Origin of the sequence: Glycocaulis alkaliphilus (assembly GCF_004000605.1) — a bacterium.
GTDB classification, from domain to species: domain Bacteria; phylum Pseudomonadota; class Alphaproteobacteria; order Caulobacterales; family Maricaulaceae; genus Glycocaulis; species Glycocaulis alkaliphilus.
Window position 1 is genome coordinate 1,012,873 of record NZ_CP018911.1, and the last position, 115,043, is coordinate 1,127,915.

Here is a 115,043-nt window from a genome sequence, read left to right on the forward strand (position 1 = left end):
GTGCGGCAGGGACTCTCTGGCCGTTTCGCCCCGCCCCGGCCTGTCAGGCGTTCAGGCGTGGCCTGACGCGCCGGTCAGGTGCTCCGGATTGACGCCGATCTTGCGCAGCGCTGCGGCCCATTTGGCCTCGTGGCTTTCACCAAAAACAAGGTCTTCGTCGGCCTCTGCGATCAGCCAGGCATTGGCCGCAATCTCTTCTTCGAGCTGGCCGGCCTCCCAACCCGCATAGCCCAGCGCCATCGTCGAGCGGCGGGGCGGGGAGGGCGAAGCCATGGCCTCAAGCACATCATTGGTAGCCGTCAGGGCGAGGCCTGCGCTGATTTTCAGCGTGGCTGGCTGATGCTCGAAATCGTCTGAATGCAGGACGAATCCACGATCACGGTCCACCGGCCCGCCATCCAGCACAGCCCGGTCCGCCACCTCAATCTCGCTTTTCACGCCCAGCTGCTCAAACAGGGTCGGCAGGCGCAGGCGCATGGGCTTGTTGACGATAATGCCCATCGCGTGGTCATCGCCATGCGCGCACATGAACACAATCGAACGGTCAAAGCGCGGATCGCCGATCAGCGGGCTGGCGATCAGTATCTTGCCCTTCAGGTAGGGCCCATCAAACGTTTTACGGTCAAGGTCCATGCGTCCAGCATCGGGCCAAAATGGTGGGCTTGTCCAGATATTCCGGCGAGCGCCCCCGCACCCGGCCTTGCGGGCTGTGGCGCAGCGCACTAGCTAGCAGGCACGTTCCAACGTTCAAAAAAAGCCCTGAGGAGAGCCCTAATGACCATCAAGCCCGGCGACCGCCTTCCCGACGCAATTTTCATGACGATGGGCGCTGATGGCCCCATGCCGGTTACCACGCAGGATCTCTGCCAGGGCAAGACGGTGGCGCTGTTTGCCGTACCGGGCGCCTATACGCCGACCTGCTCGGCCAAACACCTGCCGGGCTTCGTCGAGAAGGCGAGCGAGCTGAAAGCCAAGGGCGTCGATACGATCGCCTGCACCTCGGTCAATGATGTGTTCGTGATGAATGCGTGGGGGCAGGACCAGAATGCAGGCGAGGGCGTGCTGATGCTGGCGGATGGCAATGGCGATTTTGCCAAGGCCGTCGGCCTCACCATGGATGGCTCCAAGTTCGGCATGGGCACGCGTTCGCAGCGCTACGCCATGATCATCAAGGACGGCGTGGTGTCAGGCCTGTTCGTGGAAGAGCCGGGCGACTTCAAGGTCTCCAGCGCAGACTACGTTCTCGAGCAGCTCTGATTATCCAACGGCCGTTGTGAGATGTGCGGTGTCTCCCCCCGTTTACGGGGGGAGTGCCCCTGAAAGGGGCGAGGGGGAATGTTCAAAAAAAAGCTCCCCCCTCCGGTCCTTCGGACCACCTCCCCCGTGAACGGGGGAGGACATCGGGCCGTCTCGAAGGACGAGGGCTTCCCCCTACATCAGGCCCAGCTGTTTGAAGCTGGCCACATGATCGCGTCCGACGACAAGGTGGTCATGCACCACAATGGAAAGCGGGCGCCCGATCTCGACGACCCGCCGGGTCATGTCGATGTCGGCCTGTGACGGCGTCGGATCCCCGCTGGGATGGTTGTGGACGAGAATGATCGCGCTGGCATCAAGGGCAATGGCCCTCTTGATGACTTCGCGCGGATAGACCGGCGCATGATCCACCGTGCCGCGGGCCCGAAACTCGTCAGCCAGCAGCCGGTTCTTCTTGTCGAGAAACAGCACCCGGAACTCTTCTGTCGAGGCGTTCTGCAAGGCGGTACGCACATAGTCCAGCAGCGCTGACCATGATGAGATAACCGCGCGTCCGCTTACCTGCTCGCGGGCAATGCGTGTCGCGACTTCCTGAAACAGGTTCAGTTCAAGCGCGACCTTTTCCGAAACACCCTTGATCTCCGTCAGTTGGTCAGGGCGCGCCGCACACACCCGCCCTATGTCGCCAAACCGGGTGAGCAGGTCTTTGGCCAGAGGTTTTACATCGCGTTGCGGAATGGCGCGGAACAGGATCAGTTCAAGGATTTCGTAGTCGGCCAGCCCCTTGCCGCCGGCCTCGGCAAAGCGCGTGCGCAGGCGGTCGCGATGACCATGATAATGGGGCTTGTCCGCCTCCATCCGGCGCTACTTCCAGGGCGGGCAGTGATAGCCACCGGGTGAGCTGGTGAAAATCTCGACGCCGGTTTCGGTTACGCCCACAGAATGCTCGAACTGGGCTGACAGGGACTTGTCGCGGGTCACCGCGGTCCAACCGTCCGCCAGCACTTTCACGTGTGGTTTGCCATCATTGAGCATTGGCTCGATGGTAAAGATCATGCCGGGTTTGAGCACCGCCCCAGTACCCCGGTCGCCGAAATGCAGCACGTTGGGTGCATCATGGAAAAGCTGGCCAATGCCGTGCCCGCAAAAATCGCGCACCACGCTGCAGCGCTGGTTCTCGGCATATTCCTGGATGGCCGCGCCTATATCACCAAACGTGTTGCCGGGCTTGACCTCGGCAATACCGCGCATGAGCGCTTCATACGTCACCTCGATCAGGCGCTCGGCCTTGCGGCGCACTTCGCCCACGGTGAACATGCGGCTGGTATCGCCGTGCCAGCCATCGACAATGCAGGTCACGTCGATATTGAGAATATCGCCCTCTTTAAGAGGCTTGTCATTGGGAATGCCGTGACAGACCACATGATTGATCGAGGTACACGAGGACTTTGAGTAGCCTTTGTAGAACAGGGTCGCCGGCACCGCGCCGTGCTCGATGAAGTTGCGCCGCACGATGTCGTCGATGGCCTGCGTGGTGACGCCGGGCTTCACGACATCCACCAGAAGATCGAGCGTTGCCGCTGCCAGCTGCCCGGCCTTTCGCATGCCTGCGAACGCTTCGGGGCCGTGCTGGCGGATATGCCCGTCGCGGACCAGTTCCACATCGTCAATCATGTCGGTGTCGTTCACGAATACCTGCCTGCTAGCCTGTTCATGCCCTCATATAACGCCGCCCGGAGCGTTAGGAAACGCCCCGGGCGGTCAAAGGTCAGGCGAAGGGGCCCTTTAAGGCCTATTCGCTGCTTAGCTCGGAGACGAACAGTTCTGCCGGGCGCAGGGCGGTGCTGCCGTACGTACCTACCCAGATGTCGTACTGACCGGCGGCAGGGCTGTTCCAGCGGATTGACGGGTTGGTGCCACGACCGCTGTCATCATCGCAATACCAGCGTCCGTCAGGACCATTGATAACCAGCGTGGTATCCGTGCTGGATGCCACCGAGATGATCAGGGGCAGGCTGCCCGGCGTGAAATTCAGACGGACATCGGGTGCCTCAGCGATGTTTCCGCGGCAGCGGCTATCTCTCGACGCTGCGTTCGAACCATTGTCGCTGACGGCGTTGTTGGCGCGGATAGGTCCGCCGGATTCCAGCGGGACCCGGTAGGGGTCCGGTGTGAATCCGCCGCTCAGGCTGATCGTGCCATAGCTGGGAGTGAGGCCGACATTGGGTCCGTTCGCGCTGCCACCGCCAGTGCTGCCGCTGCTGGCATAGCCAACCGAGCTGGCGCTCATATTTGTGAATTCGGAGATGAACAGGCGGGCATCGGCCAGCGAGGAGCTGCCAAACGTACCAACCCAGATGTCATAGCGGCCCGAGGAGGGATTGTTGAACTCGATAAGCGGGTTCAGGCCTTCACCGCCATCATCGTCGCAATACCAGCTGCCATCGGGGCCGTTGATCACCAGCGTTGTGTCGGAGCTTGAAGATGCGCCGATACGCAAGGGGAGCGTGCCGCCTCCGGCCGTGAAATTCAAAGAGTAGTCGGGGGCATCAGCGATGCTACCGGCGCAACGCCCGTCGCGAACGGCGTTGCCGGATCCGCTATCGCGTAGCGAGTTGGCCCGGACGGAACCACCCGCCTGAAGGTCAACCACATGCGGATCGGGGCTGAATCCGGCCCTCAAGGACGTTTCCCCATATGTTGGCTGAAGTGTGAAGTCCTGCGCCAGGGCCGTGGCTCCGGGCAGTGCGATGGCGGCGGCGGCGATGATAATCCCCGTTCTCATGGTCGTCCCTCCTTTGGAAACATATCGGTGACGCCCCTCTGTGGGGCGCCTTCACTGATAACTGAATCAGCGAGGAGGCAGGTATACAACCTTAGCGGCGCGCGAAAAGCGTCCGGAGGAAAAAATTCGAAATTTAATGCCTTCCCGTGCGCGCGGAAATTGCCGGACATTGGTTGTCGTGATGACGAAAACCGCCCGGAGCGTCAGGAAACGCTCCGGGCGGTCAAAGGTCAGGCGAAGCGCCCTTGGAGCCTATTCGCTGTAGAGTTCGGAGATGACCAGCACCGCCTCGCGCAAGGACTGGCTGCCCCAGGTGCCGACCCAGATGTCATACTGGCCGGCCATCGGGCTGTCCCAGCGGATGGACGGGTTGGTGCCGACCCCGCCATCATCATTGCAGTACCAGCCGCCATCAGGGCCGTTGATGACGAGCGTCGTGTCCGCGCTTGATGCTACCGAAATAATGAGCGGCAGGCTGCCCGGCTGGAAGTTCAGGCGGACATCCGGCGCCTCGGCGATATAGCCGACGCAATTGCCGCCAATGCTGTCATTGGCGCGGATCGGCCCGCCCGATTGCAGGCGTATCCGGTACGGGTCCGGCGTAAAGCCACCGCGCAGCGAGATGGTTTCGTAGGTGGGACGCAATGACCAGTCCGGCCCGGACGGATTGCCGCCATAGCTGCCACCGCCACTGCTGACCGTGCTGGCCGTGACCGAGCTGAGCTCGGACAGGAAAAGCAGGGCCGGGTGGCTCGATGCGCTGCCATAGGTGCCTACCCAGATGTCATAGCGCCCGCTCATTGGCGAACCGAAATGCAAAAGCGGGTTCAGGCCCTCGCCGCCATCATCATCGCAGTACCAGTTGCCGTCCGGCCCGTTCACGACCAGCGTCGTGTCGCGGTCCGCGGACACACCGATGCGGAAGGGCAGGACTGAACCGGCCGAGTAGTTCACTGAAAAGTCGGGCGCATTGGACACATAGCCCCGGCAGCTGCCGCCCAGGGTCCGGCCTGCATCGATTGACCCGCCAGACTGGAGCGGAATGACATACGGGTCAGGGCTGAAGCCCGCCCGCAAGGATGTGTCGCCGTAATTGGGCTGCAGGGTGTAATCCTGCGCCAGGACAGCGGCGCCCGGCAGTGCCAGTGCCAGTGCTGAAAATAATGTTGCTGCTTTCATCATGGTGTCTCCCCACCTGGTCTGGTCAGAAGCGGCCTGTCCTCAGACTCCCTCTGACACCCGAATAACGCCATAAAATCAGACGCAATCTGGACCGGAGATGAACGGTTTCACAAGAAAAACTGCCCGGCTGACATGAATTGTCAGCCGGGCAATGTATTACAGATTGTTGAGGGATATTAGTGCGCGAAGAAGCTGTCGTCGTTCCAGCGCGGGGTTTCGCTGGCATTGGCGACGGCCCGGATGATTTCGTAATTGATCAGCGCGAATTTCGCGCCCTGATCAAAGCGCAAGGGCTGCGACAGGTCATCGCCCGGCGCGTGGTAATTGCCCCCCAGGAAGCGCAGGAAGGCCTGACCTTCATCGTCTTCAGGGTCGGGCGAGGAAAAGCCGGTCATCAGGAACACAGACGGCACGCCTTCACGTACGAAATTATAGTGGTCGGAACGCACGAACAGGGACTGGTCGGGAATCGGATCCGGCGACAGCGTCACCCCTGCGCGCGCCACCGCTTCGGACGCTACCGGCCCGAGCGAGGAGTGCTCGGCGCCAAACGCGATCACGTCGTTGAATTCATAGAGCATGACCGGCATGTCCAGATTGATATTGGCGACCATCCGGCCCATGGCCGGGGTCGGGTTGGCGGCCACATGGGCCGAGCCGAGCAATCCCTTTTCCTCGGCGGTCAGCGCGATGAACACCACGGTACGTGCCGGGCGCGGTCCCTGAACCAGCGCGCGCGCCGATTCCAGCATCGCGGCGGTGCCGGACGCATTATCCAGCGCGCCATTGCAGATGGAGTTGTCTGCCATGGGCTGGCAGATACCGATATGATCGAGGTGGGCCGTGACCACGACAGTCTCTGCCGACAGCGCCGGGTCGGAGCCGGGCAGCACGCCGATCACGTTGGCACTGGCAACCGGCTCGCGGGTGGTGGCCTGGGCCATACCGGCCGTGGCGTTGAGGGCGAAACTCTCCAGCGGCTCACCGGCCTGGGCAGCTTCCACAATCTGGCTGAAGTCGCGGCCTGATACGGCAAACAGGCGCTCGGCCCCTGCGGTGCCGACGACGGCGCTGACCTCAATCGAGGCCGGGGAGGCGGCTGCCGCGACGGTCATGGACGGGCGCGGATTGGCCGCCATGGCCGCAAGGCGCGAGAAGGGAAAACGCGTCAGTCCGTCGGCCATGATGACGATGACGCCGCTGGCGCCGCGCGCCGCGGCGAACTCCGCCTTGGTCCGGTTGTTGGAAAGATGCGCCGACACGTCGCTGGGCAGGCCGCCCGGCGCGCCGGCCAGCACGACAACGATCCGTCCCTCCACATCAATGCCGTCATAGCTGTCGAAGCCCAGCCCCGGCGCGACAATACCGTATCCGGCAAACACCGCCTCGGCGGTCACGGCGCTTTGATCGCGGGTAGCGTGGGCGCTGATGATGAAGTCCGTGCCGTGTTCCAGCGCCTCGCCATCAATGGTCAGGCGGGCGGCGCTGGCGTCCGCCACCATGTTCTGCAAGGGTACCGGCTCGTGATAGCTGCCGTCCGATGCGCCGGGCTCAAGGCCGAGAAGGCGGAAATGGCTTTCGACATAACGTGCGGCAATGTCATAGCCGCGTGTCCCCGTATCGCGCCCTTCAAGAAGGTCATCGGCCAGGAAGCGGATATGGGCCTCGATGGCTGCGGGTGTGATGATGTCCCCCGCCGCCGCTTCGCGCTGCGAGGCAGGGGCCGCGCCGGTTGTGGCACAGGCAGACAGGAGCAGTGCGGCGCTGGCGGCCGCGGCGAGATAGTGCCGGATCATGTTACAAAGTCCCCGATTATGGCGCCATGCGCCCTCTGGCCGAAGCCCTATCGTCTGGAACGGGCAGGCTCAATCACGCAGCCCAGAACATGGCCAAACTTTCATCTTTGGATGGATGGCCGCGTCATTCGTCCAACACCCATAGCGCGGACCGCAGATGCGCGGCGCGTACCGCATCGGACAATTCAGCGTCCGGAACATGGTAGTGGCGCGCGAAATCGCGTGTCATGCGCGCAGGCTTGCCGGTCGAGAGCTGGAAGGAGACCAGCCAGGTGCGCGCCCGGAATACGGTCTCGCCGGTATCGCGCTTGCGGAACTGGTACCAGCGCTCGGCGCGCAGCCGGCCATCGCTCAGCGCTATCCATACCGCGCAACTGAGCACATCGCCGGCCCGGCAATGCCCGGAATACTCCGCCAGCGTGCGGATAACGGCCATACCCCGGTCGGCATCGCGGCATCCCTGCCGGGTAAGCCCGTCCGCCTCCCAGTGCGCCCACGCCGTTTCGTCGGCCCAGCGCAGATAGGCGGCATTATTGGCGTGGCCGAAATCATCGATCTCGGTCTCGTCAACGCGCCGGTTGCGCAGGAAGGGCAGGGGCAGATCCCATCCTTTGTCTGTGGGCGCTATCGGCATGACGCTGTCCTCATCGCGTGTTGAAACCGGCTGTCCGCCGTTGCGCGGCGGGTTATGTCATGGACCATGATCACGTCAACGCACGGCACGGCCAAAAGGATGAACGCAAATGGATGAACGAGCCGTCAAGGCAGCCGTGCTGGTGATCGGTGACGAAGTGCTGTCCGGCCGGACGCAGGACGTGAATATCCGCCAGATCGCCGAATTCTTGAGCCCCCTTGGCATCACGCTGGGCGAGGCGCGCGTGGTCAGCGATGTGCAGGCCGACATCGTGGAGGCGCTGAACGCGCTGCGGGCCCGCTGGGACTATGTGTTCACAACGGGCGGTATCGGCCCCACCCATGACGACATCACCGCCGATGCGGTTGCTGCCGCTTTCGGGCGGCCTATTGATGTGCGTGAGGACGCTCTGGCCATCCTGCGCGAATGGTATGCGAAATCGGGCACTGAACTGACGCCTGCCCGCCTGCGCATGGCGCGCATCCCTGAGGGCGCCAGCCTGATCACCAACCCGGTCACCGGGGCGCCCGGCTTCCAGATCGGCAATGTCTTCGTGCTGGCAGGCGTGCCGAAAATCGCCCGCGGCATGCTGGAAGATATCGTCCACCGGCTCGAAGGCGGAGCGGTCACTTTCGCGATTGCGGTGCGTATCGAGGGTGCGCGCGAGGGCGATCTGGCCGAAGCGCTGGGCCAGATAGCGCAAGACTTTCCCGCCTGCTCCATCGGCTCCTATCCGTGGTTTGAGGAATTGCCGGACGGTGGTTTCAAGCGCGGGGTGGAACTGGTTGCCCGCGGCGCGGACGAAAGCTTGCTTGGCGCCGTAAAGGTGCGGCTTCAGTCTCTGGCTAGCTGATCAGGACTCTGATCTTTATTTCATAAATGTTATATCATTACGATAGTTTAATCTTCTGGGCTCAAATTCGGGTTGCACGCCCCCCCTGCTGCACACACTGTTCTTGAGCAATCTGCTCGGGCTGAAAAAGTGGAGGCTGAAAATGAAGCGTGTAATGATGTTGGTAGTAGGCGCCGTCATGGTGTCCGCAGCGAGTGCGTTTGCGGTTCCGTGTAGCCAGTGCAGTTACGCAAACTGCCAACCGGATTGCCAAGGCGCGAGTGTGGATGAGTGGTCCGGGTGCCTTCAGGATTGTATGGACGACTGCTTTTCGGGTTGCTCCATCGTGGATATAAAGGACTGATAATAGGCAAATAAGAGAAATATCCGGGGCTTTGGCTCCGGATATTTCTAAGGAGACTAACATGTTTTTTACTGTATTGTCGGGCCTGTTACTGCAGTGTCCGGCCTATGCGGAGCTCCCCCAGCCGCGCGAGGGACTGAGCGCTATCTATTCAAATGCCAGAAGTCCTGACACCGCTCTCGGGGTGGGCGAACGGATCGAGCGCGTCGGTCCGCGCGGCGTGGAGTCGGTTCAGTACATCATTCCGCCGGGTGAAGACCCGATACCGGGGCGCCGCATACTGTCGGCGGTAGGCGGGTTGCTGATTCTCGAAGACACACCGATCAATGGCGGCTCCACTTTGCGCCAGCAGGTCAATGCTCGTGACATCGAACGCGTTGCCAATCTGGAGCCAGGTGAAGAGGCTCGTTTCACTCAGAATCTCCGTGGTGGTGCCGGGGAGGTAACTATCCGGTTTGAAGGCTGCGAGCATTTTGCTGGTGAGGACGTCAGTGTCTATGCCGTCTCCACGCCGCGTGAGACGAGAACGGCCTATATTTCCCACGAAACCGGGTGGTGGGTGCGCTCGCGAGGGCAGAATTCGGAACTGGTGCGAACCTCGGAGAATTTCTGACGATGTGCTTTTCGTCTCGCTGCATACGCAGCGGGTCATTGTCGATGGCGGCTGCTATCGCCCTCACCCTGTCCGCGTGCGGGGAGGGTGAGTGGTTTGCGCCGGCGTCTGACGGCCCGCCAGCGCGGTTTGAGACGGCGGTGGTCGACCGGGGCATGATCCGTGACATCGTGCCGGCTATTGGCCGGGTACGTCCGGCGCGTGCGGTCGAGGTCGGTGCCGAGATCAATGGCCGGGTTGTCGAGGTGCTGGCCGATTTCGATGACCGGGTGGAAGAGGGCGAGGTGCTGGCCCGGATCGATCCCCAGCCCTTCGAGGCGGCTCTGGTGCGGGCGCAGGCCTCGCTGCAGACCGCACGGGCGAGCCTTCTTGAAGCGCGCTCACGCCATCGCGGCGCCCGGCGTGAGCTGGAGCGCACGCAGTCTCTGGCCGCTTCCGGCACGGCCCCGCAGGCACGCCTGGAGGATCTGGAGTTCGCGGCAGAACAGTTCGAGGCTGCCGTACTGCGCAATGAGGCCGGTGTGTCACTGGCCGAGGCCCAGCTGCGCGAGGCACAGATCAATCTGGAGCGCACGGTGATCGCTGCGCCGATATCCGGCTTCGTGCTGGAGCGGCGTGTCGAGGAGGGGCAGGCGGTCAACGCGTCGTTTTCCACCCCGGTTCTCTTCGTGATTGCGGCGAACCTCTCTGAAGTGGTCATTGAGGCGCGGGTGGCAGAGGCCGATATAGGGCGGATCAGCGCAGGCATGGAGGTGCGCTTCAACGTCGATTCCATTCCTCGCCACAGCTTCTCCGGAGAGGCCGGGCCGGTGCGCCGGGCCCCTCAGGTGGAGGGCCGCTTCGTCAGCTATCTGGTCGAAATCCGCGCCCGCGATGAGGAAGAACGTCTGCTGCCCGGCATGACAGCCTCGGTCGAGTTCGTCGCCGCAGAGACGTTCAATGTGTTGAGAATGCCGCGAGGAGCCCTCTACCCGATCCCGACGCAGGACTTCGTGGCCGCGCTCGACCCGGCCTTGCTGCCCCCCGATCTGGTGGAGCGCTATGGTGGCGATCTTGCAGGCAACTGGGGCAGAGTATGGGGTGCCATGGGAGGGCGTGCGCTTGGTCGGGGATTTGGTGAGGGCCGGCGTATCCGGACGATCCATCCCGTCATTGGTGATCGCTTCGGGTATGTTCTGGTGGAAGTGGGGGCTGAAGACGACCACTATCTTGAAATCGTTGAGGTGATCCACGGCGACCTTCAAGAGGGCGACCGCGTCTTCATCTTCGATCACGGACCGGCAGGTCCCCCGCAATGAGGGCGCACGCTGACGCCGGAGCGGCCATTCTGAACGGGCGCGGCCTGATGCGCCGCTATCGCGCCGCCGACGGGGATGTGCTGGCGCTGGATAGCGTCGATATCGCCCTGCGCGCGGGCGAGCTGCTGGCGCTGGTCGGCCATTCGGGCTCCGGCAAGACGACCTTGCTGTCGATCATGGGATTGCTCGACAGGCCCGATGGCGGGACGCTGGAGATGTTCGGCCGCGATGTCTCGCGCTGGGGCTGGGGGCGGCTGGCCAAGCTGCGCCGGGGCCGGATCGGTTTCCTGTTCCAGGATGCCGGCCTGATCGAACGCATGCCCGTCATCGAAAACGTCATGCTGCCCATGCGTTATGCCCGCGTGCCGGGTGCGCGGCGCAGCCAGAATGCCCGCAACGCGCTGGAGCGGGTCGGGCTGGGCGATAAGGTAAATCGCCTGGTCGGCACCCTCTCGGGCGGCGAACGCCAGCGCGTCGGGCTGGCACGTGCCCTTGCCATGCAGCCGCGCTTTCTGGTGTGTGATGAACCCAGCGCCTCGCTGGACAAGGTCACGACAGGGCTGGTTGCCGAGCTCCTGCGCGAGCAGGCACAGGCGGGCGCGGCGGTGGTGCTGGCCACACACGACCCCCTCCTTCTGCCCATTGCGGGCCGTGTGCTGCACATGGAGCGCGGCCGCTTCGTCGCCGGGGGGAGCTGAGCCATGGGACAGACCTTGTTCGCCCTGGCTCTGCTGGCCTTACGGGCGCGGCCGCTGCGCGCCTTTCTGATGGCCCTCACGCTGGGCGCCGGAACGGGGGCCGTATCGCTGGCCGCTGCAGTGCTGATAGGTTATTCGGAACAGATCGAGCGCGCGGCCTTCGGCGCCTATGCGCGCGCGCTGGTGGTGACGGAGAACTGGGCCTCCCCGCAACGCTCCGGCCCGCCCACGACCGGCGATATCGCGCGCCTGCGTGACACACTCGGCGAGCGGATCGAGGGGGTGGCGGCGTGGCGGATCTCGCGCGCGGACGTACGGTTCGGCGCGCAGGCACGCGAGATGTTCCTGTTCGGGGTGTCGGGCGATTACCGTTTCGAGCTCGATACGCCGCTGTCGGAAGGCCGTCTGTTCACTGCCGAGGAGCTGGAGGGCGCTGAGCGGGTCTGCCTGCTAGGGGCGGCCGCTGCGCGCGAGCTTTACCGGCTGGAGCGCCGGCGCGTCGGCCAGCAGGTGCGCGTCAATGGCATTGCCTGCGAGGTGATCGGCATATTCGGCGAGCCGCGTGCCCGCACTGCAGACCGCTATGACGAGGCGGTAATCGTGCCCTTCCGCGCCTCGATGCGCTACTACGAGTCAGGCTCGGCCCGGCTCGCACCCAATGAAGCCGATCAGGTGACATTGGTGCTGCGTGACCGGCGCATGGTGCGCCCGGCCATCAGCGACGCTGACCGCGCGCTGCGTCGCGCGCGCGGCGCCCCGCTGACCCAGCCGCCCCCTTTTCGCTTCGCCGACCCGTCTGCGCCTGCACAAGCCATCCAGCGCCAGCGCGACAGTGCGGGCGGCCTGCTCATCGTGGTGGCCGCGATCTCGCTGATTGCCGCCCTGGTCGGCTATGGATCCTCTACCCTGAGCGCGGTCGAAATGCGCCGGCGCGACATCGCGCTGCAGATGTCATCAGGCGCCGGCAGGCTCGATATCCTGTTCCAGATCATGCTGGAAAGCGCCCTTCTGGGACTGGCCGGGGCGCTCCTGGGGGCCGGGGTGTCGTGGGGGGCAGGGCAAGTGTTGCAGCACGGCTTTTCCATCCCCGCCGTCTATGATCTTCGCGTGGCCGTCCTGACCGGGGCCATCGGGGTGCTCGCCGGACTGGTCGCAGGCGCGTTTCCGGCATGGAAGGCGTCCCGGCTGCCGCCGGCGCTGGCTGTAAGACAGTAGGCGTGCGCGCTCACCGCTTGCGGGCGGTGGCGGGCATGCCTAACTTGACGCGCAACACAACGACGCATTTCCGCGAGACAGGATATTTTCCATGATGGCTGACGGCTTCCGCGCGCACCCGATCCGCAATGACGACGATGATGATGCTCCTGAGAAAGGCGCCGCGCCGGCGGGTGAGGACTTTGTCGGCAAGGCATTGTTTGAAAGCCGCACCATCCTCATTACCGGCGGTATCAACGACAAGGTGGCCCGCTCGGTCTGTGCGCAGCTTTTTGCGCTCGCGGCCAAGAGCGATGATCCCATCCTGATGGTAATCTCCTCGCCGGGCGGCCACGTCGAGTCCGGTGACATGATCCACGACACGATGAAGTTCATCAAACCGCGCGTGATCGCCCTTGGTTCGGGCTGGGTTGCGTCTGCCGGCGCGCTGATCTTTGTCGGTGCCGAGAAGCAGGATCGCTACTGCCTGCCCAATACGCGCTTCCTCATCCACCAACCGTCTGGCGGGGCGGGCGGCGCGGCCAGCGATATCGAGATCCAGGTGCGCGAGATGCGCATGATGCGTGACCGTCTGAACCGTATCTTCGCGGAAGCCACGGGCCAGTCGCTGGAGCGTATCGAGAAGGATACCGACCGGGATTTCTGGCTGACGGCGAAAGACGCCATCGAATATGGCCTGTGCCACAAGATCGTGACGCGTCAGGACGAGATCAAGCGCTAGGCGTGTCCGGCGCACATTAGCGGGCGTGGCGGAACTGGTAGACGCACCGGACTTAAAATCCGTTGGAGGGTAACCTCCGTGCCGGTTCGATTCCGGCCGCCCGCACCACTCTTGGTTTCCGCAGCCCATCCGGGCTGCGATGTTCCGCGAAAAGTCGCGGGCGCGCGGTTGCGCTCTTCGGACGGCCGAACGCCGTCCGCAAGCCCGAATGGGCGTCCGAGCTAATGCGAGTAGCATCACTAAAAATTCCGCGCGGGCCGCGCTCTTCAGGCCGCTCTAAACCGCCCAGGGACATCACATCACGCAGCGCAAAAGTTTACCTGAAAACCATGTATTCGCCCGGAAACCCTTGCGTTGGCCGTCCATGCGCATAACGCTATGCGTCATGACCGGGGATATGGGCGCAATCCGCATTGACAGGCTGGGCTGCAAACGCCGGGCCTTGCCTGTTTTTCAACGGGTTGTTCTGTCATGAGCGGCGATATTACGCGAGACATCTTCTTTCAGAATCACCCTGATCCCATGCTCATATACGAGCTGGCGACGCGCCGTATCCTGGTGGTCAATCAGACCTTCCAGGTCCGGTATGGCTACACGCCAGACGATCTGAAAACCTTGCGCCTCGACGATCTCCACCCGGAAGATGAACTCGACCGGCTGGAATCGAATATTGCAGCGGTCACCACTGGGCTGGACCGGGCGGGTATCTGGCAGCACCGGCTCAAGTCAGGCGAGTTCATCCATGTGGAGATCACCTCCCACACGATGGAATATGACGGCAAGGCGTGCGAGCTGGTCGTTGCCCGTGACATGACGGAGCTGGTGCGTTTCGAGAAGGAACGCGATCAGGCGCTCAAGCGTGAGGCAGCACTGCGCAGCCGTGCCGAAGCGGCCGCTTTCCATTTCCAGTCGCTGTTTGAGTCAGCGCCCGGAAAGCTGCTGGTTGTCGAGCCGGAAGACTACACCATCGTGGCGATCAGTGATGCGTATTTGGAGGCGGTGATGCGCCGCCGCTCCGACATCATGGGCAAGCCGCTTTTTGATGTCTTTCCCGATGATCCCGATGATCCCGATGCCAGTGGTATCGCGGCCGTTACCGCCGTAATGGAACGTGTCAAGGAAAGCGGTGTGTCTGAAGCCTTGCCGTTGACCCGCTTCCCGGTCGAGAGGCCCAAGGAGGAGGGCGGCGGCTTCGAGGAACGCTGGTGGTTATCAGTGTTCTCTGCCGTGAAGGGCCCCGATGGCAGGGCGCAGTACATAATCTGCCGTTCCGAAGACGTGACCGTCCTGATTGCCGGTCAGGCACGTGATGCGGCAGAACTGGCTGACGAGCTGACGGAGCGCCCTCTGGAACTGGACCTGATGGTGCATTCGCGCGAATTGCGCGAAGCGACGCTGCGGCTAAACGAGCGCGAGGCCAGCATCCGCACCGTGGAACGTCTTCTGGCGCTGGGCCAGTGGCGGTTCGACCTGCAGACTCAAAAGCTGGAATGGTCCGACAGCACGTTCCGCATTTACGGCCTTGATCCTGACCGGCATCAGCCTGATTACGAGCTTTACGTAAGCCTTGTTCATCCCGATGACCGGGCGCGTATGGAGAGCTGGTTTGCGGATTTTATGGGGTCCGGTGATCGCAGCAGCGAGTTCTGGCACCGTATCGTGCGCCCGGACGGGCGGGTAATAACTATCCGCGGTGTGGCCGAGCGTACGGTGACGCCAGAGGGCGAGGCCACCACCGGCTTTGTCCAGGACATTACCGGCCAGCTGGAAACTGATGCGCGGCTTACGGAAGCCGACCACTTGCTGCGGCTTGCGGGCAAGTCGGCGCGTTTCGGTGCCTGGCGGGCTGATCTGAAGCGTCAGGTAGTGGAGTGGTCAGAAGAGGTGGCGGCCATCCATGACATGCCCGGCACACGCGAGGTGCCGGTGCAGGAAGGCATCAATTTCTACGCGCCCGGCAGCCAGGAGCGCGTTGCGGAGATTTTCGCGCGCTGCATCGAAACGGGCGAGCCCTACGATGAAATGCTGGAGATCATAACAGCCACGGGGCGCCGCGTCTGGTGCCGGTCTATTGGCGAGGCCGAGCGCAATGCCGCTGGCGAGGTGATCGCTGTGCGCGGCGCGTTCCAGGACATGTCCGAGCTGGTGTCGGCCCGTCTTGAAAGCGCACAGCTGGCCGAACGCCTGCAGAGCACGCTCAACACGATGAGCGACGGCTTCTACCTGCTCGACGAAAACCTCTGCTTCTCATTCGTGAATGAAGAGGCGGAGCGGGCCTTGAGGACGCCGCGCCGTCATATGCTTGGCAAGTATGTATGGGATGTGTTCCCGGAAGACGTCCGCGACGTGTTGGAGCCGTTCTACCTGCAGGCGCGCGATACCGGCCAGACGGTCACAACCGGCTTTCACTACGCGCCCTTCAATGCCTGGTTTCAGGTCAGGATACATCCCGGTGCGGGCGGGCTGGCCATCTACTTCCAGGATGTCACAAGCGAGCGGCAGGCCCAGGAGCAGCTTCAGCTGCTGCAGGCCGCCGTACGCCACGCCAATGACGTGGTGATTATCGCCGAAGGCGAGATTGGCCCGGAAGGGCCACGCATCGTATATGTCAACAACGCGTTCGAGCAGGTTTTCGGCTATACCGCAGAGGAGGCGCTGGGAGGGTCCACGCGCATGCTGCATGGGCCCGGCACCGCCCCTGAAACGGTGCGCGAGGTTCTGGCGGCCATAAAGGCGGGGCAGCCGGTACGCACGGAAATCGTACACTACACGCGTTCCGGCGAGGGCCGCTGGATGGACGTGGACGTTGTGCCAATCGTGGATGCACAAGGCAGGCTCACTCACTGGCTGGCAGTCCAGCGTGATATTACCGAGCGCAAGCATAACGAGGACGAGCTTCTGGCGGCGCGCGACGAGGCAGAACGCGCCAATCGGCTGAAGTCGGAATTCCTGGCCAATATGAGTCATGAGATACGCACGCCGCTCAATGGCGTGCTGGGCATGTCCCAATTGCTGGCGCGCACCGGCCTTGATGCCCGCCAGACCCGAATGGTCGAGACGGTGCAGTCTTCCGGCAAGGCGCTGCTGGCCATCATCAATGACATTCTCGATCTTTCAAAGATCGAGGCCGGGCTGATGACGCTCGAACCTGAAACGGTTGAGGTCGATTCGCTGTGCAGCCAGGCCCTGTCTGCAGTCTGCGGCACCGCGCAGAACAAGGCGCTCGCGCTTGACCTTGCCATTGACGAGACCGTGCCGGGCCACATCGTCGCGGATCGCCGCCGCCTTGCGCAGGTACTGATAAACCTGCTGGGTAATGCGGTGAAGTTCACCGAAGCGGGCTCGGTCTGGCTGAACGTGGATTGCCCGGATGCGAAGACAATCCGTTTCGAGGTGGCTGATACGGGCCCGGGCATGAGCCCGGAGCAGGCCCGGCATATCTTTGACCGTTTCCGCCAGGTCGACGCATCTTACGCACGCCAGCACGAAGGTGCTGGGCTGGGGCTGGCGCTCTGCAAGGAATTTACGGGCCTGATGGGAGGGCACATCACCCTCCACTCGCGGCCGGGTGAAGGCTCACGCTTCGCCGTTTGCCTGCCGCTTGTTGTGGCTGGCTGCGAAGACTCCCAGACGCGTGACGAGGCAGGAACGGCAAGCCTGCCCCCCGGTATGGGACGCATTCTGATTGCCGAGGACAATGCGACCAATCGCCAGACGCTGGAAATGTTTCTCAGCGAGCTTGGTGTGGAGCCGCCGGTCTGCGTCACGAACGGGCGCGAGGCGGCTGACCGGGCACTGGCCGAGGATTTTGCGCTTGTTGTCATGGATGTCTCCATGCCCGTCATGTCGGGTCTGGACGCTATTCGCGAAATCCGCAGCAGCAATACGCCGCGCCGGGGCGTGCCCATTCTGGCGCTGACCGCCCATGCCGCCCCACAAGACCGCGAGCAATGCCTGCAAGCGGGTGCAAACGATTATCTCGCCAAACCAGTTGATCTTGAGGCGTTGGCAAGCGCATTGTCCAAGCTGATGCACAAAAAGGCTGAAGACGTTTGAGAGGGCAGTGAATGGGACAGGCATCAAATGGCGCGCTCAATGTCGCCATTATCGATGACGATCCGGTGGAGACCGAAATCCTGTCCATTCTGATGGACGAGGTCTTTGATGGCGTGGAGATCGCGAGCTTTGGCACGATCAGCGAGTTTGTTGATCGCAGCCGTCATGCCGATTTCGAGCTCGTCTTCCTCGACCGCCGCCTGCCGCCCTATTCAAGCTTTGACGAAACGCTGCCTCTTGTGGTGCCCGCCGCGCCCAAGGCATCCATCCTGCTTATCACCGCCCACACCTTCGAGCGGGTGGAGCTCTCGCGCTATCCCAATGTGGCCGGACCGTTTGCCAAGCTGGACCTGATGACGCCGGAGGATTTACGCGCTCTTATAGACAAGCATTTGCCGCATGAATGAACCCCATGCTGATCGCGCCTGAACATGCGGTAGCCTGCAAAGATGCCGCGTTCATCGATGCGACCTGGTTCATGCCCGCCAGCGGCAAGCCGGGGCGTGAAGCCTTCGGGAAGGCCCATATCGCCGGAGCGGTCTTCTTCGACATTGATGAGGTCGCCGACCTGACCAGCGCGCTGCCTCATATGGCGCCGGGCAGCGCCACACTCTCGCGCTGGTTCACCGCTCATGGCATTGCGCCGGGCCAGCCGCTCATCATCTACGATCAGAACTCGGGCTTCGCCGCGCCGCGCGTCTGGTGGACGCTGCGCCGGTTCGGCCTCATCCCGCTCATCCTTGACGGCGGTATGGCGGCTTGGGAGACGGCAGGCGGCGCGGTGGAGGCCGGTGCGCCGAAGCTCGGCTTGGCTGCCAACGGGCCGGATCTGCACCTTATCAATGACGATGCCATGCGCTGGAACGATGTGCTGCATCACATCGAGGCGGGTGATGCGCTGATCGTCGATGCCCGCCCGCCGGGCCGGTTTGCCGGCACGGATCCGGAGCCGCGTGCGGGGCTGCAGTCTGGTCACATGCCGGGGGCTGTGAACCTGCCCTCAGGCAGGCTGCTGGACGGGGAGGGACGCTTCCTGCAAGGCGAAGCGCTGGAGGCCGTCCTGCCGGCGCAGGACCGCCACCAGCGCATCATCTGCACCTGCGGATCGGGTGTGACAGCGGCCATACTGCATGCGGGCTTCACGGCAGCGGGTTTCAAGGATGTCTGGCTGTATGACGGTTCGTGGACCGAATGGGCCGGCCGGGACGGATTGCCGATTGTGAAAAGCTGAACGGTGTTCACTCCCCATCTCGACACTCGCCCAAACCGCGCTAGCTTGCGGTGCAACAAATCATCTTCAGGGAGGGATTCATGGCCGGTCTGGAAATTCTGAACGGGCGCCTGAGCGTTCCGGTCGTCGGCGCACCGCTTTTCATCATCTCGCACCCGGATCTGGTGATCGCGCAGTGCAAGGCAGGCGTTGTCGGCTCCTTTCCGGCGCTCAATGCCCGTCCGCAGAGCCAGCTTGATGAATGGCTGGACCAGATCACCTCAGAGCTGGACAGTTATAACCGCGCCAACCCCGATAAGCCTGCTGCGCCGTTTGCGGTAAACCAGATTGTCCACCGCTCCAATGAGCGCCTTGAAGCCGATCTGGAGACGTGCGCCAAATACAAGGTGCCGCTGGTCATCACCTCGCTGGGTGCGCGTGAAGACCTCAACAACGCCGTCCACTCCTGGGGCGGCAAGACTTTGCACGACATCATCAATGTGCGCTTTGCCCACAAGGCGCTGGAAAAGGGCGCAGACGGCCTCATCGCCGTGTGTTCGGGCGCGGGCGGCCATGCCGGCACGCTATCTCCCTTCGCGCTGATTGCCGAAATCCGCGAATTCTTCGACGGTCCGTTGCTGGTCTCGGGCGCCATCTCCACCGGCGCCGGCGTGCTGGCTGCGCAGGCCATGGGCGCGGACTATGCCTATATAGGCTCGGCCTTTATCGCGACGGCAGAGGCGCGCGCCACCGAGAGCTACAAGCAGGGTATTGTGGAGGGCAAGGCAGACGACATCGTCTACACCAACCTCTTCACCGGCGTACACGGCAATTACCTGAAGAAATCCATCACCGACGCGGGGCTGGACCCGGATAATCTGCCTGAAAGCGATCCGTCCAAGATGAATTTCGGCTCGGGCGGCAATTCAGACGCCAAGGCCTGGAAAGACATCTGGGGTTCAGGTCAGGGCATCGGCTCGGTCGATGCCGTGCGCCCGGTTGCCGATTATGTCGAGAAGCTGAAAGCCGAGTACGAGGCCGCGAAAAAGCGGGTGTGCTGAACCAGCCCACGCGCCAAAAGCTCCGCCGGTCTTAACCGCGAGAGTATGGAAGGGGTGCGGACGGCCCTTCGGGCCGGATGGGGTAGTCGGGCAGTTCATGCGTGGCCTTGACGGGCCGTCCGCACTGGCGAGGCGCTTGTCTTCCCGTATCCCCATTAAGCCCCATCAGGGGCAGTGAAAGGCGCGCCGTTTTCGAACACGGCCACCAGACACCCGGAGCGGGGGACGAGCGGTCCCCGCGCCGGTCTGTCATGTGAGCGTGCCGCGAACATGCCCTTCCACCAGACCGGCAACGCGCATCATACGGGCAGGCTAGGGGGAGGGGGATAAGTTGGGTTCTGACTTTCCCCTCGTCCTTCGAGACGCGCTTGAAGAAGCGCTCCTCAGGATGAGGGAAAAGTACAGCCTGTGCCCTCATCCTTGCGGACGCGGTGGCGCTCGAAGGACGAGGGCGTGTCCCTCTATATACTCGTCAGCCAGTCGGGCTTCACGTATTTGTGGCCAAGATCGCGGGCGACCGGCTCATAGGTGACATGGCCTTCGGCCACGTTCAGCCCGCGCGCCAGATGCGGATCGTCATTCATCGCCTTCTTCGCGCCCTTGTTGGCGATGGCCAGCGTGAAGGGCAGGGTGGCGTTGGTGAGCGCGATCGTTGAGGTGCGCGCTACCGCGCCCGGCATGTTCGCGACGCAGTAATGGACCACGCCATCGACGATGAAGGTCGGGCTCTGGTGGGTGGTGGGCTTGGAGGTCTCAAAGCAGCCGCCCTGATCAATCGCAATATCGACCAGCACCGCGCCATCCTTCATTTTCTTCAGCATTTCGCGGGTGACGAGCTTGGGCGCCGCCGCGCCGGGGATCAGCACCGCGCCGATCACCAGGTCTGCGCCGATAATGGCTTCCTCAACGGCAGCCGCCGTGGAGAAGGCCGTCTTTGCGCGGCCCTGGAACTGGGTGTCGAGCTCAGCCAGGCGTTTTATGGAGCGGTCGAAGATTGTCACGTCCGCACGCATGCCGACGGCCATTTCGGCTGCGTGGGTGCCCGATACGCCGCCGCCGAGAATGACGACTTTCGCAGGCTGCACGCCCGGCACACCGCCCAGCAGCATGCCGCGCCCGCCATGGGATTTTTCCAGCGCCGTTGCGCCGACCTGGATCGACATGCGCCCCGCCACTTCCGACATGGGTTTCAGCAGCGGCAGACGGCCTTCATTGTCGGTCACCGTCTCGTAGGCGATGGCGATGCAGCCGGAGTCCATCAGGCCCTTGGTCTGCTCAGGATCGGGCGCGAGGTGGAGATAGGTGAAGAGGGTGTGATCCGGCGTCAGGCGCGCATACTCGATGGGCTGCGGCTCTTTCACCTTCACGATCAGCTCAGCCGTTTTGAACACGGCGGCCGCGTCGGGCAGGATTTTCGCGCCCACCGCCTCATAGGCGCTGTCGGCAAAGCCAACACCGTCACCGGCTTTGGTCTCGACGAAGACTTCATGGCCCGCCTGCACAAGCTCGGCAGCGCCTGCAGGCGTCAGGCCGACGCGGTATTCGTGAACCTTGATCTCTCTGGGTACGCCAACGCGCATGGGGTCTCTCCCGGTGTTTTCTGGCTATCAGGGATGACCCTGAAATTGCGGAGAAACTACCGGAATCGGCAGGCACCTGCAATCAGGCCCGTAAATGCGCAAAAATCTTGCGTATATAAGCATGTTGCATGACTATTATTCCGTACGTGACCCGCTGCAGCCGCCGATTTCGTAAACTCTTCGAGAAACCACCATGACGCTGGATGAAACGGACCGCGCCTTGCTGACGCTTTTGCAGGTGGACGGACGTCTGACCAATGCAGAGCTGGCCGAGCGGGTGGGGTTGTCACCCTCGGCCTGCCACCGCCGCGTCCGGGCGCTGGAGGCACGCGGGATCGTGACCGGCTATGCCGCGCTGGTGGACGCAGACGCGGTAGGGCGTGGGCTTACCGTGCTCGTGCTGGTCACGCTGGAGAACCAGCGCCGCGAGACAATGCAGGCTTTCGAGACGGCGGTGGAGAAGGTGGAGGAGGTGATGGACTGCTACCTCACCACCGGCGCGGAGGATTATCTCTTGCGCCTGATGGTGCGCGATGCGCGCGACTATGAGCGCGTCCACCGCGAGCGCCTGTCCGGCCTGCCCGGCGTCGCGCGCCTTGTATCCAATATTGCGATGCGCAAGGTGTTTACCCGCACGGCCATGCCGCTATCTGCCGGTCAGGCGGGCTCGGCAACGCGGAAGGCTGGATCGGGGTCGTAGGCCTCGACCACCTCCTGCATCCATTCGTGAATGTCGCTTTCAGGTATGTCGGCATAGCGCAGCAGGGCCAGCGCGAAGTCGAGTCCTTCCGGCTGGCTGCGATTGATGATGGCATGCATCCCGAGCGCCTCATGGCGCCGGCGGTCAGGCTCGTCCTTGACGGCCACGAAGCGCTGCAGCTCGGGGAAATTCTCGCGGATATAGGGCGTTATCTCGGCTGAGATTTCATAGCGGGGCGCCGACAGGACCAGCGCCCGCGCCTCGGTTACATCAATCGCCCGCAAAAGCCGCGTATCGGACGGATCACCGAATGTCACCGCATACCCGTCGGCGATGGCGGACAGAAAGCGGTCCGGATCGCTTTCAATGGCGATCACCGGAATGTCGAAGCGGGTAAGCGCATTGTAGGCCATGCGCCCGGACGGGGTCATGGCGAAGATGAGGACAGGGCAGTTCAATTCCTCCGGCGCGCTGACGGGTTTGCGGCTGGCGGTGGCATCGGCGATGCGCCGGGCGATCTTGAGCCCCAGCGATGCCCAGGCGGGCGTCAGGGCGAGCGACAGGGCGCTGGCCGCCACCAGAATGCCCGTCAGCTCGGCGCCCAAAGCTGCGGCTATGCCGGGCAGGGCCAGTATTACCAGCCCGAACTCGGACCCTTGTGCCAGCGAAAAGCTGAGCTGCGCGCCGCCCGCCAGGCTCCATCTGTTGATGATGGCCGCAGCCCAGGTGAGGGCCGTCTTCAGAACGAACAGGACCGCCAGCGCCGCGACGATCCAGTGGGCCTGCGCCACCATCATCCGCCAGTCCAGCGCCATGCCGACCGTGATGAAGAAGAAGCCGAGAAGCAGCGCGCCAAACGGCCTGGCTTCGGTACGGATCACCGTCTTGAACGGTGTGTCCGCGATGATCATGCCTGCCAGGAACGCACCCAGCGTCAGCGACAGCTCCAGCGCGCCCGTGGCCGCCGCCGTGGCCAGCACGAGGAAGAGGGCCGCCGCCGTGAATATCTCGTCATTGCGGGTTTTCGACAGCAGGCGGAAGAGCGGCCCGATCACGAACCGGCCGGCCAGCAGCGCTACGCCAACCGCCAGCAACGCTTTCAGCGCGGACATGCCCAGAATGGTGCCCAGATCTCCGCCCGCGCCTTCGGACAGCGCAACGGCGATGACCAGAAGGAAGATGCCGGCAATGTCCTGAAACACCAGCACAGCCGTTGCAGAACGGCCCAGCGGGCAGGTGGCAATGCCACGCTCAGCCAGTGTCTGCGTCACGACCGCCGTCGCCGAAATGCCTGCCGCCGCACCGATCAGCAAAGCCAGCAGCCAGTCCATGCCGGCCAGCCAGCCGACAAGGCCGAAACCGGCCGTACATAATATCATCTGCAGGGGCGCAAGGCTGATCAGATCGCCCTTGCTTTCGCGCACCGTCTTCAGCGAGAAGCCAAGGCCTATATCAAACAGCAGGAAGACGACGCCGAGCTGCGCCAGCAGGCGCGTCGTGCCATTCTCCTCGATCAGGCCAAGACCGAACGGTCCGATCAGCAGGCCTGCCGCGATGAAGGTGACGATGGGCGATGTCTTCAGAAGCCGCGCCAGCATGATGGCGGCGATGCCGACGCCCAGCAGCCAGACCGCCGGCAGGATGGCTTCCGCTTCGCTCATTTTCTCGCCTTTGCACGTTCAGGGTGTATTGTCCGGTGCCGGGACAGGGGAGTTTGCCGAATGATCGACCGTACAGATAGTGCTTTTGCAGCCGCCGCGCTCAGCATTGGCGGTGGGCTGGTGTCAGGTGGCATCATTGGCTCCGTGACCTTCACAGATGGAACCCAGATTGTGAGTGTCATGCTGGGACTCAATGCAGTGTTTGGCCTCACCCTCTGCGCCGCCGGGGCGTTCCTGCACTACCGTTCGCTGGCGCACTAAAGATATGGTAGGATAGGGACATGGAACTTCTGTTGCTGGTCATAAATATCTTTGCCGGTGCGCTTCTTCTGGCGGCACTGGTGCGCATAGCGTGGCCGTATTTTTCTGGTGGCCGCAAGCAACGCCGCAGAGGCACTGGCGGCGGGGCGGACCGGGACACTCTGCACACGTCTGCCGAATAGGGTGAGCGTGCTCTCGCCAATGGCCTTCGCACACGCTACATCCCCGCCATGACCGAAGAACGCTATACCAGCCTTGAGCAGCTCGGCGCCCAGACCGGCGCGCCGGAGAGCCCCGAAGCGGCCCGCCTTGAACGCGTGTCCAACCCTGCGCCGGGCAATGACTATCTGATCCGTTTCACCTGCCCGGAGTTCACCTCCATCTGCCCGGTGACCGGCCAGCCGGATTTTGCCCATCTGGTGATCGACTATGTGCCCGGCGAATGGATCGTCGAATCAAAATCGCTCAAGCTTTTCCTGACCAGCTTCCGCAATCATGGTGCCTTCCACGAAGCCTGCACGATGATGATCGGGCAGAGGCTGGTGGACGAGATTGCGCCCAAATGGCTGCGCATTGGCGGCTACTGGTATCCGCGCGGCGGTATTCCGATTGATGTGTTCGGCCAGTGGGGCGAGTGCCCCAAGGGCGTCTGGGTCCCCGATCAGGGCGTCCAGCCCTATCGCGGACGGGGCTAGCTGTTCATCTCGATAAACCAGTCATTTATCTGGCGTTTATGACAATGAGCGGAGTTTGAACGCGCCCGTCTGACGCCGTTCAGCCTGGCTTCTCTAAACCTCTCATCACTGACGGCGCACTGAAGCGCCCAGCGACGAGATTTGGAGAAAGCAGATGAAACTTCGCAGCGCCCTCGCCCTTGGCCTCAGCATCGTTGTCCTCGCGGGAACCGCGAGCGCGGCAGAGGCTCAACAACGCAACCGGGTCAATATCAGCCAGAGCGGCTATGGCAACGAGCTGGCCGCGCAGCAGAACGGCAACCGCAATGCGCTCGCCATCGAGCAGCGCGGCGGCTACCACTATGTCCAGACCATCCAGGCCGGTTCACGCAACGGCGTGACGGTGGGCCAGGGCGGGTATGCCAATGGCGCCCTCGTCGACCAGCTTGGCCGCAACAACACCGCCGTTGTCGGTCAGGAAGGTGCTTATAATGGCGCGACGGCCATCCAGACCGGCCGCAACAACACCGTGGGTGTCGCCCAGATCGGGTCGGGCCATAGCGCCAACACCAACCAGTCCGGCTCCAACAATGCGCTCGGTGTGATCCAGGTCGGCAGTGGCCAGAGCGCCAATGTGCGCCAGTCGGGCAGCGGGAATGTCTCGCTGGTGATCCAGGGCAGCCATTAGTGCCGGTTCAGCGATCCTCGAACCAGGGTCCCCGTGCGGCGGGGCGCGAAAGCGCCCCGCCGCTTCGGCGTTGGGCACAAGCCCTGCCAACCCTCTGTTCATATTCAGTTTTGGCAGATGAGCAGAGCTTGAACGCGCCGCTCCGCAACCGTTCAGCCAGCTCCCCTTAGAACAGATGCCATGGCCAGTGCCTTCGGGGCCTCGCCAGCATCTGAAGACGCAAAATGGAGACCGCCATGACCCTTCGCAGCACACTCGCCCTTGGCCTTGGGGCCCTGGTTCTTGCCGGAACGGCGGGCGCCGCCGAGGCCCAGCAACGCAATCGCGTTGACATCCGCCAGGCCGGACAGTCCCACGAGCTTTCTGCTCGCCAGCAAGGCTATCAGAACCAGCTCTCGATCAATCAGCAGGGCCGTCATCAGTTCGTCCAGACTATCCAGGATGGCCTGCGCAACGGCGTCGAGGTTCGCCAGACCGGCACCGCCAATGGCGCTTTCGTGGATCAGCTCGGACGCCTCGGCGAGGTGGTCATCCGCCAGCAGGGCTACAACAACGCCGCCAGCGCGGTGCAGACAGGAACCGGCAATACGGTCGGCGTCTACCAGTTCGGCAACAACCATTCGGCCGTCACCACCCAGACAGGCAACCACAACACGCTGGGCGTCATCCAGTTTGGCAATGGAGCCCACACGGCCGTTCACCAGACGGGCGATAACCGCAACGCGCTCGTCATTCAGGGAAGCTGGGTCATCAAGTGACCCGATGGCTTAATTTGAAAGGAGCAGGCAAATGAAACGTTTGACCGGGTTGATTGGCCTCAAGGCCGTACTGGCAGCCAGCGCTTGCGCACAGCCGCCAGATGCCCAGTTCGGGTATGACCAGAGTGGGAACGGCGCGCAGCTTGCCTCATGCTGGGTTGAATTCAGCGAGGGCCCTTCCGGACAGACACGTCTGGAAGCCTATGCCGCGCCGGGACTGGCGGGCAGCTATGAGCTGGATATCCGCCAGGTATCAGCGAGCGGCGATGCCAGCATCAGCCAGTCTGGTGCGTTCAGCGCCGCCGGCGCCATGCCCGAGCTGATCCATCAGATCACGCTCGGCGGGCAGGCCGCGCGGCGTGGCGCCTCGCTCGGCGAGATGATGGCCTCCATGCGCAGCGCAGAGCCCGGCACGACCGTGATCTCTTCGGGCAATGGCGATGCAGGCGTGTACGACGTGCGCTTGCGGTTACTGGACCCAAGGGGCCGCCAGATCTGCGCCATTGAACGCAGCGGCCCGTGAGTGCGGCAGTCCTCTGGACCGGCGGGCACTTTACGCCTTGCCGGTCCAGTGCGTGACGTCCGGTGCCTTGCGGGTGCGTTCCACTGCGGGCACGGCCTGCGTGCCGACATAGATGAAGCCTGCCACGCGTTCATTTTCCGCAAGGCCGATGGCATGCCGCACGCGCGTGTCAAACGCATACCATTCGGTGAGCCATTGCGCGCCAAACCCCATGGCGTCAGCGGCCAGCAGCATGTTCTGGCACACCGCGCCGACCGACATGATCTGCTCCCATTCGGGAATCTTGTGCGGGATGGTCACGCGGGAGATGGCGCCGATCACGACCGGCGCGCGCTCGAAGCGCCGCCGCTCCAGCGCGTAGCGCTCCTCCCCCGCATCTGGCATGTCAGCACGCGCCAGCCCTTCCAGCATTTCCCCGAAATGTGACCGTGCCTCCCCCTCGAACACGATGAAGCGCCACGGGAACAGCTTGCCGTGGTCAGGCACGCGCGCGGCGATCTTCAACAGGGTGTCGAGCTGCTCTTTTGACGGTCCCGGCCGGCTCATGTCTATGGCACGGGTAGAGCGCCGCTTCGCCATCCGGTTCAGCATGTCTTGTGAGGCTTTGGGCACGTTCAGGACATCGTTGTCATCGGGGAAGGCGGGCGGCGAAAAATGGGTCATGGAGGGGAGCATCCGGTTGCTGGGAGTGCAGGCGGCTTTGACGGATAGGTAAAGCCGGACTTATATCATGTATGTAGTGTGACAGATTCAAGCACGCTTTGAGCTGTCCGATCACATGCAGGGAAGTGCGAATGGCTGTCGATGCTGAGCTGGACGATGATCTGAGCCCGGCCGAGCGCCGCAGGCGCAAGGTGCGCGACGCAATCGTCGAAGCGGCCGAGGCCATCTTCACCGAGGAGGGCGAGGCCGGCATTTCCATGCGCCGCATCGCCGAGCGGATCGATTATTCCCCGGCAGCCCTCTACAAGTATTTCGATTCCAAGGAAGCCCTTTTCGACGAGATACGCGAGCAGTTCTTCGAGCGGCTCTACCGGCGCATGCTGGCGGTGGAGCAAACGGTCGCCGAAGGCCCGCGGGTGAATGAAGAATGCCTGCGCGCCTATGTCGAGACCGGGCTGGAGCAACCGGCGCATTACCGGCTGGCCTTCTCCGGCTGGTTTGAATCGACGCTGGATGACCGGGAAGGCACTTATGGTTATGCGGCGTCAGAGCGTCTGGAGCTGATGATCCAGAAGGCGATTGCCGATGGCTGGTTCCGCTCCTGCGACACCTATCTGGCCGCCACATCGGTCTGGGCCGGCGCACACGGGCTGACCATGCTTGCGGTCACGATCCCCGACTTTCCGCGCGGCGGTAAGTCGAAGTGCTCGCATCTCTCGCTGGACGATGTGATTGCATTTCATGCCGAGATGACGGGAAGGGGCTTGGCAACGCCCAAGCTCAATGCCTGGCTGGACGCGCAAAAAGCAAGAAAGTGAACGCTGTTCACTTTTCAAACGCTGTTGATTGACGTATATGTGGTGCTGCCTCTAGCGCGAGGGATCGCACCATGCCCGGCTCTCAGATAATCCGGCGGCACGCCTTTGCCACCAGCGTAGCCACTCTCGCCATTGTTATTGCCGGTGTCGCCGTGCTGGTCAGCGCCCTGCGCGGCGGCCCTGCGCAAGCTGATCTGGCGTTTGCCGAGGCCGCGCCGGCCACCGTTGAAACGCTGGCTGTGACCTATTTGCCATCGGCCGAGATCGAGGCCCGTTTTCCGGGGCTGGTCGCTGCCCGGCGCGAGAGCGCGCTTGCCTTCAACACAGGCGGACGGCTGGAAGCCATCCATGTGAATGTCGGCGACCGGGTGCGCCGGGGCGATGTACTGGCGGAGCTCGATACACGCACACTGGAAGCCCAGCTGGCCGCCGCCCGCGCTGATGCCCGCGCCGCTGCCGCCCAGTCAGCGCTGGCGCGCACGACGCTGACACGCCAGGAGCGGCTGGTAGAGCAGGGCCATGTCTCCGCGCAGCGTCTGGATGAGGCGGGCGCCACGGCCCGCGCCGCAGAGGCGCAGGCCAGCGCCGCCAACGCCGCCGCCCGCGCGCTGGAAGTGCAGCTGGAGCTCGCCCGTCTGGAAGCCCCGTTCGACGGGGTGATTACCCGCCGTAACGCCGACGAGGGCGCGGTGATGGGCGCTGGCGCGCCGCTCTTCCATCTGGTCGAGGACGGGGTGCTGGAGTTCCGCCTGGGCGTGCCGGTTTCCGATGCGGCCCGGCTTGTCCCCGGCAATGACTATGAACTGGAAGCCGGCACCCGCCGCGTGACGGCCCGCCTGCGCGCGCTCACGGGCGTTGTTGATACCACAAGCCGATCGGTGGAGGCCGTGTTCGAGCTGGAAGGCGGGCAGGGCGTCGTGCCCGGCGAAGTGGCCCGGCTGGTCCTGCCCGGCAGCCTGCAGGAGCGCGGATTCTGGGCGCCGCTGACGGCGCTGGCCGAAGGCCGCAGGGGCCTGTGGACGGTCTACCAGCTTACCAATGGCGGCGAGGGCTATTCGCTTGAACCGCGCAGCGTGGAATTGCTGCATACCGAGGGCGGACAGGTCTATTTGCGCGGCGCGGTGGATGAGGGCGCCATGATCCTCTCTGCCGGCCTGCAGCGGGTGACGCCCGGCCAGCGCGTTGTGCCGGTGCGGCCCGGCCAGCCATGAGCACGCTCTTCTACCGTTTCCCGCGTCTGGCGGGGCTGGCCCTGTTCCTGATGGTGGTGGCCGGGATTGCGGCGCTGGCCACGATGGGGCGTCAGGAAGACCCCTATCTCACAGAACGCTTCGGGCGGGTCGTCACACTCTATCCCGGAGCCGATGCAGAGCGGGTCGAGGCGCTGGTGTCCGAGCGCTTGGAGCGCGTGCTGCTGGAACTGGCGGAAGTCGATCAGACCACGTCTGTCTCGCGCGCCAACATCTCGTCGGTCAGCTTTGGTATTCGCGAGGATCTGAACGCCACAGAGGTTGAGCAGGCCTGGACGAAAATCCGCGAGCAGGTGGCGTCCATCCAGGCATCCCTGCCGGGAGAAGCCGGTCTGCCGCGCGTGGTGCGCGAGTATATGGGCGCCTCCAGCATCATCGTGGCCCTGTCCTGGCCGGAAGGATCAGATGCCAGCATTGGCGCTCTGGGCCGGCTCTCGCGTGAGCTGGAAGACCGTCTGCGCGGGCTGGACGCCACCTACAGGACCGAGCTTTTCGGCGCGCCAGAGGAAGAAATCCGCGTCGTCCTTGACCCAGAAGCTGCAGCCGCGCTCGGCATCACGGCAAGCGACGTGGCAGCGCTGCTGGCGCGCTCGGACTCCCGCGCACCGGCGGGGCGCCTGGCTGGCGATGACTATGACTTCATCGTCGAGGTGGAGGGCGCTTTTGACACGCTTGAGCGCGTGCGTGCGGTAACGCTGAGCGGGCGCGAGGGGCGGGGCTTTGTGCGCCTTGGAGACATCGCCACTGTCGAGCGCGCGCGCCGCGAGCCGGACGCCACGCAAGCCTGGTTCAACGGTACGCGGTCGGTTCTGGTGGGCGCCTATGTCCAGCCGGACCGGCGGGTTGATAATTGGGGCCGTCAGGCCGAGCGCCTTGTGGAGCAATTCCGCCAGGCGACGCCCGGACTCGATGTCGATATTGTATTTTCCCAGAGCGACTATGTGGAAAAGCGCCTCTACGGCCTCGCCATCAATCTGGGCTATTCGGCACTGATCGTGTTTGGCGTGCTGTTTCTGATGATGGGCTGGCGCTCCGCACTCATTGTCGGCTCGGCCCTGCCGCTGACCGTTCTGCTGGTCCTGTTTCTGATCAATATGTACGGCCAGCCTTTGCACCAGATGTCGGTGACAGGCCTTGTCGTGGCGCTGGGCCTCCTGATCGACAACGCGATTGTGGTGGTGGATGACTACCGCCTGCTCCGGCGGCGCGGCCTTGAGCGGCTGGCTGCCGTCGACAAGGCGGTGCGCACGCTTTTCGCCCCGCTCCTTGCTTCCACCGCGACGACTGTCTTTGCCTTCGCGCCTATCGCCTTGATGCCCGGTTCTGCCGGGGAGTTCATCTCCATGATCGGCGTGTCGGTGATCTTCGCCGTGACCGCCTCCTTCCTGCTGGCCTTCACGATCATCCTGTCGCTGGCGGCATGGTTTGATGACAAAGCTGATACGGGCGATGGGCCGCGCCCGTTCTGGCGCGATGGCTTGCGGTCACGCCCTCTGGCCTGGGCCTATCGCAAGCTGCTTGATGCCGTGATCGCACAGCCAGCCATCGGCATGCTGCTGGCAGTCATCCTGCCGGTCACAGGTTTCCTTGCGGCCTCCACCCTGCCATCGCAATTCTTCCCGCCGACCGAGCGCGACATGTTCGAAATATCGGTGACGCTGCCGTCAGGCGTGTCCATGGAGGAAACGCGCCGCCGCACCGAGGCTGTGACGGCCATGCTGCGCGAATATGAGGGTGTGGAGGATGTCGGCTGGGTGCTCGGCGGATCGGCCCCGCGCGTCTACTACAATATGCGCCGGGGGCAGGCGGGCCGCCCGAATTACGCGGCTGGCTGGGTGCGCACAATCTCGCCCGCCGCCACCCGCCTCATCACGCAGGATTTTCAGGCCCGTGCGCGCGAAGCCTTCCCCGGCACGATGGTGCTCGCAACACCCTTCGAGCAGGGGCCGCCCACGCCTGCGCCGATCGAGCTGAAAATCGTCGGCCCTGAACTTGCCGTGCTGGATACGCTGGGACAGGACATACGCCGCGTGCTCGCTGCGACGCCGGGCGTCACCTACACGCAGGCCCAGCTGTTGCTCGGCGAACCAGTAGCGCGCCTGTCCGCCGATGAGGCATCAGCCGCGCTGGCCGGCCTGCGTCTGGCCGATGTGGCAGGCCGGGTACGCGCCGACATGGACGGCGTTCTGGGCGGCACGGTGGTGGAGGGCGTCGAGGTGCTGCCCGTGCGGGTGATCGGACCGGCAGACCGCCGCGAGGCCGCAGGCAATATCGCCGCCACCCCGCTGCCCGGACAGGGGCGGGGCGCGATGAGCACGGTGGGCGCGCTGGGCGCCATGACGCTGGTGCCGCAGACCGCCTCCATCATCCGGCTGGACGGGGAGCGCGCGAACCCGGTCTATGGCTATCTGTCGCCTTTCGTGCTGCCGGCACCGGCGCTGGAGAGCTTCTTTGCCCGGCTTGATGCATCGGGCATTGAAATGCCGCCCGGCTACCGCCTGGTGATAGGCGGCGAGGCGGAAAGTCAGGGCGAAGCCACAGCCGACCTCATGTCCACGGCCATTCCGCTTCTGATTCTGATGATCGGTTCGGTGGTGCTGGCCTTCAACTCCTTCCGCTATGCGGGCATCGTGTTCACGGTCGGCTTCCTCTCGGTGGGCCTTGCCCTTTTTGGCGTCTGGCTCTTCGGCACGCCTCTGGGCTTTAACGCCATTGTCGGGTCGATGGGGCTGGTCGGCCTGTCGATCAACGGCACGATCGTGGTGCTCTCGGCCTTGCGTAATTCGCCCGAAGCGCTGCTGGGCGATGCGCTGGCCATACGCGAGACGGTGATGGATGCCACCCGGCACATCATCGCCACGACGCTGACGACAATGGGCGGTTTTGCGCCCCTCCTGCTGGATGGCGACCCGTTCTGGCTGCCATTCGCGGCGGCGGTGGCTGGCGGCGTGGCAGGTTCGGCCATGCTGGCACTGATTTTCGCGCCCGCTGCCTTCGTCATGCTGGTACGTTTCAGGGGGGCAGGCGCACAGGCCTTGCCGGGCCCCGCACCCGCGTCGTAATCGATGTGAGACTTACCGCCCTCACGAAGGACAGTTCGCGATGACCTCACGCAAGCGCAGGCCCGGCATTGAACGCGGCCCGTGGACCGTTCACGGCGAGAAGCTGGTCTACCAGAACCCGTGGATGAAGGTACGTGAGTACGACGTCACACGGCCGGACGGCAAGCCGGGCCTTTACGGCGTCATGGAGCCGGAAAACCTCGCCATCGGCATTTTGCCGGTCTTCGCTGATGGCACGGTGATGCTGGTCGGCCAGTACCGCTTTGCGCTGGATTGCTGGAGCTGGGAACTGCCTGAAGGCGGCGGCCCGCTGAACGAGGCGCCGCTGGATAGCGCGAAACGTGAGCTCGCCGAGGAAACCGGGCTGACGGCTCGTGGCTGGCTGGAATTCATGCAGCTGGATATGTCCAACTCCATCACCAGTGAGCGCGCCGTCGCGTTTGTCGCCTGGGATCTGGAGGCAGGCGAGGCCGAACCGGAAGGCACCGAAGACATCGAAACGCGCCGCGTGCCGTTCGCGGTGGCCTTGCGCGAGGCGATGGACGGGCGCATTCGTGATGCCTTCACACTGGCAATGCTGCTGAAGGCTGATTACATGGCTCGTCATGGGGAGCTGCCCGATGCGGTTTCCAGAGCGATACTGAACCCGGCCGGAAAGGATGACCCCCATGGCCCACGCTGACGCTGTAACCCCGCTCCGGCAGGACACTGATATTCGCGCGCTGTGGAACCGGCTGCGTCTTGAGGCGGCCTCGGTGGCCGCCGAGGAGCCCATGCTGGCCGGTCTCGCCAATGCGGGCATTCTGCGCCATGCCAGCTTTGCCGAGGCACTGGCCCACCGCATTGCGCTGAAACTCGCTGACGGCCAGCTTGATGCCATGCTGATCCATGACGTGGTCAGCGAGGCCATGAGCGCTGACGAGACGATCGTCGGAAGCGCCGCCGCCGACATGCTGGCGGTCGATGAGCGCGACCCGGCCTGCAGGTCCCTCCTGCAGCCGTTTTTCTACTTCAAGGGCTATCAGGCGCTGCAGGCCTACCGCATTGCCCACTGGCTGTGGACGCAAGGCCGCGAAACCCTTGCCTTCCACCTGCAGGGGCGCGTCAGCGAGCTGTTCGGCGTGGACATCCATCCCGGCGCCCGGATCGGCAAGGGCATCATGATCGACCATGCCAGCTCTGTCGTGATTGGCGAGACGGCGGTGGTCGGCGATGATGTCTCCATCCTGCACGAGGTGACGCTGGGCGGCACCGGGGCAGAGGAAAGCGACCGCCATCCGAAAATCGGCCAGGGCGTGCTGATCGGCGCAGGCGCGAAGGTGCTCGGCAATATCAGTGTCGGCGATCACGCCCGCATCGCGGCCGGTTCGGTGGTCCTGAGCGATGTGCCCGCCCGCTGCACGGTGGCCGGTGTACCGGCCAAGCCTGTGGGCGGCTGCTGCGCAGAGCCTGCGCGCACCATGGATCACAGCCTTCCTGATTGATCGGCGCGCGGCGCGAGTTAGGGTGTCGGCCAACCGGCACTGAAGTGCGAATCCGTAAAAACCATTTTCAAGGAGGCTGGCGGCAGCAATGGCCCAGAGCGTTTTCAATCACACCGAAGCCAGCAAGGTTGAGGCTTTCCTGCGCCAGCGCCTCAATCCGGAGCTGAAAGTCCAGATGCGCCAGCGCCCCGACGAGTGCGCGGAAATCTATCTGGGAGCAGAATGCCTTGGCGTTGTCTCGAAGAATGTCGATGAGGGCGAGACCTCCTATTCCTTCGAGATCACCATTCTCGATATTGACCTCGACGATCTGTAAGGCACGCGCGGCTTGGTACTTGATGTCCAGGCGCTGACCAAGACTTTCCCCGGCGGTGCTGTGGCCGTTGATGCGGCCAGCTTCACGGTCGGGGAGGGGGCACTGCTGGCGCTGGTGGGCGAATCTGGTTGCGGCAAGACGACCACGCTGAAAATGATCAATCGCCTGCTGGAGCCAAGCTCCGGCACGGTCCGGTTCAAGGGCGAGGACATCGCCGCGCTGAACCCGGTGCAGTTGCGCCGCCGCATGGGCTGGGTCATGCAGGGCGACGGGCTGTTTCCTCACTTCACCGTAGCCGAGAACATCGCTGTCACCCCCCGCCTGGCCGGCTGGGATGCCGAGCGCACGCGGGCACGCATCGCTGTGCTGCTGGAACTGGTGCAGCTTGACCCGTCAGAGTTTGAGGACCGCTACCCGGCGGAGCTGTCCGGTGGCCAGCGCCAGCGCGTCGGCCTTGCCCGCGCGCTCGCCGCTGAGCCGCCGCTTCTGCTGATGGACGAACCCTTCGGCGCGCTGGACCCGATCACACGCGACAGCTTGCGCGAAGACGTTCAGGCCTTGCGTGCCCGGCTGGGCTTTGCCGCTGTCATGGTCACTCATGACATGGCCGAGGCACTGCTGCTGGCAGATGAGATTGCCGTCATGCGTGCCGGCCGCATCGTCCAGCTGGGGACACCGTCGGAGCTTCTCTCCAACCCGGCGGACCCGTATGTCGAGACGCTGCTGGCCACACCGCGCCGGGAGGCAGAGCGCGTGGCCGCCTTGTCGGCTCAAGGATGATGGAGGCGCTCGCCCAGCCTCTGGCCCTCCTGCCCGATTATCTCGGGGGCCATTTGCGCCTGTCTCTGGGCGCCATGGCGTGCGGCCTGCTGATTGCGCTGCCACTGGGCGTGGCGGCGGCCCGCAACCGGACGATTGCAGGGCCGGCTCTGGCCATTGCAGGCATATTCCAGACCATACCGGCTCTTGCCCTGCTGGCCCTGATGGTGCCTCTGCTCGGCGGACGCATCGGTTTCATGCCTGCCTTCGCAGCGCTGACGCTTTACGCGATCCTGCCGGTGCTCCGGAATACGATAGTGGGTCTCAGGGGCGTTGACCCTGTGGTGCGCGAGGCGGCACGCGGTGTCGGCATGACCCGAGCGCAGAGCCTATTCCGCGTAGAACTGCCGCTCGCCCTGCCTTCCATCATGGCCGGTATCCGCACCGCCTCGGTCTGGGTTATTGGCGCAGCCACGCTGGCGACCCCGGTCGGCGCAGCGTCTCTGGGCAACTACATCTTCTCCGGCCTGCAGACGCGCAACTGGACGCTGGTGATATTCGGCTGCGTGGCCGCGGCGCTGTCAGCGCTCATCATTGATGGCTTGCTCAAGCTGATGGAAAGCGCGGCTGCGCGCCGCCGGGCAGGGCGGGCGCTTGTGTCAGGGGCGGCGCTGGCGGTAATCGCCGCGATGGCTCTCATGCCTGCAGGCCTGTTTGCCAGCGGCGGTGATGCGCGCAGCGCGCGAAGTGCCCTTCACGCGCAGGCAGACGGATTTGGCGGGCAGCCCGTCACCATTGGCGCCAAGGCCTTCACCGAACAATACATACTGGCTGGCCTCATGGAGAGTGTGCTGCGCGATGCGGGCGCGGCTGTGCGCCGCCGGGACAATCTCGGCTCCACCGTCGCCTTTGACGCGCTCATTTCCGGCGAGGTGGATGTTTATGTCGACTATTCCGGCACGCTATGGGCGACGCTGATGCAGCGCGAGGACATGCCCGGCCGCCATGTCATGCTGGCAGAGATCACCAGCTGGATGTGGACGCAGCACGGTGTGCTGGTGCTCGGCGCGCTGGGTTTTGAGAACGCTTACGGTATCGCGGTCAGCCGTGAGCTGGCCGCACGCCGGGCACTCTCCTCGATTACAGACCTTTCTGCAATCGATGGGGTCTCCATCGGTGCAGATTCAGAATTTTTTGCACGCGCTGAATGGTCCGGGCTTCGTGACACCTACGGTCTGGCCCGCGCCCGCACACGCGCGATGGATTCCACCTTCATGTACACAGCCGTGCGTGACGGCGAGGTGGATGCCATTACCGCCTACACGACAGACGGGCGCATCACCGCATTTGATCTCGTTATTCTGGACGACCCGGCGGGGATATTGCCGCCCTATGACGCGCTGGTTCTGATCTCGCCCGCCGCCGCCAGGCGCCCGGCTATAGCACAGGCCCTTGCTCCCCTGCTCAACGCCATTGATGCCGAAGCGATGCGGGAGGCCAATGGCGTGGTTGATCTGGAGCGCCGCGCGGTGGGCGAGGCGGTGGAGCGCCTGCGCGCAAGGCTGGATCCTCGCTTCCCCTGACGCGCTGTTGCAATTTTGCGACACGCACAAAGCTGCACTCACATCTGCGTGCATCGCGCTTCCCACGCTTCGCGTTGGAAAGAACGGATTGGGCATCAGTCATGCCGCGTCAACGCGCGGCGCAAGCGACCAAAAAGGGCAAACTGATGCAAAAACTGGCTTTACTGGCGGCTGTGGCCGCACTCCCTCTCGCCGCCCCTTCCGCCTTCGCGCAGCCGGCTGGCGACTATAACTGGAACGGTTCCTATATCGGTGTGAATCTGGGCCAGGGCAATAATGCCGACTTTGACCTTGATGCCGAGCTGGATGTTGCGTCCGGCTCCACCTTCTTCCCGGGTGCCCTGGCTGGCGGCACCTTCCCCACCATGCGCAGATTTGATGGTGATGGCTGGGTCGGCGGTATCCAGGCCGGCACCAACTGGCACAGCGGCATGTTCGTTCTGGGCGGTGAAGTAGACGTTCAGCTGTCCGATATTAGCTCCAGCATCGCCATCCCGAACGCTCCGGGCGGGGCGGCGAACAATCCGGACGGGTTCACAGACCTGAATTTCGAGGTGGATTACTTCGCCACGGCCCGTCTGCGTGCTGGCGTCGCGCTTGACCGCATCCTGATCTACGCGACGGGTGGCGGTGCCTATGGCCGCGTCGATTTTGACCGCAACTACCGCGTGGGCACTGCCGAAATCACCGATAGCACCACATCAGACCAGTTCGGCTGGACCTATGGTGCCGGTGTCGAGTGGGGCATGACCGATTTCTGGACCCTGCGGGCTGAATACTCCCGTGTGGATCTGGGCAGTGACAGCTTCGACACCAGCTATTCTGACGGCACGATTGGCCGCGCCACCATCGACACCCAGTTCGATGTGATCCGCGCCGGTGCAAACTTCCGCTTCTAGCGCGCGGAACTACCGTCAGCAAAAAGGCCCCGGCTGTCCTCTGGCCGGGGCCTTTATGGTGTGTGCTGCGGCCCGGGCGGTTACAAAACGTCGAGCATCGAAGCCACCAGCGGGTGGCGCACAATGTCCTTGGCTTCCAGCCGGACCACCGCGATGTCGTCAACCGTCTCAAGGCGTTCACAAATATCCTTCAGGCCGGACATTTCCGGCAGAAGGTCTGTCTGCGCCGGATCGCCGGTAACGACCATGGTGGAGTTCCAGCCCAGACGCGTCAGCAGCATTTTGAGCTGGCCGTAGGTGCAGTTCTGGGCCTCGTCGACGACGATATAGGCGTTGTTGAGCGTGCGCCCGCGCATATAGGCAATCGGCGCAATCTCGATCAGGCCTTCGGCCATCAGCGCTTTCAGGCGCTTCGGGCTCAGCCGGTCTGCCAGCGCGTCGTAGAGCGGGCGCAAGTAAGGCGCGAGCTTCTCTTCCAGAGCGCCGGGCAGGAAGCCGATATGCTCGCCTGCCTCGACCGCCGGGCGTGACAGGACGATGCGTCCCACCTGACCGCTCTCCAGTGCCTCGACCGCCTTGGAAACGGCCAGATAGGTCTTGCCGGTACCGGCCGGCCCCATGGCCATGACAAGATTATGGCCGTCTATCGCATCCATGAGCCGCGCCTGCCCCTCAGAGCGCGGTTTGACGTTCTTGATATAGCGCTGGTCCCGCATGGGTTCATTGTCGTCAGGTGACCAGTTCGTGCCGGGGAAGAGGGCGCGGACCTTCTCCTCCTCATAATGCTCGGCATTGAATCCGCCCTGACGGCGTTTTGCGGTGCGCTTGCTCATGATGGCGTCCTCCGGACAAGAAAAAACCCCTCATGCGGGTGCACAAGGGGCGGGCAAAAGCGATTCAGGCTGGACAGGGCAGATGCGGAACGTGCGGCCGATCCGAACGGGTCTGGCGTTGGGGGTGCATACGGCATTGCGCCGCGGGCCTCCTTGCTAGAAGCGTCTATCCCTCACGATCGATGCGAAGAAGCCGCCTGGGCGGCTGTTCCCCTCTCGAATCGCATCTACAGTCTCATGCTAAGACAGTGAACGAAGTATGAGTCAGCCCGTCGCTGAAACTTCACATCCAGGCGATGCAGTTTCGCCACGCAATGCTGATGCAACGAGCAGGAAGGAACACATTATGGGCGTTTACGAGCTGGACGGGGTGCGTCCGAAGATTGGCGAGGGTGTGTGGATCGCGCCGGGCGCCACCGTGCTGGGCCGCGTCACGCTGGGGCGCAATGTGTCGGTCTGGTTTGGCGCGGTGCTGCGCGGCGATGTGGAAGACATCGTGATCGGCGATGACACCAACATCCAGGACGGCACGGTCATCCATGCCGATCCCGGCAAGCCGACAGTCCTTGGCAAGGGCATCACGGTGGGCCATCAGGCCATGCTGCATGGGTGCCAGATTGGCGATTACTCGCTGGTGGGTATCGGCGCGACCATCCTCAATGGCGCGAAAATCGGGAAGAACTGCCTCATCGGCGCGCATGCCCTCATCACCGAAGGCAAGGAAATTCCCGACAATTCCATGGTGCTGGGCTCACCGGGCAAGGTGGTGAAAACGCTCGAAGAGGGGATGGGCGACATCTTCAAGGCCAGCGCGGATCACTATGTCGCCAATGCGAAACGCTTTGCGGAGGGTCTCAGGGAGATTTGAGGGGGATTTCTCCCTCGTGCTTCGAGACGCGCTTGAAGAAGCGCTCCTCAGCATGAGGGTGAGCGATAGCGAGCGTCTCGAAGGACGAGGGGCGAGAGCCCGTTACTGCGGACGGCCCCAGAGCTCGCGGATGCGCTGGTCGGTTTCGCGGCCGAAATTGAACCAGGCGGTGCGGTCGCGCGAGGCATCCACCACGATCAGCTTGTCTTCGCGGGCCAGTAGATGGCTCAGCTCATTGCGCAGCGTGGCCGCTGTGGACGGTGCGCGCAGCAGCCATACGCCCGGCGCTATGCTTTCCGCATCGCCGAAATCTTTTAGCGCGGCTTCAAATCCGGCGCGGCTGTCATCGCCCAGATTGGCGACAACGACAAAGTTGGCGGTGCGCGCATCGGTCGGGGCGGGGCGTTTGGTGCCGGGGCTGCGGCGGGCTTCATCCAGCCACGCCTTGAACTGCGGCACGTCGGTGGCGTTTTCCCAGCCATCCTCGCGGCTTTGCGAAACCACTGAATGGCTGGCGATACGTCCCTCACTGACGAAGGCGCGCATCTGCGCCCCCGTATAGGGTCCGTACACACGGCCATCGACTTTCACAAACCAGGACATCGCAATTCCATCATCCCGCGGCATTGGGGTCACACTCCATCCAAGCCCAAAAAAGAGACTATGCAGGGCTTACGGCAAGATTCAGGCCGGTTGGCGCAAGTATGGGTCACAAACATGACTTTTTATGCCGCGTGCGCAGACAAAAGGCAGCCCCGCCGGAAATCTCACCTTATCCCCGGGGAGGATCGAACGACACCGCGAAGCCATTGTCCAGCCAGCGAGTCACCCGGCCTTTCAGGTCGCCCACACTGACCGCCTCGCCCACGCGGGGACGCTCCAGACAGGCAAAGGCGGCACCCGAAATCGACACGTCCACAAGGTCTGCCTGGATCAGCACGCCGTCTTTCAGGCGGATTTTCACCCGCCCCGTTCCGGGCTTTCTGGGGGCTGTGCGGTCTTCTTCGAGGCCCAGGCGCTCCATATTGAAACGCCAGGTGATCGCATCGCCCAGCCGGTCGCGCTTGCGCTGTGTCGTGTTGAACCGCACGGCAAAGCCGCGTGCGCCCGCGCGCACCACATCGCCCTCGACCCGGCCGAGCCCGTCAAACAGCATGACAATGCGCTCGCCCAGCGCGGGCGGGGCCTCGGCGGCGATTTTCGCGCCGCCCGGCGACACATCGACGAGGGTGCAGGCAAATTCCCCGCGTACGGGATCGAGATAGCGTCCGGGCAGGCGCAAGGGCACACGGCGGTGGCGGCGCTGCTCCTGCGCGCCGGCGGCCGCTATGCGTATCTTGCGCTTGTCCAGGCGCGTGCTCAGATCGGTGACAGATCCCATGCCAGCCTCATTGTCCGGGGCGGCAATCTAGGCTGATGCTGGTTAAAATTTGGAGAAACTAGCCGTCATTGGCCGCGCGGGCAGGCACACGCCCCTCGCGAAGCCCTTTGAACACCTGCACCGAGCTTTCCGGCTCGACCGCCGGGCGCAGCTCTTTCAGGATATGACGCACGGCCGGGCGGCCATCCAGGCTACGTCCCTGCAAGGGCTGGTAGAGGCCGAGACACCGGTCCACCCACCCTTCAGGCCCGCGAAGGGGAAGAAGCGCTATCTCCACCTCCACTGAACGGCCATCGAGCGAGGCCGCATCGGCCAGCGCACAGGCAGGGGCCGGCACGCTCATCGCGCCTTCCAGCAGGGCCGTCATGTGCTGGCGGTCATGGCCGCGCCACAGCCCCAGAAAGTTCTGGTCCTTGAACTCGCGTGCATGCATCTGGCACAGCGAGGTGCCCGCCAGGCGGAAAATGTGATGGTCACGGTCCATCCGGCGCAGGATGAACAGATGGCTGAGCAGCCCGGCCAGATCGCGCGGAGCGATATCGCCGCGTGTGGGGGCGGAGCGGCCAAGCCTTCTCGCATCCCAGTACGCAAACAGCGTCTTTGTGTTCTCGTGGCGCATAGGCAGCCCGTCCTCTTTAGTCCCTTTAAGGGGAGCGCGTTGCCAGTCCTGCTTTCGGACAGGCGCGCTCCGGTCGGGGCGGGGGACTGCAAGCGGCTTGCCAAGTGCTTTTTTTGCGCCTTCTCCTGAAACCGGCATCCTTCTTGCGGGGACGGGCGCAAACAGACGGGAGTGACCCAATGGGCGTTTCAACTCGATACGCAAAAGCGCTTGGCGTAGTGATCGCGGCGACCTTTGCCAGCGCCGCGGCCGCCGCTGCGGCACATTCCGGGCCGACGCCGGTATCACCGCCGCCGCCCAGCCATCATTGCTGCCAGCATGGAAGCGGGCCGCAAGTGCGCACGCCCTCGATCCGCGTTGGCGGGCCATCGGTTCATATTGGCGGGCCGCGCATCAATATTGGCGGCGTCTATCTGAACAATCAGATCAATGTGAACGTGAACGCCTCTGCCAGCGCCAGCGCGATGGCGGTAGCAGGCGCGCAGGCGGGCAGCAACACGATCGTCTACGCAGGCGGGGGCTATATCTCGCGCGGCACCGCCCCGGCGGCCACCGCCATTGCGGGCCTGGCGCTCGCAGACGAGTACGAGATGGAAGAGGAGCGCCATTCACGCTGGATAGAGGGCTGGCGCGTGGTGCGCGCGGTCTGCATCGATGACCGGGGCACGCCGCACCCGGCCTCGCGCCCCGAACGCGATGAACGCGTGCGCGAAGGCTTTGAGGGCGAGATTTTCCGCTGCATGGCCGGCACCACGCTGCAGGCAACGCTGGGCAATCGCCTGGAAAGCGGCGCGGACAGTTTTGAGGATGGTCAGGTCATCCAGTGCCAGCGCGGCGACGCACTGCGCTATGGGCGCGGCGGGGAAGTGTTCTGCGCACCCGCAGAGGCCATGCGCGACTGCAACGAACGCTCGCTGCTACGCCTTTACGGGCCGGGCGTGCGCCTCGTCTATGTGCGCTATGAGGAACACTACACCGCCATGCGCGAGCGCCGCAGCGCGCGCCGCACCGCCACCAGCCTCAACCTGATGCTTGATGGCGGCGTGGGCGGGTATCACTGATCTGAACTCCCGGCCTTTTTTGTGAAATCCCGGCCGACCGCAGGGAGAGCCGGGACCTGCCTCAGGATAATTCTGATAGAGGCCCCGGGTCTCGCGACGCGCTCGCCCGGGGTTTCAGGGAAGTATGAAGTACTGAACTCCCGAAGGCCCGTGAGGGCCATCCGGGACCGGTCGCCCGACCAGCCGTCCTTCCCCCTCATCCTGAGGGCGAGCGAAGCGAGCGTCTCGAAGGGCGAGGGGGAAGCCACGTCAAGAAACACCCCACCTGACCGGCCCCGGAAGTTTTCCGGGGCCGCTTTTTTGCGCAACGCGCTCCGCCTCGCCCGTGTAATCCCCGGCCACTAGCCGCAACACGCTTGACGTGCGCCCGAAACCGGGGCGCAGTCGGGTTATGGATGGGTGGGACGACAAAGCGAGGCAGGAGCCAGTTGGCTTCACACAGCGTGTGCGCAATGGCGCGAACGCAGCGTGGAATGCTGTTCGCGGCCTTTTCAAGCGCGCCGGGCGGTTCATCTACAACCACGCGATAACGGTCTTTCTGGTCCTGTGGATTGTGGCGTCGCTTGGGGCCGTCAAGCTGATCATGTATCTAGCCGACCCCTGCCGGGGGACCAATCTGGTCTGCCCCGGCGTGGAGTGGATCAGGCCCGGCTATCTGGCCGAGGATTTCCGCAATCTCCTTTGGGCCGCCAGCCTCGTGTTCGGCGGCGCGGGTGCCGGAGCGGCCCTGATCAATGCCTTACGCCGAACGCGGCTGATGCAGGCTGAGCATGCGCTCGCCCAACGCGGGCAGGACGCGGAAACCTTCTCCCGCGCCGTCAATCAGCTGGGCAGCGAGCAGACTGCTATCCGCCTTGGTGCCATCTATGCGCTGGAGGGTTTGATGCGCAGCGCATTCACGGCAGGCGGCGACAAAGCCTTTGGCCGCCAGATTGGTGAAACACTCGCCGCGTTTGTTCGCGAGCAGTCTGCGGAAGAAGCTAGGCGGGAGGCAGGGCAGGGTAAAAACGAAGGGCGAATTTCAACTAAAAGCGATGTTAAGAAAGAACCAAAAGTTATAGTATATCATGATGAAGTAATGCAGCCACGACTTTTCATAGACCGCGAGGCGGCTGTTCTTGCGTTGGCCCGATCTTGGGTTTTTGAATGCCGACCGCTTGACGGTATTGATCTTTCCGATACACGGTTGCGATTGCTTAGATTGCCCGACGGCGCAGATCTAAGACTGTTTAATTTTACTGGCGCTGATTTGGACAATGCACGGTTATTTGAAGCAAATCTCCAGAAATCTAAGCTAGTACGTGCAAATTTTGAAGGCGCACAACTCGACGGTGCCAATCTTTGCAGTGCGGACGCTAGCAAAGCCTTGTTCTCACAGGCGGTGCTCATTGGCGGAAATTTTGCCCATGCAAATCTACAACAGAGTGTACTAATTAGTGCAAACCTGCAATTTGCTTCCTTTAAGGGGCGGGCCTGCAATGGGCAATGCTTCCGTTCGCTAATTTGCGAGAAGTGGACTTTAGAAATGCTAATCTCAGCGGTGTGAATTTTGTCGGCGCCGACGTGTCCTCTGCGGAATTTGCATCCGAAGGTGGGTGCGATTCAGCCGAAGAACTCAACGTCGAACAGTATGAACCTGCACGCTGGTTGAGAGATCGCCCCCCAATACTTCCTAGTAGCATCGAGCTCCCCCACCGTGGCGACGGCAAGCCTATCGATGATCCGTCGCCTTTCGACGAGTCTTGGATGAAAGAGATGGGCCCGTACAGCGACTGAGCCAACCACACTTTTTCACACGGAACGGATGACTTGCCCCGTGCATTTCGCTAATGGACGTGAAATGCTTTCACTTATTCCATAGCGGAAATTTCCATGGACCGTATTGATGCCCTGCGCCTGTTTCAGGCCGTTGCCGAGCTGGAGAGCTTTACGCGCGCTGCCGAGCGCCACTCGCTGACCCCCGGTGCGGCGTCCAAACAGATATCCGCGCTGGAGGAGCGCATGCAGGCGCGCCTGCTGGAGCGCACCACGCGCTCTGTGAGGCTCACCGATGCGGGCCGGGCGCTGCTGGAGCGGGTGCGGCCCTGGCTGACTGAATATGAGGCGATCGAGCATGGCCTGGCGGCTGACAATGCGGCGGCGGCGGGTTTCCTGCGCGTGGCCGCGCCGGTGGATTTCGGTTCTGCGCGCCTGATCGAGCCGGTGACGGCCTTCATGGAGCAATGGCCCTCGGTGGAGGTGCGCCTCGACCTTTCAGACCGCATGGTCGATCTGGTGGATGAGGGGTATGACCTTGCCGTGCGGCTGGGGCATTTGCCGGATTCCAGCCTGATCGCCAAGCGGCTCGCCGATGCGCCGATGACCACGATTGCCAGCCCTGCCTGGCTGGAGGCGGAAGGCACTCCCGTCCACCCGTCAGACCTCGCCCGCCACTCATGCATAATTGATCGCAACCGGCCCGCGCCCAATCTGTGGCGGTTTGAAAAGGACGGGGTGAAGACCGATGTGAAGGTGGACGGGCGGCTATCGCTCAACGGAGCCAGTGCGGCGGTTGCCGCCGCCTGCGCCGGAGCGGGCGTGGGTTGCGTGCCCAGCTGGGCTGCGCGCGCGGCCATTGCCGACGGGCGGGTAGTGTCCCTGATGGATGACTGGACGCCCGAAGCGCGCGAATTGTGGGCCGTGTTCCCGTCCAACCGCTATCTGGCCCACCGGGTGCGCTTGTTTGTGGATTTCCTGGCGGGCTGGTTCAAAGGAACAGTTTAGAAATATGAGTTTACGCATAGCCTTCATGGGAACGCCGGAATTTGCCGCGCGCTCGCTGGCCACAATCGCCGGGGCGGGCCACGAGATCGTGCGCGTTTATACCCAGCCGCCACGGCCCGCCGGGCGCGGACAGGAAATGCGCAAAAGCCCGGTGCATGCGCTGGCCGAAGCCTTCGGCATCGAGGTGAAAACGCCTGAACGTTTCCGCGAGGCGGACGTTCTGGAAGACTTTGCCAGCCTCGATCTCGATGTCGCCTGCGTGGTCGCCTATGGCCAGATATTGCCGCTGGAAGCGCTGGAGGCACCGCGCCTTGGCTGTCTCAACCTGCATGCGTCCCTCTTGCCGCGCTGGCGCGGCGCGGCCCCCATCCAGCGTGCCATTCAGGCAGGCGATGAGGTGACGGGCGTGCAGATCATGCAGATGGAGGAGGGGCTCGATACCGGCCCTGTCCTGATGAGCGAGATCGTGCCCATAGCGCCCGATGACACCGCCGGCAGCCTGCACGACAAGCTGATGGAGACGGGTGCCGAGCTGTGGCCGCGTACCCTCGCGGCCCTCGAGCGTGGTTCGCTGCAGGCGGTGGCGCAGGTCGACGAAGGCGTTACCTACGCAAAGAAAATCTCATCGGCAGAGGCGCGCATCGACTGGTCCCGCCCGGCTGGCGAGGTGTGTGACCATATTCGCGGCCTGTCGCCCTTTCCCGGTGCCTGGTTCAGCCTGGACACACAGAAGGGCGCGGTGCGGGTGAAGGTGCATTTTGCCGAGCCTGAAAAGGGCGAGGGCGAGCCGGGCGAGGCGCTGGACGATAACCTGCTCATCGCCTGCGGGCGCGGCGCGGTGCGTCTGAAACGCCTGCAACGCGAAGGGAAGGGCGTGATGGGCGCAGACGAGTTCCTGCGCGGCACGGCCGTGCCTGCGGGGACGCGGCTCTAGCCATGCCCCGCTACCTCCTGACAATCGAATATGATGGCGGACCGTTTGTCGGCTGGCAGAAGCAGGATAACGGCCTGTCGGTGCAGACCGTGATGGAGCGCGCCGCCGATGCGCTGGAAGAGGGCCGCCACGAGGTCTACGGGGCAGGGCGCACGGATTCAGGCGTGCATGCCCTCGCCATGACCGCCCATGTCGATTTTGCCAAGAACTGGCCGGCGGATGTGGTGCGCGATGCGCTGAACCATCATTTGCGTCCCCACCCGGTCTCGGTCCTGTCGGCGCGGGCGGTGAAGGATGACACCCATGCGCGTTTTTCGGCCGTCAAGCGCGGCTATGTCTACCGCATTATCGACCGGCGCGCGCCGCTGGCGCTGGATGCTGGCAAGGCGTGGCAGGTGCGTGTCCGTCTTGATGCTGACGCCATGAACATTGCCGCGCAAAGCCTTGTCGGGACTCATGATTTCACCACCTTCCGCGATGCGCAGTGCCAGGCGGAAAGCCCGGTAAAGTCCATCGACGCAATTCAAGTGGAGCGGCGCGGCGAAGCGATCGAGCTGAAAGTGGAAGCGATCAGCTTCCTGCACCGGCAGATACGCTCCATCACCGGCTCTCTGGTGGAGGTGGGACGTGGCCGCTGGAGCGTGGAGGACTTCCGTGACGCGCTGGAAGCGGCAGACCGCACGCGCTGCGGGCCGGTCGCGCCGCCTGACGGGCTCTATCTGGCCTTTGTGGACTACCCGCCAGAGGCGCTGGCAAACCCGTAGACGATCAGCGCATCGATGACGAGCGGGATGCAGGCCGCGCCCGCCGCCAGCCCCCAGTGCAGGCCCAGAGTGCCCGCAGCGACCCGCCAGTGGACCATAAGGCGGAGGATCTGGTAGAGCGCCAGCATCAGGCCCAGCGCCTGGGCATTGGCGATGCCAGCTGCGGCCAGCAGCCAGAACAGGGCCTGTACGTGCAAGAGCACGAAGACCGCCCAGTTATGCACCACCACCCAGGCCGAAAATCCGCCCTTCAGGCCCAGCACATTGACCACCACAAAGGCGATGACGGGGAAGAGTAGCCAGATGCGCGCATATTGGCCGATCGCGCCGGTAAGGCTGACCTGAGCGCCGGGATTGCCGGAGAATTCCGGCAGGACGTGATTGGCCGATATTATCAGCAGGATAAAGGCGGGCAGGGCGTAGAGGACGGCCATGAAGGAGCGGACAAACCCGTCCATCGACACGTCGAAATGCTGACGCCAGCCTTCCTTGAAGGCCAGCATGGCCCAGATGCCGCGCGTGCCGGACTGGATGTCCGCAACCATACCACCCATCAGGCGAACACCTCGAAGTACCGCATCAGAATATCATGGTAAACTTCTGTTAACACTTTTATATCGGCAACTGGCGTCTGCTCGTCAATCTGGTGCATGCTGGCGCCGACCAGGCCGAACTCGGCCACGGGCGCGTAATCCTTGATGAAACGGGCGTCCGAGGTGCCGCCGCTGGTGCTCAGCTCAGGCGCGATGCCGGTGCGCGCATGGATCGCGTCTGCCAGCAGCGCGGTGAACGGGCCTTCCGCGGTCTGGAAGGCATCGCCGGTGACGGTGAGATCAGCTGAAATTGCGCCCGCAAAGCCTTGCTGCACCTTGGCAATTTCATCATTGATCCAGCTTTTGAGTGCCTCGCCATCCTGCTCGGTGTTAAAGCGGATGTTGAACTTGGCCCGCGCCTCGCCGGGAATGACATTGTGGGCGGGATTGCCCACATCCACGCTGGTAACCTCCAGATTGGAGGGCTGGAAATGCGCATTGCCCTCATCCAGCCTGCGGGCGGTCAAGGCCGCAAGCACGGCCATCAGGGCCGGGATGGGGTTGATGGCCCGGTCCGGGTAGGCGACATGGCCTTGGCGGCCCGTCACGGTGATAACGCCGTTGAGAGAACCGCGCCGGCCAATCTTCACCATATCACCCAGAACTGTCCGGTTGGTCGGCTCGCCGACAAGGCAGTGACTGAAGCGTTCGCCTTGCGCATCAAGCGCTTGCAGCATTTTCTTCGTGCCGTTTATCGCCGGGCCTTCCTCATCGCCCGTAATCAGGAAGGCGATAGAGCCTGCGGGCTTGCCCTGGACGTCCAGATAGCGCGCGGTGGCGGCCACGAAGGCGGCAATCGCACCCTTCATGTCCACCGCGCCGCGTCCGATCAGCGCCTCGCCATGCACTTCTCCGGCGAAGGGGCCAGCACTCCAGGCCGCTTCCTGTCCCGCCGGCACCACATCGGTATGGCCGGCAAAGCAGAAGACCGGCTCAGCCGTGCCAAGGCGGGCATAGAGATTGTCGACCTCGCCAAACGGCATGCGCTGGCAGGTAAAGCCCAGCCCGCTCAGAGCGGACTGCAGCGTGTCCAGCGCACCTTCATCGCGCGGCGTCACGGAAGGTGCGCGGATCAGCGCCTGTGCGAGCGGCAAGGGATCAGTGAGGTTGGTATCACGCTGGGTCATGGCGCTGACATAATGCCAATCGCTGAGCGGCGCCAGACGGGCCTCAGCTCTCCGGCACGCCTTCATCCTCCAGCAGGGGGAAGGTGATGGCGACGCTGTGCCCGCCGTCCGGCTGCACGCCGGTTTCAGATATTCCGCCGAGCTGGCGGGCGAAGGCTGAAAACAGCGCGCCGCCTACGCCTTTTCGGCCGGGTTCCGGCGCGCTCGCGGCGCCCACGCCGTTGTCGGCAATCCGGGCGGTCAGGCGGCGCATATCATCAATGCTGACTGACACGGTCAGCGTCCCGCTATCGCGCCCCTCAAAGGCGTGCTTGTAGGCGTTGGTCATGGCTTCGGTGACAAACAGCGCCAGAGGAATGCACCGCTCGGCGCCCAGATGCACCGGCTCGATCTGTGTCACCAGATCCAGCGTGCGCTCCTCGCCGCCGACAGCGGCATGGGTGAGGCTGCATAGCTCCTCAAAGAAGGGTTTGAGATTGATCTTCGCAAAATCACCGGCCTCGTAGAGGCTGCGATGGACGAGCGCCAGCGCGTTGATGCGCGATTGCGCATCGCCGAGCACTTTGGCCGCTCTTGGATCATCGACACTTCTCATCTGCAAATTGATAAGGCTGGTAATGATTTGCAGGTTGTTCTTTACCCGGTGGTGTACCTCTTTGAGCAGCATTTCCTGATAGGCAAGGCTGCGGGTGAGAGCTTCGTCGCGCTCGGCAACCGAGCGGGCCATGGTGTCAAATCCGGCCGCCAGTTCGCGCAGCTCGCCCGGCGCGCGCAGCGCCCGGTGTGGCCGCACAGAGTAGCGCCCCTTGCCGTAGGCCATCGCGACGCGCCGCAGATAACGCAGCCAGCGCAGTATCATCACATCGGTCGCGATCCAGATGACACTGCCCGCCAGCACCAGCATCAGAACGGGCAGCAATAGGGTGCCGGTGATGTCAACGAGGGTAAACTCGAGAAACTCCGGTGCGGTCTCTGCCAGCAGGGCGTAGAGCTCTGCCGATACCAGCGGCACCAGTACAAACTGGCGCGGCGCACCGTCCGGCCCGGTGCCGGCAAACCGGGCGCTGCCGGTGTCTGCGGCCTCGGCCATCAGTTCAGCGTCAATGCGCGCCAGCCCCATATCGCGGCTTTGCGTCAGTACCCGCCCTTCGCGGTCAACAAGGGCGGAGCGCGCTTCGCCGGCTCTCTCGCGGCCCAGATCCTCCAGAGCACTCAGGCGGATGCCGGTGGCCAGCGCACCGGTGAAGCTGCCGTCAGGTTCAAACACCGGGCTGACAGCGCGAATGACGGCCTGATTGGTAATGGGGTCGATTTCGAGGGCGCCCACGATAAAGCGGCCACTATCGCGCGCTTCGGCAAACCAGGCTGCTTCGTCAAAGCGGACGGTGTCGCTTAAAGGCTCTGCCGAACAGGCAACGACGCCGCGCGCATTGACCCGCACCAGCGTGGCGTAGGCTGGCTGATCAGCCAGCGCCTGCGCCAGCGACCGCGCGCACAGGGCACCGCCAAGCCGGACGGGCGCCTGCTGGGCGAGCGCGCTCATCATGCTGCCTGCCCCCATGATCAGCTGGCGCTGGCTCTGCGCGGTCAGCTGCGCGCGCGCAGCCAGCAATTCTCGCTGATTGTCCCGTGCCGTCTCGAAGCGAGACTGCGCGTACAGCCCGCTCAAGGTAAGAATGGGAATGAGGGCCAGAATGATGACGGCCAGCATCCGCACGCGCAGACCGGCGCGCCACCGTCCGCCGGATGCCGCGGGGGCCGTGTCTGTGTCAGCCGGTGAGGCGTTCGGCGCTCGCGTTGCGGATGTGGTCAACAATATCCTCCGCCGCCTTGGCTGCCCCGCCCGGAGACGCCTGCAGGCACACGCCCGTGCTCATACGTTTTTCCAGCGCGGCGCGTCCGCGGCTCACCCGGCTCTTGACCGTGCCGACGGCACAGCCGCAAACCTCGGCGGCTTCCTCATAGCTCAAACCGCCCGCGCCGACGAGTACAAGTGCCTCGCGCTGCTCGTCAGGGATGTCCAGCAGGGCCCGGCGCACATCATCCAGCTGCAGCGCCCAGCTTTGCTGCTCACCCGCGACGGCGGCGTTTTCGGGGATTTCACCGCCCTGTTCCTGCTTGCGCCACGCCCGGCGGCGTTCGGAATAGAAATGGTTGCGCAATATGCGGAACGTCCAGGCGCGCATCGAAGAGCCATCCTCGAAGCGCTCGCGATGGGTCCATGCCTTGATCAGCGTCTCCTGCACCAGATCATCGGCTTCGGACGGATTTCCGCATAGCGAGCGCGCGAAGGCACGCAAATGCGGAATGGCGTCGGTAAGGTCTTGCTGGAAAACGGCCATGGCGGCCGCGTCATCATGCGCCGTCATCACTGTCCCGCCCGCTATCGCCGCCCTCGGCAGGGGTGTTTGCACCGGATGATTTGCGTGCCAGTTCGGCCATCAGATCGGTCAGGGCATCAGGCACCGGCTCGCTGGTCACCGCGTCGTAATAGGCGCGCAGCTGGTCACCCAGCACACGGCGCCGTGCGCTCTGGCCCGCCTCGGCCCGGCTGCCCGCGCCAAAGGCGGGATCTGGCATGTCGTCCTTCGCATTCTGGGACATCGAATCGACACCGTCCGTTTTCACTGAAAATCCGCCAATCCGGCGTTAGCTCAGATGTCCAACGCATCATGAAATCATGCGGTTCCCCTGCATCGGCACATGGCGCCGCTGCAACGCTGCGGAACTCTCGCGGGCGCATGGGCGTTTCCTGTTCCAAACAGGCCTTGCGCGAGCGGGGCCGTCTGCGTGTGCGAAAAGGACGGGACACATGAAGATCGACGAAATCTCCGCCCATCTGCCGTATCTGCGCCGGTATGCGCGTGCGCTCGCCGGCGACCAGCAGCGCGGTGATGCCCTGGTGCAGGGCGCGCTGCAAAAGGCCGTGTCAGGCGAGATCGCCTTTGACGGGCAGCTGGCGCCGCGCATCGCACTGTTTCGCGCCTTTCATGACGCCACGGCGGAAGCGGGCATGATCGCGGCAGAGCCGCAGCGTGGACCGGACTCCCGCCTTCAGCGGCTGGAGGCGAAGTCGCGCCAGGCCTTGCTCTTGACGGCAATGGAAGGCTTTAGCGCGCAAGAGGCCGGTCAGGTGCTCGCCCTGCCGGAATCGCAGGTTGATGATCTGGTTGCCCGCGCGCACGGCGATATCGAACTGGCCCTGAAGACCCGCGTGCTCATCATCGAGGACGAGCCGGTCATTGCCGCCGATATAGAGGCCATTGTCGGTGATCTGGGCCATGAAGTGTGTGCGATCGCCACCACGCGCTCCGAAGCCATTGCCGAGGCATCGCGCCATCAGCCAGGGCTCGTGCTGGCCGATATTCAGCTGGCTGACAATTCGTCCGGCATTGATGCGGCCAACGACATTCTTGCCGATCTGGCTGTGCCCATCATCTTCATCACGGCCTATCCCGAACGTCTGCTGACCGGGGAGCGGCCCGAACCGGCCTTCCTGATCACCAAGCCTTTCCTGCCCAATGCGGTAAAGGCAGCGATCTCGCAAGCCCTGTTTTTCGAGGAAGATGCGCAGCCCGCGCCGCGCCGGGCACAGGCCTGACTTGGCGCCGCTGCGGCACGTGCGAAAAGCCTCTGCCATTTTCACTGGCAGGCGCTTGCCAAGCCCGCACCTCGCGGCTAGTTTCGCGCGCCTTGACGAGAGGGTTTTTACCCGCCGGTCAGGACAGCGCGCCCGTAGCTCAGCTGGATAGAGCACCAGACTACGAATCTGGGGGTCAGGAGTTCGAATCTCTTCGGGCGCGCCATTAGCCTGTCTTGCAATCAGTTGCGCCGGTTTACAGTCCGGTTTACGGCGGCAGCGCTATTTGTTGCCGAATATTTCGCTTTGATGGGCGGCGAGGCTACCAAGGGGCGCAGCCCGCATTGGGCGGTGATGTCCCTTGGCAGCATTACGCGCCCCGCCTTGCCCCTAGAACGCCCATCTTGCGCGGAATTCTGCGCCATGATTGCGGGCGTTGGAGCCGATCTCGCCAGCATAGCCGAGCTCGAGGCTCATCCGGCTCATCGGTTCGATCGTGATGCCTGCCTCGATGGCGGCGGCGTCACGGTCCACACCATTGCCCTCGAAATAGACCGGAGCGCCTGACAGATCGCCGGAGACGAACTGGCGTTCACCGCTGAACACGCGCCGCCAGCCGAGCGAGCCGTCAAACCGCACATTTGTGCCGCCTGTCTGCCAGTCATGGCTGAACCGGGTGCCGAGCGTGCCTTGCGTCATCTGGCGGGTCTCGCTGTCAATGGCGAGTGCCGCTACGCCGCCCGCTTCGCTGAAGCCTCCCGTATCAAGGCGGACATGGGCCAGCGAGAGGAAGGGCTCGAACCCCGCCGGTCCGGCAAGTCTGGCCTCGCCGAACACCTGCACGCTGTCGGCGCTGTGGCTGGAGCGCAAATGCTCGTCAAAGCCCGGGAAAATGATGGCCCGGCGGGTGGTCAGATCATGCCAGCCATAGATCGCGCCGGCGCTGAGGCCAAAGCCGGCGAACTGACCGCCGCCATAGACGCCCAGCGAACGGCTTTCAGTACTGCCTGACGCGCTGCGTCCGCTCAGACTGAAGCTGTTCTCGCCAAACCCGGCCATGACGCCGATGCGGGCGGTATCGTACACGGGCGTGTCGATGCCGAAGATTACGCCGGACGTGTCTGCCGAGGCGCGCGACACGCCGGTGTGGCTGCCAGATTGCGCGCCGCCGAAATGCCCGCTGATCCAGGCAGAACCGGCCTCTTCGCTGCGCGCTGCGGCGAGGCGCGAGGTGACGGCCCGGCGGGTGTGGATTGTATCATCCATTACCAGCTGGCGATGGGTGGCGTGGATTTCGCCATTGAGCGCTTCAAAGGCGGGCGGCGCGGCGGCTTCCTCCAGCAATACCAGGGCTTCCCAGAGCGGATTGCCGGACCCGAGCGTATCCGCGGCGTTGGCAACCGAGCGCTGGTTACGGGTTTGCGCGAACTGGACAAAGTCCACATTGTTGCGCTCCAGCTGCAAGGTCAGGCTTCCCCCCGTCAGCGACAGGCTCGGGTTCAGGAAGGCAAAATTGCTCGATACGCTGTCGAATTCGCCGGTAATGCCGCCGGCCGCCGAAAGGATGGTGTAGCTGGTATTGGCGGCAAACCCGCTATCTGTACCGACCACCAGAACCGAGCCGCCATTGATCGTGACCGAACCGGACACGTCGATAAGGTCAGACTGGCCATCGGGCAGGGCGGTGGCTTCATAGAGCGAACCGCTCTCGAATACGAGATCACCATGGATGGTGAGCGTGCCGGCAGAATTGCCCGGCGCGATGGTGGAGCCCGCCAGCAGCCGGGTGGAGCCCAGCGTGCCAAAGCCGCGCAACACACCGCCATCGGCCACGTCGACCGTGCCGCCCAGCGTGCCGTTCACCAGCACATTGCCGGTAATGACGGTGTTGCCGCTAAAGGCCGAACCATTGCCGGTGAAGATGAGCGTGCCCGCCCCGCCAAGCGTGAAATCACCTGACCCGGCCAGCGACCCGGCATGGGTGGCGGTGCCGGCACTGACGATGAGACTGTTGGCGCCAGACAGGCTCAGCCCATTGGCCACCGAGATACCGTCAGCATAGGTCAGGTCCGCATCGCTCAGGGCGATCGCGCCCGTGCCAGCGCTATCACTGGCCGTCAGTACAAGGCCGGAGCCGTCTGCCTGCGTGCCGCCCGTATAGCTATTGCCAGCGCCAAGCGTGAACTGCGCTCCGCCGGTAAAGCGGAACAGGCCATCGCCGGAAAGCGACTGGTTCAGCACCGCATCGCCTGCCTGATCGAACACCACCACGCCATTATTGGCGATATCGCCCATGATCGAGCGGGTGGAGCCGATGAGCGTGCCGCTGCGCACCTCGGTCCCGCCGGTATAGCTGTTGGTACCGGTCAGGATGAGCGTGCCGAGATCAGTCAGCACCAGAGCCGCATCGCCGCCAAGGTCCGAGCCAATGGTGGCGGTGAAGCCTGCGCCTGCGCCCGTGCCGTTACCGACCCGGAAAATGGCATCGCCATCGCCATTGCCGGCAAGCGTGATCGCGTCACCATCAATCACATAGCCATCGACCGCGAACTGCGCCCCGGCGATCTCGATTGCGCCCTCGCTGTCATCGGCCGTGACATGGCCGGCCGCGCCGGAGAACACGATGAAGCCGGGCGTCGGCCGGGAGGGGCCGGAGACCAGACCATCGGCATCGGTGAAGGTGAAGGAAGTCGCGCTCCACACACCGTCCCCGCCATCAATCACGCCATTAAGCGCATTGGCAGGATCATCCCCGTCCCAGAACAGGAGATCGACGCCGATATTGGAGACGAGGTTCACCTCGCCCGCCACGCTCGTCTGGAGCTGCAACTCGCCCGGCAAGACGCCCGGTGCCGCACCAATCGCAAAGCCGTTATCGGTCAGCGATCCGCCATAGGTGAGGAGCGCATAAAGGCCGGGGCCGAACCCTCCCATATCGATCACGTCCAGCGTGCCATCCAGCGTCAGATCGCCGCCGACGGCGAACAGCTCTCCATCGCCCGGCGCACCAAGGGCCGCGATCACCTGTGCGCCTGCGGTCAATCCCAGATCGCCCGTAATGGTGAGGGTGGAACCCGACACACCAACAAGCGTGCCGCCGCCAGCGACCAGAACATCCCCGCCGACCGTGCCGCTGCCTGTGAGGAAGCCCGACCCATCCACGCCCAGCTCCACCCCGCCCGAACCCAGCGTGCCGTCGACAGACAGCGCGCCGCCGCCTACCAGGACGCCGCCGGCGAATCCGGCGCTGTTCCCGGTCAGGTGCGTCAGCCCCTCCGCGTGGAGGATAAATGCCTGCCCCAGCGGGTCGCTTGAGATATCAGCGTCAAAAAACAGCCCGCAGCAATTGGTGTGATTGAACACCAGCGCCCCGGTGCCGGCACCGAAGGTCACCGACGGGGTGTTGAGAATGCCCGCGCCAGACGGCGCAACGCCATCGGAGCCTATATACAACATGCCGGTCGAACTTGCGTTGTTCGCGATTATCACCTCATCGGCGCTTACTTCACCGCCCTCGGAAAGGGTCAGCGTGCCTTCCCCGGAGTTCCCGACATACAGATTGCTATTGATCCAGCCGGACCCTGAACCGGTGACGGCCGCAGTTCCCGTGGAACCTGCCTGTTCGCCGATATAGCCGGTCGTGTTGCGCACCTCGCCGCCATCGGCGATTGTCAGCGTGCCTGCGCCAAACCGGCCAATGCGAAGTGCCCCGGTATTGTTCCAGCTGGAGCCCGTTCCGGAGATCGTCACCGTCCCGCTGGACCCGGCCTCCGCGCCCACAAGGCCGCCATTGCTGTTGACCACACCGCCGTTCGCAATGGTGAGCGTGCCGGTGCCGCTGCTGCCGATGCGCAGCTCGGATGAATTGGTCCATATGCTGCCTGCGCCGGTGACAATGGCTGAGCCATTGCTGGTTGCGGCACCGGCGATAGCGGCGGAGGTATTGCTGACCATACCGCCAGCTTCGATGGACAGTGTGCCGGTGCCGCTGGCCCCAACAGTCAGGGCGCCAGTGTTCGTCCAGCTGCTGCCTGCACCGGCGACGGTGACGGTCCCGGTGGCGCCACTGGAATCGCCAATCCGGCCGATCCGGTTTGCCACCGATCCACCATTGATGATGTTCAGTGCGCCGTTATCCCCATTCAGGCGGCCTACATGGAAATCCTGGTCAGCCGCCAGACTTACCGACCCCCCATCAAAGGTCAGTGTGCCACCGGTGATGGTCGTGTCGCCGGTCCAGGTATTGGCCGCCGTCAGGACCAGCTCACCGTCGCCGATCTTCTCAAACGGGCGCGGGCCATTGTTTTCCGAGATCACGCCCGACTGCGTGGCCGATCCGGTGAGCACCTGAAACTGGGTGGTGTTGGAATCGATGATGATGGGATTGGCGATATTCACGCCGTTCGCATAGTCCACCACCGAGCCGGTGGTGCGCAGGGTGGAACCGCCAAGCGCATTATTATGGCCGAGCGTGAGTGTGCCGCCTTCCAGCAGCGTGCTGCCTGTATAGGTGTTGTTGCCTGAAAGGGTGAAATGACCGCCACCATTAAAGGTCAGTCCGCCAGCTCCGGACAAGACGCCGGCCATGATGTGCGTGCCGGCCGAGTCGATCGTGGTGTTCTGGTTCAGGACCAGAGTTGAATTCTCACTCATGTTCAACCCGCCAAGGGTGAGGGCGTGATTGGCCGTCACAGCGCCGTCATTGGTCAGGGTGAGGGCATTGCCGGAGGGCAGGGCATTGGCATGGGCCAGGGTGAGGCTGCCGCCTGACACACTCAGCCCGCCGCTGAACGTGTTGTTGCCGCCCAGCGTGATGTTGCCGCCGGTGATATTGATGCTGGCAGCGTTAGAGCTGAAAATTTCAGCGTTAACAATCAACTCACCGCCCGTGAGTGTTAACACGCGGGGGGCCATCAAGTTGATGAAGCCAGCTAGCGAGGCGCTTTCACCGGCGGCGGTCTGCAGGGTGAAGTTCCCAAAAGCAAAAATTGACGACACCGCAGAAACGCCATCGCCGAGTTCCAGTACGCTGTCCATCTCGGCAAAAATGTCTGCGAACACCCCACCCTCGGCCCTCAGACGGCTGTTGCTGCCGAGTTGCAGCATTAGGCTATGGCTGATCGCGCCCGTTGTGGTGACGTCCGCCCCGCCTTGGATGTCCACAATTCCCGAGCCGCTCATATCGCCGTTCAGCGTCAGCGCGTGAGTGGTGGCATCGAGGGTCAGATAGGCAGCAAATGGCAGCGCTCCGGGCCGGTCGAACACGATATCATTGTTGACAGTTCGCGCCGCGCCTTCAGCCCTCAGCGTCGGCCGGCCCAGTTGAGTTGCGCCTGTAACGGTCAGCGTGCTCGTGCCAAGCGCACTGTCTGATCCCAGCGCAATCGTGCCACCGTCAAAGAAGGTGTCGCCGGTATAGGTGTTGTTGCCCGCCAGGATCGTGCGCCCCGACAGGATACGCACCGTGCCATTGCCGGAAATGTCAGCATCCAGCTCCAGATCATTGCTGGTATGGTTGAAGACGATAGTGCCGGTGCCTGGGCCGAATGCGATGGTGGGGGTGTCCAGCGTGCCCGCCGCCACCGCAGCATCACCCGCCGCTGCGCCGAAATTGAGTGTACCAGTGCCAGCGGCAAACATGCCGATATTTACACCTGTGGCGCTGACCTCACCGCCATCGGCAATGGTCAGGGCACCAGTGCCAAACAGGCCAATGCGGAGCGCGTCGGTATTGATCCATTGGCTGCCGGCGCCTGTGACGAGCACGCTGCTGCTGACCGCCGGTGTATCCACACCAATCTCGCCGCGCACGTTTTGAACCAGGCCGCCATCGGAAATGGTCATATTGGCAGAACCTGAACCGCCAACCATCAGAGTGCTGGTGCTGATCCACTCGCTGCCCGAACCGTTCACCGTTACGACGGCGCTTGAACCGGCTTCGTAGGCGATATAGCCGATACCCGAGTGCACCGAACCGCCATCCAGAATGGTCAGTGCCCCGGCGCCAAGACCGCCGATCCGTATCTCTCCGGGATTGTTCCATCTGCTGCCTGCACCGGTCACGGTCACCGCGCCTGTGCTGCCCGCCCTGAATGCCACAAAGCCGGACGTGCTGTTGACTACCGCCCCGTCGGAGATGGTCAGCGTGCTGTCACCGAAATTGCCCACGGTCAAAGAGTTGCCGATATTCCACGGATCGGGCCGGTCGCCGGGAACAACGACATCTTCGTCCTCGATGATGTGTTGAGCGAATGCCTGCTGCGGCATGAGCGCTGCCACCGAAGCTGCACCGGCCAGCATGGTGGCACCCATCAGGGCTGCGCGCAGGCGATTGCCAGTGGCGAGCGGACGGATGCGTTCTCTGGTCTGGACTTCAGACGCAAAAAAATCGCTATTGCGGCTTGCGCCGCAAGCATCAGTCTTCCCGTAAGGCATGGATGTTTCTCCGATACTGGCGGTGGACATCCACCTCAATAAGCCCGCGCGGCACACACCCTTGCAAGACTTGCGATCAATTGAATGGTAGCGGGGGGGGAGGGTGGCGCAACCGAAAATCGTAGCCGCTGCGGCGGCAATACACGCTGGAAACCCGCAGGCGCCTCTGAAACCCGTTTCCAGCCCGCCGCCGGCCAACGCTTCACGGACTATCTGGCGAGCCTCTAGACTCATCAGCGCTCGATAGGGTGCGCCCGCCATTCGGCCGGATTCTACGACCGGCGTTGATTGTGGCTACTCAAGGCCCTTGCGCCGAGGCTTCAATTTCCGCGGGGTCAGCGCCCAGACCGCAAGAGAGGAATTGCTCAAAATAGATATTGATATTGAAACTCATTCGCATATTGTGGCTTGATCATTTAGTGGCGCCGCATACGCGGCAGCCTCAGGACGCCGCCAGGAGCCGAGCGCGATGACCCGAATATCAGATGATGAACTGGAGGACGGGAGCCAGAAGCTCGACTATCTGGCGAGTTTCCGCCTCCTGCTTCGCTATGCGGGTGGGGCGCGGAAGACCTTTATTGGCGCGATCCTGCTGGCGACGTTCGCAATTACGGCCGAGCTGGTCCCTGTGTGGTCCGTCTACCAGATCGTTACCGCCGCTTTCACCGGCGCATTGAGCTGGTCGTTTGTCTTGCTGCATACGGCTCTGGCAGTTGGCGCCATCTTGATCGGGTTCGCCGCCATGGGGCTGGCACTGGGGCTCTCCCATATCGCCGCGTTCGACGTGATTTATCGTCTGCGCCTGGGGATCGCGCGGCACATGGCCCGGTTGCCGCTTGGCTATTTCGCGGACCTGCCGAGCGGTGACGCCAAGAAGATGGTCATCGACGAGCCCGAGAAAATGGAGCTGATTTTCGCCCATGGCCTGCCGGAAAGCATAAGCGCGCTTGCGACATGGCTGGCTGTCTCCGTCTGGCTGTTCGTGGTCGACTGGCGGATGGCCATCGCAGCGATTCTGACGACGCCCATCTCGTTCGTGCTGCTGAGCATCGCCGTCGGCGGCGCGAGCAAACGCGCCGCAGCCTTCCAGTCCGCCGGCGCGCGCATGAATGCCTCTGTGGTTGAGTATCTGGCGGGCATGCCGGTGGTGAAGATATTCAACCGGACGGGAGACAGCTTCGCCGAAACCAGCGCAGCCGTGCGCGCTTACGTGGACGTCGTTACGGCTTGGGCGCGGGAATATCTCCCGCTTGGCGGCGCCTTTTATACGCTGGTGTTGGCCAATATCGTCATCATTCTGCCCGTTGGCCTTGTTCTGCTGCATTTGGGCGAGATTGATCTGCCGACATTGCTGCTGTTTGTCATTCTGGGCGCCAATTACAGCCAGCCTCTGATCAAGCTGTTCAACCAGTATCACACGATTGCCCATATCAGCATGGGCTCGACGCTTGTGGGCCGCTTGCTGGATGAAGCGCCGCAAGCCGATACGGCGCGCCAGCTGACGCTGCCAGATCATGACGTCACCTTCGACGCGGTGAGCTTCGGTTATGGTGAGCGCGACGTGCTTCGCGATGTGAGTTTCACCGCGAAGGCAGGGGAGGTGACAGCGCTCGTCGGCCCGTCAGGCTCGGGCAAGACCACGATCGCGAGCCTGATTCCCCGCTTCTGGGACGTGCGGACTGGCCGTGTGACGATTGGCGGGATTGATGTGCGCGACATCAGCCTTGATCAGTTGATGGACACGGTCGCCTTCGTCTTCCAGGACACCTTTCTGTTTTCGGACACCATCGCGGCCAATATCCGCTTTGGAAATCCCGGCGCCACCGATGAAGAGGTCGAGGCGGCGGCCAAAGCCGCCCGGGCGCATGACTTCATCATGGCGCTGCCACAGGGCTATGACACGCCGCTGGGTGAGCGGGGCGGATCCTTGTCGGGCGGCGAGCGCCAGCGCATCGCCATCGCACGGACAATCCTGAAGAACGCTCCGGTGATCGTGCTCGATGAAGCAACGGCGTTCGCTGACCCGGATAATGAGGCGGCTATCCAGGAAGCCATTGGCGCGCTGACCGCCGGGCGCACGCTGATCGTGGTCGCCCATCGCCTCCACACCATCGCCGATGCAGACAGTATCCTGGTGATTGATGGCGGCCGGATCTCCGAAAGCGGACGCCATGAGGCGCTCACCGCCCGCGGCGGTCTTTATGCCTGGCTATGGGAGGATTATGTCAACGCGCAGGCCATTGCGCTTCGCCCGTCTCACCCGGGCGGCTCGAAGGGAGCGGAGCAATGAACCCGTCTGCAAATGCCTCACAAACAGCTGCGGCCGCCAGCGAAGTTCGCTCCGATCTGGACAGCCTGAAGCGCATCTGGGCGCTGGCGGGACCTCAGCGCGGCAAGGTGCTGCGCGGCATCGCGTTCCGCTTTGCCCAGTCATTATCGCTTGGCCTCGCGTTCGGCGCCCTCATCTGGGTTGTGACCGGGCTGGCAGATGGCCGCCCGCTGAGCTGGGTCTGGATCGCGCAGGTCACCGGTATTGTCGCGCTGTCCCTCGGCGGACAGATACTGTTCGGCTATCTCTCCGTCACGCATAGCTGGCTTTCCAGCTATCAGCTGGCGGGCGGTCTGCGCCTGTCCATCCTCGACCGGCTCCAGCGGCTGCCAATGGGCTTCCATCTGTCCAGGCACAAGGGCGACACGGTGGCGGTGCTGACCACCGACATGGAGATGCTGGAGAGTTTCATCTCCGACGCCCTGCCGCGGATCGCACAAGCCTTCGGCCTGCCGGTGATCGTGCTGGGATACCTTTTCTGGCGTGACTGGACAGTGGCGCTTGCAGCGCTTGCGTCGATAGCGGTAGCTGCGCCGGTCTTCCTCTGGTCCAGCCGCCGTCTGGCCAAGCTCGGCATCCGCCGCCAGGACATGCAGGCCGAGGCCGGGGCGCGCATGATCGAATATGTCCAGGGCATGGCCGTCATCCGCGCCTTCAACCGCATCGCCAAAGGCCAGGAGAGTTTCCTTGATGCGCTCAGGGATTTCCGCGACATTTCCGTGCGCATGACCGCCCAGCTCTCGATGCCGCTCGTCCTGTTCGGCGCCCTGCTCATGCTCGGCGCGCCTCTGGTCTTCGTCGTCGCCAGCGCGCGCTATTTTGCAGGTGATCTCGACGCCGGGACGCTGACGGCCGCGCTGGTGCTTGTTTTCTCGGTCTACACGCCCTTGCTGGGCCTGATCGCGGTCATGGAACTGACGCGGATGGCGGACGCATCGCTGACGCGTATCGACCGCATCATGACCGCCGAAACCCTGCCCGAACCGGCGCAGCCGAAAGCGCCGCAGGGTTTCGCCGTCACTTTCGACGACGTGAGCTTCAGCTATACGCCCGGCGCGCCGGTGCTGGAGAAGATCAGCTTCACCGTGCCGGAACGCACCATGACGGCGATCGTCGGCCCGTCAGGTTCTGGCAAGAGCACCATCCTCAACCTGCTGCCCCGCTTCTGGGACGTGAGCGCCGGCCGCATCACCATCGGCGGCGGTGATATCCGCCAGATCAGCGAAGCGCAGCTCAACGCACTCATCACAGTGGTTTTCCAGGACGTCTATCTCTTCGCGGGGACGATCTTTGACAATATCGCCTTTGGCCGGGCAGGGGCGAGCCAGGACGAGGTCGAGGCCGCCGCCCGCGCCGCCCGCGCGCACGATTTCATCACCGCGATGCCGGACGGCTACCACTCCCGCGTCGGAGAAGGCGGAACAACCCTGTCAGGCGGGGAGCGTCAGCGCATCTCGATCGCCCGCGCCATCCTCAAGGATGCGCCAATTGTGCTGCTTGATGAATCCACCGCGGCGATCGACCCGACCAATGAGCGCGCGATCCAGGAGGCTCTGGCCCGCATGGTGGCTGACAAGACTCTCATCGTTGTGGCGCACAAGCTGTCTACCATCCAGTCGGCCGACCAGATTCTCGTGCTCGACCGGGGAGAGATCATCGAACGCGGCGATCATGAGTCATTGCTGGCCCTGAACGGACGCTACAATACGCTCTGGAGTTACCGGGCGCAGGCAGCCCGGTGGCGCGTCGGGCAGTCATGATTAACGCTGCACCGAGTTCGGTCCGCTCTCAAAAATCAGGTGGGGTATAGAAGGGGCTACGATCGGCACCACGCCCCGCTACCGCATCCTTGCCTGTAAGCGCTGAGGTCCGGGAGCCCAGCAACCGCCTGTTGCCCGCTCCCATCGTTTCCGGAGTGGCCGAAAAGCCGTGACGCCGCCCCGTTTTACGACGGGCGGGCGTGCTCGCGTGCCAGCAATCAGCCGCACTTGGCCGCTTTCAAACAGGCAGTTTGCCGGCAAGGTTTTCTGCTGGACCTCGCCTTGCGGTCATAGATGCAGCATCCGGGCTGCATCGGTCTGCCCTCCTGACCTCGACTCTCTCCGGTGCAATGTTATTACATTGCGAAATGTTATCACATTGCAGGCGTGCGATGCACGGGGGATGAGGGACGATATGATTAGAAAGTTCAACCTTTTAGGTGGATGCGCAATGCTCGCCCTGGCGAGTTCTCCCGCGTTCGCAGGTACGGATGGGGCCGCGGAAAACGAGGATATTAGCCGGTATCTCGAAACGATCGTGGTGACAGCCACCCGGATGGAAGAGCGGATTTTCGATGTTCCCGTCTCCGTTTCGGCCATCGACCGCAACCAGATCGAGCGTACCGAGACCAGCACTTTGCGCCAGCTTTACCGCTACATGCCTGGCGTGGACGTCGTCCGCGACCGAAGGGGCAGGGCCGGGGACGCCAACATTCAGATCCGGGGCATTGGCGGCCGGCGGGTGCTGATGCTGGTCGACGGCGTGCGGCTTCCCGACGGTTTCGGCGCCGCTGGCATATCCGATCAGGCGCGCGGCAAGCTTGATGTCGAGGCGATCCAGCGCACGGAGGTGGTCCGCGGACCATCCTCGGCCCTCTATGGCAGCGACGCTTTGGGGGGTATCGTCGCCTTCAGAACGAAGCGGCCCGGTGATATTCTTGATGAAGGCCAGACGTTCGGTGGTGCGGCAGGCGCCGGCTATGACAGCGCGCATGAGAGCTGGTTTGTCACAGGCGATCTCGCAGGCCGGACGGGGCCTGCCGCCGGGTTGATTGGTTTAACCTATCGTCAGGCGTCGGAGCTGTCGAACAACCACCCTGATTTCAGGCCGGATCCGCAGTCCATCGAAGCATTCAACCTGCTTGCCCGCGGGGAGTTCGACGCAGGACGCGGGCATCTCTTTGCCGCCACAGCCGAGTGGTTCGTCAGCGAGGTGGAGACAGACAGGCTCTCGGCCAACGTGGCTGTCGGCCCGCCCCCAATCCGGGTGTTTGACGCGAATACTGGCGATGACCGTTCTGAACGGTGGCGGCTGGGCGGTTCCTGGCATTGGACTCCGGAGGGCGGTGGCTGGGTCAGCCGCGCTCAGGCCCAGATCGACTATCAGGAAAGCCGGACCGAGGAGTACTCGACCTTCACCGTAACCACGGTGGGAATGGGTCCGCCGCAAACCCTCGCACGTGAGGACCGGCTGGATTTCACTCAGGAGCAGTGGAGCAGCACCGGTGATGTCCTCATCGAGCCGCCCCACGTCCCGTGGTTGAGCTTGGTTGCCGGCTATGAATGGGTCCGCAAGGAAACCGGGCAGTTCGATGACAAGCTTCAGCGCAACACGGTGACAGGCGTGGAGAGCCAGGTCGTGGAAGGCGACACTTATCCGCGAAAACTCTATCCGGACACGACGACCAGCATGTATGGCCTGTTCGGTCAGGCGCGGATGGAGCTGTTCGACGGCCGTCTCGTGGTTACCCCGAGCGTACGGTTTGACAGGTATGAACTGGATATTTCACCCGACGCGCTGTTCGACAATGCCAATGTGCTGGGGTTCCAGCCGGTAGGCTTGCGCGAAACCGCCATCACACCGCGTCTGGGTGCCATCTGGCGCGCGACAGGGCAGATAAGCCTGTTCGCCAACTACGCCGAAGGATTCAGGGCGCCCGGTCCCGAGCAGCTCAACCGGATCGGGCGGGTGCCTGTCGCCACTTTCGTGCACGATTTCCTGCCCAATCCGGATCTGGGACCGGAGCGGAGCCGGGGCTGGGAGTTTGGCGCACGGGGCGCGTGGCGTGCCCTGTCTGCTGAACTGGCGTTGTACGAGAACCGGTACTCTGATTTCATCGATACCGCCCTGATCGAGTTCATTCCTGCTGGCACGATCGGCAACCCGCTGGCGATACGCCGCTTCCAGTCGGTGAACGTTGACAGCGTGCGGATACGCGGCGTGGAGGCCAGTGCGGCGTTGGATGTCGGCGCTGTTCTCACGGGCGCCGACGGGCTGGTGCTGCGCGCCGCTGGCTCATGGTCGGAAGGCCGTAACCGCACCGCTGACCGTCCGCTCAACAGCGTCCCTGCGCCCCAGGCGGTGGTCGGCCTGAGCTATGATGCGCCCTCGGCGCGGTGGGGCGCGGAAGGGCATGCAACGTTCGTGGCTGAGAAGGACGATGTGGCGCCCATAGAAAGCCAGGGACAGGTAGTCCCCCATGTCACCCAAGACGGCTACGCCACACTCGATCTGTCGGCCTGGATCGGTATCGGAACGAACGCACGGGTCAATCTGATGGTCTCCAACGTGTTCGATCAGCGCTATTGGGAATGGCCCGATCTGGTCAACCTGCCTGCGACCGATGCCAGCCTGGGGCGGTATACGGCGCCCGGGCGCACCGTGGCGGTCAGTCTGCGCACCCGCTTCTAGCGGGAGAAGGAGAGGGGCGATGATCCGGCGGATCGTGTGGGCAGGTGGCGGTGCCATTGTGCTGGCTGGCCTGCTGGCCGGGGCCTGGTTCGCCCTGCAGGCCTATGTGCTCCCGACCCGGGTGGTGCTGGTCAACTACCCGGGATTTACCGCCGCGCGCATCGCCTCGGAGGCCGAAGGACAATGGGTGCGCGTGGAATCCGTCCCGCTGGAGTCAGTGGAAAGCGGGCGCGGAGCGGCACTCGTTGTGGTGTTCGGCCGGGGTGTGTCCCTTGATGCCGGCCAGCAGCGCGCGCTGCGATCCATGGCGCGCTCGGGTAGCGCGGTTTATGTGGAGGCACCCACCGATCCCAATACTGACGTTACCAGCGTCACCGGCGAGCGGCTGGACCGTATCGGCGCGTATCTGGCATTCGGCGGCGGGCCTAACTACCGCAATCTGCTCGCTTATGCGCGCCGCGAACTCGATGGCAAATCAATCGCGGCTGCCGAGGCCGGGCCGCCTCAGCCCATCCCACGTGACGTGCTGTTCGTGCGTGACAGTGATGAGGTGTTTGAAAGTGTGGAGGCGTTCAGGGCCCGTGAAGGTGCCCGCCCGGCCCGCGAGCCTGCGGGGCGGCGACTGGCCCTCGTCACCAGCGTGCCAGGCCCTTTCAACGCCAACCGTGATCATATAGATGCGATCATCAGCGTGTTTGAGGAGCGGGGCCATGAGGTCTACCCCCTGGCTAGCGCAACCCGGCGGCTTGATTTCCTGCGCGAGATCGACCCCGCCGCAGTGATCTACATGCCCCATGGCGCGCTCACCATTGATCAACGCGACGAGGCGATCGCCTGGCTTGCCGAGAACGACATACCTCTTCTGACCCCGGTCAGTGTGTTCGAACTTCACGATGACTGGATCGATGATCCGCGCGGCCTGTCCGGATCGTTGTTGAGCATGAATGTCGTCCTGTCCGAACTTGACGGCGGCGTGGCTCCGTTCGCCACTGTGGCCCAGTTTCCGGGCGAGGACGGGCTGGCGATCTTCGAGGCCGTCCCTGACCGCCTCGCGCGCTTCGCCGAGCGGGTGGAACGCTACCTGACGCTGAAGGATCAGGACAATGCCGACAAGCGCGTCGCCATATTCTTCCTGAAGGGTCCAGGAGAAGGTGCGATGAGCGCAGCCAATATGGAGGTCGCGCCCTCGCTTCATAATTTGCTGCTTGCCATGCGCGAGGCGGGATACGATCTCGGCGATCTGCCGGGCGACCCGGCGGTGTTCGAGGCCATGGTGATGTCCCAGGCGCCCGTGCTGGGCTCCTATGCGGCTGGCGACATGGCCCGGTGGCTGGCAGAAGATGCTTCTGAATGGGTAGAGGCCGCCGACTATGCGCGGTGGTGCGAAGAGTTGCTGGGCGCGGTGATGTGCGCCCGCGTCGACGCCGAGCATGGCCCGGCGCCGGGGCGCTACATGGTCTCGCGTGACCGCTCTGCCCTGGCGGTCGCCGCTGTGAGGTTCGGCAATGTCGTGATCCTTCCCCAGCCGCTGCCCGGTATCGGGGAGGACGAGTACCGTCTGATCCACGGCGCGGAAACCGCTCCTCCCCACCCCTATGTGAACGCGTATCTGTGGGCACGCGAGGGCTTTGGGGCCGACGCCCTCATCCATTTCGGCACGCACGGCAGCCTGGAGTTCACGCCCGGCAAGCAGGTGGCGCTGTCGGGACGCGACTGGCCGGATGCGTTGATAGGCGATCTGCCGCACGCCTATGTCTACACAATGAACAATGTAGGCGAGGCCATCATCGCCAAGCGCCGGGTCTACGCGGCCATCCTGTCGCACCTGACCCCGCCCTTCTCCGAAAGCGGCCTCACCGACGAGCTGGGCGCCCTGCAGCGCGCGCTCGATGGGCTGCGCAGGGCAGAGGGCGCGACCCGCGCCGAACGGGAATCAGAGGTGCGTGAACTGGCCGGCCGGCTCGAGCTCACCGGAGCGCTGGCCCTGCCCGTGGACGGCCCCTGGAGCGACCGGGACCTCCTTACCCTCGCCAATTTCGTGGAGGGCCAGGAGACGGCCCGGATCACGCTGGGCCTTTATACGTTGGGAGCGGGCTATCCCGGCGACCGGCTGGCGGAAACCGCCCGGCAGATCGCCGCCCCTGCCTTGGCCGCTGCTCTGCTGGAGCTGGACCGCAGCCGGGGGCTGGATGTATCCGGGGCCGAGGCGGACGAGACGCTGTTCCGTGCCCGTTACCGCACCCGCGCCGATGCTGCTGTAGATGCAGTCATTGGCGGCGCCGATCCCGCCGGGGAAATCGCACGAATTGTTAGTTCTGATGAACGGGCGCGCGCCGTCGAACTGGCCGCCGCGATGGCAGGACCAGGTGAAGGGGCGCTGGTGCGTGGCTTTATCGGGCTGGGCGGCCCGCGCGGGCGGGGTGCGCCGCAGGAAGAGACACGGGGGGTAGAACGCGCCACGCTGCTGGCCTTGCTCGCTCCGGTGATGGCGGATCCTGACAAACGCGAGCTGGTTGAAAGCTGGCGCTCCGAGCAACAGCTTTCGCGGGCGCTGGACGGGCTGGATCCCGAGCGCCGGGCCCGCGCCGAAACGGTGGCCCGTGCGATCCCGGCCATGGCCCGCGCCTTGCGGCTGACGGCTGAGCCGGACATGCGCGCCCTGCTTGAGGCGCTGCGGACACCCGATACGCAGGCAGAGTTCCGCCGCCTTCTGGATCATCCCGCTCTGGAGGCCGAAATTGTCTCTGCCCGTCAGGAACGGCTGGCGGATGTAGGGGCGGCCGCACTTGATCCTGAACGCAGGACGTGGCTGGAAAGAGCGCAGGCGGACGATTTTGCAAACACGCTGACCGGACTGGACGATGCGGTTCTTTCCGAAGTGGAGACAGCCTTGGCCTTCTACGTGCGCACGGGCGATCTGGAGGCCGGGCTTCGCGCTGCGGGCGCGGATACGCAGACCCGCCGTGCCGTGCTCTCCGGACGCGAGGCCGCGTCGTCCGCACTGAGAGAGATCGCGTCCGAACGCCGGACGCGCGAGGGACGTGACCGCGCCTTTATCGACGCGGTGGGCCGTATTGAGAGGCTCATCACCGCCATCCCGGATACGCTGGACGCCCTGGCGCGGAGCGGCGATCTGGAGATCAGACAGATTCTGCGCGCCCTGGACGGTGGCTATATCGAACCCTCTGTCGGCGGAGACCCGATCATATCGCCTGCGGCTCTGCCCACGGGGCGCAACATGGTGTCTATCGACGCCGAGCGCACTCCCAGCGAGGCGGCGTGGCGTGTCGGCGGCCAGCTCGCCGACCGTCTGATAGAACGCCATCTGGACTTGCACGGCGCATACCCGGAGAAGGTCGCTTTCACGCTCTGGCCGGGTGACTTCATCCAGACCGAAGGCGCAACTATTGCGCAAATCCTGCACCTTCTGGGTGTCGAGCCGGTGCGCGACCCGTTCGGACGTGTCAATGACATCCGTCTGGTGCCGCAGTCGGAACTCGGACGGCCGCGAGTGGATGTGGTGGTCCAGACCGCCGGTCAGATACGCGATCTTGCCGCGAGCCGGCTTGAGCTGATCCAGAAGGCCGTGGCAATGGCTGCGGCCGACGGTGCCAACCCGGTGTCGCGCAGTACGGAGGCCGTCGAGCGCGCCCTTCTGGCGGAGGGGCTGTCTCCGCTCGAGGCCCGCAGGCTTGCGACCAGCCGGATATTCGGCGGGGTCAATGGCAATTACGGCACGGCTATCATGGGATTGGTCGAAAGCGGCTCCCAGTGGGAAGAGGCCGGCGAAATCGGTCGCCAGTATCTGCGCAACATGAATGCACGCTATGGCGACGCAGAAGGCTGGGGCGCGGACACGCCCGGCCTGTTTGCTGCCGCCCTACAGGGCACCGACGTGATCATCCAGCCGCGCGAAAGCAATGTGAACGGCCCGCTTTCGCTCGACCATTTCTACGAGTTCATGGGTGGGCTGAGCCGGGCTGTCGAGACCGCAACCGGGCGGGAGGCAGATGCTTATTTCAACGATTTCCGCACGCCGGGTGCGGCACGGGTAGAGACGCTGGAATCTGCCATTGCCGAGGAGTTGTTCGGTACGCTGCTCAATCCGCGCTACATCGCCGCCATGCAAGAGGGCGGCGCTTCGTCCGCTGCGGTGTTCGCCGAAACTTTCCGCAATGCTTATGGCTGGGAGGCGATGCGGCCGGCGGCGATCCAGGAAGGCACGTGGGACAGGTTTTATGACGTGTATGTCGATGACAGTCTCGAGATGGGCGTGCGCGAGTTCTTCGAACGCGCCCATCCGCAATCGCTGCAGGAAATGACTGCGGTTATGCTAGAAACGGCGCGCAAGGGGATGTGGGACGCCGCGCCCGAGCGTATTGAGGCGCTGGCCGTTCTTCACGCTGAACTCATAGAGACACACGGTGCGGGCTGTTCGGGGTTTGTGTGCGGCAACCCACAGCTGCGCGACTATATCGAAAGTCACCTGTCTGAAGCGGCAGCCCCCCGCTATCGTGAGGCGTTGGACACCGCGACACGCGATCCCGGCGCTGCGAGCGCGTTGGTCCTGTCCGAGCGGGAGCGCCGGGCGCCTGAAACTGGCGGTGCGCCGCCGCAGCGCCGCCAGGGCGGTGATGACCAAGGCAATGACGCTACGCTTCCGCTCGCGGCGATGGCTGCCGCAGGCGGCGCACTCGCCTTGGCAATCGCTCTGGGGCTTCTGGCCCTGCGCCGGCGCCGGACGGGGTGATGCAGACCGCTCTCTTCGCCGCTGCTTTGCTGTCCTCAGCCGGGCTTTGGGCGGTGGCTGCGGCCGCGCGAAGCCGGGCCGTACCGGCAGTGGCGGTAATCGTTGTACTGACCACCGTACTGACGCTAGCGCCTGCGGGGCAATGGCTTGCCGGACAACCTGCCGATCTTGTTGCCCGTCTGGCTTCTCAGCCGCTGGCCATAGACCTTCTGGCCTTGGTCCTGAGCGCAGAGGCCGCTCTGGGTATCTGGCTCATCTGGCGTGTCTCCGGCGGGGGAGGGTGGAAAGAGCGAGCTGCGTTGCTCGTGCCATGGCCGTCGGCGGCGCTCGCGCCTCTGCTGGCGGCTCAGTGGATGATGGCGCAGGGGCCGAGGATGGAGCTGGGGCTGGCCGCCGCCCTCGCGTTTGCCGTCTGCGGAGCGGCATATCTGGTTCTGCTCGGCGCCGGGCATTTGATGCGACGGCTCGATGCTGACGGATTTGTCGAGTTCCTGCTGCTGGCCCGCCTGGCCCCGGCGATCACAGTGGCGGCGCTGGTTGCCATGGACCGTCACGCGCCTGCGCCTCACCTGGAATTCGAGCCGGCAGCATTCATCATCCTGTCCGCTCTGGCCTGCGTGATTGCCGTGGCGGGTTTCATCAGACACAAAGCCCAAGGAGGCCGCAAATGAGCATGATTGGCCAATTGCTGTACTGGATCACGACCGGCCTGCTGATTCCGGTGGTTGCCCTGCTTTTGGTCTTCCTGCTCAGGGCGCTGGCGCTGGTCGGGTCAAGCGTCGCCACCGCGCTGGAACGCCGGCGCTATGGTGAGCAAATCGATGCGGTTCTGAAGCGCAAGGCTCCGGCGGAGGCGGATTTCGCCGCGCTGTCCCTGCCGAAATCGGCGCCTCTTGCAGGGACTATTGCGGAACTGGCCGCGCTCGGCGGTGTGCCAGTGCATGCCCGCCGGATACTGTCAGAGCTTGAAATCCATCATGACCGCAGCGTGTCCACGGCCCGGATCCTGTCCCGCACCGGGCCCATGCTGGGATTGATGGGCACACTAATCCCGCTGGGCCCGGCTCTGATGGGACTGGCGGAGGGCGATCTGGCCAGCCTGGCAGAGAACATGCTGGTGGCGTTCGCCACGACGGTCATCGGGCTTCTGATTGGGGCCATAGGCTTCTCGGTCCAGCAGAGCCGTCAGCGTTGGGCGGCCCAGGATATGGCGCGCGCCGAGTTCATTGCCTCGGTTGCGGCGGAGGAAAAGGACTGATGGCGCGGCATCGGAAATTTCTCGGATCGGGCGATGACGATGATCCTCTCTCAGGCCTGACCAATCTGTTCGACCTGGCCATGGTGTTCGCAGTTGCGCTGCTAGTAGCGCTGGTCCAGCGGCTGGAGATCAGCGAACTGCTCACCGAGCGCGACGTCACCATCGTGAAGAATCCCGGAACAGAGCAGATGGAGATTATCATCAAGCGCGGCGCGGAAATCTCCACCTATTCGGTTACTGATCTTTCTGAGCAGGGTGGCGAGCAGGGCCGCCGCGTAGGCAGTGCTTACGAGCTTGAAGATGGCACGATCATCTATGTTCCTGACGGCGGGGGGCCTTGACTGCGCACTTGCTGATGTGGCGTGGCCCGCAAAACCATGTCCCCCGGCAGGAACGTGGCCCTTAAAGGCGCTCGGCGCCGCGAGCTAGAGCTCGAAGCGTTCCAGATCCTTGTTACGGTATTGACCGCGATGAGATTCAGCGGCGCGAGATAGTGCCTTTCGCCTGCGCCGGTCCGCTTCGCCATGGCGATACCTGCAATCAGCAGCAAGGCATCAACATTGTTGCGAATTATTCGCAGGTGCGATAGGGCTGCGCCGGTGATGCGAGGCCAGACCTCCGGTTTGGCGAACCCTTTGCCGGTCGCGGTCCCAGACTTAAGGAATGTCAGTTGCTGCTGGTGGCCTATAGGAAGCACGAAAAAGACCTTCTGCGTTTCCTGAGGCGGCGGCTGGGCTCGGCGGCCGCGGCCGAGGACATCGCCCATGATCTCTATCTGAAACTCTACCGTATGCCGGAGACCGAGCCACCCCGGGACGGCCGCAGCTATCTGTTCCGCATGGCGGCTAATCTCGCGACCGACCATATGCGCGTGGAAAAGCGCCGAAGCGAGATTCGCGCAGAAATGGGCCATACGCTGCGGACCTCTGAGATGGTGGTCACACCGGAGCGTGCGGCGCTGGCGCGCGCGGAGTTAGCCTTCCTTGAAGCCGAGGCGAGCCGGCTCCCGGCGCGCTGCCGGCGCATCTTCTATCTGAGCCGGTATGAAGGCTGGTCGCATGTTCGCATCGCCGAGGCGTTGGGCGTCGGACTCACGACCGTCCACAAGGACCTGAAACTGGCCATGTCGACCCTGCTTGCCGCGAGGCGGCGGTTCCATGGCCAGGATCCCGATAGCGTCGGCTGATCCCTTGGCCGCGCAGGTTGGCAGGGCCTGACTCGTCTTTCCTTTTGTAACCCGCTGCGAGCCGATATGAACCCTTCGCCAGAGCCCGACCTTCAAGATGACATAGATTCCGCTGCGCAGGACTGGATGCTGCAGCTGGCATCGGCCGAGCCGGACTGGGCCGGGTTCCAGCGATGGCGGGACGCGGATGTGCGTCACGCCGCTGCGTTTGACGAACTGCAAGGCTTGTGGTCGCAGCTTGCCGCGCTCAAGCCCGCTTTCGCGTCGGCCAAACCGTTTGGCTGCGAGCAGCGCGGTGAGCCGTGTACCCGCGCCGGGGCGCGGCGATTCTGGCGCATTCCTCGGCCATCATCGTGGATTCCGAAGCCGGCCTTGGCAGGTCTTGTGGTGGCCTGCTTCATCCTCGGTGCCGTCCTGGGCCCGAGAGCCGTCCAGGACATCTCTGCTGATCATGTGGCGGCGATCGGCATACCCACCCTTGTGGAACTTGCCGACGGTTCCACTGTGTGGCTGAACACCGACGCCGCCATCAATGTCCGTTACAGGGCGAACCAGCGCGAGGTGCGGCTGCTCAGGGGCGAAGCCCGGTTCGAGGTTGCCGGCGATCCGTCCCGGCCTTTCTCGGTGTGGGCGGCGGGTGGACGCGCCACGGCCCTCGGCACCGTATTCACCGTCCGGCGCGAGGGCGCCGAGACACTCGTGTCCGTGAGCGAGGGGCGGGTAGCGCTGAGCTCGCCGGGGCGCGCCGCTTCATCTACTTCAGGCGGGGAGGGGGCCGTCATCCTGACGGCAGGGCAGGCCGCCCGTTACCGCACAGGGCGCGCGCCCGGGCCGGTCATGGCCGCAGTGCCGTCACCCGATCTCTGGCGCCGCGGCGTCATCGCGATTGACGACATGACCCTTGCCGAAGCCTTTGCCGAGATGGATCGCTACAGAGCCGGCCGAATTCTGCTCCTGGCCGACATATCACGCGCTCAGTCAGTCACAGCCCGGATCGCGATTGACGAGATCGAAAGCGGTCTGGATGCGCTTGCAGCCGCCGAAGGCCTTCATGTCACGCGGATTTCGAACCGCCTCGTGCTCATCCGCTGACCTCCGGTTCTTCGCAGCTGCAAAAACTTTCCGCAAACGGCACCGATGAGGCGCGCCGTGATCGTCATATATGAAAGTAGCGATTGAGACGCAGTCGCAAATCCATGATGATCGTTTGGAAAGGGGCTTACAATGACGAAGAAGGCAGCAGCCAACGCATGCCATGAGATGGGCGAAAGGCGCGGGCGCATCGGTGTGAGGCTGCTCACGGGCACTGCACTGGCCGCGACAGCCGCGTTGATCCTGATGGGGCATGCGCACGCTCGGGCCGATGAAACCGCCCCTGCAGCGCAAACGGCCGAAGCGCCGGTGGAGGTCTCCATATCCCCGCAGCCGATGGCGTCAGCCCTGAATGCGCTGTCCGAGCAGACGGGCCTGTCCTTCGTCTACGCCACACGCGATCTCGAAGGCGTTTCCTCCCGCGGCGCGTCAGGCCGCATGACCGCACGCGAAGCGCTCGACCGCTTGCTGGCCGGCAGCGGATTCACGGCACGCCAGGTATCGGCACGCACGGTGGCGATAGAGCCGGTGGCGTCCGCCCAGGTTCAGGATGGAGCCATCCAGCTCGGTGCGGTGCGCGTGGAAGGAACAGCCGACACTGTGATGGCGGACCCTTCGGGCGAGCCCTACCGGACATCGGGATCTTCCGCCTATATCTCGCAAGAACGGGTTCAGCGTTTCCGGGGTACTTCGGCGGGTGATTTTCTCAGCGGCGTCACCGGGGTGGTCAATGGCGACAATCGCAATTCCGGTGCGCTGGATGTCAATATCCGCGGCATGCAGGGCATGGACCGTGTTCCGGTCGTCATTGACGGATCCCTGCAGCAATCGACGGTCTACCGCGGCTATTCGGGCGTTGCGGGGCGGACATATCTCGATCCTGATCTGATAGGCTCGGTCAGGATCGAGAAGGGGCCCAGCGCCCAGGTCGACGGCGTCGGTGCGACTGGCGGCGTGGTCCGGGTCGACACAATAGGGATCGACGATCTGGTGGCCCGGGACGGTGAGTTCGGCTACCGCTTCCGCGCAGGTCTTGTTGGAAACACCGTGAGTCCGCCGGCTATTGGTGCGCTGGGCACCGGCAACGGGACGCCGGAGCGGTTCGACCGTCCCGAATTGCTTGAATTCAATAGTGGCAGCGTCAGCCTGGCCGTTGGCCGTCGGTTTGATCGCTTCGATATTGTGGCGGCGTTCGCCCGGCGCGATGTTGGCAATTATTTCGCCGGTGAGCGAGGGGAGGTGCCGCCTGGTGGCGGCACAAGCGTAACGGGTGGAGCGTTGCGGCGCTACAATCTCGGAGAGGAAGTGCTGAGCACGTCTCAGGACAACACATCCTATCTGCTGCGCGGCATCGTCCGGCCTAGTGACGATATGGCTCTGGACGTGTCGTATATGCGCTATGAGAGCGATTTCGGCGAAATGATGCCGTCGCAGATTGTCCGCTTTGGCGGCGCGATGCAAGCACCGCTTAGCCGCACCGAAGTTGACACCTACTCGGCCCGCTATCGCTGGCAGCCCCATGATCGCCGGTTTGTCGATCTGGAAGCCGGCTTCTGGGCGACACAAAACTTCACCAGCATCGAGACATTGTACAGGTATGAACTGGCCAACGGCAACGTCCTTAATAGCGATGTAGCCTATCAAAGCCAGTCTGACAGATGGGGTGTGAACCTCGCCAACACGTCCCGCTTGACGACAGTGATTGGGGCTCTCCAGCTGAACTATGGCGGTTCTTACACCCGGGAAAGGCTCTCACCGCCGGACGGCTGGGAGGATTACAAGGATAACTCGGACTATACGAATTTTGTCGAGCCACGTGACGGATGGCGCAATGAATACAGCGCTTTCATTGCAGGCGAACTTCGGCCGCAGGACTGGCTGACCCTCAGTGGCGCGCTGCGTTATACGGAAACGGAATCCCAAGACTATAACGAGGTCGATATTTCCCTCGGTTCCGGACAAGGCCGTGTCACCGGCTACAATCACGAGAAAAATAGTGCGCTGGCGCCGATGCTCTCCATCCTCGTCGAGCCGGTATCGGGCCTTCAGGTCTATGGTCGCTATGCCGAAGCGACACGCGCGCCCAGCCTCTTTGAATCCACGACTGGTTTCTCTTTCTATCCTGACCCGCGCAATCCGGTTCGCCCTGAACGGACGCGGAACACTGAGTTTGGGCTCAATTATCAGAGAGGGTCTCTGTTTGCGGACGAAGACCTGCTTCAGCTCAAGCTGGCATTCTTCCATAATGTGGTGGACGATTACATCACGCGCGGCACCGACGCGGACGGCTTTCCGGTGCCCATGGAAAATATCGACAGAGCCGAGTTCCAGGGTGTAGAGGCGTCGGGGCGGTATGATATGGGCCGCGTTTACGCCGAGTTCGGGGCAACAATCTACACCGACAAGCAATTTTGCGATCAGGACGGTGTTTGCCGCGAAGGTAACACCATTAACAGTTACATTCCGGCGCATATTCCTCCGGAGTTCAGCGCCTCTGCGACCTTTGGGCTGCGGTTGTTCGATGAAAGGCTCGATACCGGCCTGCGCTATACGCATATGGGCGAGCGCAACACCGACTTCGTCACCTGGGGCGGCTCAGTGAGCGTGATTGAATGGGGCGCTTACGACGTCGTGGACCTCTTTGCCACATACCGGGTCAATGACAGTATTTCGTTGGACGTTGCGGTCGATAACCTGACTGACCGCTACTACACTGACGCGCTTTCGCTCGGACTTATGCCATCGCCCGGGCGTACGCTGCGGCTGGGCGTGACCGCCGCATACGGGGCGGCGGCCGATGCGGAGTCCCGGCTGGTCCGGCGCGCCTCGATCGACAGTCTTCTTGATGCTGGCGGGCTTGGGGACCAGTTTGCGGGAGATTGGTCAGGGTTCTATCTGGGGGTTCAGGGGGGGCATGACTGGATCTCCAGCCGGGGTATGACGACCGACGCGGACGGCACAGCCAGCGTTACCGTGGCGTCTGAATCGACCGATGTCGCCGCTCGGGGCTCGGCGTTGGGCGTTTACGCAGGGCGCAACTGGCAAATCGGGAGCCGATGGGTGATCGGCATCGAAGGCGACGTGGCCCGGCTGAACGCCACTGCCAGCCAGTATGCGGTATCTCTTGAGTTGCTGCACTCCAATTATGGTCCCGATGAGACGCGTTATCAGGCGGGTTACCAATACTATTTCGAGGGACTGGCTACGCTGCGCGGCCGGCTTGGCTACGCGTCAGGTAATACACTGGTCTATGCCACAGCCGGCCCGGCATGGCTGCGTGAGCGCCAGGAACGAACGCAGTACCGGGACAGGAGCACCAATCGAAGCCCGGACTCTCCGTTTGGCCCTTATTCAGAGACTGCATTCATGGAGACCGCCCAACTGACGCGCAGCGGATGGACCGTGGGCGGCGGCGGGGAGATCGCGCTCGGCGCGCGCTGGTCGCTGAAGGCGGAATATCTTTACGCGCACTTCGAAAGAGCGGATTTCAATTTCGCCGATGCGCGCGCCGGGGTCGGTCGTACCTTCACCTATCAGGAGGTGGTCGGCTACGGCCCCCCGACCGTCATCGAAATCCCGGGCCTTGGACCGATCGAGTTTCCCAATCCGATCAGCGAGGAAAGGGTCTATCACGGGACGTCGGACATGGTGGTTGGCCGCCAGGCGCGCAACGATGCAGAGATCCACAACGTCCGCATCGGTCTGGCATACCGCTTCTGATTCCGGAGATAAGGTTATAGGGTATGGCAATTCCCCAACACCATCCTCATCGCTATGAGTCATGCTATCGCAAAGTCGAGCGACCGCCCGCCGCGATACGCCGCAGTTTCGTGCTCATGGCCGCTGCAATATCCGTCGTCTTCGCGGCGGGGGCGGCACCTGCGCCCGCGCCGCCCCCGCTCAGCGCTGAACCCGCGGCCGAGGCAGCCGGGTTGATCGACGCCCCTGAGCCGGCCCTGCCTTCCGAGACGGGGCCTGAGGCGGGGCCTGGGGCGGACGATCCTCCCATTGCCTCGCCGGCGCCGTCCGCCTTGCCCCACGACCTGTCACCTTGGGGAATGTTTCTCGCGGCGGACTGGGTGGTCAAGGCGGTGATGATCGGTCTGGCTCTGGCCTCGGTGCTCACCTGGACGGTGTTCCTGGTCAAGAGCGTCGAGATCGCGGGGCTGAAACGGCGCCTGCGTCAGGATCTGGACGCCGTGCGCCGCGCGCCCTCGCTGGGCGCTGCCGGACCGGCCCACGTGCTGGGCAAGGCGCTAATCAGGGAAGCGCGTGCGGAGCTGGAACTTTCCGGCGATGCGCTCAGCAAGGACGGCGTGAAAGAGCGCGTGGCGGCGGGGCTGTCGCGTCTTGAGGCGGGTTTCGCGCGCCAGCGGATGACCGGCATGGGGATGCTCGCCTCGGTGGGGGCCACGGCGCCCTTCGTGGGCCTGTTCGGGACCGTCTGGGGCATTATGAACAGTTTTATCGGCATCTCGCGGGCGAACACCACCAACCTGGCGGTGGTTGCGCCGGGCATCGCGGAGGCCTTGCTGGCCACAGCCCTTGGTCTCGCTGCGGCCATCCCCGCAGTGCTCATGTACAATCACTTCACCCGGCAGGTCGCGGGCGTCAGGGCGCAAGCGGGCGACCTGACGAGCGCCATCCTGCGCCTGGTGTCGCGGGATCTGGATCGCGGCGCGTCAGCGTTGGCCCGCCCGCAGGCAGCGGAGTAAGCCATGGCGGCCCGGCTGGATACTGACGACGATGATCTCACCGAAACCTCCGAGATCAATGTCACCCCCTTCATCGATGTCATGCTCGTTCTGCTGATCATTTTCATGGTGGCCGCGCCACTGGCCACGGTGGATATTGATGTCGATCTGCCCGCCTCGACCGCAGCGCGCGACGAGCCGCCAGAGGCCCCGATTTATCTGACCGTGCGCGCGGACCTCTCCTTGGTCCTGGGCGAAGAACCGGTCTCGGACGAGGCGCTGGAGGCCGCTCTGGACCGGGCCACGGACGCTGACAGGCAGGCGCGTATCTTCTTGCGCGCAGATCAGTCGGTCGCCTATGGCGATCTGATGGCCGTGATGAACGCCGTGCGCGATGCGGGCTATCTCAAGCTGGCGCTGGTCGGGCTTGAGGATACCGCACAGGCCAGAGCGGAGCGATGAGCCTGACCGCACCGGCCCAGGTCGATGACGATCCCGCGCGCGCGGTGTGGGCCATCAGCTTCGCGCTGGTCGCGGGCCTGCATGCTGGCGCCGGCGCGGCTGCGATACTCTTGCGTGCGCCGGTGGCCACCCCCGCCATGCCTGCAGCGGCCATCATGGTGGACCTGGCGCCGATCCCGTCCGCGCCTGTCGAGCCAGCAAGCGAGATTCCGCCTGGCCCCGACCAGGCCGAGTCGCTTCCCCAGCCGGAACCGGATCCCGAGCCAGATCCAGACCCTGAACCTGAACCTGAACCTGAACCTGAACCCGATCCCGCGCCGCGTCCCGATCCGGAGCCCCTTCCGGATGAGGCGCCAGAGCTTCCGGAAATGGAAACGGTCGAAGCAATTTTGCCGTCCGAACGGCTCCCGCCGCCTCCGAGCCGGTCTGCACAGCCTCCTGCGGCCCGGGAGCAGCTTTCTACGCCCCCCAGCGCCCTCGCACCACCAGGTGAGACCGCTGCCTCACCCGCCGAAGGCGCGCCGTCCCTGTCCCTGCAAGCGGCCGCAATATCCTGGCAGTCGGCCCTTTTGGGCCAGCTGGAACGCCATAAGCGCTATCCCGCCCAAGCACGGCGTCAGCGCCGTGAGGGGACCGCCCAACTGCGGTTCACGCTTGATCGTGAGGGGCGTGTGGTCAGCGGCGAGATCATGACGAGTTCAGGGTCAGACCTGCTGGACGCCGAAGCCTTGGCCCTGTTGGCGCGGGCCCAGCCTCTGCCTGCGCCTCCTGATCACATGCCCGGTGATGTCATCGAGATCATCGTACCTATCGAATTTTACCTGCGCTAGCGCTCCGGCGAGCCGGTGAACTCCAAACATGGTTGCTGCCTGGGTCGACCGCATCATTGACTACCTCCAACATATTTGCGAATGAGAGTCGTTCTCAAATATGTTCCAATGGCAGACAGAATGAATGAGGGATCCGATGACCATTCACGAGTTGACATACACACTGCGGCCCAGGCCAAGGCTGCTGCTTCTGGCCAGTTGCGCAATCGTAGCGGCTACACCGGCGGGATTTGCACAATCGGCGGCTTCCGATACGGATCAGGATGATGAGGCGATTGTGCTTGATCCGGTGCAGGTCATCGACCGCCGAACTGAATTCGGCGTCCAGGGTGATGACATCTATGTCACCCCCGGCGCGGTGAGCTCCACGAGTGGGGACGCGATTCAGGAGCGCTTCTTCGGCAATCCGCAAGAAGCCTTGCGATCAACGCCTGGTGTTTTCACCCGTCAGGTGAGCAGTCAGCCTGGTATTGAGGTCAATATTCGCGGTCTTTATGGATTTGGCCGGGTCAACGCCATGATCGACGGCGTTCCGCAGACATACCGCAATGTCGCTGGTCATGGCTCATCGGGCGGTTCGCTGCTGTACGTGCATCCTGAGCTTCTGGGCGGTGTCGACGTGGTGCGCGGCGCGGTGTCCGGCCCCCACGGGGCTGGTGTTCTCGCCGGCGCAGCCAATTTCCGCACTCTGGGCATCGACGATGTGATTATCGAGGGGCGCGATCAGGGGCTTTTGACGCGCATATCGGCGGGCACCAATGGCCGTGACATGTCTGGTGTTGTCGCGGGCGGCTACCGTTCTTCACCGGGCGAGGGGCAAGCTGGCACATTCGCCGTCATGGCCGCCGTGGCCAGGTCTGTTATCTCCACCTACGAGACAGGTGAGGGGATCGACCTTCCGAGAAGTATGGACAGCAATAACAGCCCCACCGGCGCGCTGCTGAGGGCCGAGTTCTCCCCCGGGTCCGGGCACAGCTTCGATATGGGCTACCGGTGGTACGACAACCGGTTCGAGTTCGCCAGCTACACCCAGAATCTCACCAATCAGACAGTAACCGCCAATTATGGCTTTCAGCCTGGCGGCGACCTGATCAATCTGCAGCTGGCCACGTATTATAATCAGACGGACATGGTCTACGACGATGCGGGAACTTATGCAGGCCGTGAAACCGAGAACCGCAGTTACGGCGCGAGCCTGACGAACACCATGCGCGTCCGTCCGGCCGGGGACCTGCCTGTCGTCATCACCGCCGGGGCCTCATTCGGGGTGGACGACTACACCGTCAATGAGATGCGGGGCGGCAACCCGCCCGGCGAACTGCTCAAGACCAGCGTATTCACCGACGCCTCATTGCAACGGGGCATAGTCACCGTGTCGGCCGGGCTGCGCTATGATTACTGGGAGATGTCCGGATACCAAGCACCGATCAGCCCGGGGTTTGGCGACTGTCCGGCCGGAGGCCCCGCATGCGGCGACCAGACGGTTGACCGTTCGGGCGGACGCCTGCTCCCAAGGGTGTCGGTCGCGATTGAAGCGCTCGAAGGGCTTCAGCTTTATGCCGGCTATGCTCACACCTTCCGCCCGCCCACCGTGCAGGAAATGCTGTTCTCGCTCGTCCCGATCGGGCCCGGCGTGGGAACAGGTGTGGCGAACAATCTCGATCTGGATCCGGAGACCAGCGAGAATCTTGATGCCGGCGTGAACTATCTCGGCCGTTCCGTGCTCTGGCAGAATGACTTCCTGGCGGTCAAAGCGGGCTACTTCCACAACCGTATCGAAAACTTCATCGTGAATGATTTCGTTCAGGTTCCCGGGCGTGGCTTAACGGCGATGTGGGTGAACCGGCCCGGCACCACCACCATGAAAGGCTGGGAGATAGAAGGCGTTTACGATGCAGGCCCGGCATACTTGCGGATCAGCTACACCAACGCCGACACCGATCAGCCGATTGGTGACGGCGCGGGGATCGGCAATGGTGACGCAGGTATACTGCCCGACACCTACTATACGGTAGGTGCGGGTGTGCGGCTCCTGGGTCACCGTCTGAATCTCGGCGCCCAGATGCGTCATGTCGGCCGGGGCAAGGCCGCTTTCTTTGGCGATTACAGGCCCACCGACGCTTATACCCTTTATGATCTCGATGCTGGCTTTGACATCACGGACGATGTGCGGGCCTTTTTCAACATCGAGAATGTCATGAATGAGGCCTACAGCATTGCAGGGGCGGGTATGGAAGGCCATGAGCGGCTGACCGGAAGAGGCCGCACCGCGATCATCGGATTGACTGCGAGGTTCTGATCTCTTCGCAAACACGGGTGGAGGGCACCGGAAACGGCACCTTAACAGGGAGCGGACGCCTGCCCTCCACCCGTATCAATCAGCAAGGGCTGCGCGAGCTTCGCAGCGGCCGACGGGTTGCCGCTCGCCTGCAGGTCCGCGATCTGGCGGGCGTCATGCCGCCGGAAACGGTGGCCAGGGTCTGGCGCTGTTCAAGCCCCAAGGTCAGCATGGCTTGGTCGACCACCAGCTTGTACATGGCGAGGTGGCTCTTCGGCATGCTCGCGATATGCCAGGCGAACCTATCCTGCCCGATTAGCGGCGGCGCGGCGTCCGGCTTTTTTGCGCGGATCGGTGCGACAACGACTTGCCAGCTACCCCAAGCAGCCGACGGAATGTGGGGCACTCCATATGGCTGGGTGCCGGGCACCGGGCGGCGTGTCGAAGGCCGTCGCGCATCGCAATCAGCTTGCGGATTGTGTGGTCAAGCTCCTCAGCTTTGGTTGCCAGTATCTCTCTGTCGATCTGGGGGGCGCCATTGGGCGCGAACATCCGGGCAATCTCGTCCAGGGAGAATCCGGCGCGTTGGCCAAGCGCGATGAGAGACAAGCGTTCGAGGATACCGGAATCGAAGGTTCGTCTGAGGCCACTCCGTCCGGCGGATATGATCAATCCCTTTTCTTCGTAGAAGCGCAGGGTCGATGCGGGCAGGCCCGAGCGGCGGGCGACTTCGACGATGTCCATCATGACCGCATCCGCATTTTCTGTCTTGACCTCAAGTTCACTTGAATTTGTAGCATGGGCAATATGAGCGGATCAACACGGGCGCGTTGGTCTCAATGCGAGGAACGGCGATGGTCGAAAACACCAATGAGGGAGTGAACCCGCTTCTGGCTGCAGCCCTGATCGGTATCGGTGCGACTGCCTTCATGGACCTCTGGGCGCTGTTCCTGAAGATCGGGTTCCAGCTGCCTGTTCGCAGTTATGACATGGTCGGCAGGTGGATCGGCCGCATGGCCCATGGCCAGCTCGTTCACATCAACATCGCGGCCAGCCCCGCTATCGCGCACGAGAACATTATCGGCTGGATCGTTCATTATCTCACGGGCATCGTTTTCGCAGCGGGGCTTCTGACCTTGTGGGGTCCGGGCTGGGTTTCGCGGCCAACGCTGTTTCCCGCCCTTTGCATTGGGTTGGTCACGATCCTTTTCCCATTTTTTGTGATGCAGCCTTGCCTGGGGTACGGCATCGCGGCGTCCAACCTCCCTCAGCCTGACGCGGCACGCCTTCGCAGTCTCATGGGGCATGCGTCGTTCGGGCTCGGGCTCTATGTCTCGGCAAGGATCGTCACCCTTTTCCTGCGCGCCGGCCAATTATGAACCATCAGGAGCAAGCAGATGACAGAAGGCTTCACCACGGCAGGATTCTGGGATGCGAGATACCAGGGCGAGGATTACGCCTATGGCCGCGCGCCGAACGATTTTCTGCGGTTACATTCATCGGTGTTCCCCAAGGGAGCCCGAATACTGAGCCTGGCGGAAGGGGAAGGGCGCAATGCGGTCTTTCTCGCTGAGCAGGGCTACAAGACACATTGCGTGGATTTTTCACCGGAAGGACAGAAGAAGACATTGCAACTGGCGAAGGTGCGCGGGGTCGCCGTTACCTACGATATCGGCGATCTGACGGCCTACGGCATGGGCAAGGAGCGGTGGGACGGCATTATCTCGATTTTCTGCCATCTTTCGCAGAATGATCGTCCGGGTCTTTACGCCTCGGTTGCGCGTGCGCTCAAGCCCGGCGGGGTTTTCCTTCTGGAGGCGTATCATCCTGACCAGATTGGCTTGGGGACCGGCGGACCGCGTGACGCGGCACATCTGCTGCGATCCGCCGAGTTGGAAGATGCGTTTGCCGGATTTGAAATCCTGGTCTCATCCGAGACCGTGCGACACGTGGAGGAGGGCGCCTATCATCAGGGGCAAAGCGCTGTGACACAGTTCATCGCCCGCAAGCCAGGTTGATCCATGTAACAAGGTCCGCTGGCTTCAGCCGTTGCGTGGACGGGGTTCCCAAGACGCTTGTGACGAGTGGTGTGTGGCGCGCCTGGCCGAGACGAGACGAGATGTGCGCGGGGCTGACTGGTGCGCTGTTTCTCGCCACTGTAACGGCCGTTATCGTTCCGCAGTGCAGCGTCCATGCAGCGTGGAACTGCCGGGAGTGCCGGTGGGGCCGCGCGCCGCGCATCGCGTCCACCCGTAAGGGTCTGCCGCAAGCTGGCCCTTGGCGCGACCCTGAGTGTCGGACAATCGGCACCGGAGGACAGCATGCAGGCGCGTTCAACCGTCATACTCGCGATCATCAGCTCGGCGGTTCTGGCTGGGGCAGGGCAGGCGCGTGCAGACGAGCAGGAGAGGGCGGACATATTCCGCTCCGTCATCGAGCAGACGGACGCCGCCGCTGAGCGGATCTCGGCGCTCCGGCCTCTGGTCGATGAGGGCGGTTTTGACATCTCCTCGGTAGTCGAAGGTTTTGATTTCGATGGTGACGAGCTCGCCCGCTTCGTTGCCGAAGGTGTTCGCTACGAGCCTTATGCCGGCCTTCTGCGTGGGGCACAGGCGACATTGTCAGCCCGCGCCGGGAACGCCATTGATCAGAGCCTGCTGCTGATGTCGCTTCTGGAAATGGCAGGCTATGACGCGCAGCTCCTGCGCGCCGGAGGTGCAAGCGGTGATCTTGCAGACCTGCTGGCGGATGCAGCCATGCGCCCGCGTCAGGCTGCGCCCGCCATCGCGGACGTATCGCGCCTGGAGGCCACGCTCGCCAATGCGCTCGGGTCCCGCGCCGGGGATGTCCCGGTCAGCGAGATTGCCCGCGCCCTCAGCGGCACGGCGCCGTCCCGTCTGGACGAAACCGTAACCGGGGCCGCAGGCCGTCTGGGCGGGCTGGTGAGCCGGGAGGGCACCGGCATCGACAGCCAGGACTATTACTGGGTGCGCTACCGTCTCGGTGCTGGCATGTCCTGGACGGAGACCCATCCCGCCCTGGCAGGAGCCAGCCCGCAGGGGCTGGAGCCGGATGAAGTTCTGACCGGCTCAGCACCGGACGACATGCTGCATTTCGTGGAGATCGCCATGGAGGCGGAAATCCTCAAAAATGGCCGGCTGCGCCGCGAGCCGTTGATGTCACCCTGGCGTCAGCCGGTGGCGGCGCTGTTCGACACGCCGGTCAGCGTGGGGCTTTTTGGCGAGATCGATCAGGACAGCGAAAGCCAGGCCGGAACGCTGTTCATGCCCTCGCTCAATGACGATACGCCGCCCGGCGCGATGGCCGTCACCTTGCGCGGCGCGACGCTGGACTCCGGCATCATGGGGCTGGACTCGCAGGGAATGTCGGGCGTTTTCAGCGCGCTGGGCGACACCCTGCAGGATGCCGGTGATCTGGTGGGCGGGCGTGATGAGGACCGTCCGTCGCGGGCCCTGACCGGCATCGTTCTTGAAGTGCGCTGGGTAAAGCCGTCCGGTGAAACACGCCGGGAAGAACGCTGGTTGATCGACCGGCTGGCGAACCGTCACGCAGACGGCGAAGAGCCCCGGCTCGATCTTGATTTCACGCTACGCGAACTCGCCCACCGGATGAATTTCCGGCGCGATGTCATCATCAGCGCGGGCGGCGGGCACGAGGCGCACAGGCTCGCTGCCGCTCTAGATGCCGAGGCGCTGCGCCTGCGCCACGGTGCGCATGTGCTTGCTGCCACGGACCCGGATACTGGCGAGCTGCGGATGAGTGAGGCCCAGCCGCTGAACCAGACGCACCTGCCTTTCCTGCTGAGCTTGCAGAGCGTGATGGATCAGGATGTCGCAAGCGTGCCCGATCATCATGTGTTCCGCGATGGCCCGCTTGTGCTGTCCGTTCACCGCTACCGCGATGCCGGCACTGACCAGGGCATCGCCTATATCGATATTCTCATGAACCCCTGGGCAGGTGTGGTCCGTGAAGATGGCGCTCTTCGCCACTGGCCTGAGGGAGCGCTGGCTCGCGGCATACTGGATACCCGCGTCGAGCTCGCTTTCGGCTCGGATGATGAGACAGGGGACTATTTCAGTGCGCTGGCTAATGCCGGTGAACTTGTGGTCGTCACACAGGCTTCCGACCTCGCGGACCTGCCCAGGGACGCGCGTATGGCGGCTGAGGCGGACATTGAAGAGGGGTTCGCGCTGGCGATGCTCCCCGGGACAAATGGTGCCGGGCGCCCGCAATGGTGGCGCGTGCGCGGCGACGGCAGCGAAGTGCTGGGCCGCAATGCGCTGGGTGGCCAGTCGACGACGGAATATATCGTCACATACGCCAGCGGGGCCTGGGCGCTATACAGCTATGCCAGTGACACCAAGGCCTGCGTGGACGGCTATGATGCCGGAAGCGGGCTGGGGTGCTGCCTGATGTATGCTGTTGTGTACAATGGCGGATCAGCGGCCATTGGCGCAGGCGCGAGTGCCGGGGTGAGAGCGGCAGGCGCCAGGACAGCAGGCGTGGCCACGCGCGATGTCGCAGGCGCGGTAACGAATCTGGGCGCGCTTGAACTTATTACCGCGCTGAGCGTCGAGCTTGGCCTTTACTCGGCGGCCGAGGCCGGCCGGGCGCTCGCGCCCGACCTGACACGTAACGGCATGTGCGGAGAGCCCAGCCGCTGATCGTCTCGTTGGAAGGGGCCAAGCGCGGGAAAGCCGCACATTCACACAAGGCATGTCCGGCTAAAGGGCCGGTTTGCGTTCTCCCTAAATAAAGGCGCGGGCCGCTAAAGCCCGCCAGAATGATTTAAGCACCAGGAAGGGGCATTGAATGTGGGATTTTTCACTAGGCGGAGCGATGGGGTTGATGGCGCGCACGCTGCCATTCCTGCTGCTGCGGCTGGCCGTCTATGCCGGGGTGGCGCTGGCCTTCCTCATCCTGACGACCATTGGGGCAGGTATGGGCTGGGCCATTGGCAGCCTCGGTGATGAGGGTTTCCGCGCCGGCTCTACCTTTCTTGGGGGGCTGATAGGCTTCTCCATTGTGGGCGGCTTTGCGTGGTTCGCGCGCGCCTATCTGCTTTATCTGGTGAAAGGGGCCCATATTGCCGTGCTGGTCGAACTGATTGACGGCAAGGACATTCCCGGCGGCAAGGGGCAGATCACCTATGGCCGGGAAGTTGTTCAGGCCCGCTTTGCGCAGTCTTCGGTCCTGTTCGGCCTCGACCTGCTGATCAAAGGCGTGATCCGGGCCGTTACCGGGCTGGCGCGCGGCATGCTGCGCGTGCTGCCGATACCGGGCGCCAAGCCGCTGGCGGGCGCGCTGAACGCTTTCCTGAAAGTGGCGGTCGGTTTTCTCGATGAGGTTATTCTGGCCTATGCCATCCGCACCGGTTCGACCAATGCGTGGGGCTCTGCGCGCACCGCTTTGATCCTCTACGGGCAGAACTGGAAGCCGATGATGAAGAACGCCGCCTGGCTGGCGCTGTTCATTTATCTTCTGTCCTTCGTGATCTTCCTCATCATGCTCCTGCCTGCCAGCCTGTTCGTGTGGCTGATGCCGGGCAACGCGGCCATTGTCGGGCTGGTCTTTGCGCTCATTCTGGCCTGGGCCGTCAAGGCAGCCCTGCTCGAACCGCTGGCGGTAACCTGCATGATGCAGGTCTACTTCAAGACTATCGAAGGTCAGGTTCCCGATCCTGAGTGGGAGCGGCGTCTCGCCAGCATGTCGGGCCAGTTCCGCAAGCTGACGGACAAAGCCTTCTCAGGCAGCCAGGAGCCGCAGGCTGATGGCGGCCAGCCGCCATCCTCACCACCGCAGGAGCAGGGGGCGGCCCCTTAACCGGGCATGAGGCGCAGCGCCGTGCCGGAAAAAAGCCGGTGCGGTGCCGCTGCGCTTCAGGGGGCAGGGACGTTTAAGGGCAGAACGCGCCCGGCTCGGCAAATTGCGGTCCGCGTGCGCACTCGTAAGCGGTCGCGGTGAACACAACACCGCCAGCGAGTACGGCTGCCCGCTCCCAGATCGCCGACACGGAATCGTCCAGCAATCCGTGCTGGCGGTAGCTGGCATCCACCCCGGCATCCTGTCCGAGCCCGCTTTCAATAACCGCTTCTATATCAGGGTCAGGCACAAAACTGACCGAAGGCACGGCGCCGTCGGTTTCGGGTTCCGCAATGGCGTCAAAAATCAGGTGCGCCACGGAAGCGGGCGGGACGGGGCCGTCTGCCGGCACCGGCTGTAGCCAGTTTTGCGGGGTGTCGGCCTGCGCCATGGCGCTCCAGCGTGCGAGATCGTCTATGCCCGGATCTGCAGACAGGCATGGCTGTCCGAGGCATTGTTCGCGCCCGGCGTCGTCTTCATTCAACGTTCTGCGTCCTGCGGCCACGATCAGCGCCCGGTTGCCTCTCAACGGACGCGTCACCAGCCGCCATGCCGTGTGCGGTCCCTCTCCGAACGCTTCGGGTGGGGCGACATTATCTTCGCCATAGGCCTCTTCCAGCGACCGCCGGACTGCCGGGCCGAGATTGAAGCGCGTGACCTCGACAAAGCTGTACGCGCTGCGGGCACCGCCCGGAGATGCATCGAACCAGACACTGGCGTGCGTTATGCGGTAACGCGTTCTTTCCAGAGGCGCCTCGCCAAGCTGCAGAGCCAGCACAGCCATGGTGAGCGGATCGACGCTGGCGGCAGGCAGCAGCGCCGATCGCGCTGCGTCATTGCCTTCAAGCGCCGCATTGATTGCATCGGCCAGCTCGTCGGCATCAACAGGGTCGAAGCCTCCGCTCTGGACGTAGCCATCGATAGTCGCGTCGTCCGGACTGGTGGCGTGATTGGCCAGAAGAGCGAGCACAAGCGTAGCCGTCAGCATGGGGTGTCCTCCTGATGAGACGCCGGTCAAGGCGCTGTCCCGCGTCCCGGACCAGGCCGATATGTATCAGCCTGTCCGGGGGTGACAGCACGGCGGCGCGGGTTTCGATCAAGATCAGGCCCGTGCGTCGTCAGTTCAGCGATGCATCGTGATCGTAGCGCCGTTGGCTAGCAGGCCATGTCAAAGCGCAGCGTGTTGCCATCGGGATACTGTATATCGCCCACGCCCGGATTGTGGTTAGGCGTCAGTTCCACTTCGCCGCTCGCACGGCTTTCGGTGGATGTGTCGAGCACAAGTTGCTGGGCTGAATAGCGTTCCAGAACACGCCAGTTCTCGCCGAGCAGTTCCAGCGTCACGCTGGCATTGCTGGTGTCATAAGAGCCATCATTATCGACCCAGTAACGAACCTGAATGGAGTTCTGGTCCGACGAGGCCGTTATGGTCCACTGCTCGCCACCGGGAATGGCCCGGCAACGCGTGTTCTCAAATGACAGGTCTTCACCAGCCCAGTTCGCGGTTGCCGAGCCTTCGGATTGCGAGCCGCCGGTGTTTTCTTCGCCGCCACATGCGGCGAGAGCGAGCCCCAGGAGAGCTGCGGCTGGCATAGTCACAAGAGATTTCGTCATTGGTGTTGTCCCAGGTTGCTGTAAATTTGAAGGTGTCTGGATCGGCGCGGTGCCGAATGCTTTCAGGTTCATTGTTTGTGGATTGGATGCCTGACGTCAGGCTGTCTGCCGGATTGGTGACTCGTCCTGACGGGCGGCAAAGGGCGACATGCCCTGCATGACCAGAGCGACCAGCTCGCTTTGCCTGCTCGCGCCGGTCTTCTCGAATATCCGTTTCAGATAGCCTTTGCCGGTATTCTGGGAGATGCCCCGTTCGCGGCAAGCGGCGGTCAGCCCCACGCCGCGAACAAGACTTTCGGCCAGCCCGGCTTCGGCCGGCGTGAGATTATATAGAGCTGCCAGACTTTCAGCGTCCGGGCAGACGGCTTCGGGCTCACGGACGATGACCGCAATGCGCGGCGCCCCGGCGTCTTGCGGTTCCATGCGCTGGGCCATCATTTCCAGCGCGCCGCCCCCTGCCAGGTCTTCAATCCTGAGAAGGGCGCGTTCACCCGAGAGCGCAGCCTCAAGGCTCTGGGTGAGCGCCTGCATGTCACCGCAACGGCGCGCGCCGAGCGTCCCGCATCTCCAGACCAGGCCCCGGCTGCCATTTGACAGGATCGCCGCCCAGGTCTTGTTGGACAGCAATACCTGGCGCCTGCGGCCGAGCACCGCGAAACCCAGTCCCAGCATGTCCATGCCCGAGCAGGCGACCTTGTCTGGCAAGGGCATGGACGGCAGACCCGGTGCGATCATGTTCATTGCGTGCGTTCCCCTTTTGACGCGGCGGCTTTGCTGCACTTGCACTCCGCCTGTACCTAAAGAAACGGCAAGGAGGCCCCGAAGCGGACATCAGGGGGGTATTTTTCTTGAGTTTCCCGTATCCGGCCTAGTAGTCTGGACCGGGTGGGGCTTGGGGACGCACCAGAAACAAGGTCCTGAAATATGCTCGATTTCGGCTTTGAGAGGCCGCCAGAAATAGCGGCTGCAGCAGACAGGCTCGTCCCGGCGCTCTGGGATGATCTGCGCTCGGTAGCCAAACGTGAGCGCCGCCGGGTCCGTGCCGGTTATACGCTCCAGACCACGGCGCTTGTCGGCGAGGCCTGGCTCAAGCTGCGGCGGCGTGAAGCGTTCGTCGATGACAGCCATTTCCTGCGGGCATCGGCGATAGCCATGCGCTGCGTGCTGATCGACCATGCGCGCCAGCGGCTGACAGCCAAGCGCGGACAAGGCCGTATCGAAGCGCTGACCGACGATATTGAGCCCTATTGGGAAAGCGATGAACGCCTCATCGAGCTGGATGAGGCGCTTACGCGTCTTGGCGCATTGAACCCCCGCCTGGCCGAAGTGGTCGAGCTACGCTTCTTCGGCGGTTATACCGAGGCACAGATCGCGCCGCTTCTCGAGATTACCGAAAGAACCGTCCGGCGCGACTGGGTCAAGGCCAAGGCATGGCTCTTCCGCGAGATGTCTGTTCAGGACGAGGCGGAAGACTAAGTGCCCTACATCCCGTGACTTTCCCGAATGCCTTCGATGGCACGCAGCTGCAGGCCTGCCGCCGGTCCGAGCGCACTCAGCGCCGCTTCGGCCTCATCCAGTAACGCTCCGGCCTGACGGGTATCACCTTCGCTGGCCAGCACCCGCGCCATGGCGATGGCGACAAGCGCGCTGGCCGGGCCAGGACCATCGCTTGCTTCCGTGATTTCATCATAGGCATCTCTGGCGATCCGCAGCGCGTTATCCGTGTCGCCAATCCCTGCCTTGGCCTCGCTATGACCTGCAACGGCGGAGGCATAGGTCAGGCTCGCCGGGCCGGCATGCTCGCGCGCCATGGCCGCTGCCTCACGCAGGTGCGGCAGAGCCTCCCCCGGCCTGCCCAGATTGATCAGTGTCTTGCCGTAATTATTGAGCACCGCTGCCGTCGTCGCGGATGGCCCGTAGGAGGCGCGCCGATTGTCCAGTATCTCCCTGAAAAGGGGCTCGGCGGCGGCATGGTCACCGGAGACCACCTGCACTGCGGCCAGATTGTTCAGCGTGTTCAGGGCGTCCGGCCCGTCATCCAGCCCCGTCGCGCGCCAGACGGCCAGCGCTTCGCGCAGCGAAGCCGTTGCATCCTCCAGCCGGCCTGCAGAGAACAGCATGACACCCAGATCATTGTGGAACACGCCCGTCATCCGGTGAGTCTCGCCACTCAGCGCAATCCGGTCAGGCAAGGTGCGTTCCAGCAAGGCTATGGCCTCCGGCAGGCGGCCCCGGTCCCGCAGAATGCGCGCCTCTACCAGCCGGCTGTCGACGAGCCGCCGGCGCCATTGGCGCGGATCGTCAGCCCAGAAAGCCTGTGCCTGGGCCAGCAGCGACTCCGCCTCGTCCGGGCCGGAGGTCCGCAAGATGATCTGGGCCAGGTCATATCGCGCGGACGCCAGCAAGGCCGGGTCCAGCTGCTCGTCGTCCACCAGTACGCGCAGCAGCGGCAACGCCGCCTCATAGTCATTGAGATAGAAATACAGCTCGGCCAGGGCGTGCATCACCTGACCGCCGCGCTCCGGGGCAGCCTCGAACATCTCACCGACCTGCGCTGCGGCGGCCTCCAGGATTTCGCGCGCGCTGGCATTGGTGCCGCCGGAAACATCCGCTCCGTCGCGCAACATGAAGAACAGATAGTGCTGGACGGCCTCCAGACGCGCCTGCTCGCTCTGAGCCCAGTCGCGTTCGATCCGGACCTCGCGTGCCTGCCAGAGCGAGGCGCTCAACCCGCCCGCCAGCGACAGCACAAGGGCGGCTGCAGCACCAGCCTGCCAGCGGTAACGCCAGAGATGGCGGCGGAATACATACCCCCGCTCGCCTGCACGGGCCGCCACCGGGCGGCCCTTGAGCGCGCAGCGCAGATCATCGCAAAAACTGCTGACCGTGGGGTACCGATCACCGGGGCGCTTGGCGAGTGCGCGCGCAAGTATGTGGTCTAGGTCCAGCATCAGGCGCCGGTCCCGGCGCTGGCAGGCCGTCACCGGAAGGCGTGCGGGCGGTTCTTCAAGAGCCCGGCGCAAGGCGACCGGCAACGGATCGCCGGAGAGGCGCAGCGGCGGATGTCCGGCAAGAAGCGCAAAGAGCGTCGCCGCCAGCCCGTAGACATCGCTGGCCGTAGTGGCGGCATCACCGTCGAGCAGTTCGGGCGCGGCATAGTCCAGCGACAGAGGTGCCGTCTTTCGCTTGTCAGCGCCTGACAGGCGCGCCACGCCGAAATCGATGACCCGTGCCCGCTCTGCGCCGTCCACCAGAATGTTTGACGGCTTTATGTCGCGATGGACAATCAGCTTTTCATGGGCGTAGGCCAGCGCTTCACCGGCCTGAAGGATTATATCGACGATCTGGTGTGGCCGGGGCGCGCTCATCGCCACCCAGACATCAGCCGACGCGCCGTCAGCCAGTTCCATCACCATCCACGGACGGCCTTCCCCGGTCACACCGCCATCAAGCAGCCGGGCGATATTGGGGTGCTCCAGCCGGGCAAGATAGCGCCGCTCGCTGTCAAAAAGCGCGATGTCTTCAGCCGAGCCGGGCCTCATGATCTTCAGTGCGGCGGCCTGATCATACAGCCCGTCTGCCCGCTCTGCCTTGTAGACATCGCCCATTCCCCCACGGCCTATAAGCCTTGAGATGCGCCAGCTCCCAAGCTCCTCGTCCGGAGTCAGAAGCGGCACATCGGCTTCCTCAGGGTCTTCCAGGAATGCGCCTGCACGGGCAGCCGAGCCGAGAAGGGAGAGTACTTCGTCTGCAATGGCCGCATCGGCCGCTTGCGAGCGGACGAAAGCTTCGCGCTCAGCCTCGGGCAGTTCCAGTGCGGCGTCCAGCAGGGACTCGACCGTAGACCAGTCTATGTGTCGATCCATGAGGGACTCTCGTGGCGGCGATCCAGCGTGAGCGGTCAATGCTAAGGCCATAGCGTGTGCTGCGCCAAGCCCGTGTGAATGTTTTCACCCCTGGGTCACCATGCTTCAGGCCCGTTCAGGTCTATTCTGGCAGCGCCGGGGGCGGCTTCAGTCAGGCGCCATGATGTCAGCCAAGTGGAGACCGCCATGATAAATACTGTCCTTGTCTCGTCCGTAATCGCTGCAGGTGCGATGTCATCTGCCTGGGCCACCGGCCCCGCCGCGCCGCAGCCCGACTTTCGCATGGTCACGCAGATGCACGACCAGAGCAGTGGCATGACCATTGATGCGGAGCTGCGCCACTCCGAGGGCCGCTTCCGGATGGAGACCGAGTTTCAGGGGCAGGCGGCGGCCGTCCTGATCGATCCTGCGGCCGATAGCGTGACGATCCTGATGGATATGAACGGCATGCGGATGGCCATGGAAGTACCGTCAGCTGATAGCGGCTTTGCCGTTCCTGATGCTGATGACCGGTTGGGTGACCCCATTGGCTCCGACACCGTAGCTGGAGAGCCATGCACAATTTACCGCTTCGAGATCGAGGATGCGCCCGGCGACCAGGCCGAAGGCTGCCTGACGCACGATTACGTCGTCTTGCGCGTGTCCTCGCAGGATGAAGGCGTCGTGTTTGAAGCGCGCGAGTTTGAGCGCGCCGCGCAGGAGGATAGCTGGTTTGTTGTGCCAGAAGGCTATCGGCGCATGTCCATGGGCGCCATGGGTGGTTTTCGCCGCTAGCAAAACGGGCAAGCGCCAGCGGGGGCAAGCCCGCGCTGGCGCGGAGCCACGCTAGCGGAAGCGGCCGGGAATGACGACCGCGCCCGGATTGACAGGCCCTTCAAAGCGCTCCCCTTGGGGAACAAGGAAGACGACTAGCGCATGACCGTCACGGCCGGCATGGCGGCCCGCCGCGCTGGCCGCGCGCTGGGCTTCAGACACGCTCGAAATCGTATCGCCCCGTCCCATGAAGTGATCACCGGGAAAGAAGTGATCGCCGGGAAAGAAATGGTCGCCCGGGAAGAAGTGGTCGCCTGGGAAGAAATGGTCGCCGGGAAAACCCTGGGCATGGCCTCCATCACGGCCAATGCGGATATCCTGAGCGGTGCGCCCTATGATCTGTCCGGAGCCATCGACGATATAGGCCAGTACGGTTCCGGCCTGCGTGCCCCCGAAGCGGGCGTGCCGGGCGAACCACTCGCCGGTCTGTGCGGCCGTGGCGCCTCGCTCGGCATGAGTGCGGGCAAATTGCTGATAGTCCCGCTCGGATAGTTCAAGCGTCAGATCCACGGTTCTTTGCGCCGCCGCCTGGGGCGCGGCCATCAGGGCCGAAAGCGCCAGAGCCATCACGCCCATCACGGCGAAGGCAGCCCGGCGCGGCAGACGGAGACAATCATGTTGGATAGCAAGCATGGTTCCAGCTCCTTTGAAGGTTTGGGTTTGGGCGTAAGGCGTGGCTGCTCGTGTAGCGGCAGGCGTCATTACCTCCGCCGGTAAGGGGCGCAGCCAGCCATTACACTCATGCCACTCCATCCCGGGCGCCTGCAGACCCGTTCGGGGCTAACCCCGGTTTTGCCTGACGCGATACTGGGCCCTCTCCCGGAATCCGGCACTCTCGAGGCTGACCAAAATGCTCGCACGTCATCCGTTTTCAATTTCAGCGGCTCTCCTCCCGGCCATGGCTTTGAGCTTGTGGGCCTCAGGGGCGGCGGCTGAGGAGGAATACGACGCTTCCGATTATGCGCCGCCGCGCCTGTTCGAGCAGGAACCGAACAACACGCCCGATCAGGCCCGCCGTTTTGCCGGGCATGGCGTGCTTATCGGCAATGTTTCCGGGCGCGATCAGGATGCCTGGATGTGGACGGTGGAGGACGAAGACGCTGACCATTTATGGTCGGTCGAACTTGTGGCGGAAACGACGGGGCTGGTGAGGCTCGACATTATCGAGCTGTCCTACCACGAGGCCGGGGCCATAGACCGGGCGGTGGAGTCCGGCCTGGTCGGCGCCCTTCCGGCAACGTCGCAGGACAGCGCCGGACTGATTTCCGGTTCCCAGACCCATATCAGCCTGCAAACCAGCCGCGGCCGGCCTGTGGTACGTCAGGACGAGCTCCTGCTTCCGCCTGGCGAATACCTCATCGGCATGTCGGGGGCCGAAGCGGGCGGCGACTACGAAGTGCATGTCAGGCGCGGCCGGCGCGCGGCGCTCACACCCGTCGGCGAGGTGGCGCGCAACGATGACGGCGGCGTTATCGTGCCCGCTGGCGAAGAACGTGTCGTCATGACCGAGGGGGGATCGGGCACCTTTGCGCTCGATGTCCCTGACGATCAGGAAGACGGCCAGCTCTGGCAGGTATCGGTCATCGGCGGGCTCGGCGCGCGCCTGTCTGCGTCTCTCAGCGATGCTGATGGCGGCCAGCTCGCCGCGCCGGTGACAGCCAGCCCGCTGCGCCAGCACTGGCGCAATGTCGCGCTGGAGCCGGGCGCAAGCCTGCAGATCGAAGCGGCAGTGCGCGACGTGCAAGTGGGCATTGCCGCGGTCTCCCTGACGCCTCTGGGCATTGCCGCACCGGGAGAGGAACGTGAACCGAACGACATGCTTGAGCGGGCCAACTGGACCGATCTCGCCGAATACGGCTTTGCCGGCACGCTCGATGGCGTGCGCGATACCGACTATTTCGCATTCGCGCTGGATGACACGCAGACAGACGGCAGCCAGACGCTGATCATCGAACACGGGTCGGGTCAGGAAATTCTGGCATGCCTTGAGGACTTTACCGGCCGCGAGCCGATCTGCCGCCGCAGTAATGCCGAGCGGTTTGCATTCGGGCCATTGCAGCTGGAGCCCGGCGATTATGCCATGCATTTGCGTGCGCCCAGGGGCCGCTCGGAAACGATCGATTACGCTGTTTCTCTGGAAACCGGCCCCGCTCCAGCGGCCACCATCGCCCGTCAGCCCAATGATCATGCTGACTGGGCCGCACCGATGGAGGCAGGCCGTCCTGTAAGGGCCGGGACAGACATACGGCGCTGGTTCTGGTTCGAGCTTCCGGTAAGCGGGTTGCCGCAGCTCTGGCGCTTTCAGGTCAATGGCGATGCAGTGCGCCAGCTTCAGGTCCGGGAAGCCGAATTCGGGCGGACGATCGCGTCAAACAGCTACGGGCGCCCCTCAAGCGGCGTGATGCGTCTGGACCGCCTGACCCTCCTGCCGGGCCGTTACCTGGTCGGTGTGGAGGCTGAGGCCGACATCATGCTGCGCGCCATCCCGATGGGCCAGCCGGAGCCGGGATGGGAGGTCGAACCCAATGACAGCGCGCTGACCGCCAACGCGCTGACCCTGGGCGAGACCATGCAGGGCAATTTCCACCATGGCGACACTGACATGTTCGCCTTCACGACCCATGGCTGGAGCCAGGTGAGGGTGAGCGCGACACCGCCGGGCGACACGGGCGCGCGTCTCCGCCTGCTCCATGGCAGCCATGAGATCGCCCAGAGCGCGATGATCGAGGATGGCCGGATCGAAATGGCCGGGCGCCTGCCTGCCGGGGACTATTTCGTCGAATTGCGGGGCCAGTCGCCCAGCGAGCTGGAATACGCCCTGACCGTGGACATCGCTGCGCCGTGGGAGATATTCGACGGGCCTCTGATCGCTGACCGCCCGCCACTGGCTGAGCAACTGCCGGCTGATGGCCGGGTGCCGATCGACCGTGAGACGCTGGTGGCCCGGATGGTTTCCCACTGGATCGCCTTGCCCGTCGCTGACGCCGAACGTGACGTCACTGTCGAAATCGAGAGCGGCGGTGCCCGGACGCTTGCCATCCTGAACTCGGATCTAGAACCGGCTGCCGAAGGCGGTGGGCAGGCCGGAGAAACCCTCGAAGCGACCGTGCCGGCAGGCGAAGCCTGGCTGATCCATGCGCAAGGTTTCACGGGCGCGCCTGTTCTGATGGTCGACGACCCGGCGCTGGCCGAGCCCGACGATAGTTGGTCGGTGGAAATTTCGGGCGGGCAGAGTCTCGCCGCATGGCGGCCCGAGCGCCAGCGCGTGGAAGCAGAGCTGGAAATCGTCAATACTGGCGATCAACCGGCACGCCCCGATGTCGAGATTGCGGCTAGCCGGTCTGATGCGCGCATCAGCTACGACGCGCCGGCCGGGCCGCTGGAGCCCGGAGCGCGCGCAGTGATCGCCGTTTCGGTGGACATGCCAGCCTGGCTGCCGCCGGATGCTCCCGCCATTCTCTGGGCCCGTGCGGGAGGTGTCACCGCCGAGCTGCGTCTGGACGTGGAGACAGGTGCTGCGCCCGCCAATCCCCACGCGGACCGCGCCGACGAGGACCTGGCCGGGCTGGTCAATCTGGCCTGGGACGCGCTGGGCGCGCGGTTCACGACGGACCCCGAACCAAGGGACCGGGCCTTTCACCTGATCAACAACACGGTGGGCGGAGATACGGGCCTGCGCTGGCATGAAGTACTCGGTGAGCCGCTGCCGGTCATCGAGCTGGCCGGGGGCGGCGGTGACATTCACGCTCTGGTGCTCGACCAGACCTCGTCACTCCCGATACAGCAGCGCTGGCGCCGGGTCAGGGTGGAGCACTCTGCCGGCGGTGCAGACTTCGAGCACTTGCTCACAGCAGAGCTGGACGTCGGTGATGGCCAGCAGGTTTTCCGTCTGGCTGCACCCGTGGCCGCCACGCATCTGCGTGTCACACCCTTGAGCGACTGGGGCAGCCGCAGCCGGGCCGGCGAGCGCACGAACACTGTATCGGGCACCGGCCTCCTCATGGCTCTGGGCGAGCCGGGCGAGGCCATTCAGCCCAACCTGCTCGACCCGGCCTTGGGCGGGCACATCGTGTGGGCTGATGGCGCCCAGCATATCGGACGTTCCTTCCTGCACGGCGGTTTGCAACGGGGGCGGGGAACGCGCGCCTTCCATCAGAGGGAGGAACGGCGCCAGGCCGTGGACCGTGATCTGGTCGCCGGTTTCCATCAGCAGCGTCTGGCACGGATCGAGGCGCTTGAGTGGCGCACGGGCAGGGCACAATCCGCCCAAGGCCCGCAAAGCGTGGCGGTCAGCGTGTCTGAAACTGGTCCGCTGGGCCCCTGGACACGCGCAGGCGCCATTGAAATCTCTGACGGCGAAGGCCGTCTGGCCTTCGATGAGCCGCTACTGGCGCGCTATGTACGCTTTGAGCTTGAGGCTGCAGACCGGGGCTTTACCGTGCCCGAGCACATTGCGGCCTATGAGGCCGATAGCCTTCAGTCGCGGCGGTCAATTCTGGGTCATTGGGGCTGGTATACACACGAAGGTCCTGAAGAAGTTGAACAGCAAGCGTTTGACGGTGATGTGGACACCGCCTCATCCGCGTCATCGCCCCTGCGGCTGGATGATGGCCGCCGGGGCCGGCTGGAAGCTGTGGGTGATGTGCGCGCCTACACCGTCAACGTGCCTGACGGCGCGAACACGCTGGACATCACGCTGCACGAGAGCGTCAGCGAGCGCGCCGCTGTCAGCCTTCATGGCCCGGACGGCGAGGCGGAAATTGTGTGGGAGCGCAGGGCTGATCACCGCCACGGCACGGCGATTGGCCTGTCACCGGGCGAGTATCGCATCGAGCTGGAAGAGCCGGTGCGTTCCATCGCGATCGTCTGGGACGGGTCTGGCAGTATCAGCGATCATCAGCCGGCCATCTTCCGGGCCCTGTCCGAATTTGCTGACGGGCTTGTCCCCGAACAGGAGGTGGCCAACGTCATTCCGCTGGGCTTTCCGCCCCTGATTGATGGCTGGGCAGAGTATGGCGTACAGCTCAGCCAGGCGCTTGCCTCGGTGGAAACCGAATCGCGCCGTTTCCGGGTGGACCCCGCTACATCAGACGCCGAGACCGGACTTCTCATCGCTGCCCGGCGGCTGGACGGCCGGGAAGGCGAGCGTGCCATCATCCTGATCGCTGACGCCGAGCTGGTCACCCCCCATCGTTCTGAACTCTGGCCCATGCTGGATCGCGTGCGGCCCCGCATCTTCGCGCTGGCCATGAACCCCGGCAATCACGGATCGGACACCGCCAAGCTCCTGCATGAGCGCAATCTGACCATGAACTGGGCCATGGCGGCGGGCGGGCGCTACAGCTACAGCACCAGCACTCCGGCGCTGTTGCGCAATCTTGAAGCGGCCATGCACGAGATCCGCCAGCCGACAGAGTTCCTGATCTCGGCTGAGACCGGCTGGAGCGATCCGCCCGAGCCGGGCTCGCTGTCGGTCGTCAGCGGCGATGAGCCTGCTGTCGCCGGATCTGTGGTCCATATGATCTTTGATGCGTCCGGTTCGATGCTGCGCCGGATGGAGGGCGGGCGCCGCATTGATGTGGCCCGCTCCGTCGCCCGCGAGGTCATCGCTGAACGCATCCCCTCCAACGTGCCGGTGGCGCTCAGGGCCTTCGGACACACCGAGCCGGGCAGCTGCGAGACCGAGCTTCTGGTAGCGCCCTCTGCAGGCAATCACGATGACGTGCTGGCCGCGGTTGAAGGTATCGAGGCGATCAATCTGGCGCGTACCCCGCTGGCAGCTTCTCTGGCAGCGGTGCCTGGTGATCTGGCGAGATTTGATGATGGACGCCAGCTCGTGGTGATGCTCACCGATGGCGAGGAAACGTGTGATGGCGATGTGGAGGCCGAGCTTGAGGGCCTGATGGATTCCGGCGTCGAGATACGGCTCAACATTGTCGGTTTCCATATCGATCAGGCGGGTTTGCGCGACGAGTTCGAGCGCCTCGCTGAAATGGGCGGCGGCGTCTATTTCGACACCCGCGATGGCGAAGGCCTCTCCGAGGCGCTTGCCCGGTCGGTGGCTGCCGAATTTACGGTACGCGATGTATCGGGCGCCGTGGCCGCCCGGGGGCGTGTCGACGAAGCCCCGGTTGAGCTGGAGGCCGGCCGCTACACCCTGCAGATCGATGGGAGCGAAGACCGCGAGATCGTCATCGAACCGGATTCAGAGACCGTCATAACGCTCTGAGCCCGGTTGCCAGATAGCCAGAAAAAAACCAACCAGGAGACCGCAATAATGGCGAAAAACGTCCCTCAAATCCCGGCCATCGGCGCAGCAGCGCTGGCCCTTTGCATGTTTGCCGGCACGGCCAGCGCCCAGTCCCAAGGCGTGACCAGAGCCGGCTCGGTCACCGGCACGATCGGGGATACGGCCTATGAGGGCAGCATCCCGATGCCCAATCCCCCCAATGCGGACCTGTTCGATGGCGCGCATTACACGGTCGCGATGGAAGGCTCGAACCTCTCCTTGCGGGTCAAGATTCTCGCGATTGGTCAGAACGAGACGATCCGCAACAGCCCGACGGGCTATTATGGCAACAATGCTGTCCAGCTCGACCTTGTATTCGAGTTCACCCAGGACGGCCGGGATGCCATATCCGCAGACAATATCGTGTCGTCGTCCGTGACCTTTATCGAAGCTTGGGCGTCCCGCGTGCCGTCTCCGGCGCTGCAATACCAGACCATGTTCTCCCAGCCTGCGGTGTCCGTCGACACGTTCAACTGGAGCGAGGACGGCATCGAGATTTCAGGCAGCGTGTCCGGCGAGGCGTGCCTCTATGTCTACGACATCGATGAGCGCGGCGACCGCGTGAACGCCCAGGCGCGGGTGATGGGCGAAACCTTCTGCCCCGAGATCAATCTCGATTTTTCGGCCCTCGCGACCGAAGAGCATATGTAACCGCCAGCCGAACTGCACACCCCTAGCCCGGCCCTTTCAGGGCCGGGCTCTTTGCTGAAGCCTTCCTGGACAGGAGACCTTGATGAACCGCCTACGCATACAGACGAGCCTGCAAACAAGCGTGATCGCAGCCTGCCTTGTCGCGGGAACGGCGCAGGCCCACTCGCCCGGCGTAAGCCTTACGCCACAAGCCTTCATCGAAATTAGCTGGGAGAATGTGAACGCCTCCCGCTATGAGGTGCGGGCCGGTTCATCGCGGCTGATGTCGGCCTCCCGGCTGAGCTATCTGCATCTCAGCGACGTCCCGCCGGAGAATTTGACCGTTTATGCCATCCGGTTTGAAGGTGACGGCGATACAGAGCCGTTCCGCGAAGTGCGCGAGCCGATAGGCTTCACGGCTGAAACCACCGAGCGCTATGTCATTGACTGGGATCCGGAAGTTTATTCACGGGCCTATATCGGCGTCCGGGCAGGCTTTGAGGGGCCGGTTGGAGAGCGCGGCGCCCGCGTTCATTTTGCTCAGCAGCCTCCGTTCACACTGCCCCAGCCTACCGGCCAGATTTACGAGATCATATTTGGCCAGGGCGTGTCCGGCGAAGACGGGGCGGGCTCGGCGCCGTTTCGGGCAACGAGAGATGGTTTTGAGGCGCATGCGCCTTATGTCGACCTGACGCCGGCCGAAGCCCCGTCCGGGCCGTAGGGGCTGAAGTGGCTGAAGGGCACAGGTGCTAGACGGGGCACTGCCCTTCAAACCGCACCTCCATTGTGGCGTCGCGGATGGGCGGGAACACGGCGACGGTTCCAGAGGCTGCAAGCTGGCCGTCGCCGGTCCAGTCCCTGAGGTCTGGTGCCTCCGCGCTGTCCTCAGGTCCACGATGCACCCACTGGGCATTGTCATGCACCACGGACAGGGCGTGCAGGCCGGGCCAGCGCTGTATCATCACGGATATGGCGTCGCCGCCGGCAAGGGCTCCGCGCGCGCCAGCCGTATTCGTGTCGCGGTCACACATCGTGACTTCCATCTCGTGCGCTTCGCCGTCCAGCCAGAGCGTGCCGGTTCCCGGTGTGGCGGCGGATGTGGCCATCAGAAGGGCCAGGGCGGTAAGGGACATCACAGAACTCTCCAGGCTTGATTGTCAGACGGCGGGGGAAGGGCGCACGCTACCAGCAGTCGCGGCGCTCGAACAAATTCATGAGATGGCTGCGCCGGTCGTAGGCGACGCCTGTGCGCCAGCCTTCATCCGCCTGAGGCTGGCGGGCAGGGGCACCACTACCCAGCACCCGGCGGGCATCGCCCAGAATGCCGCTGGTTTCGTAATTGCGGGTATGCCGGGCGGCTGACTGACCGGCATCAAGAACCTGATCGGCGTCCACGCTTGCGCCGTGATGGCCCATGCCAGTTTCCGCCGCGATGAATGCGTCGATATTGCCAATCTCGGCTTCCAGCGCATCACAGCTCAGCGCAGGATCACGCGGCAGGTTCGCGGCGAGCCACGGGCCGTTGCCAGCCTGATCAATCTCGCCAAGCGCGGCGGCGCAGCTATTGCGCTCATAGAGGCTCATCAAATGGCCACGCCGCTCAGAGGCCACACGGTCAGGATCAGGCCCCTGGCGGGCCGGGCGCGCGGGCTGCTGGCTGCCGCCAAACAGGCGCTGAGCGTCGCGCATCATGCCGCTTGTCTGCCGGTTTCCGGTGCGGCGTGCCGCCACTTCTGCAGCTGCCACGCCCTGGCTGGCAGTGACCCCGCTGCCGTGCGCGCCATCGCGATTGCTCGCCCGCCAGACATCGATCTCGCCGATTTCCGTTTCCAGCGCTTCGCAGCTCAGACTGCGGTCGCGCGGCTCTCTGGCGTGCTGCCACGGCCCTGACTGCGCAGCCGCAACTGCAGGGATGACGGCCATGGTGACCAGTGCGAGGGCAGACGAAGCGATCAGGTTTAACCGGGGCATTGGCAGGTTTCTCCTCGAGAGAACGGGCAGGCTGCCGGCCAGCCAAGCCTAACCTGCCCACCCCGCGCCAGACCCGGACGGGTCTAGCTGCCACCGCCAAAGGCGCTGATGGTCTGATGCCCCGCAATCCCGGCCCATATCCAAGGAAAGATCAATGTCCATGCAGATACCCATGCCCTTCGCCAGACCCCTCCTCATGGCCGCGCTGCCCGCAATGGCGCTTGCGACCGCATGCACTGCCATGGCTGATGATGTCAGCGGGTCTGTGGATGGAGAGGCCAGGCAGTGGCATGTCCTGCAGGGCGACGATGGCAAGACTGTCAATTTCAGCGAGTTCTCGCCCGGCTTTCAGACTGTCACGATCCAGGCACACCGCAGCACCCGGTATGAGGTTGAGGGAAGTATCTCCATCACCTTCTCGCTCATGGATGGCGAGATTTCTGACGGGGAGGCGATGTATTTCCCCGAAGCGCGGATGACGCCGCACTTCACCGACGAGAACGCCCATGAAAGGCTTGTGCTGGAGCGTGTCGAGCTCGATGGCGGCGATACCCGGCTGGTCGGGCGCTATGAAGGCGAGCTGGCCTATCGCGGATCAATGTTCAGCGAAGCCGACGAGACCAATACGGTCTCGCTGGTCGTTGAATTCGACGTTAGCCCCTCCCGCGAGGACTAGGGCCTGTCCTCTATCAGGCGGCGGCGGGAGCAGCGCCGGGCTGCGACCGCCGGTGCAGGGAGCGCGCAACGAGAACCAGCGTGACGACCGCAACCGGGTAGAAGGGCACGAGCGACAACATCGCGTATTCGAGCCCTTGTGCCGGACCGTACTGACCGGCCAGCCAGTCACTGGCAGCACCGATATAGAGCGGGCCCAGGCCCATCCCGACCAGATTGATGACAAACAGCAGGATGGCCGCCGAGGTGCTGCGCTGGCCCGGAGGGGCCAGATTCTGCACGATCGCCATGCCGGGGGCGACAAACATCATGTTCATCGCCATCGGGATGGTCAGGAAGATCAGCGCGACATACCAGCTGTCCGCCATCACGCCGACAACGAAGAACGGGATGCCGATGCCCAGCGCCCAGGCCGGGATCATGGCGTAGGCACTGGGCGTGGTGCGCGCAAAGCGGTCGGCAAGATGGCCGCTGAGAAACATGCCGAGCGCCATCGAGAAGCCGATGACCAGGCTGTACCAGGTCGCGATGTCGGCCATTTCAGCGCCCTTCGCGCGCATCAGCAATGCAGGTGCCCAGGCGGCAAAGGCGTTGAACACGAAGCTGTAGGCCGCTGCAGCGAGCAACAGCATACGCAGGGTCGGGTCGCCGAGAAAATCACGCACGCACTGCATGATCGAGGGGCCTTTGGTCCCGTCGGGCGCCGCCTCAACCGGCGCATCAAACCGGCCCCTCTTGGGCTCTCGCACGCACAGCCAGAGCAGCAGGGACAACAGAACACCCGGTGCGGCGACCACGAAGAATGCGGTGCGCCAGCCAAACTGTGCGGCGGCCCAGCCACCCAGAGCCACGCCTACCGTCGCGCCGAGCGGCACGCCCAGTGACCACAAGGCGATAGCCCCGCCGCGCCGGTGAGGAGGGAAGTAGTCGGAGATGATGGACATGGACGGTGCCGCGCCGCCCGCCTCACCGATGCCCACGCCGATACGGGCAAACAGCAGATGGAGGAAATTGTTCGACAGGCCGCACAGGCCGGTGAACAGGCTCCATACAGCGCAGGCCACAGCCACAACGCGTACGCGGTTCACCCGGTCCGCCATCCACGCTACGGGGATGCCAAAACTGGTGTAGAACACGGCGAACGCAAAACCCGACACCAGCCCGATCTGGGTATCCGAGAGGTTCAGGTCCGCCTTGATGGGCTCGGCGAGGATCGCCACGATCTGCCGGTCAAGATAGTTGAATGCGTAGATAAGGCCCAGAACGAGCACGACAAAATAGGGGTAAACGCCAACGCGCTGCTCACTCTGGGTCGATTGCATGGAACGGTCTCACATTGCGCCGGAGAGTGATCAACGCCTGCTGGCGGACCGCTCCGGAAGCCCCTGATGATGAAGCCGCCCCCGGATCGCGAGGGCGGCTTTGAACGACAGCAATACGGGCTAGTTGCGGCCGTGGTGGTCGAACTCTTCAACCCCCATCTCGCGCAGGAGGTGAGCCCGGTCATAATACTCGCGCCACTCGGTGATGAGATTGTCATCGCCGAATGAGATCACGCCGACGACGGGCACTTCGCCCTTCTTCCCCTTGAAGGTGAAGCGGTCCCAGCGCTCGACATAAACCCGGCCATCAATAACGCCGATATGGTCGATATCGAGCACGATCTCGTCAATGCCGGCGCCCAGCCCGGAAATGCGCTCGTAAATGGCTTCCCGCCCGACCACAGGGTCCACCATCATGGAGTGAAGCACGCCCTTGGGCGCGAACAGATCGCCGACCTTGCGCCAGTCCTTCTTCTCCCAGGCGCTCGCCATCTCGCGGACGGCCGCAATCTTCTTTTCTTCGGTTGACGACATTATTTTCCTCCCTGTCAATCTCGTTATGCAAGCGATATTGGGGCATCTTCGGAGCCTGTCAATCAACACTGGCTTGACAAGACTGTCAGGCGAGTCATGGTGTCACTTGCTTAAAAAGACGAATGGTCCGCGACGCCCGTCATAAAGGCGGGAGGGCGGCCCGAGGGAGGAGTTGAGCATGTCTGTCCGTTTTCGGAGAGGTCGGCTTCTGCTGACCACTGCCAGCCTGGCGCTGGGCGTTCTGATGCCCGCCACGTCACTGGCCAATGAGTTACAGGAACAGCCCGTAGCATCCACCAATCAGGGTGTTGAGGTGCTGGTCATTACCGCGCGCAGGCGGGCGGAAAGCCTGCAACGCGTGCCAATAGCCGTCACGGCTCTGGGATCAGAGCAGCTGCGTAACGAACAGATCACCGATCTGTCGGAAATAGCGGCTTATGTTCCGAGCTTTACCTACCAGTCCCAGAACTCGATGGAATCCGAGATGTTCATCCGCGGTGTGGGCACCACCCGGCTGAACGGTGCGACGGCTGACCCGTCGGTCGGCACGTTCCTCAACGAGATCTATATCGGCCGGCGTGGTTCGGCGACGCCGCCGCTCTTCGATCTTGAACGCGTCGAGGTTCTGCGCGGCCCGCAAGGCACGCTTTATGGCAAGAACGTCGTCGGCGGCGCTATCAACCTGATCACGGCGGCACCGCAAGACGAATTCGGCGCCGGCGGATCGGTGTCGATCGGCAATTATTCCAGCCTTCTGGCCGAAGGATTTGTCACCGGCGCGCTGAGCGAAAACCTGTCAGCGCGTCTGTCGCTTTACCGCGAACGTCATGACGGCTTCGCGCGCAATGTGATTCGCGACGAAGAGCTGGAGGACCGCGATTCCTACGCCGGGCGTCTGTCACTGCTCTGGAACGCCAGCGATAATGTGCGCATCTCGCTGGTCGCAGACTACAGCGATGATCAGGGCGGCGGACCTTCGCGCAACGCCGTGGACGATCCCACCCAGCCCGGATTTGGCTTCATTACGCCAAACATTCCGGCCAATCCGCGCCTGAACCATTCGCCCTATGAGCAATATGCCGACCGTACCACGGGCGGTCTGACCGGCCGGATGGATTGGGACCTTGGCAACTCCACGCTAACTTACCTCGCCGGCTACCGTTATGGCGAGGCGTCAGGCCGCTGGACGCAGGCCGGGGCCGGCTCGCCGCCTTCGATCACGGACAGCACGCTGACCCAGTATGAGCAGTATCGTGGCTATACCCAGGAGCTGCGGCTGGCATCCGATGCCGGAAACCGGCTGCGCTGGATCGGTGGCCTCTACTATCTCTATGAGGACATCGAGCGCAGCTCGCGCAACACGGCAACGTCCTTCCTTCCGGGCGGTCCGGGCAGCACGCGGGACTCGCTGGACGGCGACAACATCTTCATCGGGTTCAGCGAGACGCGCAGCTATGCGGTCTTCACCGAGGTCGAGTTCGACATCACCCCGGCAGTGACGCTGGTCGTAGGCGGACGCTACACCCGCGATGAGAAGGACCTCCAGTCTGACGCGATCATTCTCGATTTCGGGCAGCCGGGAGACCTGCTCTCGCCAGCCCCGCTTCAGGAGGAGTATTCGGTAACGGTGGGCGGCGCCTGGTCGCGCTTCACGCCGCGCGTATCGCTTGAGTGGGATGTGTCGGACAACCTGCTTGTCTACGCATCGTATTCGGAAGGGTTCAAAGGTGCAGGCTGGCAGGGAGCAACGGCCAATGCCGTCGCTGCGGCCACCGCCTATAATCCCGAATACGCCACCACTTACGAGATCGGCCTGAAAGCTGACTGGTTCAGCAACCGCCTGCGTACCAATCTGGCGGCCTTCTACACGGACTTCTCTGACCTGCAGGTGGAATTGCTTGACGATGTGAACCTTACCCTCGTCGTCGCCAATGCCGCCGACGCCGTGATCAGCGGGTTCGAGTTCGAGGTGCAGGCAAGCCCGACCGACTGGCTGAACCTGTTTGCTTCAGGCTCGATCATCAACGCCGAGTACAAGGACTATATCGATCCGCTTCGTGGCATCGACTATAGCGGCAACCAGATGCAGCGTACGCCGGAGTACCAGTACGCGGTGGGCGCGGACATCCGCCAGCCGGTAGGCAACAATCTCGAGCTGATCGGCAATATCAATTACGCCTATCAGGATCAGATGTACTGGGGCCCTAACGAGCTCAACTTCGAGCCGGGCTACGGCCTTCTCAATGCCCGTGTGGGGATCGGCGCCGAAGACGGCCGGTGGACGCTCTCGCTGTGGGGCCGCAACCTCACGGACGAGCTTTACCGTGTCAGCATCATCCCGTTCGTCGGGGATGAGGTGTCGGTATTTGGTGCGCCACGCACCTATGGTGTGCGCCTGACGGGCCGGTTCTAGGCCACAGGCAAGCCGGGGGACCGCCGTGCCCCCGGCAACCCTTGACAAGGGTGTTGCCTGACCGGAGGGTCAGGCAACACCCCACTGTCCTCAACGGCCTCATGAATTCATCGAAAAAACAGAGCAGATCGCTCCCGGCAGACCGGGAGGCGCCACGTGCTGCCCCCGGCCAGCTGGTCGAGGCAGATTCAGCCGCGCGCGCGTTGAACATTCTGGGCGATCGCTGGACGCTCATGATCATTTCCTACGCCTTTGTGGACGTAAGGCGCTTTGAAGACTTCCAGAACCGGATCGGGATTGCGCGCAGCCTGCTGACCGACCGGCTGCGCCGTCTGGTGGAGGTGGGAGTATTCCGGCGCGAACAGTATTGCGAGCGTCCGCCGCGCTTTGAATACCGCTTCACCGAGATGGGCCGGGACCTGTATGGCGCATCCCTGATGATTATCCGCTGGGAGAAGCGCTGGTTCTATGACCGCAACATCCCGGCACACACGATCAGGCATGATTGCGGGAAAGTCTTCACGCCGGAATACCGCTGCAAGGCGTGTGGCGGCGTCATCTACGCACGCGATACCTATTCTGAACCCGGTCCCGGCGCGGGCTTTGACCCTGCACCCAAATCGCGCGCGCAACGCCGGTCAATCGTCGACAGGGCGCTGCCCGAAGACTCCATGATGCAGCGTGCGACAGACGTGCTGGGGGATCGCTGGACATCGCACATCATCGCGGCCGCTTTCCTGGGCCATTCGCGTTTTGGCGAATTTGAACAGGCGCTTGGCGTGGCGTCGAACATTCTGGCCGACCGGCTCTCCCGGCTCGTGGAGCTCGGCGTGTTCAAGCAACGGCTCTATCAGGACAAGCCGGAACGCTGGGAATACAAGCTGACGCAGGAGGGGCTGGACCTGTTCCCGCTGGTGCTGGAGCTGGTGCGCTGGGGTGATCGCTGGCTGTCCACCAAGGAAGGGGTTCCGCGCATCATCTATCACCGCCCCTGCGGCCATGTGCTGGAAGGCGTTATCACGTGCGATCAGTGCGAGGGCGAGGTGACCCGGCACTCCACGGCAATCTGACGCAGGCCCAGACGCTTGCTTAAGGAGACTAACGCCGGTAGCCTGCAGGCAAAGTTCTTTCGAACCAAGGACAAGCCTGATGAAGCTCGAACGTCTCCCGCCGGTCAAAACCTCCCTGCGCTCCAGCAATCACCCTTATCTCAACGGTGCGTGGACGCCGTTGCACGAAGAGGTGAATGCGTGGGATCTGGAAGTGATTGAGGGGACGGTCCCGTCCGACATTGATGGTGTTTACCTGCGCAATACCGAGAACCAGGTACATCAGCCGCTTGGGCGGCATCACCCGTTTGATGCCGATTCAATGATCCACCAGATCGACTTTTCAAACGGCAAGGCGTCCTATCGCAACAGGTTCGTGCGCACGCGCTGCTTTCAGGCCGAGCAGATCGCCGGGGAATCGCTCTGGGGCGGACTTGCAGACCCAGCTGGCACATCCCGCCGGCCCGGTTTCGGCGCCCATGGCAGCCTGAAGGATAATGCCAGCACGGACGTCGTTGTTCATGGCGGCAAGGCGCTGGCCACCTTCTATCAGTGCGGCGAAGCCTACATGCTCGACCCGGAAACCCTCGAGCAGATGGGCGTTGCCCCCTGGGCGCCGCTTGATGGTGTGTCGGCCCACTGCAAGGTCGATGAGCGCACGGGCGATCTGCTCTTCTTCAACTACTCCAAGCACGCGCCCTACATGCATTACGGCGTGGTGGACCCGTCTGGCCGGTTGAAGCACTACACGCCCATTCCGCTGCCCGGACCGCGCCTGCCGCACGACATGGCATTCTCGGAAAACTACTCGATCCTGAATGATCTGCCGGTCTTCTGGAATGCCAGCCTGCTGGAGCGCGGCATTCATGCTGTGCGCATGCACGACCTGCCTTCGCGCTTTGCCATCCTGCCCCGCTACGGCACCGAAAAGGATATCCGCTGGTTCGAGGCCGACCCGACCTATGTGCTGCACTTCCTGAACGCCTACGAGCAGGGCGACGAGATCATCATGGACGGCTATTTCCAGGAAGATCCGATTCCGAAACCGCTCACTGACGGGCCCAAGGGCTATGAGCACCTGATGGCCTATATCGATGAGCACAGCTTCAAACCCAAGCTGCACCGCTGGCGGTTCAACTTGGCGACCGGCAAGACGGTAGAGGAGCGTCTCGACGACCGGATCGTCGAGTTTGGCATGATCAATCAGCGCGTGGCGGGCCAGCGCCATCGCTATATCTACTCCACCACCACCAAGCCGGGCTGGTTCCTGTTCAACGGCTTCATCAAGCACGATCTCGATACCGGGACGTCAGAAGAAGTGCGTCTTGAAGAGGGCCGCTATGCGAGTGAAGCGCCGTTCGTCCCCCGCATTAATGCGAAGGACGAGGATGACGGCTATCTGGTCTCGTTCGTGGTCGATGAAAATGCCGGAAAGTCGGAATGCATCCTGATTGACTGCAAGCGCTTCTCCGACGGGCCGGTCGTACGCATTGCCCTGCCGCACAAGATTTCCAGCGGCACCCATTCATGCTGGGCCGACCGCGGCTTCATCCGTAACGGCAAGGCAGGGTAGGGGGGCGTCAGCCCCCCAGCTTTTCAAGCACCTGCTCGCGCAGTTGCGAGCGGACAACCTTGTTCATGGCATTGCGTGGAAGCGCGTCTACCCGAACGGCTTGCTCCGGCAGCTTGAATACGGCGAGACCCTTTTCACGCAGCCAGCCGGTAAGCTGTTCCAGCGTCGGCACCGCTTCGCCGCGTGGAACGATGGCAGCGCAGACGCGTTCACCCAGCACCTCGTCAGGAATGCCGACCACAGCCGCCTCGGCAAGGTCAGGATGACCGCTGAGCAGATCGTCCAGCTCGGCCGGCGAGATGTTCACGCCGCCCCGCACGATGATGTCCTTGCACCGCCCGACAAAGCGATAGAATTGCGGTATTGCGCCATCACCAGCCAGCTCGAACAGATCGCCTGTGCGGTAATAGCCCTGCTCGTCAAACACCGCTGCCGTCAGTTCCGGGTTGCCGAAATAGCCGGAGAAGGTGGCAGCGCCCTGAAAGCGCAGCTCGCCGGGTATGCCCGCTTCGGTAATGTCTTCGCCAGTTTCAAGGTCCACCAGCCGGGTCTGGATCATGGACGCAATATCGCCCGACCATTCAATCCCTTCTACCCCCATGCGGGGGAAATAGCGCGCCCTGTCGGCATGGTCAGGCACGTGCAGGTGGGAGCTGAACAGCGAGGCTCCTTCGTTGGAGCCGTATATATTGCAGACCTCAATGCCGTACTCGCGCGAGAAGCCCTCGATCATCCAGGGCGCGAGCGGCGCAGAACCGGCGCCAATCGCGCGCAGGGAGTCCAGACTGGTCCCGGCAACCAGTTCCGGCATTTTCAGGATCGCGTTCAGGATAGCGGGAGCGGCGATGGTGTAGTTCACCCGCTCGGCCTCTATCTGCTGCAGGAAGACCTTCAGGTCGAACGGATGGTGCAGGACCAGCACACCCGCCCGCCAGAGCCATGAGGTCACAAGGCCGAACGAGCCGATATTCACCAGCGGGAACGGGTTCAGCACCGTCTCGCCGGGCTGCAGGTCGGCCGCTTCGGTTACCATGCGCGCATTGACGATCCACAGATTATGGTCGCGCGGCACGCCCTTGGGCCGGGCCTCGGTGCCCGACGTCCAGAAGATGGTGAAGGTCTCGTCCGGCCGTGACGGGTTGGCCTTGGCATAGGCGCTTGCGCGCTCGCCGCTGGTGTTTGCCATGGCGGCATCAAGGTCAACCGTGCCCTCGGGCGCGTCTCCGCCAAGGATGAGCACCTTATAGCCACGCGATGGCTGGAGCTTCAGCGCCAGCGCCGCGTGATCAAACCCGGCAAAGCGGGCGAGCGTCACGACCGCCTTGGGTTTCACCGTGTCGAGTACATAGGCCAGCTCATGCTCGCGATAGGCGGTCACGACCGGGCTGATGACCAGCCCGATACGCGCGGCCGCCAGTGCCAGGATCACGGTCTCGGCGAAGTTCGGCGTCTGGTAGGTCAGCACATCGCCCTTGCGCAGGCCCTGCTCCAGAAGAGCCGCCGCCATCGCATCAACCTCCTCACCCAGCTCCGCCCAGCTCAGCCTGCGTGGCTGCTTGCCATCGAGATCGGCACGGTTCAGCGGATCCCGGAGCGCGCGTTTTCCGGCCGCTTCGACCCGGTTGCGCTGGACGAGGTGGTCGAGTGTGAGCGAGCCCCACCATCCTTTGGCGGTGTACTCCTCGAGGCGTGATGCGGGCGTTGCGGCCATGCGGATTTGCTCCCTGAATTTTATATGTCAATTTACTTGCATAATAAGACTAACTGTGCCCATTCATCAGGGCAAGCCATGAGAGGAAGACGCATTCATGTATCGGGTAATCCAGTGGGCGACAGGGTCCATGGGCCGGACGGCCCTGCGCCGCATCATCGACCATCCCGATCTCGAACTGGCAGGTGTTTACGTCTATAGCCCGGACAAGGCAGGGCGCGATGCGGGTGAGCTGGTCCGGCGCGAACCGACGGGAATCATTGCGACATCGCGCATAGAAGACATTCTCGCGCTTGACGCCGACATTGTCATCCACACGCCGCGTATCACGCTGCCTTACGAGGCGCTGAGCGGTGATGTCGAACGGCTGCTCGCTTCCGGCAAGAATGTGATTTCGTCTGCCGGGTTTCACTTCCCCGACGCGCATGACGAGGATTATGCCGGCCCTCTGCGCGCCGCATGTGAGGCCGGGGGCAGCACGCTGGCGGGGCTCGGCGTCAACCCTGGCGGCTTTGTGGAACGCGTGGTGATGGCCGCGACCGGCTTCTCCTCACGCCTTGACCATCTCGATGTGCGCGAGATGGTGGATGCCTCGCAGATGACCTCACCGGAGTTTGTCTTCGGCATGATGGGCTTCGGGCGCGATCCGCAAAAGGATGACATCCGCAAAGGCCCGCTGGCCACGCTCTATACCAAGCTGTTCAGCGAGGTTCTGGCGCACGCCGGTTACGCCATGCACACCCGGATCCGGGCCATCGAGCCGGACCACGAGCTGACGATTGCGCCGCGCGACATCCCCACCGGGGCGGGGCCGGTGCCCGCGGGCACCGTGGCGGCGACGCGCTGGCGCTGGACGGCCCATTACGAGAACGGCTCCAGCTTCACCCTGTCGATCCTGTGGACCGCTGACCCGGCACTTCACGATGGCGAGACGGGCGGGCACTGGGTCGTGGACATCACCGGGCGCCCCAATATCCGCCTTACGCTGGATATCCATGAAGGCGACCCGAACATACCCTCCTCGCGTGCCCTGACGGACGCGACCATGGCTGCCGCGCTGCGCGGTATTCCCGATGTGTGTGCCGCCCCGCCCGGCTTTTTCAGCTACCCGGCACCCGGAGCCTACCGGACAAGGCTGGCCTGAGCCGTATTGCTTGAAGCTGGAAAGAAAAGAGCGCATCACCAGAGGTGATGCGCTCATCCAGTTTGGAGGTACGCGGAAAAATCAGGCCTTGCGCGGCGGCCACGGAATGAAGCCGGACGTACGCTCGATATAGGCGACGTAATCAGGCTTGGTCTTGCGCATGCGGTATTCCATCGTTGGCGCGCCCGACCATTTGATCAGTGTCCAGGTGAGGAATGCCGGGCCGGCGAACGACCACAGGCCCGTGCTCGTCTCGGCGGCGATCAGGAACAGGCCCCACCACACCAGCGCCTCACCGAAATAGTTCGGGTGGCGTGAGTATTTCCAAAGGCCGCTTTGCATGACCTTGCCGGCATTGGCCGGGTCTTTGCGGAAGCGGGTCAGCTGCCAGTCGGCAATGCTCTCGAAGACTAGGCCGAAAAGGGCGATGGCTGCGCCCGTCCACGCCAGAATGCCAAGAGCGGCAGGCACTGCATCGATCGGGCCGAGCTGGACCGGCAGGGTCACGAGGAACTGCAAGGGCGCCTGCGTGAGAATGACGGCAATCAGGCTGGCACGGGCAAAGCCCCAGCCCTTTTCCTCTTTCAGGCGTTCAAACATGCGCTTGTAGCGGCGGTCCGGCCCGTGATCGCGCCAGCGCCAGTACATGTAAGCCGTCAGGCGTGCGCCCCATAAGCCGGTGATGACCAGAAGCAGCACGGCCCGGTCGCCCTGACCGGACTGCAGGAAGGTGGATATGGCCAGCACCACCGCGCCAAGCGCCCAGTAGGCATCCACGATGGTGCAATCCTTCAGGGCAATGCATATCAGCCAGAGAATGAAGAACCCGGCGGCAAGCACGGCCAGATTGGTAGCCAGAACTGTAACTACGTCCACTGTCTTCCCCTTTTTTTTATCTAGCGCCCGGTGGCAATGCTGCTCGCACCGAGCATGCGGGCGACGGCGCGTTCCACGCCCTTGGGATCGCGCGCCAGATCGGCCCGCAGCTCCACCGCCATGCGGTCTGTATCGATCTCGTCAATGCCCCGGCGAATGGCCTTCAGGCCCACTTTCGCGATGTCTTCGGGGCGTTCCTTGTTCCCGCCGACATGGGCGGCCATCCGGGTATCAACCGAGCCCACAATCAGGGCGCTGACTTGCGTTTTCTGCTCGGCAAGCTCGGCCCGTATGCAGGCTGAAGCCGCGCGGGCGGCAAACTTGGACGGGCTGTAACCGCCCATGACGGGCATGGCGACGAGCGCGCCGCCCGACAGCACGTTCACGATCGCGCCGCCGCCATTGGCCTTGAGGATGGGTGCAAACGCCCGGCTCATCGCCAGAAGGCCGAAAAAGTTGACTTCCATCTCCTCGCGCGCGGCATTCATGTCCGGCGCCGCCATCAGGCGCTGGTTCAGAAAAGCTCCGGCATTATTGACGAGGATCGAGACATCCTTGCATTCGCGCGCGGCGGCCTCGACCTGTTCGGGACGCGTGACATCCAGCTCCAGCGCGACGGCACGGCCGCCGGACTCCTCCACCAGATGCGCGGCGCTGCTGGCCGATCTCGCCCCGACATAGACGCGGGATGCCCCGGCCTGCAGGAATGCGCGCACAAAGGCTTCGCCAATGCCGCGATTGCCGCCCGTGACGAGGGCTACGGCTCCTTCGAGTTCCATGGGTTTTAGCCTTTTGCGTAGATGGGATCGTGCGGCTTCTTGGCGCTGCGCACGAGTTTGGAGATGTCCGGCACCATCGTGCCGCGGCCCCATGTCTCGGCGTGGTCCATCTCGTGGTTCCACTCCCAGACGAGCTGGCGGCGGGCGATTTTCCATGCACCGTCCCGCTTCTCGAAGCGGTCAATGGCGCGCGCCAGGGTGAGCGTATCGA

Annotated in this window: 98 protein-coding genes and 2 tRNA genes (2 of these 100 only partly in view); 66 read left to right on the forward strand and 34 right to left on the reverse strand. The window is 63.7% G+C overall.

Annotation, left to right across the window (positions count from 1 at the left end; all coding sequences use genetic code 11):
- Positions 1-66, forward strand: the end of a protein-coding gene (locus X907_RS04900; protein WP_170175459.1) for an EAL domain-containing protein. The gene continues 1,071 nt to the left of window position 1, outside the view; only the last 66 of its 1,137 coding nucleotides appear in the window; its start codon lies off the left edge, out of view; the stop codon is at positions 64-66.
- Here X907_RS04900 and X907_RS04905 read toward each other — a convergent pair.
- Positions 52-633 (reverse strand): YqgE/AlgH family protein, encoded by a 582-nt coding sequence (locus X907_RS04905; protein WP_127565907.1) that lies wholly within the window; start codon positions 631-633, stop codon positions 52-54. The genes X907_RS04900 and X907_RS04905 overlap by 15 nt on opposite strands.
- A gap of 141 nt (positions 634-774) precedes the next feature.
- On the opposite strand from X907_RS04905, the gene X907_RS04910 reads away from it, so the two are divergent.
- The gene (locus tag X907_RS04910; protein ID WP_127565908.1) at positions 775-1,257 is read left to right on the forward strand and encodes a peroxiredoxin; all 483 of its coding nucleotides are present in this window, start codon (positions 775-777) and stop codon (positions 1,255-1,257) included.
- Positions 1,258-1,431: 174 nt separating this feature from the next.
- Here X907_RS04910 and radC read toward each other — a convergent pair whose 3' ends face one another.
- The 6 genes from radC to X907_RS04950 all read right to left on the reverse strand — a co-directional run bounded on the left by radC (position 1,432) and on the right by X907_RS04950 (position 7,654).
- Positions 1,432-2,115 (reverse strand): RadC family protein, encoded by a 684-nt coding sequence (gene radC, locus X907_RS04915; protein ID WP_127565909.1) that lies wholly within the window; start codon positions 2,113-2,115, stop codon positions 1,432-1,434.
- 6 nt (positions 2,116-2,121) lie between these two features.
- Complete coding sequence (map, locus tag X907_RS04920) at positions 2,122-2,931, reverse strand: type I methionyl aminopeptidase (protein ID WP_127569335.1); 810 nt, start codon at positions 2,929-2,931, stop codon at positions 2,122-2,124.
- A gap of 118 nt (positions 2,932-3,049) precedes the next feature.
- Positions 3,050-4,042, reverse strand: a complete 993-nt coding sequence (locus tag X907_RS14550) for a hypothetical protein (RefSeq protein WP_233352533.1) — start codon at positions 4,040-4,042, stop codon at positions 3,050-3,052.
- A 252-nt stretch (positions 4,043-4,294) separates the two neighbouring features.
- Positions 4,295-5,224 carry a hypothetical protein gene (locus X907_RS14555; protein WP_233352534.1) on the reverse strand — a complete coding sequence of 310 codons (930 nt, stop codon included), beginning with the start codon at positions 5,222-5,224 and terminating at the stop codon, positions 4,295-4,297.
- Between the two features lie 176 nt (positions 5,225-5,400).
- Positions 5,401-7,020, reverse strand: a complete 1,620-nt coding sequence (locus X907_RS04945; protein WP_233352535.1) for a M28 family metallopeptidase — start codon at positions 7,018-7,020, stop codon at positions 5,401-5,403.
- Positions 7,021-7,144: 124 nt separating this feature from the next.
- A complete protein-coding gene (locus tag X907_RS04950; protein WP_127565910.1) occupies positions 7,145-7,654 on the reverse strand; it encodes an acyl-CoA thioesterase in 510 nt (169 codons plus the stop codon).
- 109 nt (positions 7,655-7,763) lie between these two features.
- Here X907_RS04950 and X907_RS04955 point away from each other — a divergent pair, with 109 nt between their 5' ends.
- From X907_RS04955 to X907_RS05005, 11 genes are all read left to right on the forward strand, one after another.
- Positions 7,764-8,507 (forward strand): competence/damage-inducible protein A, encoded by a 744-nt coding sequence (locus tag X907_RS04955; protein WP_127565911.1) that lies wholly within the window; start codon positions 7,764-7,766, stop codon positions 8,505-8,507.
- 404 nt (positions 8,508-8,911) lie between these two features.
- Complete coding sequence (locus X907_RS04960) at positions 8,912-9,463, forward strand: hypothetical protein (RefSeq protein ID WP_127565912.1); 552 nt, start codon at positions 8,912-8,914, stop codon at positions 9,461-9,463.
- Positions 9,464-9,507: 44 nt separating this feature from the next.
- Complete coding sequence (locus X907_RS04965) at positions 9,508-10,761, forward strand: efflux RND transporter periplasmic adaptor subunit (protein ID WP_170175460.1); 1,254 nt, start codon at positions 9,508-9,510, stop codon at positions 10,759-10,761.
- Entirely contained in the window at positions 10,758-11,459 is a 702-nt protein-coding gene (locus tag X907_RS04970) for an ABC transporter ATP-binding protein (protein ID WP_127565914.1), read from the forward strand. The genes X907_RS04965 and X907_RS04970 overlap by 4 nt, the downstream gene beginning before the upstream one ends.
- A 3-nt stretch (positions 11,460-11,462) precedes the next feature.
- Positions 11,463-12,674 carry an ABC transporter permease gene (locus tag X907_RS04975; protein WP_127565915.1) on the forward strand — a complete coding sequence of 404 codons (1,212 nt, stop codon included), beginning with the start codon at positions 11,463-11,465 and terminating at the stop codon, positions 12,672-12,674.
- Positions 12,675-12,768: 94 nt separating this feature from the next.
- A complete protein-coding gene (locus X907_RS04980) occupies positions 12,769-13,395 on the forward strand; it encodes an ATP-dependent Clp protease proteolytic subunit (protein ID WP_127569341.1) in 627 nt (208 codons plus the stop codon).
- A 19-nt stretch (positions 13,396-13,414) separates the two neighbouring features.
- Positions 13,415-13,503, forward strand: a tRNA-Leu gene (locus X907_RS04985).
- Between the two features lie 363 nt (positions 13,504-13,866).
- Positions 13,867-17,451 carry a PAS domain-containing hybrid sensor histidine kinase/response regulator gene (locus X907_RS04990; protein WP_127565916.1) on the forward strand — a complete coding sequence of 1,195 codons (3,585 nt, stop codon included), beginning with the start codon at positions 13,867-13,869 and terminating at the stop codon, positions 17,449-17,451.
- A gap of 11 nt (positions 17,452-17,462) precedes the next feature.
- A complete protein-coding gene (locus X907_RS04995; protein WP_127565917.1) occupies positions 17,463-17,858 on the forward strand; it encodes a response regulator in 396 nt (131 codons plus the stop codon).
- Positions 17,859-17,863: 5 nt separating this feature from the next.
- Positions 17,864-18,682 carry a sulfurtransferase gene (locus tag X907_RS05000; RefSeq protein WP_170175461.1) on the forward strand — a complete coding sequence of 273 codons (819 nt, stop codon included), beginning with the start codon at positions 17,864-17,866 and terminating at the stop codon, positions 18,680-18,682.
- Between the two features lie 80 nt (positions 18,683-18,762).
- On the forward strand, positions 18,763-19,722 hold the full coding sequence (locus tag X907_RS05005; protein WP_127565919.1) for an NAD(P)H-dependent flavin oxidoreductase: 960 nt from the start codon (positions 18,763-18,765) through the stop codon (positions 19,720-19,722).
- 461 nt (positions 19,723-20,183) lie between these two features.
- On the opposite strand, the gene ald is transcribed toward X907_RS05005, so the two are convergent.
- Positions 20,184-21,302, reverse strand: a complete 1,119-nt coding sequence (gene ald / locus X907_RS05010) for an alanine dehydrogenase (protein ID WP_127565920.1) — start codon at positions 21,300-21,302, stop codon at positions 20,184-20,186.
- Between the two features lie 193 nt (positions 21,303-21,495).
- On the opposite strand from ald, the gene X907_RS05015 reads away from it, so the two are divergent.
- Positions 21,496-22,002, forward strand: coding sequence for an Lrp/AsnC family transcriptional regulator (locus X907_RS05015; protein WP_127565921.1), 507 nt, complete (start codon positions 21,496-21,498; stop codon positions 22,000-22,002).
- On the opposite strand, the gene X907_RS05020 is transcribed toward X907_RS05015, so the two are convergent.
- Positions 21,960-23,663, reverse strand: coding sequence for a cation:proton antiporter domain-containing protein (locus X907_RS05020; protein ID WP_127565922.1), 1,704 nt, complete (start codon positions 23,661-23,663; stop codon positions 21,960-21,962). The genes X907_RS05015 and X907_RS05020 overlap by 43 nt on opposite strands.
- Before the next feature lie 60 nt (positions 23,664-23,723).
- On the opposite strand from X907_RS05020, the gene X907_RS05025 reads away from it, so the two are divergent.
- From X907_RS05025 to csgH, 6 genes are all read left to right on the forward strand, one after another.
- A complete protein-coding gene (locus tag X907_RS05025; protein ID WP_127565923.1) occupies positions 23,724-23,924 on the forward strand; it encodes a hypothetical protein in 201 nt (66 codons plus the stop codon).
- A 20-nt stretch (positions 23,925-23,944) separates the two neighbouring features.
- A complete protein-coding gene (locus X907_RS14410; protein WP_170175462.1) occupies positions 23,945-24,106 on the forward strand; it encodes a hypothetical protein in 162 nt (53 codons plus the stop codon).
- A gap of 48 nt (positions 24,107-24,154) precedes the next feature.
- Positions 24,155-24,619: a preQ(1) synthase gene (gene queF / locus X907_RS05030; RefSeq protein ID WP_127565924.1), complete on the forward strand. Its 465-nt coding sequence runs from the start codon at positions 24,155-24,157 to the stop codon at positions 24,617-24,619.
- Between the two features lie 154 nt (positions 24,620-24,773).
- Positions 24,774-25,286 carry a curlin-associated protein gene (locus X907_RS05035; protein WP_127565925.1) on the forward strand — a complete coding sequence of 171 codons (513 nt, stop codon included), beginning with the start codon at positions 24,774-24,776 and terminating at the stop codon, positions 25,284-25,286.
- A gap of 236 nt (positions 25,287-25,522) precedes the next feature.
- Positions 25,523-26,044 (forward strand): curlin-associated protein, encoded by a 522-nt coding sequence (locus X907_RS05040; RefSeq protein ID WP_127565926.1) that lies wholly within the window; start codon positions 25,523-25,525, stop codon positions 26,042-26,044.
- 31 nt (positions 26,045-26,075) lie between these two features.
- Positions 26,076-26,567, forward strand: a complete 492-nt coding sequence (csgH, locus tag X907_RS05045; RefSeq protein WP_127565927.1) for a curli-like amyloid fiber formation chaperone CsgH — start codon at positions 26,076-26,078, stop codon at positions 26,565-26,567.
- Between the two features lie 30 nt (positions 26,568-26,597).
- On the opposite strand, the gene X907_RS05050 is transcribed toward csgH, so the two are convergent.
- Positions 26,598-27,230: a nitroreductase family protein gene (locus X907_RS05050; RefSeq protein WP_127565928.1), complete on the reverse strand. Its 633-nt coding sequence runs from the start codon at positions 27,228-27,230 to the stop codon at positions 26,598-26,600.
- 131 nt (positions 27,231-27,361) lie between these two features.
- Between X907_RS05050 and X907_RS05055 the strand changes: the two genes are divergently transcribed.
- The 9 genes from X907_RS05055 (at position 27,362) to X907_RS05095 (ending at position 37,401) form a co-directional block, all read left to right on the forward strand.
- Positions 27,362-28,048 (forward strand): TetR/AcrR family transcriptional regulator, encoded by a 687-nt coding sequence (locus tag X907_RS05055; RefSeq protein ID WP_127565929.1) that lies wholly within the window; start codon positions 27,362-27,364, stop codon positions 28,046-28,048.
- A gap of 71 nt (positions 28,049-28,119) precedes the next feature.
- Positions 28,120-29,259: an efflux RND transporter periplasmic adaptor subunit gene (locus X907_RS05060; RefSeq protein WP_127565930.1), complete on the forward strand. Its 1,140-nt coding sequence runs from the start codon at positions 28,120-28,122 to the stop codon at positions 29,257-29,259.
- Positions 29,256-32,360, forward strand: a complete 3,105-nt coding sequence (locus tag X907_RS05065; protein ID WP_127565931.1) for an efflux RND transporter permease subunit — start codon at positions 29,256-29,258, stop codon at positions 32,358-32,360. Before X907_RS05060 ends, X907_RS05065 begins: the two co-directional genes overlap by 4 nt.
- A 40-nt stretch (positions 32,361-32,400) precedes the next feature.
- A complete protein-coding gene (locus tag X907_RS05070; RefSeq protein WP_127565932.1) occupies positions 32,401-33,042 on the forward strand; it encodes an NUDIX domain-containing protein in 642 nt (213 codons plus the stop codon).
- Positions 33,029-33,844, forward strand: a complete 816-nt coding sequence (cysE, locus tag X907_RS05075; RefSeq protein ID WP_127565933.1) for a serine O-acetyltransferase — start codon at positions 33,029-33,031, stop codon at positions 33,842-33,844. The genes X907_RS05070 and cysE overlap by 14 nt, the downstream gene beginning before the upstream one ends.
- 88 nt (positions 33,845-33,932) lie before the next feature.
- Complete coding sequence (locus tag X907_RS05080; RefSeq protein WP_127565934.1) at positions 33,933-34,160, forward strand: DUF3126 family protein; 228 nt, start codon at positions 33,933-33,935, stop codon at positions 34,158-34,160.
- Between the two features lie 12 nt (positions 34,161-34,172).
- Positions 34,173-34,940: an ABC transporter ATP-binding protein gene (locus X907_RS05085; protein WP_127565935.1), complete on the forward strand. Its 768-nt coding sequence runs from the start codon at positions 34,173-34,175 to the stop codon at positions 34,938-34,940.
- The gene (locus X907_RS05090) at positions 34,937-36,502 is read left to right on the forward strand and encodes an ABC transporter permease/substrate-binding protein (protein WP_127565936.1); all 1,566 of its coding nucleotides are present in this window, start codon (positions 34,937-34,939) and stop codon (positions 36,500-36,502) included. The genes X907_RS05085 and X907_RS05090 overlap by 4 nt, the downstream gene beginning before the upstream one ends.
- 146 nt (positions 36,503-36,648) lie before the next feature.
- Complete coding sequence (locus X907_RS05095) at positions 36,649-37,401, forward strand: outer membrane protein (protein ID WP_170175463.1); 753 nt, start codon at positions 36,649-36,651, stop codon at positions 37,399-37,401.
- 80 nt (positions 37,402-37,481) lie between these two features.
- Here X907_RS05095 and X907_RS05100 read toward each other — a convergent pair whose 3' ends face one another.
- Positions 37,482-38,234, reverse strand: a complete 753-nt coding sequence (locus X907_RS05100; protein ID WP_127565938.1) for a PhoH family protein — start codon at positions 38,232-38,234, stop codon at positions 37,482-37,484.
- 346 nt (positions 38,235-38,580) lie between these two features.
- Here X907_RS05100 and X907_RS05105 point away from each other — a divergent pair, with 346 nt between their 5' ends.
- On the forward strand, positions 38,581-39,102 hold the full coding sequence (locus X907_RS05105) for a gamma carbonic anhydrase family protein (RefSeq protein WP_127565939.1): 522 nt from the start codon (positions 38,581-38,583) through the stop codon (positions 39,100-39,102).
- A gap of 102 nt (positions 39,103-39,204) precedes the next feature.
- Here the strand turns inward: X907_RS05105 and X907_RS05110 are convergent, their stop codons facing one another.
- The 3 genes from X907_RS05110 to X907_RS05120 form a co-directional block, all read right to left on the reverse strand.
- Entirely contained in the window at positions 39,205-39,705 is a 501-nt protein-coding gene (locus X907_RS05110; RefSeq protein WP_233352537.1) for a DUF4339 domain-containing protein, read from the reverse strand.
- 169 nt (positions 39,706-39,874) lie between these two features.
- A complete protein-coding gene (locus tag X907_RS05115; protein WP_127565941.1) occupies positions 39,875-40,483 on the reverse strand; it encodes a PilZ domain-containing protein in 609 nt (202 codons plus the stop codon).
- Positions 40,484-40,541: 58 nt separating this feature from the next.
- The gene (locus X907_RS05120) at positions 40,542-41,102 is read right to left on the reverse strand and encodes a PAS domain-containing protein (RefSeq protein WP_127565942.1); all 561 of its coding nucleotides are present in this window, start codon (positions 41,100-41,102) and stop codon (positions 40,542-40,544) included.
- Positions 41,103-41,281: 179 nt separating this feature from the next.
- Between X907_RS05120 and X907_RS05125 the strand changes: the two genes are divergently transcribed.
- The 6 genes from X907_RS05125 (at position 41,282) to truA (ending at position 46,624) form a co-directional block, all read left to right on the forward strand.
- Positions 41,282-42,163: a hypothetical protein gene (locus X907_RS05125; protein WP_127565943.1), complete on the forward strand. Its 882-nt coding sequence runs from the start codon at positions 41,282-41,284 to the stop codon at positions 42,161-42,163.
- Between the two features lie 391 nt (positions 42,164-42,554).
- On the forward strand, positions 42,555-43,709 hold the full coding sequence (locus X907_RS05130; protein WP_127565944.1) for a pentapeptide repeat-containing protein: 1,155 nt from the start codon (positions 42,555-42,557) through the stop codon (positions 43,707-43,709).
- Positions 43,649-43,939 (forward strand): pentapeptide repeat-containing protein, encoded by a 291-nt coding sequence (locus X907_RS14730; protein WP_127565945.1) that lies wholly within the window; start codon positions 43,649-43,651, stop codon positions 43,937-43,939. The genes X907_RS05130 and X907_RS14730 overlap by 61 nt, the downstream gene beginning before the upstream one ends.
- Before the next feature lie 96 nt (positions 43,940-44,035).
- Entirely contained in the window at positions 44,036-44,926 is an 891-nt protein-coding gene (locus tag X907_RS05140; protein WP_127565946.1) for a LysR family transcriptional regulator, read from the forward strand.
- A gap of 4 nt (positions 44,927-44,930) precedes the next feature.
- A complete protein-coding gene (fmt, locus tag X907_RS05145; RefSeq protein ID WP_127565947.1) occupies positions 44,931-45,860 on the forward strand; it encodes a methionyl-tRNA formyltransferase in 930 nt (309 codons plus the stop codon).
- Between the two features lie 2 nt (positions 45,861-45,862).
- Entirely contained in the window at positions 45,863-46,624 is a 762-nt protein-coding gene (gene truA / locus X907_RS05150) for a tRNA pseudouridine(38-40) synthase TruA (RefSeq protein ID WP_127565948.1), read from the forward strand.
- On the opposite strand, the gene X907_RS05155 is transcribed toward truA, so the two are convergent.
- The 5 genes from X907_RS05155 to X907_RS05175 are packed head-to-tail and all read right to left on the reverse strand — an operon-like array spanning position 46,594 to position 50,948.
- Positions 46,594-47,178: a hypothetical protein gene (locus X907_RS05155; protein WP_127565949.1), complete on the reverse strand. Its 585-nt coding sequence runs from the start codon at positions 47,176-47,178 to the stop codon at positions 46,594-46,596. The genes truA and X907_RS05155 overlap by 31 nt on opposite strands.
- A complete protein-coding gene (dapE, locus tag X907_RS05160; protein ID WP_127565950.1) occupies positions 47,178-48,344 on the reverse strand; it encodes a succinyl-diaminopimelate desuccinylase in 1,167 nt (388 codons plus the stop codon). The genes X907_RS05155 and dapE overlap by 1 nt, the downstream gene beginning before the upstream one ends.
- 43 nt (positions 48,345-48,387) lie before the next feature.
- A complete protein-coding gene (locus tag X907_RS05165) occupies positions 48,388-50,157 on the reverse strand; it encodes a sensor histidine kinase (RefSeq protein WP_127565951.1) in 1,770 nt (589 codons plus the stop codon).
- Positions 50,114-50,713: a sigma-70 family RNA polymerase sigma factor gene (locus tag X907_RS05170; RefSeq protein WP_127565952.1), complete on the reverse strand. Its 600-nt coding sequence runs from the start codon at positions 50,711-50,713 to the stop codon at positions 50,114-50,116. Before X907_RS05170 ends, X907_RS05165 begins: the two co-directional genes overlap by 44 nt.
- Entirely contained in the window at positions 50,700-50,948 is a 249-nt protein-coding gene (locus X907_RS05175) for a NepR family anti-sigma factor (protein WP_127565953.1), read from the reverse strand. The genes X907_RS05170 and X907_RS05175 overlap by 14 nt, the downstream gene beginning before the upstream one ends.
- Positions 50,949-51,156: 208 nt before the next feature.
- Between X907_RS05175 and X907_RS05180 the strand changes: the two genes are divergently transcribed.
- The gene (locus tag X907_RS05180) at positions 51,157-51,945 is read left to right on the forward strand and encodes a response regulator (protein ID WP_127565954.1); all 789 of its coding nucleotides are present in this window, start codon (positions 51,157-51,159) and stop codon (positions 51,943-51,945) included.
- A 128-nt stretch (positions 51,946-52,073) separates the two neighbouring features.
- Positions 52,074-52,150, forward strand: a tRNA-Arg gene (locus tag X907_RS05185).
- Positions 52,151-52,314: 164 nt separating this feature from the next.
- On the opposite strand, the gene X907_RS05190 is transcribed toward X907_RS05185, so the two are convergent.
- Entirely contained in the window at positions 52,315-58,359 is a 6,045-nt protein-coding gene (locus X907_RS05190; RefSeq protein ID WP_170175464.1) for an autotransporter domain-containing protein, read from the reverse strand.
- 469 nt (positions 58,360-58,828) lie between these two features.
- Here X907_RS05190 and X907_RS05195 point away from each other — a divergent pair, with 469 nt between their 5' ends.
- From X907_RS05195 to X907_RS05260, 14 genes are all read left to right on the forward strand, one after another.
- Positions 58,829-60,649 (forward strand): ABC transporter ATP-binding protein, encoded by a 1,821-nt coding sequence (locus tag X907_RS05195; RefSeq protein ID WP_127565956.1) that lies wholly within the window; start codon positions 58,829-58,831, stop codon positions 60,647-60,649.
- Complete coding sequence (locus X907_RS05200) at positions 60,646-62,448, forward strand: ABC transporter ATP-binding protein (RefSeq protein ID WP_127565957.1); 1,803 nt, start codon at positions 60,646-60,648, stop codon at positions 62,446-62,448. Before X907_RS05195 ends, X907_RS05200 begins: the two co-directional genes overlap by 4 nt.
- Positions 62,449-62,899: 451 nt before the next feature.
- A complete protein-coding gene (locus tag X907_RS05205) occupies positions 62,900-65,140 on the forward strand; it encodes a TonB-dependent hemoglobin/transferrin/lactoferrin family receptor (protein ID WP_170175465.1) in 2,241 nt (746 codons plus the stop codon).
- Positions 65,141-65,159: 19 nt separating this feature from the next.
- Entirely contained in the window at positions 65,160-69,890 is a 4,731-nt protein-coding gene (locus X907_RS05210; RefSeq protein ID WP_170175466.1) for a cobaltochelatase subunit CobN, read from the forward strand.
- Entirely contained in the window at positions 69,890-70,561 is a 672-nt protein-coding gene (locus X907_RS05215) for a hypothetical protein (RefSeq protein WP_127565960.1), read from the forward strand. The genes X907_RS05210 and X907_RS05215 overlap by 1 nt, the downstream gene beginning before the upstream one ends.
- Positions 70,558-71,148, forward strand: a complete 591-nt coding sequence (locus X907_RS05220) for a MotA/TolQ/ExbB proton channel family protein (RefSeq protein ID WP_127565961.1) — start codon at positions 70,558-70,560, stop codon at positions 71,146-71,148. The genes X907_RS05215 and X907_RS05220 overlap by 4 nt, the downstream gene beginning before the upstream one ends.
- Positions 71,148-71,489 carry a DUF2149 domain-containing protein gene (locus X907_RS05225; protein WP_127565962.1) on the forward strand — a complete coding sequence of 114 codons (342 nt, stop codon included), beginning with the start codon at positions 71,148-71,150 and terminating at the stop codon, positions 71,487-71,489. Before X907_RS05220 ends, X907_RS05225 begins: the two co-directional genes overlap by 1 nt.
- 338 nt (positions 71,490-71,827) lie before the next feature.
- Complete coding sequence (locus X907_RS05230; RefSeq protein WP_233352573.1) at positions 71,828-72,334, forward strand: RNA polymerase sigma factor; 507 nt, start codon at positions 71,828-71,830, stop codon at positions 72,332-72,334.
- Between the two features lie 126 nt (positions 72,335-72,460).
- On the forward strand, positions 72,461-73,426 hold the full coding sequence (locus tag X907_RS05235) for a FecR family protein (protein ID WP_170175590.1): 966 nt from the start codon (positions 72,461-72,463) through the stop codon (positions 73,424-73,426).
- A 132-nt stretch (positions 73,427-73,558) separates the two neighbouring features.
- Positions 73,559-77,146, forward strand: coding sequence for a TonB-dependent receptor domain-containing protein (locus X907_RS05240; protein WP_127565965.1), 3,588 nt, complete (start codon positions 73,559-73,561; stop codon positions 77,144-77,146).
- A 116-nt stretch (positions 77,147-77,262) separates the two neighbouring features.
- On the forward strand, positions 77,263-78,141 hold the full coding sequence (gene exbB / locus X907_RS05245) for a tonB-system energizer ExbB (protein ID WP_188393606.1): 879 nt from the start codon (positions 77,263-77,265) through the stop codon (positions 78,139-78,141).
- 3 nt (positions 78,142-78,144) lie between these two features.
- Entirely contained in the window at positions 78,145-78,582 is a 438-nt protein-coding gene (gene exbD / locus X907_RS05250) for a TonB system transport protein ExbD (RefSeq protein ID WP_127565967.1), read from the forward strand.
- The gene (locus tag X907_RS05255; RefSeq protein ID WP_127565968.1) at positions 78,579-79,412 is read left to right on the forward strand and encodes a TonB family protein; all 834 of its coding nucleotides are present in this window, start codon (positions 78,579-78,581) and stop codon (positions 79,410-79,412) included. Before exbD ends, X907_RS05255 begins: the two co-directional genes overlap by 4 nt.
- Before the next feature lie 136 nt (positions 79,413-79,548).
- Positions 79,549-81,711, forward strand: a complete 2,163-nt coding sequence (locus tag X907_RS05260) for a TonB-dependent receptor domain-containing protein (RefSeq protein WP_170175467.1) — start codon at positions 79,549-79,551, stop codon at positions 81,709-81,711.
- Positions 81,712-82,005: 294 nt separating this feature from the next.
- Here the strand turns inward: X907_RS05260 and X907_RS05265 are convergent, their stop codons facing one another.
- Positions 82,006-82,434 carry a helix-turn-helix domain-containing protein gene (locus X907_RS05265; protein ID WP_127569343.1) on the reverse strand — a complete coding sequence of 143 codons (429 nt, stop codon included), beginning with the start codon at positions 82,432-82,434 and terminating at the stop codon, positions 82,006-82,008.
- A gap of 110 nt (positions 82,435-82,544) precedes the next feature.
- Here X907_RS05265 and X907_RS05270 point away from each other — a divergent pair, with 110 nt between their 5' ends.
- The 4 genes from X907_RS05270 to X907_RS05285 all read left to right on the forward strand — a co-directional run bounded on the left by X907_RS05270 (position 82,545) and on the right by X907_RS05285 (position 87,534).
- A complete protein-coding gene (locus X907_RS05270) occupies positions 82,545-83,069 on the forward strand; it encodes a DUF2938 domain-containing protein (RefSeq protein WP_127565970.1) in 525 nt (174 codons plus the stop codon).
- A gap of 18 nt (positions 83,070-83,087) precedes the next feature.
- Positions 83,088-83,708: an SAM-dependent methyltransferase gene (locus X907_RS05275; RefSeq protein ID WP_127565971.1), complete on the forward strand. Its 621-nt coding sequence runs from the start codon at positions 83,088-83,090 to the stop codon at positions 83,706-83,708.
- Between the two features lie 303 nt (positions 83,709-84,011).
- The gene (locus X907_RS05280) at positions 84,012-86,375 is read left to right on the forward strand and encodes a hypothetical protein (RefSeq protein ID WP_127565972.1); all 2,364 of its coding nucleotides are present in this window, start codon (positions 84,012-84,014) and stop codon (positions 86,373-86,375) included.
- A gap of 148 nt (positions 86,376-86,523) precedes the next feature.
- Entirely contained in the window at positions 86,524-87,534 is a 1,011-nt protein-coding gene (locus X907_RS05285; protein ID WP_127565973.1) for a hypothetical protein, read from the forward strand.
- Positions 87,535-87,607: 73 nt separating this feature from the next.
- Here the strand turns inward: X907_RS05285 and X907_RS05290 are convergent, their stop codons facing one another.
- The 3 genes from X907_RS05290 to X907_RS05300 form a co-directional block, all read right to left on the reverse strand.
- Complete coding sequence (locus tag X907_RS05290; RefSeq protein WP_127565974.1) at positions 87,608-88,561, reverse strand: hypothetical protein; 954 nt, start codon at positions 88,559-88,561, stop codon at positions 87,608-87,610.
- Positions 88,562-88,728: 167 nt separating this feature from the next.
- Positions 88,729-89,187: a hypothetical protein gene (locus X907_RS05295; protein WP_127565975.1), complete on the reverse strand. Its 459-nt coding sequence runs from the start codon at positions 89,185-89,187 to the stop codon at positions 88,729-88,731.
- A 96-nt stretch (positions 89,188-89,283) separates the two neighbouring features.
- Positions 89,284-89,928 carry a helix-turn-helix transcriptional regulator gene (locus X907_RS05300; RefSeq protein WP_127565976.1) on the reverse strand — a complete coding sequence of 215 codons (645 nt, stop codon included), beginning with the start codon at positions 89,926-89,928 and terminating at the stop codon, positions 89,284-89,286.
- Between the two features lie 183 nt (positions 89,929-90,111).
- Between X907_RS05300 and X907_RS05305 the strand changes: the two genes are divergently transcribed.
- Positions 90,112-90,663: an ECF-type sigma factor gene (locus X907_RS05305; protein WP_127565977.1), complete on the forward strand. Its 552-nt coding sequence runs from the start codon at positions 90,112-90,114 to the stop codon at positions 90,661-90,663.
- Positions 90,664-90,668: 5 nt separating this feature from the next.
- On the opposite strand, the gene X907_RS05310 is transcribed toward X907_RS05305, so the two are convergent.
- A complete protein-coding gene (locus tag X907_RS05310) occupies positions 90,669-93,053 on the reverse strand; it encodes a serine/threonine-protein kinase (protein ID WP_170175468.1) in 2,385 nt (794 codons plus the stop codon).
- A 186-nt stretch (positions 93,054-93,239) separates the two neighbouring features.
- Here X907_RS05310 and X907_RS05315 point away from each other — a divergent pair, with 186 nt between their 5' ends.
- Positions 93,240-93,827: a hypothetical protein gene (locus X907_RS05315; RefSeq protein ID WP_127565979.1), complete on the forward strand. Its 588-nt coding sequence runs from the start codon at positions 93,240-93,242 to the stop codon at positions 93,825-93,827.
- 51 nt (positions 93,828-93,878) lie between these two features.
- On the opposite strand, the gene X907_RS05320 is transcribed toward X907_RS05315, so the two are convergent.
- A complete protein-coding gene (locus X907_RS05320) occupies positions 93,879-94,499 on the reverse strand; it encodes a hypothetical protein (RefSeq protein WP_127565980.1) in 621 nt (206 codons plus the stop codon).
- Between the two features lie 265 nt (positions 94,500-94,764).
- On the opposite strand from X907_RS05320, the gene X907_RS05325 reads away from it, so the two are divergent.
- The 3 genes from X907_RS05325 to X907_RS05335 all read left to right on the forward strand — a co-directional run bounded on the left by X907_RS05325 (position 94,765) and on the right by X907_RS05335 (position 101,506).
- Positions 94,765-100,095 carry a vWA domain-containing protein gene (locus X907_RS05325; protein WP_170175469.1) on the forward strand — a complete coding sequence of 1,777 codons (5,331 nt, stop codon included), beginning with the start codon at positions 94,765-94,767 and terminating at the stop codon, positions 100,093-100,095.
- Between the two features lie 48 nt (positions 100,096-100,143).
- Positions 100,144-100,806 carry a hypothetical protein gene (locus X907_RS05330; RefSeq protein ID WP_127565982.1) on the forward strand — a complete coding sequence of 221 codons (663 nt, stop codon included), beginning with the start codon at positions 100,144-100,146 and terminating at the stop codon, positions 100,804-100,806.
- Between the two features lie 82 nt (positions 100,807-100,888).
- Positions 100,889-101,506: a hypothetical protein gene (locus tag X907_RS05335; RefSeq protein WP_127565983.1), complete on the forward strand. Its 618-nt coding sequence runs from the start codon at positions 100,889-100,891 to the stop codon at positions 101,504-101,506.
- Positions 101,507-101,534: 28 nt separating this feature from the next.
- Here X907_RS05335 and X907_RS05340 read toward each other — a convergent pair whose 3' ends face one another.
- Complete coding sequence (locus X907_RS05340) at positions 101,535-101,918, reverse strand: hypothetical protein (protein ID WP_127565984.1); 384 nt, start codon at positions 101,916-101,918, stop codon at positions 101,535-101,537.
- Positions 101,919-101,967: 49 nt separating this feature from the next.
- A complete protein-coding gene (locus tag X907_RS05345) occupies positions 101,968-102,756 on the reverse strand; it encodes a hypothetical protein (protein ID WP_127565985.1) in 789 nt (262 codons plus the stop codon).
- Positions 102,757-102,910: 154 nt separating this feature from the next.
- Between X907_RS05345 and X907_RS05350 the strand changes: the two genes are divergently transcribed.
- Positions 102,911-103,432 carry a hypothetical protein gene (locus X907_RS05350; RefSeq protein ID WP_127565986.1) on the forward strand — a complete coding sequence of 174 codons (522 nt, stop codon included), beginning with the start codon at positions 102,911-102,913 and terminating at the stop codon, positions 103,430-103,432.
- Positions 103,433-103,445: 13 nt separating this feature from the next.
- Here X907_RS05350 and X907_RS05355 read toward each other — a convergent pair whose 3' ends face one another.
- On the reverse strand, positions 103,446-104,753 hold the full coding sequence (locus X907_RS05355) for a spinster family MFS transporter (RefSeq protein ID WP_127565987.1): 1,308 nt from the start codon (positions 104,751-104,753) through the stop codon (positions 103,446-103,448).
- A gap of 120 nt (positions 104,754-104,873) precedes the next feature.
- Positions 104,874-105,287 (reverse strand): nuclear transport factor 2 family protein, encoded by a 414-nt coding sequence (locus X907_RS05360; RefSeq protein WP_127565988.1) that lies wholly within the window; start codon positions 105,285-105,287, stop codon positions 104,874-104,876.
- A 178-nt stretch (positions 105,288-105,465) separates the two neighbouring features.
- Here X907_RS05360 and X907_RS05365 point away from each other — a divergent pair, with 178 nt between their 5' ends.
- The 3 genes from X907_RS05365 (at position 105,466) to X907_RS05375 (ending at position 110,322) form a co-directional block, all read left to right on the forward strand.
- Positions 105,466-107,700, forward strand: coding sequence for a TonB-dependent receptor (locus X907_RS05365; protein ID WP_127565989.1), 2,235 nt, complete (start codon positions 105,466-105,468; stop codon positions 107,698-107,700).
- A gap of 101 nt (positions 107,701-107,801) precedes the next feature.
- Positions 107,802-108,770: a winged helix-turn-helix transcriptional regulator gene (locus X907_RS05370; RefSeq protein WP_127565990.1), complete on the forward strand. Its 969-nt coding sequence runs from the start codon at positions 107,802-107,804 to the stop codon at positions 108,768-108,770.
- 79 nt (positions 108,771-108,849) lie between these two features.
- Positions 108,850-110,322: a carotenoid oxygenase family protein gene (locus X907_RS05375; RefSeq protein ID WP_127565991.1), complete on the forward strand. Its 1,473-nt coding sequence runs from the start codon at positions 108,850-108,852 to the stop codon at positions 110,320-110,322.
- Between the two features lie 7 nt (positions 110,323-110,329).
- On the opposite strand, the gene X907_RS05380 is transcribed toward X907_RS05375, so the two are convergent.
- Positions 110,330-112,033: a class I adenylate-forming enzyme family protein gene (locus X907_RS05380; protein ID WP_127565992.1), complete on the reverse strand. Its 1,704-nt coding sequence runs from the start codon at positions 112,031-112,033 to the stop codon at positions 110,330-110,332.
- Positions 112,034-112,130: 97 nt separating this feature from the next.
- Here X907_RS05380 and X907_RS05385 point away from each other — a divergent pair, with 97 nt between their 5' ends.
- A complete protein-coding gene (locus tag X907_RS05385) occupies positions 112,131-113,177 on the forward strand; it encodes an NAD(P)H-dependent amine dehydrogenase family protein (RefSeq protein ID WP_127565993.1) in 1,047 nt (348 codons plus the stop codon).
- Between the two features lie 81 nt (positions 113,178-113,258).
- Here the strand turns inward: X907_RS05385 and X907_RS05390 are convergent, their stop codons facing one another.
- The 3 genes in view from X907_RS05390 to X907_RS05400 are tightly spaced (at most 20 nt apart) and all read right to left on the reverse strand, a layout consistent with a single transcriptional unit that may run on beyond the window.
- Positions 113,259-114,053, reverse strand: coding sequence for a DUF1295 domain-containing protein (locus tag X907_RS05390; protein WP_127565994.1), 795 nt, complete (start codon positions 114,051-114,053; stop codon positions 113,259-113,261).
- A 20-nt stretch (positions 114,054-114,073) separates the two neighbouring features.
- A complete protein-coding gene (locus X907_RS05395; protein WP_127565995.1) occupies positions 114,074-114,832 on the reverse strand; it encodes an SDR family oxidoreductase in 759 nt (252 codons plus the stop codon).
- A gap of 5 nt (positions 114,833-114,837) precedes the next feature.
- Positions 114,838-115,043, reverse strand: the 3' end of a protein-coding gene (locus X907_RS05400) for a nuclear transport factor 2 family protein (protein ID WP_127565996.1). It continues 325 nt past the right edge of the window; the window shows 206 of its 531 coding nt (coding positions 326-531); the start codon falls outside the window, past its right edge — the gene reads right to left on this strand; the stop codon is at positions 114,838-114,840.

Coding starts and splice junctions, on each gene's coding strand:
- X907_RS04980 (WP_127569341.1), top strand. CDS start 12,769: ATGGCTGACGGCTTCCGCGCGCACCCGATCCGCAATGACGACGATGAT.
- X907_RS04990 (WP_127565916.1), top strand. CDS start 13,867: ATGAGCGGCGATATTACGCGAGACATCTTCTTTCAGAATCACCCTGAT.
- X907_RS04960 (WP_127565912.1), top strand. CDS start 8,912: ATGTTTTTTACTGTATTGTCGGGCCTGTTACTGCAGTGTCCGGCCTAT.
- X907_RS05300 (WP_127565976.1), bottom strand. CDS start 89,928: ATGAACATGATCGCACCGGGTCTGCCGTCCATGCCCTTGCCAGACAAG.
- X907_RS05025 (WP_127565923.1), top strand. CDS start 23,724: ATGATCGACCGTACAGATAGTGCTTTTGCAGCCGCCGCGCTCAGCATT.
- X907_RS05305 (WP_127565977.1), top strand. CDS start 90,112: ATGCTCGATTTCGGCTTTGAGAGGCCGCCAGAAATAGCGGCTGCAGCA.
- X907_RS05310 (WP_170175468.1), bottom strand. CDS start 93,053: ATGGATCGACACATAGACTGGTCTACGGTCGAGTCCCTGCTGGACGCC.
- X907_RS05320 (WP_127565980.1), bottom strand. CDS start 94,499: ATGCTTGCTATCCAACATGATTGTCTCCGTCTGCCGCGCCGGGCTGCC.
- exbB (WP_188393606.1), top strand. CDS start 77,263: ATGGCCGCTGCAATATCCGTCGTCTTCGCGGCGGGGGCGGCACCTGCG.
- ald (WP_127565920.1), bottom strand. CDS start 21,302: ATGCGCGTTGGCGTACCCAGAGAGATCAAGGTTCACGAATACCGCGTC.
- X907_RS05140 (WP_127565946.1), top strand. CDS start 44,036: ATGGACCGTATTGATGCCCTGCGCCTGTTTCAGGCCGTTGCCGAGCTG.
- X907_RS05055 (WP_127565929.1), top strand. CDS start 27,362: ATGGCTGTCGATGCTGAGCTGGACGATGATCTGAGCCCGGCCGAGCGC.
- X907_RS05350 (WP_127565986.1), top strand. CDS start 102,911: ATGTCCATGCAGATACCCATGCCCTTCGCCAGACCCCTCCTCATGGCC.
- csgH (WP_127565927.1), top strand. CDS start 26,076: ATGAAACGTTTGACCGGGTTGATTGGCCTCAAGGCCGTACTGGCAGCC.
- X907_RS14555 (WP_233352534.1), bottom strand. CDS start 5,224: ATGATGAAAGCAGCAACATTATTTTCAGCACTGGCACTGGCACTGCCG.
- X907_RS05370 (WP_127565990.1), top strand. CDS start 107,802: ATGAATTCATCGAAAAAACAGAGCAGATCGCTCCCGGCAGACCGGGAG.
- X907_RS05265 (WP_127569343.1), bottom strand. CDS start 82,434: ATGGACATCGTCGAAGTCGCCCGCCGCTCGGGCCTGCCCGCATCGACC.
- X907_RS05190 (WP_170175464.1), bottom strand. CDS start 58,359: ATGCCTTACGGGAAGACTGATGCTTGCGGCGCAAGCCGCAATAGCGAT.
- X907_RS05050 (WP_127565928.1), bottom strand. CDS start 27,230: ATGACCCATTTTTCGCCGCCCGCCTTCCCCGATGACAACGATGTCCTG.
- X907_RS05005 (WP_127565919.1), top strand. CDS start 18,763: ATGGCCGGTCTGGAAATTCTGAACGGGCGCCTGAGCGTTCCGGTCGTC.
- X907_RS05295 (WP_127565975.1), bottom strand. CDS start 89,187: ATGACGAAATCTCTTGTGACTATGCCAGCCGCAGCTCTCCTGGGGCTC.
- X907_RS05200 (WP_127565957.1), top strand. CDS start 60,646: ATGAACCCGTCTGCAAATGCCTCACAAACAGCTGCGGCCGCCAGCGAA.
- X907_RS05315 (WP_127565979.1), top strand. CDS start 93,240: ATGATAAATACTGTCCTTGTCTCGTCCGTAATCGCTGCAGGTGCGATG.
- X907_RS04955 (WP_127565911.1), top strand. CDS start 7,764: ATGGATGAACGAGCCGTCAAGGCAGCCGTGCTGGTGATCGGTGACGAA.
- X907_RS05290 (WP_127565974.1), bottom strand. CDS start 88,561: ATGCTGACGGCTACGCTTGTGCTCGCTCTTCTGGCCAATCACGCCACC.
- X907_RS05170 (WP_127565952.1), bottom strand. CDS start 50,713: ATGACGGCGCATGATGACGCGGCCGCCATGGCCGTTTTCCAGCAAGAC.
- truA (WP_127565948.1), top strand. CDS start 45,863: ATGCCCCGCTACCTCCTGACAATCGAATATGATGGCGGACCGTTTGTC.
- map (WP_127569335.1), bottom strand. CDS start 2,931: ATGATTGACGATGTGGAACTGGTCCGCGACGGGCATATCCGCCAGCAC.
- X907_RS05035 (WP_127565925.1), top strand. CDS start 24,774: ATGAAACTTCGCAGCGCCCTCGCCCTTGGCCTCAGCATCGTTGTCCTC.
- X907_RS05395 (WP_127565995.1), bottom strand. CDS start 114,832: ATGGAACTCGAAGGAGCCGTAGCCCTCGTCACGGGCGGCAATCGCGGC.
- X907_RS05285 (WP_127565973.1), top strand. CDS start 86,524: ATGTGGGATTTTTCACTAGGCGGAGCGATGGGGTTGATGGCGCGCACG.
- X907_RS05330 (WP_127565982.1), top strand. CDS start 100,144: ATGGCGAAAAACGTCCCTCAAATCCCGGCCATCGGCGCAGCAGCGCTG.
- X907_RS05125 (WP_127565943.1), top strand. CDS start 41,282: ATGGGCGTTTCAACTCGATACGCAAAAGCGCTTGGCGTAGTGATCGCG.
- exbD (WP_127565967.1), top strand. CDS start 78,145: ATGGCGGCCCGGCTGGATACTGACGACGATGATCTCACCGAAACCTCC.
- X907_RS05155 (WP_127565949.1), bottom strand. CDS start 47,178: ATGGGTGGTATGGTTGCGGACATCCAGTCCGGCACGCGCGGCATCTGG.
- X907_RS04995 (WP_127565917.1), top strand. CDS start 17,463: ATGGGACAGGCATCAAATGGCGCGCTCAATGTCGCCATTATCGATGAC.
- X907_RS14550 (WP_233352533.1), bottom strand. CDS start 4,042: ATGAGAACGGGGATTATCATCGCCGCCGCCGCCATCGCACTGCCCGGA.
- X907_RS05280 (WP_127565972.1), top strand. CDS start 84,012: ATGCAGGCGCGTTCAACCGTCATACTCGCGATCATCAGCTCGGCGGTT.
- X907_RS05260 (WP_170175467.1), top strand. CDS start 79,549: ATGACCATTCACGAGTTGACATACACACTGCGGCCCAGGCCAAGGCTG.
- X907_RS05355 (WP_127565987.1), bottom strand. CDS start 104,753: ATGCAATCGACCCAGAGTGAGCAGCGCGTTGGCGTTTACCCCTATTTT.
- X907_RS04905 (WP_127565907.1), bottom strand. CDS start 633: ATGGACCTTGACCGTAAAACGTTTGATGGGCCCTACCTGAAGGGCAAG.
- X907_RS05015 (WP_127565921.1), top strand. CDS start 21,496: ATGACGCTGGATGAAACGGACCGCGCCTTGCTGACGCTTTTGCAGGTG.
- X907_RS05365 (WP_127565989.1), top strand. CDS start 105,466: ATGTCTGTCCGTTTTCGGAGAGGTCGGCTTCTGCTGACCACTGCCAGC.
- X907_RS05325 (WP_170175469.1), top strand. CDS start 94,765: ATGGCTTTGAGCTTGTGGGCCTCAGGGGCGGCGGCTGAGGAGGAATAC.
- X907_RS04910 (WP_127565908.1), top strand. CDS start 775: ATGACCATCAAGCCCGGCGACCGCCTTCCCGACGCAATTTTCATGACG.
- X907_RS05065 (WP_127565931.1), top strand. CDS start 29,256: ATGAGCACGCTCTTCTACCGTTTCCCGCGTCTGGCGGGGCTGGCCCTG.
- X907_RS05375 (WP_127565991.1), top strand. CDS start 108,850: ATGAAGCTCGAACGTCTCCCGCCGGTCAAAACCTCCCTGCGCTCCAGC.
- X907_RS05090 (WP_127565936.1), top strand. CDS start 34,937: ATGATGGAGGCGCTCGCCCAGCCTCTGGCCCTCCTGCCCGATTATCTC.
- X907_RS05195 (WP_127565956.1), top strand. CDS start 58,829: ATGACCCGAATATCAGATGATGAACTGGAGGACGGGAGCCAGAAGCTC.
- X907_RS04950 (WP_127565910.1), bottom strand. CDS start 7,654: ATGCCGATAGCGCCCACAGACAAAGGATGGGATCTGCCCCTGCCCTTC.
- X907_RS05360 (WP_127565988.1), bottom strand. CDS start 105,287: ATGTCGTCAACCGAAGAAAAGAAGATTGCGGCCGTCCGCGAGATGGCG.
- X907_RS05210 (WP_170175466.1), top strand. CDS start 65,160: ATGATCCGGCGGATCGTGTGGGCAGGTGGCGGTGCCATTGTGCTGGCT.
- X907_RS04970 (WP_127565914.1), top strand. CDS start 10,758: ATGAGGGCGCACGCTGACGCCGGAGCGGCCATTCTGAACGGGCGCGGC.
- X907_RS05000 (WP_170175461.1), top strand. CDS start 17,864: ATGCTGATCGCGCCTGAACATGCGGTAGCCTGCAAAGATGCCGCGTTC.
- X907_RS05235 (WP_170175590.1), top strand. CDS start 72,461: ATGCTGCAGCTGGCATCGGCCGAGCCGGACTGGGCCGGGTTCCAGCGA.
- X907_RS04945 (WP_233352535.1), bottom strand. CDS start 7,020: ATGATCCGGCACTATCTCGCCGCGGCCGCCAGCGCCGCACTGCTCCTG.
- X907_RS05380 (WP_127565992.1), bottom strand. CDS start 112,033: ATGGCCGCAACGCCCGCATCACGCCTCGAGGAGTACACCGCCAAAGGA.
- X907_RS14730 (WP_127565945.1), top strand. CDS start 43,649: ATGCTTCCGTTCGCTAATTTGCGAGAAGTGGACTTTAGAAATGCTAAT.
- X907_RS14410 (WP_170175462.1), top strand. CDS start 23,945: ATGGAACTTCTGTTGCTGGTCATAAATATCTTTGCCGGTGCGCTTCTT.
- X907_RS05335 (WP_127565983.1), top strand. CDS start 100,889: ATGAACCGCCTACGCATACAGACGAGCCTGCAAACAAGCGTGATCGCA.
- X907_RS05275 (WP_127565971.1), top strand. CDS start 83,088: ATGACAGAAGGCTTCACCACGGCAGGATTCTGGGATGCGAGATACCAG.
- X907_RS05020 (WP_127565922.1), bottom strand. CDS start 23,663: ATGAGCGAAGCGGAAGCCATCCTGCCGGCGGTCTGGCTGCTGGGCGTC.
- queF (WP_127565924.1), top strand. CDS start 24,155: ATGACCGAAGAACGCTATACCAGCCTTGAGCAGCTCGGCGCCCAGACC.
- X907_RS05255 (WP_127565968.1), top strand. CDS start 78,579: ATGAGCCTGACCGCACCGGCCCAGGTCGATGACGATCCCGCGCGCGCG.
- X907_RS05060 (WP_127565930.1), top strand. CDS start 28,120: ATGCCCGGCTCTCAGATAATCCGGCGGCACGCCTTTGCCACCAGCGTA.
- X907_RS05225 (WP_127565962.1), top strand. CDS start 71,148: ATGGCGCGGCATCGGAAATTTCTCGGATCGGGCGATGACGATGATCCT.
- dapE (WP_127565950.1), bottom strand. CDS start 48,344: ATGACCCAGCGTGATACCAACCTCACTGATCCCTTGCCGCTCGCACAG.
- X907_RS05080 (WP_127565934.1), top strand. CDS start 33,933: ATGGCCCAGAGCGTTTTCAATCACACCGAAGCCAGCAAGGTTGAGGCT.
- X907_RS04975 (WP_127565915.1), top strand. CDS start 11,463: ATGGGACAGACCTTGTTCGCCCTGGCTCTGCTGGCCTTACGGGCGCGG.
- X907_RS05040 (WP_127565926.1), top strand. CDS start 25,523: ATGACCCTTCGCAGCACACTCGCCCTTGGCCTTGGGGCCCTGGTTCTT.
- X907_RS05385 (WP_127565993.1), top strand. CDS start 112,131: ATGTATCGGGTAATCCAGTGGGCGACAGGGTCCATGGGCCGGACGGCC.
- X907_RS05180 (WP_127565954.1), top strand. CDS start 51,157: ATGAAGATCGACGAAATCTCCGCCCATCTGCCGTATCTGCGCCGGTAT.
- X907_RS05115 (WP_127565941.1), bottom strand. CDS start 40,483: ATGGGATCTGTCACCGATCTGAGCACGCGCCTGGACAAGCGCAAGATA.
- X907_RS05105 (WP_127565939.1), top strand. CDS start 38,581: ATGGGCGTTTACGAGCTGGACGGGGTGCGTCCGAAGATTGGCGAGGGT.
- X907_RS05270 (WP_127565970.1), top strand. CDS start 82,545: ATGGTCGAAAACACCAATGAGGGAGTGAACCCGCTTCTGGCTGCAGCC.
- X907_RS05345 (WP_127565985.1), bottom strand. CDS start 102,756: ATGCCCCGGTTAAACCTGATCGCTTCGTCTGCCCTCGCACTGGTCACC.
- X907_RS05110 (WP_233352537.1), bottom strand. CDS start 39,705: ATGTCCTGGTTTGTGAAAGTCGATGGCCGTGTGTACGGACCCTATACG.
- X907_RS05340 (WP_127565984.1), bottom strand. CDS start 101,918: ATGTCCCTTACCGCCCTGGCCCTTCTGATGGCCACATCCGCCGCCACA.
- X907_RS05095 (WP_170175463.1), top strand. CDS start 36,649: ATGCAAAAACTGGCTTTACTGGCGGCTGTGGCCGCACTCCCTCTCGCC.
- X907_RS05130 (WP_127565944.1), top strand. CDS start 42,555: ATGGATGGGTGGGACGACAAAGCGAGGCAGGAGCCAGTTGGCTTCACA.
- X907_RS05215 (WP_127565960.1), top strand. CDS start 69,890: ATGCAGACCGCTCTCTTCGCCGCTGCTTTGCTGTCCTCAGCCGGGCTT.
- X907_RS05175 (WP_127565953.1), bottom strand. CDS start 50,948: ATGTCCCAGAATGCGAAGGACGACATGCCAGATCCCGCCTTTGGCGCG.
- fmt (WP_127565947.1), top strand. CDS start 44,931: ATGAGTTTACGCATAGCCTTCATGGGAACGCCGGAATTTGCCGCGCGC.
- X907_RS05120 (WP_127565942.1), bottom strand. CDS start 41,102: ATGCGCCACGAGAACACAAAGACGCTGTTTGCGTACTGGGATGCGAGA.
- X907_RS05220 (WP_127565961.1), top strand. CDS start 70,558: ATGAGCATGATTGGCCAATTGCTGTACTGGATCACGACCGGCCTGCTG.
- radC (WP_127565909.1), bottom strand. CDS start 2,115: ATGGAGGCGGACAAGCCCCATTATCATGGTCATCGCGACCGCCTGCGC.
- cysE (WP_127565933.1), top strand. CDS start 33,029: ATGGCCCACGCTGACGCTGTAACCCCGCTCCGGCAGGACACTGATATT.
- X907_RS04965 (WP_170175460.1), top strand. CDS start 9,508: ATGGCGGCTGCTATCGCCCTCACCCTGTCCGCGTGCGGGGAGGGTGAG.
- X907_RS05100 (WP_127565938.1), bottom strand. CDS start 38,234: ATGAGCAAGCGCACCGCAAAACGCCGTCAGGGCGGATTCAATGCCGAG.
- X907_RS05205 (WP_170175465.1), top strand. CDS start 62,900: ATGCTCGCCCTGGCGAGTTCTCCCGCGTTCGCAGGTACGGATGGGGCC.
- X907_RS05240 (WP_127565965.1), top strand. CDS start 73,559: ATGACGAAGAAGGCAGCAGCCAACGCATGCCATGAGATGGGCGAAAGG.
- X907_RS05070 (WP_127565932.1), top strand. CDS start 32,401: ATGACCTCACGCAAGCGCAGGCCCGGCATTGAACGCGGCCCGTGGACC.